At 36.3% G+C, this 115,343-nt stretch carries 83 protein-coding genes (1 of these 83 only partly in view); 20 read left to right on the top strand and 63 right to left on the bottom strand.

Annotation, left to right across the window (positions count from 1 at the left end):
• Window positions 1-266: 266 nt before the first annotated feature.
• A complete protein-coding gene (locus MWU65_RS04055) occupies window positions 267-1,118 on the bottom strand; it encodes a universal stress protein (protein ID WP_247075889.1) in 852 nt (283 codons plus the stop codon).
• Between the two features lie 841 nt (window positions 1,119-1,959).
• On the opposite strand from MWU65_RS04055, the gene MWU65_RS04050 reads away from it, so the two are divergent.
• Complete coding sequence (locus tag MWU65_RS04050) at window positions 1,960-2,808, top strand: ThuA domain-containing protein (protein WP_247075888.1); 849 nt, start codon at window positions 1,960-1,962, stop codon at window positions 2,806-2,808.
• 111 nt (window positions 2,809-2,919) lie between these two features.
• Here MWU65_RS04050 and MWU65_RS04045 read toward each other — a convergent pair whose 3' ends face one another.
• Window positions 2,920-4,695: a glycoside hydrolase domain-containing protein gene (locus MWU65_RS04045; protein ID WP_247075887.1), complete on the bottom strand. Its 1,776-nt coding sequence runs from the start codon at window positions 4,693-4,695 to the stop codon at window positions 2,920-2,922.
• Between the two features lie 13 nt (window positions 4,696-4,708).
• Window positions 4,709-6,358: a beta-N-acetylhexosaminidase gene (locus MWU65_RS04040; RefSeq protein ID WP_247075886.1), complete on the bottom strand. Its 1,650-nt coding sequence runs from the start codon at window positions 6,356-6,358 to the stop codon at window positions 4,709-4,711.
• A 490-nt stretch (window positions 6,359-6,848) separates the two neighbouring features.
• Here MWU65_RS04040 and MWU65_RS04035 point away from each other — a divergent pair, with 490 nt between their 5' ends.
• Window positions 6,849-7,208, top strand: coding sequence for a hypothetical protein (locus MWU65_RS04035; RefSeq protein ID WP_247075885.1), 360 nt, complete (start codon window positions 6,849-6,851; stop codon window positions 7,206-7,208).
• Between the two features lie 60 nt (window positions 7,209-7,268).
• On the opposite strand, the gene MWU65_RS04030 is transcribed toward MWU65_RS04035, so the two are convergent.
• Genes MWU65_RS04030 through MWU65_RS04015 form a run of 4 tightly spaced genes read right to left on the bottom strand, consistent with a single transcriptional unit; the run spans window position 7,269 to window position 8,516 of the window.
• On the bottom strand, window positions 7,269-7,586 hold the full coding sequence (locus MWU65_RS04030; RefSeq protein ID WP_247075884.1) for a hypothetical protein: 318 nt from the start codon (window positions 7,584-7,586) through the stop codon (window positions 7,269-7,271).
• A 45-nt stretch (window positions 7,587-7,631) separates the two neighbouring features.
• Window positions 7,632-7,829, bottom strand: a complete 198-nt coding sequence (locus MWU65_RS04025) for a hypothetical protein (protein ID WP_247075883.1) — start codon at window positions 7,827-7,829, stop codon at window positions 7,632-7,634.
• Window positions 7,830-7,839: 10 nt separating this feature from the next.
• Window positions 7,840-8,187, bottom strand: a complete 348-nt coding sequence (locus MWU65_RS04020) for a hypothetical protein (protein ID WP_247075882.1) — start codon at window positions 8,185-8,187, stop codon at window positions 7,840-7,842.
• On the bottom strand, window positions 8,187-8,516 hold the full coding sequence (locus MWU65_RS04015; RefSeq protein ID WP_247075881.1) for a YtxH domain-containing protein: 330 nt from the start codon (window positions 8,514-8,516) through the stop codon (window positions 8,187-8,189). Before MWU65_RS04015 ends, MWU65_RS04020 begins: the two co-directional genes overlap by 1 nt.
• Window positions 8,517-8,703: 187 nt before the next feature.
• Between MWU65_RS04015 and MWU65_RS04010 the strand changes: the two genes are divergently transcribed.
• Window positions 8,704-8,880, top strand: coding sequence for a hypothetical protein (locus tag MWU65_RS04010; protein ID WP_247075880.1), 177 nt, complete (start codon window positions 8,704-8,706; stop codon window positions 8,878-8,880).
• Between the two features lie 281 nt (window positions 8,881-9,161).
• On the opposite strand, the gene MWU65_RS04005 is transcribed toward MWU65_RS04010, so the two are convergent.
• From MWU65_RS04005 to MWU65_RS03985, 5 genes are all read right to left on the bottom strand, one after another.
• Window positions 9,162-9,980: a universal stress protein gene (locus tag MWU65_RS04005; protein WP_247075879.1), complete on the bottom strand. Its 819-nt coding sequence runs from the start codon at window positions 9,978-9,980 to the stop codon at window positions 9,162-9,164.
• A gap of 22 nt (window positions 9,981-10,002) precedes the next feature.
• Window positions 10,003-11,364 (bottom strand): oxygen-independent coproporphyrinogen III oxidase, encoded by a 1,362-nt coding sequence (hemN, locus tag MWU65_RS04000; protein ID WP_247075878.1) that lies wholly within the window; start codon window positions 11,362-11,364, stop codon window positions 10,003-10,005.
• Window positions 11,365-11,549: 185 nt separating this feature from the next.
• On the bottom strand, window positions 11,550-14,507 hold the full coding sequence (locus MWU65_RS03995; RefSeq protein ID WP_247075877.1) for a T9SS type B sorting domain-containing protein: 2,958 nt from the start codon (window positions 14,505-14,507) through the stop codon (window positions 11,550-11,552).
• A gap of 121 nt (window positions 14,508-14,628) precedes the next feature.
• Window positions 14,629-15,510, bottom strand: coding sequence for a phytanoyl-CoA dioxygenase family protein (locus MWU65_RS03990; protein ID WP_247075876.1), 882 nt, complete (start codon window positions 15,508-15,510; stop codon window positions 14,629-14,631).
• Between the two features lie 504 nt (window positions 15,511-16,014).
• Entirely contained in the window at window positions 16,015-17,076 is a 1,062-nt protein-coding gene (locus tag MWU65_RS03985) for a mannonate dehydratase (protein WP_247075875.1), read from the bottom strand.
• Window positions 17,077-17,291: 215 nt separating this feature from the next.
• Between MWU65_RS03985 and MWU65_RS03980 the strand changes: the two genes are divergently transcribed.
• From MWU65_RS03980 to MWU65_RS03955, 6 genes are read left to right on the top strand one after another with little or no spacing between them, the layout of a single operon-like run.
• Window positions 17,292-18,107, top strand: coding sequence for an SDR family oxidoreductase (locus MWU65_RS03980; protein WP_247075874.1), 816 nt, complete (start codon window positions 17,292-17,294; stop codon window positions 18,105-18,107).
• 21 nt (window positions 18,108-18,128) lie between these two features.
• Entirely contained in the window at window positions 18,129-19,304 is a 1,176-nt protein-coding gene (gene uxuA / locus MWU65_RS03975; RefSeq protein WP_247075906.1) for a mannonate dehydratase, read from the top strand.
• 1 nt (window position 19,305) lies between these two features.
• On the top strand, window positions 19,306-20,709 hold the full coding sequence (uxaC, locus tag MWU65_RS03970) for a glucuronate isomerase (RefSeq protein WP_247075873.1): 1,404 nt from the start codon (window positions 19,306-19,308) through the stop codon (window positions 20,707-20,709).
• Window positions 20,710-20,729: 20 nt separating this feature from the next.
• Window positions 20,730-21,698, top strand: a complete 969-nt coding sequence (locus MWU65_RS03965) for a TRAP transporter substrate-binding protein (RefSeq protein ID WP_247075872.1) — start codon at window positions 20,730-20,732, stop codon at window positions 21,696-21,698.
• A gap of 5 nt (window positions 21,699-21,703) precedes the next feature.
• Window positions 21,704-22,195, top strand: coding sequence for a TRAP transporter small permease (locus MWU65_RS03960; protein ID WP_247075871.1), 492 nt, complete (start codon window positions 21,704-21,706; stop codon window positions 22,193-22,195).
• A 1-nt stretch (window position 22,196) separates the two neighbouring features.
• A complete protein-coding gene (locus tag MWU65_RS03955; protein ID WP_247075870.1) occupies window positions 22,197-23,501 on the top strand; it encodes a TRAP transporter large permease in 1,305 nt (434 codons plus the stop codon).
• Window positions 23,502-23,555: 54 nt separating this feature from the next.
• Here MWU65_RS03955 and MWU65_RS03950 read toward each other — a convergent pair whose 3' ends face one another.
• The 31 genes from MWU65_RS03950 to MWU65_RS03800 all read right to left on the bottom strand — a co-directional run bounded on the left by MWU65_RS03950 (window position 23,556) and on the right by MWU65_RS03800 (window position 81,084).
• Entirely contained in the window at window positions 23,556-25,685 is a 2,130-nt protein-coding gene (locus MWU65_RS03950; protein WP_247075869.1) for a glycoside hydrolase family 172 protein, read from the bottom strand.
• A 49-nt stretch (window positions 25,686-25,734) separates the two neighbouring features.
• Window positions 25,735-26,532 carry a sialate O-acetylesterase gene (locus tag MWU65_RS03945; RefSeq protein ID WP_247075868.1) on the bottom strand — a complete coding sequence of 266 codons (798 nt, stop codon included), beginning with the start codon at window positions 26,530-26,532 and terminating at the stop codon, window positions 25,735-25,737.
• Between the two features lie 11 nt (window positions 26,533-26,543).
• Window positions 26,544-28,007: a hypothetical protein gene (locus MWU65_RS03940; RefSeq protein WP_247075867.1), complete on the bottom strand. Its 1,464-nt coding sequence runs from the start codon at window positions 28,005-28,007 to the stop codon at window positions 26,544-26,546.
• Between the two features lie 23 nt (window positions 28,008-28,030).
• Window positions 28,031-30,847 carry an NPCBM/NEW2 domain-containing protein gene (locus tag MWU65_RS03935; protein WP_247075866.1) on the bottom strand — a complete coding sequence of 939 codons (2,817 nt, stop codon included), beginning with the start codon at window positions 30,845-30,847 and terminating at the stop codon, window positions 28,031-28,033.
• A 357-nt stretch (window positions 30,848-31,204) separates the two neighbouring features.
• Window positions 31,205-32,365, bottom strand: a complete 1,161-nt coding sequence (locus tag MWU65_RS03930) for an alpha-hydroxy acid oxidase (protein ID WP_247075865.1) — start codon at window positions 32,363-32,365, stop codon at window positions 31,205-31,207.
• A gap of 44 nt (window positions 32,366-32,409) precedes the next feature.
• Window positions 32,410-33,414 (bottom strand): metallophosphoesterase, encoded by a 1,005-nt coding sequence (locus MWU65_RS03925; protein WP_247075864.1) that lies wholly within the window; start codon window positions 33,412-33,414, stop codon window positions 32,410-32,412.
• Window positions 33,414-33,743: an L-rhamnose mutarotase gene (locus tag MWU65_RS03920; protein ID WP_247075863.1), complete on the bottom strand. Its 330-nt coding sequence runs from the start codon at window positions 33,741-33,743 to the stop codon at window positions 33,414-33,416. The genes MWU65_RS03925 and MWU65_RS03920 overlap by 1 nt, the downstream gene beginning before the upstream one ends.
• 11 nt (window positions 33,744-33,754) lie before the next feature.
• Window positions 33,755-35,071, bottom strand: a complete 1,317-nt coding sequence (gene fucP, locus MWU65_RS03915) for an L-fucose:H+ symporter permease (protein ID WP_247075862.1) — start codon at window positions 35,069-35,071, stop codon at window positions 33,755-33,757.
• A 23-nt stretch (window positions 35,072-35,094) separates the two neighbouring features.
• Entirely contained in the window at window positions 35,095-35,877 is a 783-nt protein-coding gene (locus tag MWU65_RS03910; protein WP_247075861.1) for an SDR family oxidoreductase, read from the bottom strand.
• A 672-nt stretch (window positions 35,878-36,549) separates the two neighbouring features.
• Entirely contained in the window at window positions 36,550-38,988 is a 2,439-nt protein-coding gene (locus tag MWU65_RS03905; RefSeq protein WP_247075860.1) for a hypothetical protein, read from the bottom strand.
• Between the two features lie 53 nt (window positions 38,989-39,041).
• Window positions 39,042-41,111 carry a hypothetical protein gene (locus MWU65_RS03900; RefSeq protein WP_247075859.1) on the bottom strand — a complete coding sequence of 690 codons (2,070 nt, stop codon included), beginning with the start codon at window positions 41,109-41,111 and terminating at the stop codon, window positions 39,042-39,044.
• 148 nt (window positions 41,112-41,259) lie between these two features.
• Window positions 41,260-44,592 (bottom strand): VCBS repeat-containing protein, encoded by a 3,333-nt coding sequence (locus MWU65_RS03895; RefSeq protein WP_247075858.1) that lies wholly within the window; start codon window positions 44,590-44,592, stop codon window positions 41,260-41,262.
• Window positions 44,593-44,597: 5 nt separating this feature from the next.
• Window positions 44,598-48,026, bottom strand: a complete 3,429-nt coding sequence (locus tag MWU65_RS03890; RefSeq protein ID WP_247075857.1) for a VCBS repeat-containing protein — start codon at window positions 48,024-48,026, stop codon at window positions 44,598-44,600.
• A gap of 108 nt (window positions 48,027-48,134) precedes the next feature.
• Complete coding sequence (locus MWU65_RS03885) at window positions 48,135-49,949, bottom strand: RagB/SusD family nutrient uptake outer membrane protein (RefSeq protein WP_247075856.1); 1,815 nt, start codon at window positions 49,947-49,949, stop codon at window positions 48,135-48,137.
• A gap of 8 nt (window positions 49,950-49,957) precedes the next feature.
• On the bottom strand, window positions 49,958-53,155 hold the full coding sequence (locus tag MWU65_RS03880; RefSeq protein ID WP_247075855.1) for a TonB-dependent receptor: 3,198 nt from the start codon (window positions 53,153-53,155) through the stop codon (window positions 49,958-49,960).
• A 603-nt stretch (window positions 53,156-53,758) separates the two neighbouring features.
• Window positions 53,759-56,644, bottom strand: coding sequence for a two-component regulator propeller domain-containing protein (locus MWU65_RS03875; protein WP_247075854.1), 2,886 nt, complete (start codon window positions 56,642-56,644; stop codon window positions 53,759-53,761).
• A 605-nt stretch (window positions 56,645-57,249) separates the two neighbouring features.
• Window positions 57,250-59,628: an alpha-L-fucosidase gene (locus tag MWU65_RS03870; RefSeq protein WP_247075853.1), complete on the bottom strand. Its 2,379-nt coding sequence runs from the start codon at window positions 59,626-59,628 to the stop codon at window positions 57,250-57,252.
• Window positions 59,629-59,640: 12 nt separating this feature from the next.
• Complete coding sequence (locus MWU65_RS03865; RefSeq protein ID WP_247075852.1) at window positions 59,641-61,185, bottom strand: sulfatase; 1,545 nt, start codon at window positions 61,183-61,185, stop codon at window positions 59,641-59,643.
• Complete coding sequence (locus MWU65_RS03860) at window positions 61,175-62,095, bottom strand: alkaline phosphatase (protein ID WP_247075851.1); 921 nt, start codon at window positions 62,093-62,095, stop codon at window positions 61,175-61,177. Before MWU65_RS03860 ends, MWU65_RS03865 begins: the two co-directional genes overlap by 11 nt.
• Before the next feature lie 11 nt (window positions 62,096-62,106).
• Complete coding sequence (locus MWU65_RS03855; RefSeq protein ID WP_247075850.1) at window positions 62,107-63,450, bottom strand: alpha-L-fucosidase; 1,344 nt, start codon at window positions 63,448-63,450, stop codon at window positions 62,107-62,109.
• Between the two features lie 15 nt (window positions 63,451-63,465).
• A complete protein-coding gene (locus MWU65_RS03850) occupies window positions 63,466-65,829 on the bottom strand; it encodes a glycoside hydrolase family 95 protein (protein WP_247075849.1) in 2,364 nt (787 codons plus the stop codon).
• 10 nt (window positions 65,830-65,839) lie between these two features.
• A complete protein-coding gene (locus MWU65_RS03845) occupies window positions 65,840-67,243 on the bottom strand; it encodes a sialate O-acetylesterase (RefSeq protein WP_247075848.1) in 1,404 nt (467 codons plus the stop codon).
• Between the two features lie 204 nt (window positions 67,244-67,447).
• Complete coding sequence (locus MWU65_RS03840; protein ID WP_247075847.1) at window positions 67,448-68,917, bottom strand: sulfatase-like hydrolase/transferase; 1,470 nt, start codon at window positions 68,915-68,917, stop codon at window positions 67,448-67,450.
• Window positions 68,918-69,077: 160 nt separating this feature from the next.
• A complete protein-coding gene (locus tag MWU65_RS03835) occupies window positions 69,078-69,932 on the bottom strand; it encodes a fumarylacetoacetate hydrolase family protein (RefSeq protein WP_247075846.1) in 855 nt (284 codons plus the stop codon).
• A gap of 24 nt (window positions 69,933-69,956) precedes the next feature.
• On the bottom strand, window positions 69,957-71,537 hold the full coding sequence (locus MWU65_RS03830; protein WP_247075845.1) for an arylsulfatase: 1,581 nt from the start codon (window positions 71,535-71,537) through the stop codon (window positions 69,957-69,959).
• Window positions 71,538-71,677: 140 nt separating this feature from the next.
• Window positions 71,678-73,258 carry an arylsulfatase gene (locus MWU65_RS03825; protein WP_247075844.1) on the bottom strand — a complete coding sequence of 527 codons (1,581 nt, stop codon included), beginning with the start codon at window positions 73,256-73,258 and terminating at the stop codon, window positions 71,678-71,680.
• Window positions 73,258-75,609 (bottom strand): PDZ domain-containing protein, encoded by a 2,352-nt coding sequence (locus MWU65_RS03820; RefSeq protein WP_247075843.1) that lies wholly within the window; start codon window positions 75,607-75,609, stop codon window positions 73,258-73,260. The genes MWU65_RS03825 and MWU65_RS03820 overlap by 1 nt, the downstream gene beginning before the upstream one ends.
• Before the next feature lie 11 nt (window positions 75,610-75,620).
• Window positions 75,621-77,864, bottom strand: coding sequence for an alpha-L-fucosidase (locus tag MWU65_RS03815; RefSeq protein ID WP_247075842.1), 2,244 nt, complete (start codon window positions 77,862-77,864; stop codon window positions 75,621-75,623).
• Window positions 77,865-78,006: 142 nt separating this feature from the next.
• Window positions 78,007-78,774, bottom strand: a complete 768-nt coding sequence (locus tag MWU65_RS03810) for a glucose 1-dehydrogenase (RefSeq protein WP_247075841.1) — start codon at window positions 78,772-78,774, stop codon at window positions 78,007-78,009.
• A 10-nt stretch (window positions 78,775-78,784) separates the two neighbouring features.
• A complete protein-coding gene (locus MWU65_RS03805; protein WP_348646017.1) occupies window positions 78,785-80,044 on the bottom strand; it encodes an L-fuconate dehydratase in 1,260 nt (419 codons plus the stop codon).
• A gap of 164 nt (window positions 80,045-80,208) precedes the next feature.
• Window positions 80,209-81,084: an AraC family transcriptional regulator gene (locus MWU65_RS03800; RefSeq protein ID WP_247075839.1), complete on the bottom strand. Its 876-nt coding sequence runs from the start codon at window positions 81,082-81,084 to the stop codon at window positions 80,209-80,211.
• Window positions 81,085-81,460: 376 nt separating this feature from the next.
• On the opposite strand from MWU65_RS03800, the gene MWU65_RS03795 reads away from it, so the two are divergent.
• Complete coding sequence (locus MWU65_RS03795; protein WP_247075838.1) at window positions 81,461-83,752, top strand: glycoside hydrolase family 95-like protein; 2,292 nt, start codon at window positions 81,461-81,463, stop codon at window positions 83,750-83,752.
• Between the two features lie 12 nt (window positions 83,753-83,764).
• On the opposite strand, the gene MWU65_RS03790 is transcribed toward MWU65_RS03795, so the two are convergent.
• The 3 genes from MWU65_RS03790 to MWU65_RS03780 form a co-directional block, all read right to left on the bottom strand.
• Window positions 83,765-85,174: a rhodanese-like domain-containing protein gene (locus tag MWU65_RS03790; RefSeq protein ID WP_247075837.1), complete on the bottom strand. Its 1,410-nt coding sequence runs from the start codon at window positions 85,172-85,174 to the stop codon at window positions 83,765-83,767.
• A 70-nt stretch (window positions 85,175-85,244) separates the two neighbouring features.
• Window positions 85,245-86,963 carry a sulfate permease gene (gene sulP, locus MWU65_RS03785; protein ID WP_247075836.1) on the bottom strand — a complete coding sequence of 573 codons (1,719 nt, stop codon included), beginning with the start codon at window positions 86,961-86,963 and terminating at the stop codon, window positions 85,245-85,247.
• Between the two features lie 81 nt (window positions 86,964-87,044).
• Entirely contained in the window at window positions 87,045-89,147 is a 2,103-nt protein-coding gene (locus MWU65_RS03780; protein WP_247075835.1) for a glycoside hydrolase family 20 zincin-like fold domain-containing protein, read from the bottom strand.
• 179 nt (window positions 89,148-89,326) lie between these two features.
• Here MWU65_RS03780 and MWU65_RS03775 point away from each other — a divergent pair, with 179 nt between their 5' ends.
• The 3 genes from MWU65_RS03775 (at window position 89,327) to MWU65_RS03765 (ending at window position 93,553) form a co-directional block, all read left to right on the top strand.
• Window positions 89,327-90,199, top strand: a complete 873-nt coding sequence (locus MWU65_RS03775) for a DUF1080 domain-containing protein (protein WP_247075834.1) — start codon at window positions 89,327-89,329, stop codon at window positions 90,197-90,199.
• Between the two features lie 164 nt (window positions 90,200-90,363).
• Window positions 90,364-91,224 (top strand): phosphatase PAP2 family protein, encoded by an 861-nt coding sequence (locus MWU65_RS03770; protein ID WP_247075833.1) that lies wholly within the window; start codon window positions 90,364-90,366, stop codon window positions 91,222-91,224.
• A 292-nt stretch (window positions 91,225-91,516) separates the two neighbouring features.
• The gene (locus MWU65_RS03765) at window positions 91,517-93,553 is read left to right on the top strand and encodes a YHYH protein (protein WP_247075832.1); all 2,037 of its coding nucleotides are present in this window, start codon (window positions 91,517-91,519) and stop codon (window positions 93,551-93,553) included.
• A gap of 9 nt (window positions 93,554-93,562) precedes the next feature.
• Here MWU65_RS03765 and MWU65_RS03760 read toward each other — a convergent pair whose 3' ends face one another.
• The 8 genes from MWU65_RS03760 to MWU65_RS03725 all read right to left on the bottom strand — a co-directional run bounded on the left by MWU65_RS03760 (window position 93,563) and on the right by MWU65_RS03725 (window position 100,450).
• Window positions 93,563-94,768, bottom strand: coding sequence for a cytochrome c peroxidase (locus tag MWU65_RS03760; RefSeq protein ID WP_247075831.1), 1,206 nt, complete (start codon window positions 94,766-94,768; stop codon window positions 93,563-93,565).
• 92 nt (window positions 94,769-94,860) lie between these two features.
• Window positions 94,861-95,442 (bottom strand): NAD(P)H-dependent oxidoreductase, encoded by a 582-nt coding sequence (locus MWU65_RS03755; protein ID WP_247075830.1) that lies wholly within the window; start codon window positions 95,440-95,442, stop codon window positions 94,861-94,863.
• Window position 95,443: 1 nt separating this feature from the next.
• Entirely contained in the window at window positions 95,444-96,229 is a 786-nt protein-coding gene (locus MWU65_RS03750; protein WP_247075829.1) for an aldose 1-epimerase, read from the bottom strand.
• Between the two features lie 142 nt (window positions 96,230-96,371).
• Window positions 96,372-96,665, bottom strand: coding sequence for a hypothetical protein (locus tag MWU65_RS03745; protein ID WP_247075828.1), 294 nt, complete (start codon window positions 96,663-96,665; stop codon window positions 96,372-96,374).
• Window positions 96,666-96,826: 161 nt separating this feature from the next.
• A complete protein-coding gene (locus MWU65_RS03740) occupies window positions 96,827-97,516 on the bottom strand; it encodes a hypothetical protein (protein WP_247075827.1) in 690 nt (229 codons plus the stop codon).
• A gap of 82 nt (window positions 97,517-97,598) precedes the next feature.
• Window positions 97,599-98,198, bottom strand: coding sequence for a sugar O-acetyltransferase (locus MWU65_RS03735; RefSeq protein ID WP_247075826.1), 600 nt, complete (start codon window positions 98,196-98,198; stop codon window positions 97,599-97,601).
• Between the two features lie 12 nt (window positions 98,199-98,210).
• A complete protein-coding gene (locus MWU65_RS03730; RefSeq protein ID WP_247075825.1) occupies window positions 98,211-99,191 on the bottom strand; it encodes a cysteine synthase family protein in 981 nt (326 codons plus the stop codon).
• A 17-nt stretch (window positions 99,192-99,208) separates the two neighbouring features.
• A complete protein-coding gene (locus MWU65_RS03725) occupies window positions 99,209-100,450 on the bottom strand; it encodes an FtsX-like permease family protein (protein WP_247075824.1) in 1,242 nt (413 codons plus the stop codon).
• Between the two features lie 3 nt (window positions 100,451-100,453).
• On the opposite strand from MWU65_RS03725, the gene MWU65_RS03720 reads away from it, so the two are divergent.
• Window positions 100,454-101,689, top strand: coding sequence for a DUF1343 domain-containing protein (locus MWU65_RS03720; protein WP_247075823.1), 1,236 nt, complete (start codon window positions 100,454-100,456; stop codon window positions 101,687-101,689).
• On the opposite strand, the gene MWU65_RS03715 is transcribed toward MWU65_RS03720, so the two are convergent.
• The 3 genes from MWU65_RS03715 to MWU65_RS03705 all read right to left on the bottom strand — a co-directional run bounded on the left by MWU65_RS03715 (window position 101,686) and on the right by MWU65_RS03705 (window position 103,797).
• Entirely contained in the window at window positions 101,686-102,516 is an 831-nt protein-coding gene (locus tag MWU65_RS03715) for a sterol desaturase family protein (RefSeq protein WP_247075822.1), read from the bottom strand. The genes MWU65_RS03720 and MWU65_RS03715 overlap by 4 nt on opposite strands.
• Window positions 102,517-102,560: 44 nt before the next feature.
• Window positions 102,561-103,094, bottom strand: coding sequence for a DUF4251 domain-containing protein (locus MWU65_RS03710; RefSeq protein ID WP_247075821.1), 534 nt, complete (start codon window positions 103,092-103,094; stop codon window positions 102,561-102,563).
• A gap of 208 nt (window positions 103,095-103,302) precedes the next feature.
• Window positions 103,303-103,797, bottom strand: coding sequence for a YkgJ family cysteine cluster protein (locus MWU65_RS03705; protein WP_247075820.1), 495 nt, complete (start codon window positions 103,795-103,797; stop codon window positions 103,303-103,305).
• Window positions 103,798-104,002: 205 nt separating this feature from the next.
• Here MWU65_RS03705 and MWU65_RS03700 point away from each other — a divergent pair, with 205 nt between their 5' ends.
• Both MWU65_RS03700 and MWU65_RS03695 read left to right on the top strand, forming a co-directional pair.
• The gene (locus MWU65_RS03700; protein WP_247075819.1) at window positions 104,003-104,764 is read left to right on the top strand and encodes a methyltransferase domain-containing protein; all 762 of its coding nucleotides are present in this window, start codon (window positions 104,003-104,005) and stop codon (window positions 104,762-104,764) included.
• A 66-nt stretch (window positions 104,765-104,830) separates the two neighbouring features.
• Window positions 104,831-105,631 (top strand): hypothetical protein, encoded by an 801-nt coding sequence (locus MWU65_RS03695; RefSeq protein WP_247075818.1) that lies wholly within the window; start codon window positions 104,831-104,833, stop codon window positions 105,629-105,631.
• Between the two features lie 81 nt (window positions 105,632-105,712).
• Here MWU65_RS03695 and MWU65_RS03690 read toward each other — a convergent pair whose 3' ends face one another.
• Window positions 105,713-108,067, bottom strand: coding sequence for a family 20 glycosylhydrolase (locus tag MWU65_RS03690; protein WP_247075817.1), 2,355 nt, complete (start codon window positions 108,065-108,067; stop codon window positions 105,713-105,715).
• A 216-nt stretch (window positions 108,068-108,283) separates the two neighbouring features.
• Window positions 108,284-108,916 carry a 7-carboxy-7-deazaguanine synthase QueE gene (locus MWU65_RS03685; protein ID WP_247075905.1) on the bottom strand — a complete coding sequence of 211 codons (633 nt, stop codon included), beginning with the start codon at window positions 108,914-108,916 and terminating at the stop codon, window positions 108,284-108,286.
• A gap of 172 nt (window positions 108,917-109,088) precedes the next feature.
• Here MWU65_RS03685 and MWU65_RS03680 point away from each other — a divergent pair, with 172 nt between their 5' ends.
• The 4 genes from MWU65_RS03680 to MWU65_RS03665 are packed head-to-tail and all read left to right on the top strand — an operon-like array spanning window position 109,089 to window position 112,505.
• On the top strand, window positions 109,089-110,597 hold the full coding sequence (locus tag MWU65_RS03680) for a helicase HerA-like domain-containing protein (RefSeq protein ID WP_247075816.1): 1,509 nt from the start codon (window positions 109,089-109,091) through the stop codon (window positions 110,595-110,597).
• A 36-nt stretch (window positions 110,598-110,633) separates the two neighbouring features.
• Complete coding sequence (locus tag MWU65_RS03675) at window positions 110,634-111,179, top strand: hypothetical protein (protein WP_247075815.1); 546 nt, start codon at window positions 110,634-110,636, stop codon at window positions 111,177-111,179.
• A gap of 54 nt (window positions 111,180-111,233) precedes the next feature.
• On the top strand, window positions 111,234-112,076 hold the full coding sequence (locus MWU65_RS03670; RefSeq protein WP_247075814.1) for an alpha/beta hydrolase: 843 nt from the start codon (window positions 111,234-111,236) through the stop codon (window positions 112,074-112,076).
• Window positions 112,077-112,505 carry a VOC family protein gene (locus MWU65_RS03665; RefSeq protein WP_247075813.1) on the top strand — a complete coding sequence of 143 codons (429 nt, stop codon included), beginning with the start codon at window positions 112,077-112,079 and terminating at the stop codon, window positions 112,503-112,505. It abuts the gene before it with no gap.
• Window positions 112,506-112,637: 132 nt separating this feature from the next.
• Here MWU65_RS03665 and MWU65_RS03660 read toward each other — a convergent pair whose 3' ends face one another.
• The 4 genes from MWU65_RS03660 to MWU65_RS03645 form a co-directional block, all read right to left on the bottom strand.
• Window positions 112,638-113,495, bottom strand: coding sequence for an alpha/beta hydrolase-fold protein (locus MWU65_RS03660; RefSeq protein ID WP_247075812.1), 858 nt, complete (start codon window positions 113,493-113,495; stop codon window positions 112,638-112,640).
• 134 nt (window positions 113,496-113,629) lie between these two features.
• Window positions 113,630-114,100 carry a GyrI-like domain-containing protein gene (locus MWU65_RS03655; protein WP_247075811.1) on the bottom strand — a complete coding sequence of 157 codons (471 nt, stop codon included), beginning with the start codon at window positions 114,098-114,100 and terminating at the stop codon, window positions 113,630-113,632.
• Between the two features lie 41 nt (window positions 114,101-114,141).
• Window positions 114,142-114,867, bottom strand: coding sequence for a YafY family protein (locus tag MWU65_RS03650; RefSeq protein WP_247075810.1), 726 nt, complete (start codon window positions 114,865-114,867; stop codon window positions 114,142-114,144).
• A 3-nt stretch (window positions 114,868-114,870) separates the two neighbouring features.
• Window positions 114,871-115,343, bottom strand: the 3' portion of a protein-coding gene (locus MWU65_RS03645; protein WP_247075809.1) for a sulfurtransferase. The gene runs 349 nt beyond the window's last position; only the last 473 of its 822 coding nucleotides appear in the window; the start codon falls outside the window, past its right edge; the stop codon is at window positions 114,871-114,873.

Raw genomic sequence — 115,343 nt, 5'->3', positions numbered from 1 at the left:
ATCTGAAAAATCAGTCAGTTGTATTTACAGTACGGAACCTTATGGGAACAACGAAGTTAATCCTCCGGCTCCACTTTTTGACTACCAAGTCAATCTATTTTGTATAAAAATCTTCGGTGGATCCCTAAAATTTAATTCTAAAGTCCGAAATTCTAGGATCGTTTTCGTTACCATTGAAACCATAGGACACCCCCATAACATCAATATGCAGAACTCCTAGAATTCCCTTAAATCACCTCTATTTTAAGGTAAATACCTGTTGGATACTAGTTTCTTAAATCGTGTAAAGCCAATACCGGAACATTAGCATTATGACCTAATTCTTTTACCAATGGGTTAGAAAAAATACTACCAAAGAATTTATGTTTTTTATTAATAAAAGCGATCATTTCGCTCTCTCTGCTTTGCGCAAAACAACGTACACCGTCTTGTAAACTTACATTGTATAATTTATGATGTGTAAAGTTTACAGCGGCTAAAATCTCATTGAGCAGTGCCTTATTATCAATTTGCTCCTTACTCAATTCATTGTCCTTTTGAACATATAAAATACGGATTGGCGCGCTAGTTAATTGTGAAATTTGCTTTAAAGTATCCAATTCGTTTTCTTTGTAATGTGTTTTGAAACTGGTGGGAAATACAATCTCGTTTAGCCCTTTAAACCTAATATTCCCAGGAATAGCTAGCACAGGACAGTTTCTAACCTTTTCCATTGTATTTACAGCATTGCTACCGAGAATTTCATTTTTGTTGTCCGTTTCTCCACGGGTACCCATAATTATCAACTTAATGTCTTCCTTTTCAACCGTGTTTTTGAGTACTTCAATAAAAGATCCAAATTCATTCAAAAAATGAAAGGTATGCTTAGTGTTATCCTCATTGAAACGATCTTCAACTTTCAACTTTCCCATCTTTTCTTCAGCAATCGCTTTTACCTCATCAATTTGATTTTTTGTGGGTTCAGGACTTAAAAGCTTATCCTTGGAATACCCTGGAAGATAGTTAGAATGTAGAATATAAAATTCACAAGATTCTCCTTTAAAAAGTTCAACTGCGTAATTTATAGCGTTGTTGGCATTGCCAGAGAAGTCTGTTGGAAGTAGTATCTTTTTTTTCATAACTTTTAAATTTTTATATTCTTAATGTAAAATTAGCTGATGGAACTATCTAAAACTATGATAATTGTCAGCCAATAACTTGCTGAAATAAAAAGTGGAGTTCTAATGTGATGCGTTAATTCTTTAACCACATTTGCTTACTATAAAGTAGTGGCAAATTTATGTTTGTACTCGCAAAATAGTAAATATGTATAATTGCAGTTTATAAACATACTCCTAATTAGTTCCAGCATTACTTTGTCTTAAAGGTAGCCAATTAAGTTCAAAATATTCGCTATTATAAATTTTTGTCTTACAGTTTAATTGCAAAGGATTATTTATACCAATTAAAATTGATTATGTCATAAAATAGTACCGCCGCCGCTCGGATAGGAGTCCTAGCAATACAAGGGTCCGATCTAACCATACAAAAATAAGAATGTCCATAATCGTAAATCTTGATCTGATGCTTCCAAAAGGAAGATGGCATTAGCAGAACTCTCGACAAGAAGTATTTTTTAGGTATAACTCATCTATTTTAAAAAAAAGGAAAGCAAAAGCGAATAGATTTAATACCCTTAAAGCAATATCCGAAATATTAAAGTGAAGAACTAGGGATATGCTAGCGGATGATCTATATGATTCTATTTTTTTTAGTAAAACGCCTAATTTTGTTGTAATTAATTGATAGTAGGTAAATTACAAAAATAGTGTTTTTCTTTTTTGTATATTTAATTCCTTTAATAAAGATCATCTCTGCAATGATATCAAAGCTTCAGTATACTTAGGCTTGATGGTGAAATTACTAACCATATAAATGAATTATTTTAACAAATATTGACTCCCTGAAAATTGCTAACGTATGAAAAACAAAAGAAACAAAATTACAACCACTTTCTTTTTATCAGCATTGTGTTTATTGACTTTTCAAATAAGCGCTCAAGAACATCTGGATGTAAACCATCAAAAGAAAACACATGAACGCAATGCAATGGGAAACGAAACCACCTTGAAGGTGTTGCTGTTTTCGGGTACTGGTTGGTTTCGACATCCAGACATTCCCATCGTAAACGGATGGATTGTACGTTTAGGATCAGAGCATAATATGCAGGTAGATGTAAGTGAAACTGGAGATGATATTTCTAAGAAAAAATTGAGCTATTACGATGTACTGCTATTTAACAATGCCAATGTTCTCGATAAAGTTTTTAATAAGGAACAACGTACGGCTATTGAAGAATGGTATAAAGCAGGGGGCGCAATAGTTGGTTTACATGCATTGTTAGTGCATCAGGAAAACTGGCCTTGGTTATTGGATTTGGGAGGTTGTGATTTTAATAGTGATTCTGAATTTCTAAAAGCTAAGGTGATGGTAGATTCCGAGGCAATGAATCATCCTACCGTTAAAGGAATGGGCAAAGAGTTTTGGTACGAAGCAGATTGGACCAACCACACCAAGGTTGTTACTGGATTGCCAGGGGTACAAGTGTTACTTCGGGTAGACGAATTGACCTACGAACCCGTTAGAGATTATTTCAAGACCAGAGGAGGCGTTCCTATGGGTAAAGATCATCCTATTGCATGGACTAGAGATTGGGGTGGAGGAAGGTTTTTCTATACAGAATTAGGTCATGATTTACGCTCTTTGGATACGGATTTTGGACGACAACATCTTATTGAAGGTATAAAGTGGGTTGTAAATCAAAATTAATAAAGGGATCTAAACTTTCCATTTATAAAAAACAGCAAATGGATTGTTTATCTTTTTCAATAATAAACAATCCATTTGCTGCAATTCAATTATTTTCTATGGGAGCTTCTCTTAGTTCACCAATTTTTTAGATAATAAATTAAGGTTGGTTTTGGCTTCTTTTAGCATTCCTTCCAAATCTTCAGGTTGGCTTGTAATATTAAACTGTGCCACCACCGCATTCAACGCATCTAGATCTTCTAACATACCTTTATCCTTTAACTCTTCTCTTAGTATTCTAATCTTTTCAGCATCTTGCAGACCTTCGTGTAAGGTTTCAAAACGAATAGAGCTTCTATTATCAGGATACACTATATAAGTATCGCCAGCGGGCCAGGTTCTAAAACGTGAATCTTGTAATGGATTTTCTACCCAACTGTTGTAGGCCCAACGCAAAAAACCATCAAAATCAGCTGCAATTGTGTACCAGCCAATAAACACACCTTCTGCCGGAGGTGAAAATGTAAATGTATTTGGGAACCCATCAGAACAACATACATAATGCGTACTGACAAAGCCATTAGCTCTTCTTTGCACTAGATCTTGTTCATCTACAGGATGGCCAAAAGCGACTGACATATCCTTCAATTCGTCCGGGTACAATTTGTAACTCTTATGGTTATCGGCGAAAGAAACGCCAAATTCTGGAGCATATTCATTAAGCAATTCTAACATTGCTTTCATTTCTTCTGGACCCCTTTCATCCATAGCAATGCGGGTAATTGTATTCCATCCTTTTGCAACCAGGTGTTTTTTAAAGGCCTTTAAAAAAGGAATCCATAGTTCATTATATTCTTTGGTTCCTGGAGGTGCTTTAATTTTTATTTCTTTGTTTTCAGCCTCGTCAAAATAGTAGAACTCGTTGCCCCAAGGAACCATAGAGTAGCAACTTATTTGATTTTTCACACCTAAATCCATCATAAACTGCACCCAATTGTCAAAAATGGTAAAATCATAAGCCCAAGTTCCATCGGATTTCTTTTTCCAATTGACCATAGCTTCAAACTGATCAAATGTTTGTCCGCCCCACGGACGTTTATTTAAAGACACCGTAATTACTTTCTGGCCAGAATCGGCAAGTCGCTTCATAATGGGCTTCAGTAAATCCCAGTGCTCTTGAGACCAGGGTTCTACCTTATGAAAGCGAGATACTGCATACGGATTTTGCCATAAATCCAAATGAAATTTCCAATCGGTTCCTTTCGGTAATACCTTATCGATAACTTCTAAAGTGAATTCAAATTGTTTTGATTCTTGTCCCTTTATATGTAGCGTTATTGTACTCTTATACGTTCCGGATTCCGCATCAGACGGCACATCTACCGTTACCCAAATCGGTCTTGTTTCTTGTGCTTTTACAGCATAAGAATTTACATTTTCTAAGGCATCGGCAACCAAGGAAGCCGCAAAATCTTCTGGTTTTCGGTACCCACAACCCCCAGCAAACTCATCTGTAATAACATATTTCACAAAACGTGTTTGCGCGATACTTGCTGGTAGATTTTTTCCTGAAGATGATTTAAAGTCTGAAATCTCTGTACTTACATGGTGAATAGAGTCATTACTCCAAAGCACTAATTGGCCCGAAATACGCTCTCCTTTCCATGCCGCACCACTCCAACTGTTTTTTATATCAATTTTTGGAAGTTCACTTTTTACATATCTAATGTTGGTCGATGTAACTGAAGCTTGTAATCCTTTTGGTACCGCTTCCCAATTTTCATCCATTCGGACTGATGGATCTTTGGGTTCTTCATAGGTTTGCGCAACTACAATATTCTTTTCCTCTTTACAGCTAACAGCTAGTATACTTACAAATACTAGCAATAAAAATGTTTTATTTATCATATTTAACTTCCCTTTATTTCGTCTTTAATTCAGCTTCAATTTTTTCATAATCTTTAAAGGAATTGATTCCTAAAACATCCCAATGCTTTTGCATTTTTTTAAGGGCTACTTTAAAACTTTCATAGTTTTTATTTTCAAGTTGTGTCCACCCCACTTCCGCATAGGCCGCTATTCTAGGAAAGGTCTGTCTTTCAATATCTGCATTGGTTGGTGTCCATTCACTCCACATTTGGCAACCTAAACCGTAAATGTTTTTATGATATTCGGCTTCTAAACCTTCTGGGATAGGATTAAAATTATAGGCCTTTTCTAAAGTAATGCTTTTATGACTGTAATCTAAATAGGTATTACTATGTAGCGAATTAACAATCCCATATCCTTTTTTAGCAGCATCTTGCGCCAATGCAAGATCTCCTTTCCAAAAATGCACTACTACGTTTTTAGCCAATTCAGTTTCTGCCTCTTTATCATCCTTCTTTTCTTCAAAACCTTGGTGAATATTTTTACCCATAATTTCATTCCACCCCATCATTCTTCGTCCATGCGATTCAATGAATCTTGAAATATCATTAGTAAATTGTATTTGTAAATCGGCCGGAGTTTTAATCGAATACTCTTTCATATACTCTTGAACATGTTTGGTATCTTCCCATACTTTATACCCTACTTCATCACCCCCAATATGAATAACTTCAGAAGGAAACAATTCAAAAACCTCTAACAAAACATCTTTAATGAACTGAACAACCTCTGGTTTTGTAACATCATAATTATCATACAAACGTCCAAATTTCACAGGCACATCAATATCTACACCTGCGGTACCTAGCCAGGTATAAGCCGCAATAGCTGCACTTGAATGTCCAGGCATTTCAATTTCAGGAACCACAGTAATATTTCGTTCTGCCGCATAAGCAACAATATTTTTTATTTGTTCTTGGGTATAAAATCCACCATGTGGTTCTCCTGAAGTTTTTCCACTTTTCCATGTTCCAATTTCAGAATCGGTCCTAAAGGCACCAACCTCGGTCAATAGCGGATATTTTTTAATTTCGATACGCCAGCCTGCATCATCTACAAGGTGCCAATGAAAAATATTCATTTTTAACAATGCCATTTGGTCTAGCATTTGTTTTACAAAGGCTTCCCCATGAAAATAGCGCGATTCATCAAGCATATAAGCGCGCCATTTAAAACGCGGATTATCTTCAATCGCAACCGATGGCACTACATATTTTGCCGTTTTCGATTTTTCTGAAGTTTCTTTTGAAATCAATTGTTTTATTGTTTGCACCCCATAAAAATAACCTGCTGCATCATTGGCTTTAATGGTGATCTTTTTTGGTGTTACAAGTAATTCATAGGCTTCTGGCGCTACTGTTTCTGATTTTTCAAAATGAATTGCAGCCGAATTTTCGTCTAACGCTAAATTAATCCCAGCATCAGCAAGTATAAAATCTTTGAGATTGTTTGCCGCATTTTGCTGTTCTTTAGAGGTTGTATGTATAGATTGCCCTTCTTTAAATAAAAAAGATTCTTCTGCTAAAACAACAGACACTGGCTGTGGTAAAATTGATATTTCTCCAGTCGTGAATGTTTTGTTTTTTTCTGTACAACCCAATAGGGTTAAAATTGTTATTAAACAGCTTACTTTTAATTTCATTTTGTGATGTTTTTAATATTTACCTAAACCGTAAATTTAAATCTTAAAATTGGATTTACAGTACTAAAGTAAGATCAGCCTTATATATTTTAATTGTATTTTCTCTTAATTTGCTATATTCTACGGTTAACAAAAAATCGCGTGTAGGCATAACTATTCTCTAAAACAATATGAATACCTTAGTTTAATTGTGAATACCGAAAGGGGAGGAATAGTTAACCTTCCCTTGATTCGTTGCACGCAAACTTTAAAACAAATACTACTCTCGAGAAAAAGAAGCACATCTCCTATTTTGGGTTCCTGTGCTACTGTTTATAAAAGGAAAGCAAACGGAAGAGATGGTACTACAACCATATCAAGTCTCCTTAAGTTAGTTTACAATACAGCCACAAGCATTAAACTCCCAATTATTTTAAATTGGGAGTTTATTATTTTAAATATTAAATTTGAGGATATTTTTAGTACAATGCTTCTATTTTTTACTTAAAAAATGACACTACAAGACTTACCTGGTAAATACACCGTAATTGGAAGCAATCAAGATGCAGCTGAAACACCTTATAAAGGAACGCTTACGCTGGAATTAGATGCCACCAACAGAATTAAAGCCCAATGGCATATACAAAATGAACAATACCAGTTGGGAACTGGATTCTTTAAGGATAATGTTTTAGTTATCAATTTCAATTATATAGGAGAAAACAAGGCCGTATTTAAAGGTGTAGTTGTTTATAAATGTCTTTCTAAAGATATTTTAGACGGATTCTGGTCAGAGAAACACGGTAATCCCGCTTATTTAGGAGCAGAACGTTGTTTTAGAGTTACGAACAGAAAAGAAGTATTAAACTAAAGATATAAAACACTCTTTATTTAGTGCATCCAGCAATTTTATTGCCAAGCGCAAGGTATCCTAACTTGAATAATTCTTTTTTGGAATTGCCTTAAAGAACTCAGAAGCATCTAAGTCTCCAGTAGGACCGTAGCCTATAAGCAGCGTTCCTTTGCTGTTTGTATTCGTTTCTATAATATAGAGGATAGACAAATCGGATGGGTTACTCATTCCTTCATACCTATACTCCTTAACCACGAAAATCTCTTCTGGTTTAAAAATTTCTTTTGTGTCTACATCTACCAAGGCACCTTGAACTACCTTATAATTACGTTCATATCCTTTCGCTTGATATTTTTCTATGTTTTCTCTTTCACTTTTGGCATACTCATTATTCATAGTATTTATTTTAGTAGTGTTATATAAAGGGTCATGTATTACCTATTACTTAAATATTTTTTTAATTAGAAGTAATGCACCGTATTTACGGGCAAATTTTAATGCCCAATTAATCCAATTGTATGGTTTTAGATCTTCTGCAACATTGTGTTTTTGCACCTTTAATTCTTCAATCAATATTTGGCGCTCCAGACTCAATTTTTTCAGATCTAATTCTATTTCTTTGAACGAGTTGTATTGCATAGGTACTGTTTTAATCAAAATATGTTTTAGACATTTTTACAATTAATATTTTTTCTATAGATCTTCGCTTGCTATAAACCAAGAGGCTTATTAAAATAAAGATGAAACCAACGGCTAGATAACCTAAGGGAATACTATTAAACAAATCTCCTAGAGCCAATGCTGCAGAAATAGCCATAAACAAAAACGCCAACAACAGTAGTCCTCCTAAAATAACTGTTTTAACTACGTATGACGATATGGTTGTTAGTTGCTGAAAAACTTTTAATTGATAGTACTTTTTAGATACCTCAACATATTTCTTTCCCGAAGCTGCAGCATCACTTGCTGTTTTGTCTATGGATTTTATTACACTCATTATGATTTTTGCAATTTCTTATTCTTAGCTTTCAATTCTTTTAATTTCAACTCTAACTGACCAATTACATCTTCTGCTTTATAGCTTGCATCTGACATTATAGATTCTAATTTGGCATCTAAAGTATCTTTGTTTGATTCCACTGAAGAAACTACAGTATCTCTTAACTCTAAGGCTCTATCTGTTATAGAATCCTTGGTTGCTACGGCTTCATCTACCAATTTTTTACGGGTATTTACCCCCTTATCTGGAGCAAACAAAATTCCTAAGGTTACCCCTATTGCGGTTCCTGTTAATACTCCTAATAATGTGTTACTGTTATTACTCATGATTTTATGTTTTTATGTGTTACTACGACAAAGTTCCTAATACTAAAGCACTTGTATTAACGTAAATGATGTAAAAGGTAACTCATATGAAACACAGCGTATGAGTTAGCTTTTTCACCTATTGCATTAATAATAAAAAGAGAATTTATATAGTATTGTAAACAGGATTAATAAAATTAAAAAAAATATGAAAAAGGACTTAAAGCAAGGACAAGAAGACTTTCAATTTGTAAAAGAGAAAAACCAAAAAACAAGGAATTACTTAATGCAAAAGGACAAAACCACAATTATTGCATTTATAATAGTTCTTAGTATTATTGTTATCTTATTAATAGGCCTTTGGATCTCTGCAATTGAAATATAATAAACACAGTTGAATTAAAACTGACAAATATCATATTTAGAGCAAATGATACGTACTATCTTTACAGCGTTAAACGTATTTAAACCGCCAAAAAATGAATTTATCGATTATCCTATCTAACCTTAGCAATGGTAAAATAATGATTGCTATTTTTGCTTTAGTATGTATCGTACTTGTTGCTATTGTGCTTAGTTTTTTAATGAAAAGTAAAAAGAAAAGCGAATAAGCAATTGTTTATGATAGTACTTCAATGAAGTAGGTTTTTACAACCTACTTCTACCTTATATTTTAAAAGTTACCACAGGTATACTAGCGTGGTTCACTACATCTTCTCCAATACTCCCCATAAAGAAATGAGAAATTCCCTTGCGTCCATGGGTAGACATCGCTATTAAATCGGCATTGGTTGTGGCACTATAATTTAATATTCCTTTTTCAACCGTATAGTCATTATAAATTTCTACTTCTATACCCACATTTGCCTCTGAGATAAAGGCTGCAATTCTAGAATAAGCATCTTCGGTACTTAGAAAATTATCACCTGGTGTATTTATATACACATAGTTAACTTCTGCATTTAACAGCTCGGCAAAGGTTTTTACTTTATGGAAAGCAATTAAATTTTCGACTTTAAAATTTGAAGCAAACACAATAGAGTCTACAACAAAGTTTTCGATTTTCTCCTTTATAACCAATACAGGTATTGTAGCGTTCCGTACTACACGTTCCGTATTACTACCAACAAATATTTCTTCTAAGCCATCAACCCCATGGGACCCCATAACAATTAAGTCTGCTCCATGCTTTTCTGCCACCTCATTTACTTCACTAAATACTTTATAATGCTTTATTATAGGGGTTACGCTAATATCCTTTAAAAATGATTTGTCTAAAAACTTATTAAGCCTTTTTTCTGTTAGTTTTAATAAAAACACAACTTGTTCTTGAGGCATACCTTCTGAAGAAATCATAGTTGAAGACAACTCTAGCATGTGCAAAACAATAATTTCTGCCTTGTGTTTTGATGCCAATGATGCTGCGACTTTTAAAGCATTATTAGATTGTTCTGAAAAGTCTACGGGTACAATAATTTTTTTCATACTTTGTAATTAAAGATTAGTATTAAACAGTCATAGAAAATAATCTAGTTTGTGGTGTTTTTTGATGTAATAAGGTATCAAAGGCCATACATACATTTCTAACAAAAGGTCGGCCTTTCTCTAAAACTGTAAGCTTGGAAGGAGAAATTTCAATTAGGCCATCTAACTCCATTTCTTGCAACCTATTTAAAGTTTCTGCTAACTGCATAAATTCTTCATTTTTGTTACTCCAAGAAGTTTCCAACCTACACATCAAATTTAAAATATGTTTTCGTATTATACGATCTTCTTGTGTTAAAATATGCCCTCTATAGATGGGAATGATATCATTAAAAACCAAATGATTGTATTCTTCTAAACTTTTTACATTTTGAGCAAAGCTATACCAGCTATCACTAATACTAGAGACACCTAAACCTATCATTACCTGTGTCTTAGACGCTGTGTACCCCATGAAATTCCGATGTAAAGCGCCCTCGTCTAATGCTTTCTTTAGGTTGTCTGATTCTAAAGCAAAATGATCCATCCCTATTTCCGTATACCCTACCTCTGCAAGCAATTGTTTTCCTTTCTCATACTGCTCTCTTTTCTCGGTAGCTTTTGGCAAATCTTCATCTTTATACCCTCGCTGTCCGTTTCCTTTTATCCAAGGTACGTGCGCATAACTATAAAATGCTAATCGGTCTGGCAGTAATTCCTTCGTCTTTAAAATAGTTTCTTCTACGTGCGCTAGGGTCTGAAACGGCAATCCAAAAATTAGATCATGACCAATAGAGGTATAGCCAATTTCTCTAGCCCATTGGGTCACATTTTTTACATTGCTAAAAGGCTGTATTCTATGTATTGCTTTCTGTACTCTTTCATTGTAATCTTGCACTCCAAAGCTTACACGTCTAAAACCAACATCATACAAGGATTGCAAATGTTCTTTTGTGGTATTGTTGGGGTGCCCTTCAAAACTAAACTCATAGGTTGCTGCCCTATCTGCTTTTCTAAAAACACCCCTAATAAGTTCTTGTAAATTTTGTGGTGTAAAAAAAGTAGGCGTCCCCCCACCCAAATGCAATTCTTTTACGATAGGCCTTTCAGGTAACATATCACAATACAATTGCCATTCTTTTAGCACCGTATTTATATATGGCGTTTCTACCTCATGCCGTTTCGTTATTCTCTTGTGACAACCACAAAAGGTACATAGACTCTCACAAAAAGGCAGGTGTATGTATAAGCTTATACCTTCTTTTTGATTGCTTTCTTTAAAGGATTTCACAAGTGTTTCTTTCCATTGTTTGCCTGAAAAAGTAGCATCATTCCAATATGGAACTGTTGGATAACTGGTATAACGTGGTCCGGGGATATTGTATTTCTGAACTAAATTGCACATTTATGGGGTATATTTAAGTCAAATATACTGGTCTTTGTTCGTTTGAAATATGACAAATATCATAGATGATAATTATGAATAATTTTTAGTCTATTATTGGTAAACCAGGTAAATCAACAAAGTCACTTTTCATCTGACTAAACTATTCAAAACAAAAACTGAGGGTTAATAGTACTAAAAACTCCTTACCGCTTGAGTGTAAAGTGTCCGCTGTACTTTTTACCATCACTTTGCTGAAAACTAAACCAATAATCAGATTCTGGCAATGGCTTTCCTGAATAGGTACCATCCCAACCCAAGTCATTTGGTTTCATCTGTTTTATTACTTTACCAATTCTATCGAATATAAAAATTTGAGCGTCAGGGAAATATTCTGCTCCTGATATATTCCAATATTCATTAATGGTATCTCCATTGGGTGTAAAAAACTTCTGATATCCCAAAGCAATTACTTCCTTACTTAATGTTCTACAGAGCAATTTATCCCGAACAGAAACGGTATATACCCCAGGATATACCGTAATTACACTACTATCTTGATAATTAATACCATCCACTGAATATTCAAAATCACCAAAGCCATTTACTTCTACTTCTAAAGTTACTAAGTCAGAAAAACCACTATTATTCACCTTAAAATCTTCTGGAAGATCTGAAGATACAACTACAAAGCTTACCGTATTTTCACAGGATAGTCCATTTGTTGTTTGCGTTACTCGCAAACTATGCACACCCAATTCAGTTACCGTAAAAAACTGATTACCACTTAAAATATTTCCTAATTCATCATACCATTCCCATGTTTCAAAATCTCCACCATCAATTGTTGGATTGGGACTATCTGCACAGATTACATACTGATTATTTAAGGGTGGTTGTGGTCGTAAATTGACCGTTATGATAAAGCTGGTGGTTTCATAACAATTTGTCCAATCAATAGGTTCTATCCTAGCATAAATGGTTTCTTGGAATGCCTCTGCATTAGTATAACTTACTTTATCTAAAGGATTGCTACGGATGTTCGCATCTTCCTGAGATGCATAATAATCAATATTAAAATTTGCGCTATTTTGCCCCCCCAATACTTCCGTATCCTTGTTTTCTAAATTAAAAGTGGTAAAACCATCATTAGTGAGATCGGTATCACAGACCAGGATATTGCTCGGGGTATTTGCTATAATTGCAGGAATAACTTCTATGGTAAAACTTCCCGTTTCAAAACACTCAGGATCCGTGATATTGTGAATCCTAAAATAGAGCTCTTGCCGATTACTCGTGTTTTGATAATTTGTTGCAACCGCATTGGTGTTCCCGACCGCATCTGCCAAAGTTTCAAAATATTGCACCCTAAATTCAGTAGCATATTGTCCATTTAGTACTTCTACATCTTTTTGGCTCACATCAAAATTATAAAAACCGTCTGAATTTGAATCACAAGCCGTCCAGTCTGCAACAGGGTGTAAAACAGCCGCTTTCTTTACAATTAAATCAAAAGAACTTATCTGATAACACAAACTGCTATTCGCATTTTCTATTCGTGCATATACGGTTTCTATAGGATATGTATTTGAATATAATTTTGGCAACGGATCAACACAGTTTTCTTCGGCTTCTAACTGACTTTTGAAATAAGTTATAGAGAAATCTGTGGCAGACTGACTCCCCAAAACTTCAGCATCTTTTAAAGACAAATCAAATTCAACGATATCCTGTAAACTACAAACTTCATAATTCGTTGGTGCATTAGCCGTAGGAACATCGTAAATGGTAATTTCCCGTGTCTCTGTTTTACTTGTGGTAGCAGTGGTAATCAATGCAGTGACAGTATATTCTCCAGGAACAGTATAATTATGGCTTGGATTTTCTAAAATACTGGTAACTCCATCACCAAAATCCCACAATATACCAACAATGGGATCACGAGAATATACACCAAATTCCGTACTATCTCCGAAACAAAAATTTACTGCTTCTATTCCTAAATTAAAATAGGAGGTAATAAACTGAGGGAGACCAAACAAACTTGACCCCGGAGAAATTTGAATTGCTTCAAGCTCAAAATCACAGTCTGTAGCAGAACTATTTGGATTTTTAATTACACTTAAATAATTCTCACCTGAATTTGCGACATAAATTTTACCATCTAGACCCAATTGCATTGCCCCATAGCTACCTGGAATAGTAGGTGTAATTTGTATTGCTGTCCCTAAGATAGTAGTTAAATCGTAATTTGAAATATCCAATTGATAGATAGAAGTTTCACGAACATAAGGATTTGGATATGATCCAATAGTGTAATAAATTTTAGTATTGTCTGGGGAAAACTCTACACCATAGGCAATATCTGGTTTAAAATCATCACTTGGCAACCTAGTATCAAAAAAGCTTTCTAAATTTAAAGGATTACTTAGAACACCCGTTGTAGAATTAAACCGAAAAACTTCATGCACATAAGAACTGTATGTTGTTAACGCTATAAATTCTCCATTCGGAGAGGCTTTCATAGACCCAAGACTACCAATACCACCATAATCGCCAGTATGTACTTCTCCTACAGCCGTAATAACTGGTGTTGCTGAAACTCCAGATGCCGTAACCAAATATGCTAAAAACTCGTTACTTTTGTACCGGTGAGTAACTACCCAAATATCGGTACCATTGGTATGTTTTACTGCGGTTATTTTTTCGGTAACATCGACAGATAAATGGGTGTTCTTGGTTGTCACATCTCCTAGTCCACCGTTTAATGACATATCTACGATACTGTAATTAAGACCTTTCCCCTCTCCTCCTTGGTCTAACGTAAAGATTATGTAGGAATTAGGAATGCCTACATAAGGAATAATTATTGCAGCCTGTGTACTAGATTCATGTCCAAATAAACCAAATCCATTTGGCATTGGATTATGATTGCGACTCCATACCGTTACACCATTGGTATAGAACAAAAGCGTACCATTGCTATCAGATATAGTAGCACATCCTTCTCTTGTAAACATAGCACCATCTGTGAGCGCTACAGGAGCTCCACTGTTAAAATCCAAGCCAGCATTACTACCAAAATACCATATTGCAGCCTCTTTTTGGGCAAGCCCATTCATGATAAAACAAAAACAGAAAAAAAATGAAATGCGTAACTTCATAGGTAAGTTTTCGTGTTAGCCTAAAAGATATAAAAATAATATAACCCATGTTCAGAAAACAATTGCCTCTGTTCTTTACTGCCTACATTTAGAGTATCATTTTGATAACAATGAGTTCTAATTAATCTGCAGTATATATCAGCGGAAAAAATTTACCTTCCATTTTCTTCCCTTTGCCAATCACCGGAACACCTTGCAATAATTCATCATCTGTATTACTAATTGTTCCATCTGCAAAAACATTCAATACAAAAGCTCTTCTGCTTCTCGCTGACTTATTTTCATAAGAACCATGAACCATTAGTGGATGGTGAAAAGTAGCAAATCCTTTCTTGAGCTCAATTGGGATGGGCTGAAATTCTTTTTTCTGCTCTGCTGTTAAGGAGGCTAACAATCCGTTCATATTTCCTGCCAATTCTGGCTTCTCTAGCAAACCCCAGTTGTGACTTTTAGGAACATAATGCAAGCAACCATTTTCGGTGCTAGCATCATCCAAACCGGTCCAACATGTGAGGTGTTGCATGGCCGTTGTACGAGTCCAGTATGAATAATCTTGATGCCAAGCAACTACGCCTCCATGCTTTGCTGGTTTACAAAACAATTGATCATGCCAAAAACGAACCGGTTTATTTCCCAACAATTGACTGGCTGCCATAACAAATGCAGGGTTCCATATAGCATCGTGAAACCCCTCTGAAATACGCCAATGCCCTAACGAATGAAATAAAACGGAATTGGCATCTGATGATTCATTACTATGAAACTCATAAAATAAATGATGTGCAGGATGATTGGGATCCCTAATTTCAGCTAATTCTTTGTTTAAAGCATCTACCTGCCATTCTTCCAATAATTTAATTCCCGATAAGTGACCATACTCATTATAATACGCCAACTGATCTTCAGTTAACTTATATTGCTCCCACTCTTCTTTAGATGCAGGTTGCTTAAAAAGCTTGGAAATACATTCATGGTAATCTGCTAAATCTCTAACCTTTGACATAACTAATGACTTAAATTTTGTTTGACTTATTTAGCGTTTCTAATTAGATATTAGTATAGCATATGTGTCTTAGCTTATTTTATATAGTTTATCTTCTAGGACTACCTGTATTTGTACTTATTCTAGTAGCAAAAACACATCCTTCCCTAGGTTGATAGTCTTACCAAAATCAGTAACTTCTTTTAAAAAACTCCTACCTTACTGTTCTATGGTTTCTTTATTTTCTTGTTCTGTGGGGCACCTAGATAAATAGCACCCTTCCGTTGTTTTTATCTATGGGCCTTAGCCCTTCCACATAGTAACCGCTTTATTAAACTGTCACATACAATAAAACCATTTACGGATTAAATTAGGCCAATGCTAGTTTTACTTCTTTTCAACTTAGGAACTATAATTGTATTACAATATGTAATTTCATTAGCAATTTAAAGATTATCATTTTGTCTTAAACAACTCAAATCAAAAATAAAGTTAGATATCAAATTTTTTATATATTCCTCGCAACTACACCAATTTCATAGCTGCTTTCATATAGCCCATAGCATAAGCCATACCTGCATACCAAGGCGCGTCACAGGTCATTTGCGGTGTATGATCTGGAATAAGTACCCCTTGATAGTTATTTTTCTTTAAAATTCGGAGAATCCGAATCATATCAATATCCCCTTCATCTACAAAAACCTCTTTATAAGTGGGTACTTTCCCTACTACATTTCTAAAGTGGATATAAGATATTTTATCTTGTTTACTGTACTGATCAGTAGCCTCATACACATCACCTTCTGTCATTTCTGACAAGGAACCCAAACAAAATTCTAGCTTATTTGCCTTGCTCGGTTTCATATCGATTAATTTTTGATACAAATCTGGTTGATACACCAAACGCGGTGTATCTCTAACATAAGGCATAGGAGGATCATCGGGGTGTGCTGCCATAGATACCCCTGCTTCTTCTGCTACCGGTATTATCTCATCCAAAAAATACTGTAATCTACTCCACAATTCTGCGTGACTAATTTTTGCTATTGTGCCCTCTGGAGCATTTTCATCATACACCATATTCCAAGCCATTCCATTAGGTATGGGTGTCTCGTCTACCCCTTCCATTCCAACAGACATTGCCCCGCCTCTGGCATAGGCTCCTTGTGAACGAGAAGCTACTCCTGCAATTGAAAAATTATAACCAAAATTGGGAATTCCAGCAGCTCCTACATTGCGGATTAACTGTTTTATGTCTTCCATTTGCGCCTTCTTTTTAGGGCCATCTAAAAGGATATCATGCCAATGCGAAGGATCAAAATTTTCAATGGCTTCTAATACTAATCCCTGAGCATTGATTTCTTTTTTTATTGCAATAAGTTCTTCAACACTCCAAATAGGCGTTCCTATGCCAGCCTTGCCCCAGCCTTCTGATTTCCCTACAGGCTGATTGCTATCTTCATCCTTCTGAGCGTGGCCAAAATAATCGACCAAATGAATTACCAAATGTGTGGCCCCACATTGCTTTGCAAATCTGTAATTATCTACCGTAAGCATGTGCCTATACAAACCAAAACCTAATTTCATATTTTTTATTTTATTTCGAAACTTATGCCGTTTCTTACCCTTAACTTAAAATACAAAGAAAGCATCAATTTTATTAAAATCTTATGAATTGAGTACTTTTTTAGCCAATTTTAAAAATATTTTTATCACACTTTTAGTTATTTTTAAGAAACTAAACCATTTATTTTGGTACTACTCGTGTTTTATATACTTTAGTGAACTAACGAATAACGAACATGAATAACCTTTTTGATATTAAAGATAAAGTTGCTGTAATTACTGGTGGCGCTGGAGTTCTGGGAAGTACTGCAGCAAAAAGTTTAGCCATTGGCGGAGTAAAAACCATACTTCTAGGACGTAATCTAGAAAACACTCAAAAAGTAGCTGACGAAATAAACAAGAATTATGGTGAAGCACAGGCTTTTAAAGCAGATGTATTAAATAAAACCGAATTAGAGGCCGTGCGGGATAAAATATTAAATACCTATGGTAAAATAGATATACTTGTCAATATTGCCGGAGGTAATTTACCAGGTGCAACTATTGGACCAGATCAGACAATTTTTGATCTAAATATGGATGATTTTGACAAAGTTTCTAAATTAAACCTACAAGGCACTGTGATCCCCAGTATCGTTTTTGGCAAGGTGATGGCTGATCAAAACAGCGGTGTCATCATAAACTATTCTTCTATGGCAGTTCCACGTGTAATTACCCGTGTAGCAGGCTACTCTGCCTCCAAAGCTGCAATGGAAAACTTCACCCGTTGGATGGCTGTGGAAATGGCAACAAAATACAATGGTAATATTAGAGTAAATGCAATTGCTCCTGGTTTCTTTATTGGAAAACAGAACAAAAGCCTACTCACCAATACAGATGGATCTTACACGGACAGAGGTAACACTATTATTAAAAACACACCTATGAATCGTTTTGGAGAAGCTGATGAACTTAATGGAGCACTTCATTTTTTATGTAGCAATGCTTCTAAGTTTATTACTGGTGCCGTAATTCCTGTCGATGGAGGTTTTAGTGTTTTTAGCGGAGTTTAATCTTATTTTATGAAAACAAATATGCAGCAAACCTGGAGATGGTACGGGCCAAAAGATCCCGTGAGTTTATCCGATATTAAACAGGCTGGCGCAACCGGTGTTGTTACTGCTTTACATCATATCCCTAACGGAGAAGTTTGGACGGAAGCGGAAATTATAAAACGCAAAAAAGAAATTGAAAACTCAGGCCTATTCTGGTCTGTGGTAGAATCTGTCCCTGTACATGAAACTATAAAAACTCGTTCAGGAGACTATAAAAAATACATTGCTAATTACAAACAGAGTATCATAAATTTAGCGGCCTGCAACATCGGTGTAATTTGCTATAATTTTATGCCCGTATTGGATTGGACTAGAACTTCTTTAGATCACCCAATGGAAGATGGTTCTAAAGCATTGTTTTTTGAAATCGCAGCTTTTATAGCTTTTGATGTTTTTATCTTACAAAGACCTAATGCAAAAAAAGATTACAGTACCGTACAATTACAGAAAGCAGCGGCTTATTTTGAGCAAATGTCTGCGGATGACATACAGAAATTAACGAACACCATAATTGCAGGTTTACCTGGGGCAGAAGAAGGCTATTCATTAACCGAGTTTCAACAAGTATTAGATAGTTATACCACTATAGACGCGGAAAAACTTAGAAACAATTTGGTTGCCTTTTTATTAGAAATTATCCCCGTTGCAGAAAAAGAAAATGTACTGATGTGTATTCATCCAGACGACCCTCCTTTTCCTATTTTAGGACTACCAAGAGTAGTAAGCACTTTAGAAGATTACGCTTTTATTTTCAACAAAGTACCTGCTATAAACAATGGCATCACCTTTTGTACTGGCTCCTTAGGTGCTAGGGCAGATAACGATTTATTGGAGATTTTCAATGCCTTTTCTGACCGGGTACACTTTTTACATTTACGCTCTACAAAACGAGATGCCGAAGGTAATTTTTACGAAGCCAATCATTTGGAAGGTGATGTAGATATGTATGCTATTGTAAAAGGAGTATTGATAGAACAAAATAGACGACTTACATCGGGGCGCAAGGATTATGCAATTCCAATGCGACCAGATCACGGACACCAAATGTTAGACGATTTAAAAAAACATACAAATCCAGGTTATTCTGCCATAGGAAGGTTAAGAGGATTGGCAGAATTAAGGGGATTAGAATTAGGAATAAAAAATAGCTTATAAGATGGTATTTAAAGACACCAATACATTTATCACTGATGATTTTCTGTTAAGTACAGAAACAGCAAAACAATTATACCACGAGTATGCCAAAGACCAACCTATCATAGACTATCACAATCATTTGTCGCCTAAAGTAATTGCAGAGAACAAACCCTTTGCCAATTTATACGAAGCTTGGCTAGAAGGCGACCATTACAAATGGCGTGCAATGCGGGCAGCTGGAGTTGAAGAAAAATACATTACTGGGACATCAACTACGCCTTGGGAAAAGTTTGAAAAATGGGCAGAAACGGTACCCAAAACAGTTCGAAACCCATTATTTCACTGGACACATTTAGAATTAGAACGCTATTTTGGAATTAAAGAAATTCTTCAGCCATCTACCGCGAAGAAAATTTATGATACGGCTAACGAACAATTAAAAACGCTTACCCCTAGAAAACTGTTACGCAAACTAAAAGTGGTCACCCTCTGCACTACAGATGACCCTATAGATACCTTAGAACACCATCAATTTTTAAAAGATAATTATACTGAAACCGCAATTTTACCAGGCTTTAGACCAGACAAGGCCTTAGACATAAATCTTGAATCTTACACCTCTTATTTAAATTCTTTAGAAGCTTCTTCTGGTATTACCATAAAGAGTTTAGAGCACTTACTAGCGAGTTTAGAACAACGTGTAAATCACTTTCACAACAATGGCTGTAGGGTTTCTGATCACGGTTTAAACAACATTCCGGCTACACCTTACACAGAAAATGAAGTTAATGCCATTCTCAAAAATCGCCTTGCCGGAAAAATTCCATCGGCAGAAGAAACCCTTCAATTTAAATCTTGTGTGCTATACGAACTTGCAAAAATGTACCATAAAAAAAATTGGGTACAGCAATTTCATTTAGGCCCTATTAGAAACAACAACAGCAAGCTAATGCAAGAATTAGGTGCAGATGTAGGTTGTGATTCTATTGGTGATTATCCACAGGCAGTTACCATGTCTGCTTTTTTTGACAAACTAAATAAAAACAAAGTATTAGCGAACACCATTACTTATAATCTAAACCCAGCAGACAATGAACTCTTTGCTACAATGATGGGGAATTACAATAGTGCTGAGGCTAAAATGCAATGGGGAAGTGCATGGTGGTTTTTAGATCAAAAAGATGGGATGGAAAAACAAATAAACACCCTCTCCAATTTAGGTTTACTAAGTACATTTATAGGAATGCTTACGGATAGTCGTAGTTTTTTATCCTATCCAAGACATGAATATTTTAGACGATTACTCTGTAATTTAATTGGTACTGATATAGAAAAAGGAGAGCTCCCCGCTGATATCGCTTTTTTTGGTAAGCTAGTAGAAAATATTAGTTACAAAAATGCCGCTAATTATTTTAATTTTTAAAAACACAAACACAACTTATTATGCGTAGAATATTTTGGATTTTAGTAGTTCTCTTCGCTTTTTTGGGGTGTAAAGAAAGCAATGGCGTAAACACCTTGTATTTAGCTCATTCTTTACCACAAGCCCATCCTGTTCACAAAGGTATTTTGGAATTTAAAAAAGCAGTTTATAAAAAATCCAATGGTAAAATGGATGTTAAAATATTTCCGGATGGTCAACTGGGATCTGAACGTGAAGTACTAGAATTAATCCAGATTGGAAGTGTAGCTATTACCAAAGTAAGTGCAGCAACCTTATCTAATTTTGTGCCCGAATATCACGTTTTAGGCATTCCTTATTTATTTAAAAACGAAAAACACAAATTTGATGTGTTAGAAGGAAAAGTTGGAAAATCTATTTTAGAAAAAGGAAGTAAATTTTGGTTAAGAGGTCTGTGTTATTATGACGCAGGTAGTCGAAATTTTTACACTTCTAACAAAGCAATACGAACACCGGAGGATTTAAAAGGGTTAAAAATTAGAGTTATGAACAACCAAATGGCTATTAATATGGTGAATGCTTTAGGCGGTTCACCTACCCCAATGTCATTTGGAGAATTGTATACCGCCATTCAACAAGGTGTGGTAGATGGTGCTGAAAACAATTGGCCTTCTTTTGTATCTTCCAATCATTTTGAAGTGAGTAAATACTATACCATAGACCAACATTCTGCGGTACCTGATGTGTTACTTATTGGTACAAAATATTGGGATAAGCTTTCTGAACAGGAGAAAATATGGATTCAAGAGGCTGCAGATGAATCTGCACAAGCACAAAAACAATTTTGGAAAGAGTCTGTTGAAGAATCTATGGCCATTGCCAAAAAAGCAGGCATAGAAATCATTTACCCTGAAACTTCCCTATTTCAAGAACAATCAAAATCCGTACTGATTGAGTTTCAAAAAGACCACCCAGAATTGGATTACATCATCAATGAAATACAAAAATAATACCTATGAAAACAGCAGATTTTTTGTTCAATAAAATATGTAGGGTTTTAGAAGTAATGCTCGTTGCCATTTTCGGATTATTAGTAATAGACGTGTTAGGACAAGTATTTTCGCGTTACATTCTAAATCAATCCTTTGCTTTTACTGAAGAACTCGCACGCTTCTCTTTAATTTGGTTGTCTATCCTTGGCGCGGCATACCTAAGTGGAAAAAGGGAACATTTAGCGATGGATTTTATGTATCAAAAATTTTCACCTCAGCTTAAAAAGAAGACCTTGATCTTTATAGAGATAAGCATCTTTTTATTTGCTTTAATAGTGATGGTCATTGGTGGTTTTAACCTTGTTTACACCACTTTACATTTAGAGCAATTATCAGGAACCTTACGTGTTCCCCTTGGCTATATATATGCCATCTTCCCCGTAAGTGGTCTACTTATCATGTTTTTTTCCGCCTACCATATGGGAAAAATTATTACCAACCAAATTACCGAATAGTATGAGTATAGAAATCATAAGCATTATCGTTTTATTTGTAGTCTTTTTTATTTTATTACTACTTAAAGTTCCCGTTGCCTATAGCATAGGAATTTCTACAACCATTAGTTTACTTCTTAATATTGACAACTTACCTGGTATCACGACCATTGCCCAACGGATGACGACTGGCATCGATAACTTTGCCCTGCTCGCTATTCCATTTTTCGTATTGGCTGGTGAGATTATGAAACGGGGGGGTATTGCAAACCGACTTATTAATTTTGCAAAGTCATTAGTCGCTAGCTTGCCTGGTGGCTTGGCGTATGTAAACGTATTATCCTCCATGTTATTCGGTGCTATCTCTGGATCTGCCCTTGCGGCAACATCCGCCATTGGAAGTATCATGACAGACAGAATGGAAGATGAAGGCTATCCTCGGGAGTTTAGTGCTTCAGTAAATATAACCTCATCTACCACCGGTTTATTAATTCCGCCGAGTAATGTATTAATCGTTTATGCCTTGGCAAGTGGTGGCTCGGCCTCAGTAGCAGCACTATTTATTGCCGGGTATTTGCCGGGTATTTTACTAGGATTTGCGATTATAGCCTATATTGCATTTGTAGCTATCCGACGTAAATTTTCTAAAAGCGAACGGGCACCTTTTTCTTTAATCTGGGAATATTTTAGAAAAGCATTTTTTAGTTTACTCCTATTGTTTGTCGTAGTTGGAGGTATCGTTGCCGGTATTTTTACCGCAACCGAAGCTTCTGCAATTGCTGTACTATACGCGGCTATCCTAGCCTTAGTTTATGGGGATATTAGCACCAAAGATTTTCCTTCCATTCTACTGGCAAGTGCTAAAACTACTGCCGTTGTGATGTTTTTAATTTGTACGTCTATGGCAATGTCGTGGTTGTTCTCTTTTGAAGGGATTCCTGAGCTTATCAGTAGTTTCTTATTGGAACAATTCAGCAATAAAATTGTCATCTTTTTAGTCATTAATTTAGTACTCTTGGTTATTGGAACATTTATGGACATTACGCCAGCAGTTTTAATTTTTACACCTATATTTTTACCGGTAGTCGTTGCTTTGGGTATGCATCCCGTACATTTTGGTATTGTATTGGTTTTAAACCTTTGTATAGGGCTGTGTACGCCACCTGTAGGGACTATTCTCTTTGTGGGAAGTGGTATTGCCAAAGTATCCGTGACGCAAGTTATAAAGCCGCTGATACCATTTTTACTCATTATGGTATTTGTACTGTTTTTAATTACCTACATTCCGCAAATCTCCATGTTTTTACCAAACCTATTTGGATTGTAAACCGGTAAGGTAAATTGACATTAGTAGCGTAAGTATAGCCCACTGCATTGTGGGCTATTTTGATCTTTTTAAGAAGTTATTCTTTATAAGAAAGAAGTCTAACCCCAAGGCATATTTATTTTTATTATCCCTAGCGTTTTGGTGGCTTCCTGTAAATTGAAAGCGAATTACAAAAGCATTATCAACAGGATCACAGCTCCCTAAATCTAAATAGGGGTTAGAAATACCGTTGTGTTTGGCATATAAATCTTGACTTATTTTTTTATTTCCGTTCACATACACATCAAATGAACCACTGCTTGGCCCTACTGCCGTTCCTATTTTTATGTGGGAAGCTTCAAATTGTTCTGTTATTTTTATTTCTATAAAATCACCTAATTTTTCAAACCATATATTTTTTAAAGCCCCTCCGCTCATTTCTCCCCACATGGGAATTTCTGCAAAATTCTCAACTACAGATTTACTCTGCTTGCTCAGAAGCAACAGTTCTGCCTCAAGCGCATTGTCCACCATATATTGGGTTCCCTCTGCGGTTTTTATAAGTTTTTCTAGGTCGGACACGGTGGGTAATGTTGCTGCTGCAAATTGTGGTAATTGTTTTTTATTATGTGTTACCCCCGGAATCCCATACCAAAAAGTAGTCTGGGCATATTGAAGAAAGTGTGCTTTACTTCTTTTACCACAAGAAGATTCTATATCAAATATAATTTGTTGTTGAAATGGAATGGCATCCAATACCCGAGTCCTAGTACATACATTGTAACCTTTAGACTTTTCTCCCACAATAATATTCCCTAAAAATGGTTTTGAAAATTGATCTTCAGGCGTAGGAACAACACCGCCTGCCCATCCATAATAATCTTCCGTTCCTGTACCAAAATGAGAAGGAAACCTATTATCGACATCATCATCAACATATATTTTTTCATCCCCTTCTCCCCACCAGCCTTCAATAGGATTTAGTACCGTCCATTGGTCCCCAACAATTACGCCCTTGCCATTTGCCGTTAAAAAATTCCAATCATAAAGCGGAAAAGTTGGGGTAGGGTCTTCCATTTGCCATGTCGCATAAAAATGCATAGTATGCGGTTCCCATTCCTTATCATCCGTAACAACTTCCATAGCAACCTCAACCTCATTTTTATCAAGGTTTGTAATACTTATCTGAGCCGATTTTTCATAAGGCATCACCCATCTGCATACCATGGTACCATCTGAAGACACAGATCTTTCCCACATGTCATAAGCTTCAATTTTTCCAACATTGTTAAAAAAATCACCTACTGGCACCCATACCGTTTCTTCCCCATCAAAAGTAGCACCGACTACGGTAGATCTTAAGGCTTGGGCCATAGAAACAGTGTTAGACAATTTGATCCGAATTTCCTGAACCGCTCTATTACCTGCTGGCAAATTAAATGTTAATGCCTCTTGAGACTTTAACAACTTTCTTTCCTTTACTTTTTCTCCCTGAACAGCTGGGGGTTGCACCAAGGTTTTAGACACCTTAGCAATGGTTTGCTGTGCTTGTTCAAAATCTTGCATCGTAAAAGTTTTCACCTTAGTAGTTGCCTTGTATTTTCTATAATTAATGATATTGTAAAATGCTTTTTTATCCATTGTGATCTTACAACTTTTAGCATAAGGAATGGGTAGGTACAAGTTTCCGGCTCTGGTTGAATAATCTGCAAGCGGGGCTTTTACAAAGTCTGCCCCCTTTACAAGTTCAAAAAAATTAGTTGCAATTGTAGGTTCACGAGCTCCATCGAGATAAATTTTAATATTGGCTCCAATAGTATCATTTAAGCCATAGTAAAAACACACCGCCCAAATTTTAGTTATGGCTCCTGGACCTTCATCTTCCATAATAACCCATTCTTTTTTTCCATTGTTCTCTTCAACCCGAATAAAAGATTCTCCATCACTATCTGCAAACCAACCCGGTTTCTCTGGAGAAACAGACGCTCTATTATAACTACTTGCTTGTAACAACTGATAATTGTTTTCAGGAAAGTTTGTGATTTGATCTCGATCAATCATCTCTTTTAACAAACCTTCCATAGTAACTTCCTTACTATTGTTTCTATTCTCCTTAGGCTCCCTACAAGAGGAAATAACCAAAAGTATGGCCAAGGTGAAACCAAAAAATTTTAACTTTCGATTGCTGTTTTTCTGTTTTGTCATTTTCTTATTGTTATACCTTTATAGTTTTTGTTGATTTTCGGGTAAAAATTTATTTCGTATTTAATACATTGTCCATTTCTTGAGCATACCTTTTACCTAGTATTATATAAGATTCCCTATCAAAATGAACCATATGTTGATCAATAGATTTACAATCACTACTCTCAGCAAACCCAGTATACTTAACTTTAGAAGGAAGGTTTTTTAAGGCATTTTTCACTTGGTTTATTTTTTTTACCCTTTCTGTAGAATTATGGTCTTTTCCTGTACCATAAAATTCAGCCAAATTCCCAACAACAAACGGAAGCTCTGCAAGGTTTAAATCGGTGCGTATATCATTTATTAATTGATGAAGCTTTGTTTCGTAGGTATTTGCTAATTCTTCGGTAACTGTATCCGACTCTCCTTGATGCCATAAGACCCCTTTTATCTCACCCTTGTTTTGGGCAAATAACGCCTTCTTTATGGCGTCATTATAGGTATCAGTTCCTCTGTTTAAATCATCTATAGCAGCACCTCCCCAAGCGGCCGGAATTAATTTTATAGTAACATTAGGATGCTTTCTTAAATATGCCTTAGCAAAGGGAAGACCTAAGCCAAAACGATCAGAGGTTAATCGGTTGTGTAAAGGGTGTGCTGCTGCTTGCCATATGTATGGCTCTTTTGCCTTAGTGGGAATTAAAAAAACTTTATCAACCGGGATTGTGTCTTTAGGTAAGAGCTCTCCATAACCCGCCATATTAGACTGCCCCATTAAAATAAAAATATGAGTTTCTTCCTTTTCTTTTGAGCAACCTATAAGAATGCAAAGACACAAACTAAGTGCAAGTAAATTTAAATTTTTCATAAAAATTGGTTTTAATTTTTAATTCCGAGTACATCAACAAGCATAAAGTTACCTGACCTTTTTACCCCTTTTAAAGTATGTCTCCCTGATGCTAAATTGTGGTTTTCATAAATGATTTCTTGTACCTGTCTTTTATAGGCATCATGGGTTGAAAAAATACCGAGCGAGTTATTGTCTAGGAATAATTCAATGTCACCTTGGTCATCTGCTTTTGAGGTTGCAAATACAATACTTGTACCTTCAAAAGAATAACTAAAAGAATCACCACTTTTAGATGTATAATGTACGTCTTGTTCAAATGCTCCTGTTTTTCTGTCTTCCGAATACTTCCAATTACCTGAATAGTTTATTTCTGGATCAGTATCATTCACAAGCTGTAAACTTGAATAAGTGGTATCAGCTGTTGTTCCTGTTGCATTGCCGATTACTTGAATTTGTTTTATTTTTGCCAAAGGCCATTTTCCATTGGGGTTAATGGCAACATCCCAAGTAGATACCCCGCCATTTTCTCTTGCTTTTACCGTGTGATTTGCCACGTCTTCATCTTTAAATCGCAAATTTCTATCGACCTCTCCCCATCCCGCAAAAAGAGGATCTAGTTCTGACAAAAAAGACCAACCTACATATTGAGTAAATTTTTCTCCTTTTCCTTTAGAAGCTCTAACTGTTGGCAATGGTGGTAGTTCATTAGCTTCTCCTGCCGAATACTGACTGTATTTGTCCGGACTCGTAAACACCTCACTTCCTAGCCCTGTATTTAAGGCCATTATGGCATTTGGATTTCCACTCCTAACGGCATTCCATATTTTCGTTGCAATGGGATAATCATTTGCTTGCTCCACTTTACTAATATTCCAATACCCATCAAACCACCAACCAGCAACAGTATCTCCCCACTTTTTTGATAATTCTCCAATAAAATCATTGATCCACCAATCTGGGTATGCCGGGGGCGAAATTTGCCTCCCTGTCCAACGATCACCCATATGCGAAGGGAGGTAGGCTATCACTCTAACTCCTTTTGTACTTAAAGCCATTGCTAAATCTCCTAGTAAATCTCTATTTGGCGTATAATCAGCCCTTAAAGTACCTTCTTGATTTTTACAATCGGGGGTTTTGGGCGGACAAGGAGGAGAGTTTAAGTCGTAAATTTTACTCGTTGTTGCAAGGTATCCTCTATTTTGAGTTATTGTAAATATCACATACCCGACCCCCAATTTTTTAACCAAATCGGCATAGGCATTTACATCAAAATTGGCCGTATAATAATCCCATTGTTCAAAACTTCGAATGTCGTAATATGCTTTATCTAGCTCTCCTCCTGCCAAATAATGATGACTTATACCCCATTGGGCTTCATCATACATCCATTTTACTTCCTGGGGCAACTTATCTCCATTATTTATTTGTCCAATACATGTGCTACTTATACAAAGTAAAACAAGATAAAAAGGCAATACACCATTTAGTTTCATTAACACGCTATTTATCACTAGTATTACTCAATTACAAACCAAGTATTACTGTTGGCTGGCACTTCAATTTCCATTGCTATATTATAGCCTCTATCTAGGGTGTATATCTTTGAGCTTCCTTCTTGTTCTCTTACCTTTGCTGTGGTTTTCAACCCTGTATAATACAAAGGAATCTTGATTGATTTTTTAATAGTTGCATCTGTTGGATTGAAAAATTGCACAAAGCCTTTCTCTTTCAATTCTGGATTTACATGCATAATGCCATCAATTTCTCTACCATTGGCTCTTTTAAGATGAACAATGGGTGAGTTTAATATATTTCTATATGTATTATACCATTCAACAATATCAATTACTGCATTTTTGGTCCTTTCCGTATCATATAATCGAGGCCCCCTATAACACGCTTGTACCCCAGAGCCGTAATTTTGAATCATATGGGCTTCATAGGCATCTAAATGATCATTTAAAGGCTCTATGGTAGCTGCTGCACCACCCCCATGATATTGTGTTAACGGCACAAAAGTCCAACTCATACTTGGGGTTCTATCCCATGTGCCATCAAAAATATTCTGTCGCCCTAATACCAATTGCCGTTCTCTTGGTAAAGACCAGTTTACTTCTCTATAACCTATTCCATTTTTTGTACTTCCATTTAAATAATACCAATCTGGAATATTTAATGAGATTCCTTGTTCGTTGCACCATTTATAAAAGTTTGAAATTCTTTTCCAAGCCTTCCATTGCGAATCTTCTACGTTTTTATGTCCTACATGTGTAGTTGATGCACATAATTGACCAGGGTAAGAGCCATCGTGCTCTAATAAATCAAAACCAGTTTTTTCAAAGAAAACTTTTAGTTTTTGAAAATAATCTATCCCCCATTGACTGTTTAAGCAAGGAGAACTACCATGAATAACACCTCCCCTTTTTCCAGTTTCGGGGTTAATAACATCTACTTCGTCACTTATCCATCTACTTGACAATAAGGAATAACCTCCTAATTCAATTCCTTTTGAGTGAGCATAATCTGCCAACCCTTTAAATTTTGCAATATTTTTTTCAGAAACATCCTCCATATTAAGACCACTTCCAAAACTGAGAATCACCATTTCATAACCGGTATCTACACATTGATCTATCGCAGCCTTAACCTTGCTTTCATCAGTTGTTGTCAAATGTAAAAACAGTGGATTTTCGCTTGTCCATGGGGCTACTAGATTATAAAATCTATTTGTTGCCAATCCTTTTCTTTGCTTATCATGGTTATCAAATGGCATTTCCCAAATACGGAAAGACTCAAAATCACTTCCTTTCTCTATTGTTTCATTTGGTCCTATTGGCAGTTTGCACTCCAACAGGCAAGGCATTAAAAGCGGGTAATTTGTTTGCGAAGTATAGCGCGGGTCCTTTTCCCAATGAACTACTTGATTGGATCCTTTAAAGGACATGGCGTGAAATGCAAAATCACTTTCAATATGAATATTTGGTAATTCCCAGCCCGTCTCTCCTCGTTCAACAGCACTTTCTGGCTCAATGGTGGCTAAAATTTCGCTCTTAAAATTATTCAAGATAATTTCTTTGGAACTATTATTTTCTATAGTAATCCATTTACTTATTAATGGTATCCCATCATAAATTTCATAATGCACTTCTACTTTTACATCTTGTAGGTCGATGTGTTTGTATTCAAAAATTAGTTCTTTTCCCTTTATATCCTCCTTTTTCTCTAATGCCCATCTCTTGTTTTTCCAATTGATACGTGGCTTTATATCTTCTATTCTAAAGTTTTCAACTTGAAATGAATTTTTAGGACTCCACATTTGTTCTAGCCATTCTTTTTTCAGATAACCATATTCCACTTGTCCATCTAATCCACCAACATTATATTCTATGCCATCAATTTGCACCATTGCTTCAGAACTAACCCCACGTAAAAGGGATTCTCCTGTTACTAAATTTTTAAAATCAACTGTAGCACAATTTGGGGTTACTCTAAAGGTTCTACTAACCAAGCCATTGGAAATGGTAATTTCTTTACCATTATCGCTTTTAAACACCAAAGATGGTAATGTGCTCTTTTCTATAAGCCAATCTTTTTGCACACCATCCACATATTGCGCAGTCAGTTTTGGTAATGTTTTAATTAATGGTTCCAATGTAGAGTTAAAGACGTTATCAGCAATCTCCATTCGGTTGAAATAGTTGCCATCCACTATTTGTGGTTTATACCCATTAAATACTAATTTTGCATTTGCCCAAACAGCATGATCACCAGACACTCCATCTCCAGTATCCTCAACTATAAGTTCTAAAACTTTTATTCCTTTAACTGAAATATTTAGTGGAATAGCTTGTTCTCCTCCTTTTATTTTTTTGCTTTTCCAAAGGGTTTTGTCGTCTCCTTTAATTATAAATATAACAGAACCTTTTTGAATGGAAGTTTCTGTATTAGCAATACCAACAAATGTTTTTCCTTTACTATTTTCTTGATAGAATAATTTAGTGCCATCCCCTAATGCATTGAACTTAAAAGGTCCTGTTTTGACTTCGGGATCTTGTATTCCGACTTCAGCCGTAAATGTATTCGATTTTCCATCTAAGAAAATGAATAGCTTACTTCTAGAAATAGTTCCAATACCATGCGTATATCCATTTCCAGAAATACTTATTTTTTCTCCTGTAATTGCTCTGTTTTTTTGTGCAGTCCACCAAGGTTGTTCAATTTTACTCATATCTAAATCAGATATATTTAACTGATCTAAAGTACCTTGCTGACCATACGATAAAGTAGTTAGCATACAGAACAAAAGGTAAATTGATTTTTTTAATACGGTCATTTTTTTAATGTAATTAGAATTAGACTTTCTTTATGTTGCTCTAAAATTATATGAAAATTAGGGAGCTGACGACCCAAGTGATTTCCTAAGACATTTTATTTTAATTAAATCTGTCCTAATGCTTAGTAGGACCTACATTCTATTGTTTTTATAAGACATATACCTTATCCATGTAGAATTTCAAAAGTGAAATTTAAACCCCAAACAGCTGGTCTAAAGGTTTAAGAATCCATGCAACCCCTATAAAAAAAATGCTGGTAAAGCAGAACACAAAGTTCTTCTCTCCCAGCATTTTGAGTATACCTTCTGGCGCAAATACGCCTTTTATTCCGTTATAAATTTAGGTTGATCTGTAGTTTATTTTACAATCAGATGATTTGGAAAATCTGCTACTTCTTCACAACAAATTTGCTCCATAACCTGTTGTAATTCTGTTTTTAATAATGATATAGTATGGTCTCCTCCTTTTGCTCCTAAGGCTGCAACTCCGTACATAAAAGAACGTCCCATGAATGTAAATTGAGCGCCTTTTGCCAAGGTTCTTGCAATATCCGGACCAGAACGCAAGCCACTATCCATCATAACCGTAAGCTCCTTGCCATACTTCTTTGCGATTCTAGTTAAAGGCGCAATGGTAGATTCACCAGCATCTAACTGCCTTCCGCCATGATTGGAAACAATAACGCCATCTATCCCTAATTTTAAGGCCTTGTCTACATCCGCTTCATTTGCCACTCCTTTTAAAACTAATTTACCTTTCCACATATCGCGAATTGGCTTTATCTTTTCCTCATTCAATCGGCCTGAAAAGGTAGCATCCATAAATTTACCCAATTGCGCCAAATCTAAGCCCTTAGGCATGTATGGTTTTAAGGTTTCAAAATTAGGCTGACCGTGTTTTAAAGTTTGCATAGCCCAATTTGGTTTCCCCAAGACTTGCAGAATGTTTTTAACAGACATTTTTGGTGGCATAGCCAATCCATTTCTTATATCCCTTGGTCGGAAACCGAAGGTAGGAACATCACACAAAATTACAAGTACAGGGCATTCTGCAGCGGCTGCTCTATTAATTATGTCATCTCTTACTCTATCTTCTGTTGGATGGTACAGTTGAAACCATGATTTTCCTTCCGTAATCTCTGCAGCACGCTCAATACTAGTTGTAGTAACCGTGCTTAATATAAATGGCACATTGTGTTCAAACGCAGCTTTGGCCAATATTTCGGGTGCATTTGGCCACATTAACCCTTGTAAACCCACCGGAGCAATCCCAAATGGAGCATCATAGGTATGACCAAACAATTCCGTTTTCATATTAGAATGTGTATGCTTGTTTAAATAGCTCGGCAACAATTCTACCTTCCTAATCTCCGCCGTATTTTTATGTAAATTCACATCTTCGTTACAACCACCATCTAGATATTCGAAAGCAAATTTTGGAATCCGTTGCTGAGCCCTAGTACGTAAATCATCTACTGAGGGATACCTAGTATCTATTTTAATCTCTTTTTTACTCATCAATCTTATTTAATTGAACTATTATTTTAATAATTTTTAAAGCCTCAAAACTTTAATTTGTAGTTAGACATTTCCGCCGTGAATTCTGATCCATATATACCCTTTGGCATTCCCATGTCGTAAGGTGAGGGAGCAAGCCATTCACTTTTAACCCCTTCTATCTGCATAGTACCTTTAGGGTCTATGGTTGCAACCGCATACAAAGGATCCTTGTAGGCTGCGATATGTGGTAAATTGCCATACTCTTTGTAATAGTGCTTCGGAAACCGATCCGCAGACGTATAGGGTTCAGACATCCATTGATAAGACATGCTATTAACCTCAATATAATCTATACCGTTTTGTTGGTGATGAAAATCCAAATGATTATGGCCATTCATACAGCAAATGATTTTTGATTCGTTTGCTTCCAAAATCTTTTGAATCGTTAACCGATTCTTTATACCCCATTGGTAATGCCATAAACTTTGATGCGAAAATACTATCGTTGGCAATTTTGTTGCTTCAAGGTCACCCTTAAACCAAGCTATTTGTTCATCATTAATATAAGTGCGCTCATTATCATTCACATAAAAATTTGCGCGCTCATAATCTACAAACTTTCCATCCTGATATAAAAAATTAGCATCTAATACGATAAAGTGAACCCCATTAAAATCATACGAATAATAGGTTTTGGGCATGCCCCAAAAATCTAACATTTCAGATTTGGAATTTTTATCCATATCATGATTCCCCAATACATGAAACTTAGGGCCTTGAAAAGATTCCCAAATTCCTAGAAAATCTAAATTTTTAGGATCCGCAAAACAAAAATCCCCCAATTGAATTATAAAGTCTACTTTTTGGGCTGTTGCCGTTGCGATAAACTTTTCCAATCTTTCATCGGCATCCGGGATTAAATCTTTATGAACATCCGAAACTATACCAAATTTTAAGGGCTTTGCTATTTTCTTATCCCTATTTGGCTTAAACGAAATCAAGGTTTGCGGCACCACAGTTGCGGCGACCCCAAATCCCATATGATTTACAAACTTTCTACGTTTCATTACAATTGAAATACTTTTTTCATCAACATCCACTTCTCTCCCGGCTTGGCTATTGGAAGGGCTTGTTGGTATTTCCACATGAGCTCTTCCCATTCTACATTGGCCGGATACTTGGCATCTATTTTGGCCTTCTTTTCAAAGGAAAAATCATCATCGGCATCCATAATCATAAACATACGATTCCCTACTCTATAGATTTGCATGTCTAGAATACCAGATTCTTTTATACTTGTAATAATGTCGGGCCAGACTTCTTTATGATATTCTTCATAGGCTTGTATCAGCTTTTCATCATCCACTAGATCCAGGGCTAAACAATGTCTTTTCATCTTTATAAACTTTAAGCAGTTATTGTTTCATGTTTTTTATAAACTGTATATCCGTACCAGGCAATATAAACAAAACAGGCAAGTGGTAAAATAAATGAGAAATTCACCTCAGACACACCTGCTATTGTTGTATCACTTACACCTGATCCGCCAGCATCTATAATCATTCCTTGTAAGGCAGGCATTAAAGCCCCACCAACAATCGCCATAATTAAACCTGCAGAACCCACTTTAGATTGCTCTTCCGTTAAATCTCCCAAAGCGATACCGTAAATTGTCGGGAACATTAAGGACATACTAAAAGACACCCCTACCAAACAATACAGCCCAACAATACTTTCTATAAATATTGTTCCTGCAATAAATACCATGGCAAGCAATGCGAAAATCATCAATAATTTTCCTGCACTTAAAAAGCGCAATAAATAAACACCTACCGCACGTCCAAGTGTAAAGATAACAAATGCTGCCATTTGATAATATCCGGCAGTTACATTATCCATTGCTATTGCCTCAGCGTATTGATAAATATAGGTCCAACACATAATCTGTGCTCCTACATATAATATTTGCGCTAAGACTCCCAGTACATATTTTTTATTAGAGATCAATGCTTTAAAAGTATCCCCCATGCTTGGCATTCCTCCTTCATCCTTAGATTGTGGCATTTTGCTAATAACAAACAAAATAAAAACACCAATTAACACCAATCCTAGAATAACATACGGGTCGCGGATTACCATTAAATCTGAAGTTCTTACTAAGATTTTAGAGGCTTCATCCAAAGCACTAAAATCCTGAATATCATCGGACTTTAAATTTTTTAAGACAAATTGTTGGGCTACAAACAAGCCACCTATTAAACCAACCGGATTAAATGCCTGAGCTAGGTTTAAACGTTGCGTAGCAGTTTCTTTGGCTCCCATTGCCAAAGCATAGGGGTTTGCCGCTGTTTCTAAAAACGCCAATCCAAAGGTAAGCACGTATAGTCCCAAACAAAAAAACCAAAATTGCTCTGTAATTGCTGCTGGGTAAAACAACAATGCACCTACTGCATATAAACCCAAACCAATTAAAATTCCTGTTTTGTACGAATATTTACGCATAAACATTGCCGCCGGCAATGCCATACAGAAATAACCACCATAGAAGGCCATTTGCACCATAGATGCCTGGGTATTACTAAGCTCTAATACTTTCTTAAAGGCAGAAACCATCGGGTCTGTTACCGCATTTGCAAACCCCCACAATGCAAATAATGAAGTTACTAATATAAAGGGGATCACCATATTTTTTGGCACCACGGGTATTCTTTCTGTATTTTTCATTTTAATTTTTGGTTTTAATTTGGTTATGTTAATGATCTATCTAAATGTGTATAGCCACCATCTACATAGATCAATTGTCCGGTAGTATGACTTGATTTTGAAGACAACAAAAAGACCACCATATTGGCGATCTCCTCAGCTGTTGTCATTCTATTTTCTAAGGGAATTTTAGAGGTAATTGCCTTTAGTTTTTCTTCTGGATTTTCAAAAGTTTTAATCCACCTATCATATAAAGGAGTATAACATTCCGCAACAATAACAGCATTAACACGTATACTAAATGGCAACAACTCTACTGCCCATTCTCGTGTCAGCGCATTTCGCCCTCCATTAGAAGCCGCATATCCTGAGGTACCGCCTTGCCCTGTTTCTCCTGTCTTAGATCCAATGTTCACAATTGCACCCTTACTTTTTTTAAGCTCAGCTAAGGCATAGTGTGCCATTAGATAATAGTGGGTAATATTGCGATTTATAGATTGTAAAAAATCTTCATAATTCCCATTTTCTAGACTTACTCCATCATTAACTCCTGCATTATTCACAAGTCCGTCTATACGTCCATACTTTTCAATAACCGACTGCACTGCGGCTTCACATTGTTTTGGATCTGTAAGTTCTGCTATAGCAGAAAAAGCATCACCGCCGCTGTCTTTTATGAACTGCAACTCCTTGGCTACACTTTCTTTGTCGCGGCCTATAATTACCGGGATTGCTCCTTCATTTGCCAAAACAGTAACAATACCTTTTCCAATTCCTTTGGAACCGCCGGTAACAATTATAATTTTATCTTTTAAATTTAAATCCATATCAATTTTCTAATATCCAATTTTATTCTGTGCTCACAAAATATGTTCAAAAATTTTTAGGTCCTGATTTTATATTTATTTGGGGTTAATTCGGTGTCATTTTACTACTCCAAACTTATTAAATTTTTATGTTCTTTCACCCCTATTGACCACAGTAATTCAATGGTAGCCAAGGCCCAATTCTCTTCTCATTTGAAATTACTATCCTATCCCTTCGTGCAATTCAGCTTCCATTTGCTTTAAAATAGCAACACTACCGGAAAGTTAATTAACACAAATTTTTACTTTTTCATTATTCTTTATAACAAGAACCAAGGGAATATAAATTCCGTTGAACAAGACCCGCACAACACTTTATTCAAATCCCCGTAATATAGACCCCTTTAATCCGTGGCTCCAACGAGAATATATACAGTATTTTTATATTGTCCAAGGCAAAAAAAACGACTGTAGTGAACAGTCGTTTTAGAATCTATATTATTTCAAGTCACCTTTAATATACAGGCTACCCCCATTTCTCTAATAAGCCAAAATCATTTTTTTTTAAAACAATATAGCACTATAGCCTGATGCCTGTCAATTTTTATACACTCTTAATTCTAAACATTACCAGGATACGCAAAAAAACTATTACCCTAGAAATCTTAAAATTACAGTTTTATGGTCAAGGAACTATTTTTTCATTAGAATATTTTCTGAATTACCAACAGTTTTTACTTCTAGTTTTAAACTAGCATCTTCCTTAGCCGAAAATTTACAATCAATTTTTAACTTATGCGAACCCGATGCCATATTTAATTTCTGAGGATCTACAGTTATACTTTTAATCTTGTGCCAAGTTTCATCGTATAGTATAACTTCATTACCTCCAGTATATTTTAAATACTGTTTTGGTGCTAAACTGATATTAAAAACAATTTTTTTATAGTTATCTATTTCCATACTGATATTAGAAATTGTGCTATTTTTTGTTGTTAGAATAAACTGCAATGGCTGTTCTACATTTTTATTTTCCAATTCAAATTCTGTCCAAACAGGTTCTCCTGGTTGCCTAATTTTCAATTGATGTTCAAACCTACTTACATCATAGGGGATTAAATTCCAGCTATCATCAGAAACGGTCTGCAAAGTATATTCATTATTTATATCCTCCATTTTCTTCTTCTGTTCCACAGAAAATGAATTTGAGGTTCTTGCTCTTTCCCATTGTTTAATTTTTTCCAAAATCTCATCGCCAAATCCATTCTCCGCAATGAGCTTTGGTGAGGTTACCAAGGCGTATCCGGCATCAAAACCTGCACTCCTGGCTAACATCCATTCTATATCTTCTAAACTGGTGGTAGCCCGCATGCTAAACCAACCCAACATACTAGGTATAAAATTTCTCCTAAAATAATCTTGATTGAGCAACCTATAAGCAGTTTGACTTTCTCTAAAACCGGCGTACCATGGTTCTCCCCAGTTCATACGGGTAAACATATGCCAGAAATAATGACCAGGTTTACTAGCATCCATTATATAATCATTCTTTATTTCTGGGGCTAAATTTTGATACCAACTGTCTACAAATAATAACTCTCCATAGGCACCCATTCCAGTAGAATAATTACCTTCAAGACCGTCAAATGAGATCTGTTTGGTGCCGGTTTTATTATAAAAATCAGCAAGTGTAGCAGACATTTCTTTTCCAAGTTCTGCACTTGTTAAGAATGTTTTATAACCGTGATCTGCTAATTTAGAAATCATAGTATTTTTTTTATGAACTGCTGGTTGAGTACCAAAAGCACCTCGTTCACAGTTTTTCAAGATCCACGGAGCAGTTTCCGAAACTGATTCATACCGCACTAATTCGTCCCCTAACATTGCTGTATGAAGACTATTATTTTTCATTTGGTTAAAAAATACAGGATCATTAATCTCAATGTTTTTAGCTAAAGCATCAATATCGTTCACCAAGCTACTAGCACCTACTTTGGCTAATCGCTTGTCTGGAACAGGGGTAACATAGGCATCATTGGTTGTTATAAAATTCGACAGTGTATGTACTCCAAGTTTTATCCCCTCTTTTTCCGCCTTAAGCACACACGCCTTAAAGCTCTCCCAATTATCAGGAAATGCATCGTCATACAAATCAAATTGGCCCCAATTTTTAAAGGGACCTGATTGGTACAAATATTTTAACCCTGCCTTTTTTGTTAAGGCAATGGCTTCGTCAATAGATTCCATTCCAAAATTCTGAATTAGATAAGCAGAAGATGCTAGTTTTGAACGTTTTGCCCATTCCCCATTTAATGTTGGATGCGGCAACCCTTCTGCCAGTTCAATTTTTTCTATGGTATTTAACACCTCTTCTGGCGCACAACCAAAAAGTGCTATTTTAGAACCTATGATGCCGAGATCTTTATAAATTGGTGCCACATAACTTTGGTGATTCATAGTCTTAACAATGCGCTCTTTACTTCTATTTCTAGTATAGGCTTGTATGGAACTGCCGTAATCCTTAGGTAAAGCTGTATGCCCACGGTATAAGATTTGCAAAGAATCAGAAACATCAACCAAACTTGTAGTACCAAATATATTATAGGAAGGGGTACCATCATCACCATCTTCTAAGGGGTAGCCGCCTAAAGTTCGCAAATTTAAAGCTTGTATCCCTATGGAGAATTCCGAATTCCGAACAACCCCAATAGTTTCTCCAACAGTTTGATGGATGGTAGTTTTAAAGGGGCCCCAAAGTACCAGTTCTATCTCGGCTTCCTTGGTTATAGCAATTAGCTCAAAAGTGAGGTAATTTTCTTTTTCCACCACTTGCAACTGGGCTTCTACCATATTTTTAGGATATTCTAGAACCAGAGTTTTCCCGTCTTCGTTGGCCTTTATGGTCTGCGGATATTCTAATTTTCCGTTTACTTTTATGGCTAAAATTGTATTTGGAACCGTATCCTTAAATAAATAATTTGTCTTAGATTTTTGGTCTTCAAGTTCAACAATTGCTCCTTTGCCGTTCATTCCTATCATTAAATCACCAGCCGTGAATACCATTCCATTATCACTGGAACAAGACACAAACAAAGTAGCAACAAGAGCAATTTGTAAAATTATAGTTTTCATAAATTGATTTTATTAAGTTTAATTTGGTCATCCATTGTTATTCATTTTAGGCATTATTTAAAGTCCAGGACTTTTACTTCTCCAGGGCCCAAACTTATTTTTAAATCGCTCCCATAGGCAAGCGTTTTATTGTTGAATTCCTCGGATACACCAAGGGGCGATGATAAGGTATAGTCTTGCTTTCCTGGGATGAGTCCAAACGCCCTATCTAAGGTTACCGTATATGATTTGATCTCTTGGGATGGGTTGTGAAAGGAAATATAGCCACTGTCTTTGGTCCAGCCAGTATAACCGTAAACCTCAGCTGAGGTAGGATTGCCTCCGTGCATTCTAGCTCTTTTGAAATTTGGAAAAGCGGAATTTACCCATTTTAATCCTTCGGCCAAAACGTCCCAATCACTGGAAGACAGTTGTTTTGTTTTTATATAAATCTCTACAAAACCGGTTCCTCTAGAAAGGTTCATCCAAAGGTATTCTGCAAATGCCTCTGGGCTTTCACCCGTTTTTACTTTTTTAGGTTCGTGGTTAAATACGGAATGGATTGGGAATTGGGTGTTTTCCATTTGCCAAGTATCGTAATATACACCATCTCTATACACCAACTCTTGGGTTCTATTGCTGCCGCCTGCAGCATCACCTGCATTTATCATCCATACAGCATCTATGTACATAAGCCACCAAGGACTTAAATAGGCACCGTTAGAAATCACGACATAAACATTAGGATTTACCTCATGTTGTTTTTTAAAAAGTTGCATTAAACGTTCTGTACCTGCCACCAAATAATAGGTTTTGAGCTCATCAAATTTTGGATCGTTTAAAATAGGATCTGAAGGCGCTATGGAATCTGTTCCCAATTGCGGCATAGTTGGTATGCCATAACGGTCGCCATGCAATTCAAATTCACGGGTGTTTAAATGACCAAATACCCCGTCTAATTTAAAATAAGACACTCCATTTTTGGTTAATTCAACAATGCGATCTTCTAACAACTGCATATATTTAGGACCAGCCATAGACATCCATTTCCCCATGGTTTCAAACCCTTGTGCCTTATATTTCTGGGCTGCCGGCTGTGCACCAAATAGCAAGCCCGGGCTCATCCATAATCCCAACTTAGAATTTGCTTTTTGCACATTGGTAGTACTACTCATAAAATTGGAATCGAACTTATGATTTACCTTCCAGGCTTTGTCGGACCAGTCTGCATTAACATCCTGCCAACCATCATCAATTACATAGGCACTAAGTGGCTTTACGCCTCTTTCTTCGACTAATTTTTGGTTTATTTCTGAGACACTTTCGGCAAACTTATCTTGGTCTACACTACTGTAGAAATCGAACCAACTATTGTATTGTACCTGTAAGCGCAACGGCCTTATTCGTACAGCATCTATATAATCATAAAAGCTATCCTTTATAAAATTTGGATCATCAGCAACCCCTAATACTGCCTTATGCGATGTGTATAACTCCCCCTCTTTTATTTCCTTACCCCACAAATAACCACAATAACCAATTCCGTTATTTACAAAATTATCAGCCGCTGGAAACTCTACTCCTAAAAAAACAGCAGATTTTGAAGTATATAGCGGTTGCCCCAAGCCTGGTCGCCACTTGGCCACCCCTTGGGCCGTAATTTGTTTAATTTGATACGGCTGGTAAATATCTTCTAGAGAGAACACTTCTATATCTATGCGTTCCAATGCAATTGGCGTGCTGCTTTTTATTTTTAAATATTTGCGAATATAAAAATCTCCGGGTTCCAATTCATAATGAACCTCAACGTCTAATCCATGGGTTTTGTTGGTTAACAAAAAGCCCAGTTCGCCTTCTTCTTCTTTGATAATTTTTACGAAATCGAAATCTTTAGAGGTCAATTCAATATCTGTTCCTTGGGTATGTGTACCTTTAGAAATACGCAGTTTAAACTCTTGACTAGTAGCTGGAATTAATTTTTTATGTGCAATTTTATTCTCTATTTGCGTGGTAAAAAGTTGATTGCCTTCAATTGTTATGGTTCTGGAAACAGTATCATTTTCCAAAACAAACGTTTGATCTGTAGTACAGCTTATCACCATTAAAACTGAAAAAAGGACTGCTATTCTAATAATTTTTCTCATTCACTTTGATTTATTTATACTTTGTTAATTTATTAATATTTATATTTTTATAAAATATTTTTGTACTTCAACACCCTTTCCACTGGGCCTACTAATTCTACTGATGGGTTAAAAAATTTCCTATTCAACCTCCTAGCTTTTTTTACTATTACTTAAAAACCTTTAAGGTGCCATTATTTTCACCGGCCAATACCATAACTCCGTTATTAGTGGCTATTTTCTTTAACGATTTTATGTTTCCAGGCACAAAAAAGCCACTTTCCCAACCTGGAACCGATTCAAACGTACCCGACTTATTTCCCTTTAACAGCAAGCCTGTACCTGCATCTGCCCTACTGGTCTCTACTTCTACCTCAAACTTATTCCCTGCCACTAATAAATCATTATAACCATCCCCATCAAAATCATGGCATACAATTCCGTTTATAGGGGCGTATTGCGCCTCTAACGGCAGGGGTTGCACTTTAAACTTACCCTTACCCATATTTTTTAAGATGAGTGAACGAAACTCTTGCACCTGGAGATGTAAAGCCTTTTGCAATGGAGATGCCCCATAAATATCTGTTAGACTCGCTTGTGCAAAACTGTTAAAAGAAGGAAATTTATCTTTGATAAATGGCAATTGTTGGGCAGAACACATTTTACCACGTACCGGAAAAAGTTCATTATCAATATCTTTTGCCAAAACAATATCTACAGTACCCTTAGCATTAAAGTCGTCCCCATAAATATGAAATGGCTTTTTAGGGTTGGCTTTAAATTTGTAATTAAGTCCTAAATTCCCAAGAATATAATCCATACGTCCATCGCCATCAATATCTGCGGGGGTGATTACATTCCACCAACCTGAAGTCTCTGTAAATCCATATTGGGCCGTACTATTTATAAAAGTTCCATTTACATTCTCTAAAAAAGTAATGGGCATCCATTCTCCTACAACTAATAAATCATCATCTCCATCTTCATCAAAATCGCTTACTTGTACATCTGTAACCATCCCCAAATTCCCTACAGCTTCCAATGCCTGGCTAGAAACATTTGTAAAACTCCCATTGCCCATATTTTGCAACAGATATGAGTTGGCTGCAAAAGGATATTGTCCTTTTTCCACTTGTCCACCAACAAAAATATCCAAATCTCCATCGCTATCATAGTCCACAGCGGCTATACTAGAACCATAATTTTGTATGGATGGCACACCATTTTCTGACTTTCTAAATCCCCCTTTACCATCGTTTAGGTATAGGCGATCTTGTAATGCCTTATCCCCTTTGTCCATTTCATAACTACCGCTCACTATATATAAGTCGACAAATTTATCCCCATTGGCATCAAAAAAAAGAGCGGCTGTATCTTCACTCTTTTTGTCTTTTTCAAAATCTAGCTGTGGCAATAATTTAAAACTACCATCATATTGTTGCAAGTAAATTGCTCCAGTAAACCAAGCGGCACCCCCAATAAAAAAATCTTCTAATCCATCATTATTTACATCTGCAACGGCCATACACGGGCCTTCATTGGTTAATTTATGTGGTAATAAAAGTTGATCTTTAAAGTCGTCATAATCTATATCTGTATGTACATAACTAGGAGACACCAAATCATAGGTTTCCTTTAAAACTGTAGTGTTATCAGCTTTTGTAATTGGCATATGCATTGCATTTTTATAGGATAGCACAATTCTTTGATTGGTTTTTACTTTCGACAACCGCTGTGTTTTTCCGTCTGGCCAATACACGATAAGCTCATCTATCTTTTTTGTCTTCCCCAATCCAAAATTTAATATAGGTTCAGAGGCCGAAAAGTAACCTCTTGTAGCCTGTACTTCTTTCAGCTGAATTTTATTACCAACCACCGTTTTTACTTTTGTTCCATAGCCCATGTTATTTTTTACGGGTCCGTTAAAGGCTATCTTTAAAAAATGATTTTCTTTATTAGCCGCTAAATTTTGCAATAGGTAGGCATTGTTATTTACATTATTGCAAACCAAGTCTAAATCCCCATCATTATCAAAATCTGCATAGGCAGAACCATTTGAAAATGATGGTGCACCTACATTGTTGGTACTGATATCCTCAAAAGTAAGGTTGCCTTTATTTCTGAACAAATAGTTAGATAATTTAACCGATGGGTAGCGTTCTCTTGCTGCTTTTAGTTCTGCAGCACCAGGAATGAAGTTCTTGTCCTCTTTCAATTTTTGCACGGCTTTTTTTTCTTCAATTCTGGCGTCCATATTGGTTACATCTCTAAGAATCCCATTAGTTACATGGATATCATTAAAGCCATCCAAATCAAAATCTGCCATTAAGCAAGACCAACTCCAATCTGTATTTTCTATACCTGAAAAATAGCTCAAGTCTTTAAATAGCGGCTGATTGTCTTTAAAAATGCCGTTGTTAATTTGCAACACATTATGCATATACTGCCAATGATAACCAGAGGCTACCATATTGTACATCACCTCCCTTGGCATCATACTCATAGAAGTTTTAGAGCGCTTATAATCTTCTGGCAACATATCTAACACCAATAAATCTTGATGCCCATCATTATTAATATCTGCCACGTCTGCCCCCATACTGTAATTGGAAGTATGCTGAAACAGTTGCTGGGCCTTATTACTAAATGTACCATCACCATTATTCATATAGAGAAAATCGGGTCCAGAAAAATCATTGGCAACAAAAATATCTGAAAAACCATCTTCATTAAAATCGGTTACCGCTACGGTTAGTCCAAAAAATATATCAGCCACTATGCCAGAGGCGGCAGAAACATCGGTAAAGGTATTGTTGCCATTATTTCTATACAGCTTGTCTGCACCTCCATATTTTTTAAACGCTGGGTTTGCATATACTTTATCTAAATTGAAAACTTCATTGGCTAAATTAAAGGCTACTGGCGTATTAACAATGTATACATCCAAATCACCGTCATTATCGTAATCAAAAAAACTAGATTGAATAGAATGACTCTCTGATTCTGCCAAACCATAATCTGCTGCCGATTCTGTAAAGCTAAGATCCCCATTATTAATATATAATAGGTTATTTTGAGGTTGATCAGTTTCCGGGCCAGAGCGACACACATACAAGTCCATATACCCATCATCATTAATATCTACGGTAGTTACTCCTGTATAGAACCCACCGTCACCTTGTACGTTAGCCACAGCTGTGATATCTTCAAACTGGAAATTCCCCTTATTCAAAAACAATTTATTAGCACCTCTATTTGAGGTAAAGTAGATATCTGGCAATTGGTCATTATTAAAATCGGCCGTAGCTACCCCTCCACCCATATACATATGCATAAAAGTGTAGTAATTAAAGGCTGGAGTTTCCTCTATAACATTGTTAAAATAGAGTTGAGAATGTTCTGCATTTATTGCCTTAAAAAGCTGGGACTGATCCTGCGCTTCCGCTTGAAAACAGAAAAATAGTAAAAAGAAAATAATACCAACAAACTTTTTTTGACGCATAAGAATCAGTTTATTTTGATCAGTTTTAGTCTTCCATTATTTACAGCTACCACCAAAGCTTTTTGGTCACCATAATTTATAAGTTTTAATTCCTTTACGTCTTCTGGAAGGTTTAATCCGCTATCTCCCATAGGAACAGCCTCAAAATTAAAGCCTTTCTTACCTTTTAAAAGCAACCCTAAACTAGCATCGTTCCTAGTAGTTTCTATTTCAGAACCATATAAATTTCCAGCAATAATAATATCCTTAATACCATCCTTGTCTACATCGTAAATTACAGCACTATTAATATTTGATATTTGTGCCAAATCTGGTAAGGCTCTAATGGTAAAGTCCCCATTACCTTTATTTTCAATACTAACACTTTCAAAAGTTTTTACCTCATACTGTAGGGCTTTCTCCAAGGAAGCTTCCGTATAAACCTCCGTTAGGCTAGAGGAGGCAAACTCATTATAGGTGCCAAATTTTTCCTTGATGCTAGGAATCTGCTGTGAAGAGCAAGATCTTCCCCTTAAAGGATATTGAGTGCCATAATTATAATAGCTTAATACGATATCATTGTGTCCATTATTATCAAAATCTCCATAATGCACTCCAAAAGGCTCGCTTGCTGAGGCTTTGTATTTATAATTGACGCCTAAATTACCCAATACATAATCATCATCTCCATCTCCATCCATATCTTCCTTGGCTATGCTAAACCACCAACCAGTAGTATCTTGCAAGCCTAATTTTTGAGTGCTATTAACAAAAGCCCCATTCCTGTTTTCTAATACCGTTATGGGCATCCACATACCAGTAACCACTAAATCCAAATCTTGGTCTCCATCAAAATCTGTCCATACAGCATCTGTAACCATTCCTAATTTACCTAAGAGTTGTTCTTCAGTTTTTTCAAACTTCAATTCCCCAGTTTCTACCAATTGGTTTGTTAACAAATAACTTTGGGCAGGCTCGGGATAATGTCCAGGAACCTGACGCCCACCAACAAACAAATCTAGATCTCCATCTTGATCGTAATCGGCTACTTTTACCCTTGAACCACTTGCCTTTATAACGGGCAAGGCGGTATTAGCCAACACAAATTTTCCCTCTCCGTTATTGAGATACATTCTATCTTGGTAATTGTCTGCCTCAAGGGAAAATTCATTGCCTCCAGAAACCACATATAAATCTTGATCCCCGTCATTATCTGCATCAAAAAAAACGGCTCCCATATCTTCCCTTTCTAGGTCTGGGGAAAGACTCAGATAGCTCCCCTGGAAAGTGCCATCCTCTTGTTGTTTAAATATTTTCCCAAGGCCTTCATTGGGGGCACCAATATAAAAATCATCCAATCCGTTAGCATCTACATCGCCAATAGCCACACCAGAACCCAAAGTAGACATTCTATGCGGCAGCAAAACTTCTCTACCGTAATCATCAAAACGATTTTCTTTGTGTATAAAATCTATAGCAGCCGCATTGGTAACCTCTTGGAAATTTGGAATTTTCTCGTTAGGAACTTTGGTTGCTTGCTTTTTCACCTTATCATAGTCAACAACAATTGTCCTATTTCCTTTGATGTTATTTAGCAACGTAGTTGTTCCATTAGCCCAACTTATGTGTAAGCTATCCACTTTTAAATTAGTTCCAAGGCCAAAATGCACCAGATCTTCACTACTGGAATTTATTCCACGTGCATTAGTAAGCTCTGATATTTGCAATCCATTTTTATGATATAAACTTACTTTTGTACCAAAGAAACTTTGTTCTTTTTTAGCCTTTAAAAATTTTATTCGAAGGTAATTGTTATTGCTATTTTCATTGGTATTATTCTTATAGATATAAGCAACCTCATCAATATTATTAACGATCAAATCTAAATCTCCATCATTGTCTAAATCTCCATAAGCAGCTCCTGTAGAAAATGTTTCTTGGGAAAGCCCCCATTGATCTGTAACCTTATTGAATTTAAGCCCGTTGGTATTGTGAAACATATAATTTTTAATCTTATCTGACGGAAAGAAAGCCAATAGTTTCTCTAGGTTTAGGTACTGCCAAGCATCAAATGATTTATCATTCTTGGTATTGTATTTTTTATCAATTTCCCCAACATATTGGTCTAATTGTTTTAAGGCGTCCGTATTGCCAATCTCATGTCTTATACCATTGGTTACAAAGAGATCTAAACGACCATCGTTATCAAAATCTGCCAAAAGTGGGGACCAACTCCAATCTGTACTAGAAACTCCTGCCATTTGTGCAATTTCACTAAATTTAAGCTCCCCATTTTGGGTGACCCCATTATTTAATTGAAGAGTATTAAACATATATTGGTAATGCCCACCACGACTAACATTCTCCCAAAACTCTGCCGGATTCATAGAACTCATATTACTTTTAAGTCTGTAATTATCCTCTGCTACCATATCTAAAACCACAAAATCTAACCAGCCGTCATTATTAATATCGCCAACATCTGACCCCATACTAAAGTAAGAGGTGTGTTGTACATTGTCATAAATTTTATTAGTAAAAGTGCCATCCTTATTATTGATATAGAAAAAATCTGGCCCTATATAATCGTTGGCTACATAAATATCTTGCCAACCATCATTGTTATAATCAGCGATACTAGAACTTAGCCCGTATCCAAAATTACTAAGTCCACCATTGGTTGCAGATTGCCGAAAACCATCAGCCGTATTTTCTAGTAATCTGTAATTCTGCCTAGGTTCAATTTTTGGTTCATTTGTGGCTGGTGCAAGAAAGGATGAATTTTTAGGTTGGTTTATCAAAAATACATCAAAGTCACCATCCCTATCATAATCAAAAAAATTAGCTTCTGTAGTTCTATTACTATCATTGAGATTGTAGGCCGCAGCCGCCTCGGTAAATGTTAGATCCCCATTGTTGATATAAAGTTCATTCTCTCTTAACTCAGGATTTGAATCATAAAGGCTTTTGCACACATAAATATCCTTAAAACCATCATTATTAATATCTACAATACTTACATGGGTAGACCAGCCTTTCTTATCTAGTATACCGGCCTCTTGGGTAATATCCTCAAACTGCAAGTCACCTTTGTTTAGGTACAATTTATCACCAACCTGGTTTCCTGTAAAGTAAAGATCTAACAACCCATCATTATTAAGATCACCAACAGCAACGCCACCTCCTTTATAAAAACCTTTGTATACAAAAATATTGTTTTCTGCTGTTTGGGTTAGGGTATTATTGAAATATACTTTGGTTTGTTCGGGACTTAATAAGGTAAATACCTCCTTATCTTTAGAATCCTCTTTTAATTGTGAAAAACCACTTAAAGTGAAAGTCAATAGACAGAGCAAATAGATACTTTGCCCCCTTAGCCTTGTTGTCATATTTACAACACAAACCTTGAATGTATTCTTTGCTTTTTCTGATTGGTTACATGTGAATGTCATCATACAATTTTAAATTATGTCTAATTTACAGAATTAAAAAAAGAGACTGTTTATGGCAGTCTCTTTTAAACTAAATAAACTCTAACAAACTCTATTTCAACATTGTTTAAACTATTCTAATGGATCAAAAGTTCCACCTGGCCAACCTGCAGTTTGCTCAAGGTTTACATTTTTATTTAAGTCCCCTTGAGGAATGTCATAGAAATAATATTGGTCCAAATAATTGATTGGATCACCATCTACAAGAACACTACCAAAACGCTCCAAACTTCTTAGGTTGGTTTCAAAATACGTATTGTACTCCGTGGGATCATCTAGATTGATACTACCATCCAAAACACCCACTTCTAAGGCTTTTCTGTCATCTAGTACTAAAGCTGTACCATCTAATGCATCAAAGGCGGCTGTCTTCCGAATTTCATACCCAAATCTATGGGTACCATTAAGTACTGTTGCATACATTCTTCGTCTTCTTAAATCTTGTGATCTTTTACCTTCAAAAACCAACTCCAATCTTCTTTCAAGCAGTATAGCATCTCTTAACTGGTCTTGAGTCATAGCTGCAGTTAACCCATATAGATTATCTACTCCAGGATCTATCCCTGCTCTATCCCTAATTTTTGTTAAGGCATCATAGGCAACAGGAAAATTAGAAATCTCATTGGCTGCTTCTGCTAAATTTAACAACACCTCTGCAAATCTAATTTCAATCCAATCAGTTGGTGAGCTCAAACTAGCTGCACCACCTTCTATAGTGCCATCAATTGCTTTCCTACAGTTAAAACTAGTTGCAGTAATTCTAGAATCCGATTCACCGTTTACAGCACTCAACTGAAAAGTCCATTCTAAATCACTGGTACGGTTGGGCGCTGGGTTATTCAAAGGCCAAATAGAACCATTCCAAGCTATAGTTGCTTCAAACCTAGGATCCCTGTTTAACCAAAGTGCGGTATCATCATAGGTATACGTACTTGTAACATCATCAATAGCCTTACCATCTTTCATGGGGAAAGCATCTACCAATCCTTTAGTAGGTTTATCAAAAGATTCTCCATTGGTTCCAGTTATAAAAGGGCGGCAACCTGCGTCGCGATTGTGTGATTGGTCTAAAGTATAATTTCTAACCATTATAGCCTCTATATTAGACCCACCTTCTTCAAACCATAATCCAGCATAATCAGGATGCAATCCTTTTCCCTGAGATTCCAAATAGGTTAAAGCTGCATTGTTTGCATCATAGGCAGCTTGCCAACGGTTGGCACTTTGTGTAGGATCAAATTGCTCACTAGCATAATGAAGTAATATTCTACCTTTCATAGCCATAGCAGCACCTTTGGTAATTCTTCCGTAATCCGAATCATCATAAGAATCTGGTAATGCGGCTATTGCTGCATCCATATCCAATAAAATTTGTGTCATACATTCTGAAGTTTTATTTCTAGGAACTTTTAAAGCTTCAACATCAGATTGATCTTTGGCTTCCAACACTATAGGAACTCCACCATAAGTTGAAACCAATCTAAAATAAAGGTATGCTCTAAAAAAGAGAGCTTGCCCTTTCAATATATCCTGATCTTCAACCGAAATAGTTCCAGAACCAACATCTCTTAATAAGATATTAATATCTTTAATTGTGGTGTAACTACCCCCATACATACCTTGCGATCCTGCTCCTACTTCACCATACATTAGTGCGTCTGCACCCTGAGCATCATCTGTAGCCCTAGAAGCGTTTACATTCCATCCTGGTAGTGCTCGTGTGTATATATTATTTACAAACCCCTCAGCAAGATGCGGATCACTCCAAATGACATCTGAACTAATTGCTCCTAAATCGGTTTTGTCTAATGCATCTTCAGTACATTGGATAAAAACCAAAGAACAACACAGTATCAAAACTTTATTTATATTTTTTATTTTCATCATATTATTTTTTAAAATGTAACATTAATACCCAAACTATAAGACCTATTTACAGGAATACCCCTTCCACTTGTCTCTGGATCAAATTCATCAATTTTACTATAAATCATAAATAGATTTGTTCCGTTACCAAATATGCTAATTCTTTCTGCTCCTATTTTAGAAACAATAGATTCAGGTATGTCGTATGCGAGATTTAAGTTTTTCATTCGTAAGAAATCTGCGTCTTGCAACCAAAATGTTGAGTTAGCATCTTGACCTGGAGAACCAAATCTAGGCATTGATGCATTTATATTATCTGGGGTCCAAGAATCAACAAATTGTATATGTGCCGCGTTTTCATAGCCTCCAAAATTAAATCTGTTGTTTGCTGGTTGGTAAGCTTGATGTCCTGCAAAACCTTGAGCGAAAGCTTGTAAGCTAAAACGTTTGTAATTTAAATTTAATCGGACACCATAAGATACTGGTGCCGTGCCGGCTGAACCAATATAACTATTATCATTACCATCAATATTACCATCAGGTGTATTCCCATCTGGATCAACTTGAGCGTTCCCTCTTAAATCCTTATAATACAAGGCTCCAATTTGGGGAGCAGCATTATTATAAGTATAACCGGAAGCTATTAAATCATCTAATTGTTCTTGAGTTCTAATAATTCCTAAGGCAGTAAGTCCCCAAATTCTACTGGTTCCATTCCCTAATAATAATTCATATCCTCTTCTCGTTTCTGGTTCGTCCAAACTAGTATATTTATCTTTTGCATAACCCAAATTAAACCCTAGGTCAAAGCTAAAATCTTCACTTAAATTGTCTTTATAAGAAGCTACTAGATCAATACCCTTAATATCAATGCCTCCGTAATTCGTATTTCCTAGCGTTAATCCTGAAGAAGATGGTATAAACTCTTGCCTACTACCATATAAATCTGTTTTTACATTTTTCCAAATATCAAGAGTAGTTGACAACTTACTTTCTAAAAATTGCATATCAAAACCTAAGTTATATGAAGTTTGCTTTTCCCAGGTGATAAAAATGTCTGGCTGTGGCCCAATTGCTGCAGAGTTTGAAGTAGATTCTGATTCTCCAAAAACAGCTCCAGATCCGCCAACATTATAACTTTGAAGGTAGGGAAAATTTGAACTCCCAACATTGTCATTTCCAGTAGTACCTGCAGAAAATCTTACTTTAAGAAAGTCAAAAATAGTATTATCATACATAAAGCTTTCGTCAGAAGCAATCCAACCTAATGAAATTGAAGGAAAGAATCCCCAGCGTTCAGCTTCAGAAAATTTAGTAGAACCATCGTATCTGAACGTTGTGTTTATAAATAATCTCTCCTTATAATTATATCCTAATCCACCAATATAAGAGGCCCTTCCAAATTCACCACCGCCACCATTGGCAAATTGACTTTCCGCAGCTGGGTCTGTAGCGAATAACTGAGTAACAAATTCTGTTTGCAATCCACGTCTTCTACCCCAAAAATTGCGATCATAGCGCTCCCAAACTTCATAATTAAAAAAACCATTAGCAGTGTGATCACCAAAAACTTTATTATAAGCAACTCTTGCATTAAATTGATAAGAATCTTCTTCCGCAGTTCCCTCTTCTAAACTATCAGAATCGGCTCCGTCATCACTTCTTACTCTTACACCTAATATGTCATCTGTAAGAAGAAAACGATTATTAGGATCTACACCAAAAGTAACATCACGCGTTACTTTTTTAAATAAGGTTTGATCTGTTCTTTGATTCAATCTGTTGTAGGTTAAACCTGCAGTTAGCCCCTCTACAAACGGAACTTTATAGTTTACATCAATAATAGCATTGATATTTCTAGCTTTACGCGTATTATTACCCGCACCTCCATCTGCTAAATGCACAGGATTCCAACCGTTAAAGTTTGCTACATATTCGCCGTTGTGAATACCAGGTGCAAAAATTCCAGTCCTATTCGCGGTTCTATAAAAATCTCCAAAATCTTCATCACTCCCATTCCATCTCCAATAAAATTCGTCTCTCACGTCATTATTAGTACTCATGTTCATAGAAACATTTAGGTTTTCTGTGATATCCGCCGCCACATTAGCTCTAAAATTTGTTTTTTTATACTTGAGTTTTGCGAAATCTCCAGTTTGATTAACATAAGATCCCGACATAAAATAGGTTATTTTTTCTGACCCACCTGAAGCTGAAAGTGCTGTTCTAGTTAAAACAGGTGATCCCGAAGCTTCCTCTGCAAAGGTCTGACTCTTGTAGTTTTTAAGATAATCCCATTCGGTTTGGTTCAGTCTCGCTGCGTCATTTGCAGGCACACCATTAAAATCCATTTGACTTTCATTTATAGTAGCTTTTTGAAAAGCATTCATCATTGGGGGAATATTTGTCGGTTCCGTAGTACCAATAGTTTGTGTGAAGTTAATCACAGATTTTCCACTTTTTCCTGTTTTGGTAGTCACTAAAACCACTCCGTTTGCAGCTCTTGCACCGTATACTGCCGCCGATGCTGCATCTTTTAAAACAGTTACATTTTTTACTTCACTAACATCTAATGCGTCAAACAGTGATTTAGTTGCAATTACATTATCAATAACATAAAGAGGAAGACTATTTCCTGCAAAACCACCAGATGTAGCACCTCTTACAGTTATTGCTGAAGTACTACCGGGTTTACCATTACTTTGTTCAATAGTAACCCCAGCTAATCTTCCTGCAATGGCATTACTTAATGACGTCGCTGGAATTTCAGCCATCTCATCGGCTGATACTGTGGCTACTGAACTTGTTAAATTTCTTTTAATCGTTGAGCCATACCCAACTACAACAACCTCATTCAAACTATTCACATCTTCTTCCATTGTTATATTATAAGATGCCTGAGCTCCTACAGTAACATCTATGGTTTTGTAACCAATAGAGGAAAAACGCAGTACTTGTCCGTCATTTGCAGTTATCGTATATTTTCCATCAAAATCTGCCATTGTACCTGTAGTCATACCTACCACTAATACATTTACGCCCGGAATAGGGTTTCCTGATGCATCTACAATGGTTCCACTTATTTCTTGTTGAACTACTAGATTATATACATTTAGGGTAGAACCTGCCTTTAAAGGCGTAAATGCAAACAAAATTAATACTGCTGGCAACATCCTTATGAGGCAAGCATATTTTCGTTGGTACTTTTTTAAGTTTTTAAATTTCATTCTTAATAGGTTTTTGATTGTTATTTATTCTTAGTTAAGGCTACTCCCGAAAAGAGCACAACTTTTAGCATTGGTGTTTTATATCATAAAATTTGTTTTTTAACATTTGAAATAAAGATTAATTAATATAAAGACTAATACCTTACGATTTTACCACAATACACAGTGAAAATCGACCTAAAAGAAAAATTAGGACAAAGTATGCGCTTAAAAAGTGTCCTAATGAGCATTAGGACATGGGCTAACTCCCTAAAAAACCCTTTAAAATAGGGATAAAGAAGCATTTAACTTAAATAAATTTGGACACAGAAACGTTAACCTTGTAAGACTACTTTAGTTTGCTAGAGTAGCCCCTAAATTGAAGCATTATTCCAAAATTGAAGCCCTGTTAAAAGTTACCTAACAGCTCAAAAATAATTTAGATATGGAGCTGAAAAGTAAAAAGAAATTGTAGTTTTTTGATTCGAACTAAAGTATAGACAGGTCATTTAACGGTGTTTCCCAAATGTTATAAGAAGAAGCTAAAGACTTAGAAGTAATAAATAATGGCCCGTTGAAACCGCTGTTACAACAGAAAAATTAAATAGTAAACACTTCCAAATGCTAGCTGGGTTTATTTTGATATTGACTTGGAGTTTTACCTGTTGAATTTTTAAAAATTCTATTAAAAGCCGATTTAGAATTGAAACCACAATCTCCACCAATTGAAGATATAGTTTGTTTTGAATAGTTTGGATTTGTCAGTCTTTGTTTTACTTCCTCTACCCGAAAATGATTGACATAATCATAAAAATTCTTTCCTATCGCATCATTAAGCAACATAGAGAGGTGGTTTGCACTAACTCCCATTTTTTCCGCCAACTGGTTTAAGCTTAATTCCGCATCTAAGTACAGTTGTTCCCTATTCATCAATTGATCCAATGCCGAAACTTCTGCTATAATTTCAAATTCAGTTTCTGGATCCAATATTTTAACCGGTTTTTTAATTTTTCGGTTAAACTCTTTTAGACTGCCACCTTTCCCATAATTTATATACAGTAAATAGCCTAAGACTAGCGTTGATAGAAAAAGTAGGATCCCCATAATTTTAAAAAATTTGCCATTAAAAAAAGACCCTTTCACCAAAAAGTCTAGGTGAATAGCATCTTCATTCCACACCCCATCGCTATTGGCTGATTTTAAATAAAACCGATATTGACCGCTAGGTAATTTAGAATAGCTTGCCCTTGGATTCTCATCAGAAGTAATATTCCAATCTACATCTATACCTTCTAATTTATAGGCATATTCATTGCGTAAAGGAGAGGTATAAGACAAGGCAGAAAATTCAATTTCAAATCTGTTATCTTTTGCCGGCAGTGTAATTAAAGACCCTAATCCTAAAGGGCTTTTAAGAATAATACTACCGTCTAGTTCTTGCCCTTGCACAATTTCATTCCCATCTATAAACAAACCAGTAAAAACCGGTTGTGGCGCTATATTATTTGCTTTAGAATCATTGGGGTTAAAAAAATTAATTCCGGCCGTTCCCCCAAAAAAAAGTGTCCCATCTTTTGTTTTCCATTGTGCATTTTTTCTAAACTTCCCTTTTAACACGCCATCATAGGTTGTATAATTTACAAATTGTCCTTTATTTTCCTTAAACTGAGACAACCCCTTATTGGTAGCAATCCATAAATTACCCGAATCATCTTCTAATATGCCATTTACCTCGTTGTCTGAAAGTCCATCAGCTTCAGTAAATCTTTTAAAATAATACCCTTTGTTGTAGTTAGGATTACCGTCTTCCTTTAATAAATTTAGTCCACCCCCTGAAGTACCAAACCATAGTTGTTCCTTCGTATCTTCATAAATAACAAATACCTCATTATTGCTTATTGAAGTTTTATTAGTCGGCTCATTTACGAACCTTAAAAAACGAATACCATTCCCTTGTTCTTCTAAAAGGCTAACCCCTCCATGGTTCATCCCAATCCAAATCCTTTTTTTACTATCCTGAAAAACTGAATAAATATCGTTCAATGGCAAGGAACCGGTATCGTATTTAGAATAGCTGAAATTTTCAAAACCATAATCCCCATTGCCTTTATCCTTTAACAAAGCAAGGCCTCCGCCGGTACCAAACCACAACCGCCCTAGGTGATCCTCCATAATAGAACGCACAGAATTGGAAACAATACTTTCACTATTGCTTTGATCATTTTTAAACCACTTTAGCAATTGTTTTACATCGTCATACAAAACCAATCCGTTGCTCATGGTAGCAATCCACATTCTCCCTTTAGAGTCTCGGTAAATACTAATAATATGATCCTCATTTAATTGAGATAAAAGGTTTTCGTTTGCCTTAAAATGAATAACCTTAGGATTTTGGTACCCTTCTTCAAAAAGAACCTTATCAATTCCGTTTCGCATACCAATCCAAAATACACCGTCCTTATCTTGGTAAATGGTCTGTACAAAATTATTGCCTAAACTATTACTGTCCTTGGGCAAATGAACCAAACTTTTAAATCTATGCCTTGAAAAATCATAATAATCTAACCCCTCTTGGGTACCAACCCAAACGGTATTTTCTTCCGTAACAAAGATTTCATAGACATCATTACTACTCAATGCTGTGCGATTTACAGGATCTGCACTAAAAGTTTTAAATTGACCACTAGCCCTATTGTAACGCACAAAACCCTCGCCATAACTACCAAATAAGAGATTTCCGTTATGATCCTCTGCTATAGAGTTTAACGATTTACCATTAAAAACTTCTATAAATCTATCCCTTTCAGATTGGTATCTAAATATAGTACTACCGAGGGTTACCCATATTTCTCCATAATCATTGGTATAAATTTCATCCAAATCATAGGCATTAAAGTGACCTCGGCCAAAATCATATGTTTTTAGAACTTTAGACTGCGTAAGATCATATTGCAAGAGTCCTTTGTCTGTTCCTAACCAATAGGTATTTTTTAATCCATTGGCCACACATGCGATCTTATAGTCCTTTAAAACTGTTTTGACTTCAAGACTGGTTGCATCAATAATATAATTATGGGCTTCTGTAGTTGCCCAAACCGTATTATTAGGCCCCGAATATAGATGAAGAATTAAGGTGCTACCAATAGTTTCAAAGAGTTTTTTGGTAGAAAGGACTTCTAACGAAGCTGTATTAATTACACTTAAACCGGTTGTGGTACCCACCCATAACTTATGCTTACTTGCCGCAAGTGCGTATATTTTATCGCCTAGGATACTAGTACTATCCTTTGGACTATTTTTAAAAACTTTAAAACGGTAGCCATCAAACCTATTTAAACCATTTTGGGTACCAAACCATAGAAACCCTTCCGAATCTTTTGTGATCTTCCGTACTTCATTATGCGACAGCCCATTTACGGTTGTTACATGATCAAAGGGATATTCTTGAGACCATGCATAAAAACAAGTAAGGATGAGAAATAATACTAGGCTAAAATATTTTTTTTTCATTAACTGCTACTTTACGCTCTACAATAATAATACTATAAATTTAAGCATTAGCTTAAAATGCAACTAAGGTTTTTTTAGTATGGCATTTCCCGCTTAAAATTACCTATTCTCCAATAAACTTCCAAGTTCGTTTAGCTTAAGACCAAGAATTGCCATTTTTTTTATGGCCTTTATAATCCTTTGTAATTTTACATCTTTATTTACTACTTCTAGGAATTGCTGACTGCAAATTCCCTTTTTATAATCAAAAGTGCTTCTTACATCATACCAATGGTAAGATCCTGGAATCTTGCTATAAATGCGGGCTTCCAAGGGCTTATTCCTGATCTATTTAGCTATATTATCTAGGTGAGTTAATATAGGCCTACTACCACTATAATAGAAGTCGATTTTTTGCACGATTTCAATACTCCAAAGGATTGAAATTCCTATTGCGGATGTTGGGGGTTGGTCTATTAATACCACTATTTTTTTGAGATTTCTCTTGACAACCCATGATATATTTAGGCGCTGCAGGGTTTTAAATGGTCATTGACAACGAACTCCAACTACCGTTCAACCTATGTAACGACCCACCCTTTTCTATCTCATTGAAATGATACGAATTAATCTCTGCTCACAAAATAGGAGCTAAAGTTTTTAATTACAGGTTCTGCATCTGCCTTTATGATTCGCAAACGCAAACGTGTAACCTCAACCGTATCAAATTTCTGAATTCTTTTGTGTCCAATGCTTTCTCCGGTTTCAATGAGAGACCATTTCCCTTTTAAATAACCTTCAATACGATATTCTCTAACCCGCTCTCCCTTGCTAATATCTTCTTGAATTACAATTTGATTTACAGTCGTTGGCTTGTTAAAGCGCATATTAATTGTATTTTCTGTTCCTGCTACTGTAGCCAATGGATTTGAAAATACTCTTTTCAATTCAGTTCCCCATTCTTTTAAACGTATAACATCTGGCTCTGGCAATACACCATCTGGATTAGGTGTTAATCCCATAATCAAGGTTGCATTTCTTCCCACCGATTTATAATACATTTCCATGAGGTTTTCAACAGGAAATAAATGACCGTCGTCATCGGGCTCCCAAAACCATTCATGCCTACCGTTATACCCTCGTAACGGGGCATCTGCCATAGCCGGCACCCAATAGCTACCGTTAACATCGCCATGTTTTAATAATTTAAAATTGTCTTTCGCAATATTTGCCTTGGCACTTTCTCCGGCGCCTGTTGCAGGGTAGGTAAAGGTTGACCAATTTGGGTAGCCTACAATACCGGATTCTGATCCGCCCCAACGGGCTTCTGCCAGCTGACCATTGTGATAAAACAAACAATTGGGTTGGTATTGACGAACGATTGGCAATACATCGGGCGCTCCATTTTTAGGATGGTCTGCCCCACCATCGAACCAAATCTCAAACAATTCCCCGTAGTTGGTACAAATCTCTTTTACCATACCTTCTACCATTTTATTGTACCACTTTTGTCGATTCTCTTTAAATGCACCTTCTCCGTTAACCTTAAAATCATGCACCCCCATAAAGGAGTTCCATCGGATTCCCAAATAGATCCCTGGCTTAATACCGTATTTTCTACAACTCGCTATAAAATCAGCTACCACATCTCCTTTACCATCTCGCCAATTTAATGCTTTTACGCTATATGGATTTACCTTGGATTGAAACAATGCAAAGCCTGTTTCATGGGTTGCCGTTAAAATAGCAAAGGTTGCCCCAGCGTCTTTTGCTGCCTTTACCCACTGGTCTGTATCTAACTTTTTTGGATTAAAAATTTGATAATCAGCAATAGGGTCAATGCGATTATTGCCTTGCCCATATTTAATACCATCAAACACGTGCAAATCATAATGAAAAACCACACCTAACTCTGCTTCTTGCCAAGCCAATTGTCGTTTGTTGGGTTTGGGTACATCATTTTTTTCAATAGGTATAAAAACAGTATAGGATTCATCGCCTTTTTTAACAGCAACCGACAATACTAAAGGCACACCGTTTTCTTCATAAATAAATGGACGTTCCATTCTACCCGGTACTAGTACAGTACCGTCTTCCATGGTTATGTCTTTTGTTTTTAAAATATATTCATTGGCTTTCTCCCAGTCCACTCCATTAGAAGAAGTCACCATACCAATATAGGTGTGGGCGTGAAACACACCATAAAAACGTTCCCGAACCTCATCATACCAAATAGACATATCTTCCGTATCTAGGTAATCTATAACTGGTTTTTCTTGAATAACAAAAGGCCCCGCTGGCTTGTCTGCAATAGCAATTGCCTGATTTCTAACAAACTTAGTTTCATTAGGCTTGTCTCCCTTTACGACCAGATAATACTTTCCGTCTTTGCCTCTATCAATTGCCGGGTTTACCGTAAGAGTAGTAATGGGACCTCCAGGTTCTATTAGCGGTTTATCTATTCTTTTCCAAGGGCCATTTAATGAACTGGAAACAGCTACTCCTGTTCGCTGATTGGGACGTAAAATTTTCCAATTAGAATGATTATACCCGACTTTGGCTGTTTCAACTAAATCTTCTTCCGTATAGGTGTTTTCGCCTAAATTAGTACTGATATAGTAGAGGTAGTACTTCCCTTCAAAATGTTTTATCTTCGGATTGTGGGCTGTAATTGCATCCCATGATCCATTCCTGTTTCCTTTTAAAACCGTTTCCTTATATATCCACGGGCCATAAGGATTTTTACTTGTTGCATGTGCAACCTCAGAATGTGTTAACCAACCTCCAAAACCATATTCTTTTTTCCAACGTGCATAAAAATTATGGTATTTTCCATCCTTCCCTTTTACAATGGATGCACCCCAATTGTAATAGCCTTCAGTTTTAAAAATATTATCCTCAGTGACATTTTCAAACCGATCATATACAAACAAATCATCTTCTTTTGTTTGACCAATGGCAAACGAAAGACTGAAACAAAGAAGGATAATACATTTAATTTTCATTCTATAAGTATTTTAAGGAACAATAGCATCTGGCAAGGCCACCTTGATCCCTGTTTTTTTAAGCGATGGCATCTGTGCATCTACTTTACGCAAATGATCTGATAAAATTTTGGCTAACTCCTTTACTTTATCAGTATTGGATTCCACTAAATTTGTTACTTCACCAATATCTTCTTTGATATTAAAAAGCTCCATCCGGCTATCTAAATGGTAATACACAAGCTTATAATCTCCAAATCTAACTGCACTTGAAGCGCCTATTCCTGGCCCTGATGGCCCCCATTCATTGGGGTAATGCCAAAATAAAGGTCTATTCTTTACTATTGCTTTTTTATTATTCAGTACAGAAACAAAACTTATTCCGTCTACAGTTTGAACCGTTTTTGGACTTTCTACACCTGCTATTTCCAAAATCGTAGGATAAAAATCTTCTATAATTACTTTTTCATCCGTAACCGAATTTGGTTGTACTTTTTCAGGCCATTTTACCAACATTGGCTCTCTAATTCCGCCCTCATAAACAGAACCTTTACCACTGTTTAAGGGTTTGTTATGTGTGTTTGGTTTACCACCACGCCCATGTACACTTAGTCCTCCATTGTCTGACATAAATAGAAGGATCGTATTATCTGAAAGCTTATTGTCATCCAAATAATTCATAATATCGCCTAAACTCTTATCCATACCTTCTATCATAGAAGCATATTTAGCTTCTTTAGGATCTAAACCAATATCCAAATATTTTTGAACATACCTATCATCCCCATATAAAGGTGTATGTATCGCATAATGCGCCATATATAAAAAGAAAGGTTGCTCAGCCTTTACGGCATTATCCACAGACAACAAAGCTTCTTGCGTTAGTGCCTCAGTTAAAAAAATATCTTTTCCGTGGTATTTTTCCAACCCAGGCACTGCCCAAACTTCTTTACCATTTTTTCCATTTCCAAAATTTTCAGTTCCCAAATAGCTTTCTGGTGCACCTGCAGCATGTCCTGCTATATTTACGTCAAAACCTAAGTTTATGGGATTAGCTCCCGGCGTTCCAATGGCTCCAAAATGAGCTTTTCCTGAGTGAATAGTATAATAGCCGGCTTCCTGTAACAACTGAGGTAAGGGTGTAGCATAAACCGCCTTGTCTATACCTTTTACCGGACTCAACCCATTGACGTTCCATTCCGGAAATTGTAATTCTTTATGGTTGGTTTCCATAGGCTGCAAAGCATCCTTTTTAAGGGTCCAATTGGTAACTCTATGTCGTGCAGCATTCATCCCAGTCATTAAACTCACCCGTGTTGGCGAACATACTGCCGTGGCATAAGCCTGGGTAAATTTCATTCCTTCTTTTGCCAAACGCTCCATATTTGGGGTTTTGTACAAATCATTAAAGGGCGTGCGTTTGTTCCAAAAGGGCACAGAAGTATCTTGCCACCCCATATCGTCTACAAAAAACAAAATAATATTTGGTTTCTTTTCAACAACTACTTCTTTCTTTTCTTGCTTGCAGGCAAAAAAAAATAAAAAGCCTATGGCACTTAGGATAAATTTATTTTTCATTTTCAAAAACTTCAGTAATATTCTTTCCTCTCCAAAATTCTGGGGTTTCCAACCCTAGAATATGAGCAATGGTAGCCGCAGTATCGTAGGTAATAATGGTAGAATTCAATTTACCTTTGGCCTGAATATTGCTTCCATAAATAATCCATGGAATTTCCATTTCAACTAGTGTTTTACCACCATGTCCTTTGTTTACACCACCATGATCCGAGCTAAACAAAATAACCGTATCCTCCATCATATTGGCAGCCTCTAGTCCTGCTATTATCTTCCCAATTAACCGGTCTATATTTTCAGCCGCTGCATAATATTCTTGAATATCGTGTCCAATTGCATGGCCTGTATTATCTGGTTCTGAAAAATGAACAAAGGTAAATACAGGCTTTTCGTTAGTGATAAACTCCAAAGCCGTTTCCATTGTTTCTTGGTCCGATGCACCATTGACATCCATATCCACCATATTTTTTTCAAACAAATAGCCGATACCACCCCAAGTATAAATTACACCTTTTTTTTCGTTGGGTACTTGCGTTTCGAGCAAGCTAAAAAGTGAAGGGTAAATGCCTCCCTTACCAATTACACGAGATGGTATTTCTGGTGTTTTACTTCCCCATTCTGTAAAGCCGTGCAATTCTGGAGGAGAGCCCATAATCATGGATGCCCAATTAACAGCACTGGATGATGGCAAAACTGACCGAGCTTCTAAAGAATAAGAGCCCTTATCCATCATTTTCCTTAAATTAGGGAATTTTCCATTTTTAAAAGCATAAGCTCCAAAACCGTCTGATCCGATAAGAATAACATGTTTTGCAAGAGGCTTTGTAATTGTATCTATAGCGGTAGATTTACAGGATAGCATCAACATTGATCCACAAAAAATCAATACATATATTTTTAACCTACTCTTCATTTTTATTTATTTTAATTACTTTCTATAACTGAGCCATCTTCTCGATACAAATCTACTTTACCATCTAGCATTACCGCAAGAACCGTCATGTTCTTGTCTAGTACGTAGTCCGGAACTTTCACATAGGCAATTCCTGGGTAGTGGCTCCAATATATCTTTCCTACAATTTGATGGGATAATTTTGTTCCTTCCCCAACGACATATATGCGATTAATTTTATTCTTTAACCCACGAATAACAACTTCTCCATTGGGGTTTCCTTTTACAAATAAGTATAAAATTGTTTGATCTTTAGACAAGGTGGATGGCCCGTAAAAATGTTCTTTTGGAATACCAGCTATTGTACCATAAATAGCTTCTTTATGTTTGTTTGTCCATCTTCCAAGTCCTTTTAATACTTCAACTTGTTCTTCAGGAATGGAACCATCTCCCCTTGGTCCAATATCTAATAATAAATTGCCGCCATTGCCAATTACATCTGCAAAAATTCCGATGACCTGATCTGTGGTTTTATAATTATGATCGTTCTTTTGATAGCCCCAAGAATCATTCATTGTCATGCACAGCTCCCAGTATTTATTTGTAGGTCGTGTAATGGGCATTCCCTGTTCTGGCGTTGCATAATCACCATGTTCACGGAGTCTTGAATTTAAAATTGTTTTGGGATTCCTATCCAAAAGCATTTGTTTCACTTTTGGTGCTTGCCATTCTTCGGAGTTGTGTTCCCAATCACCATCAAACCAATACAGGTCTGGATTGTAATTATCGGACAACTCTTTTAACTGTCCTTGGTAATAGGTTAAGTACTTCTCCCAACGTTTGGGTTCTGCTGATACTTTATACCGAATTGAATCTCTAGTAAAGTGCGTATAATCATTATAAGACCAATCTGGCAGCGAAAAATAAATCCCAACCTTTAGTTTGTTCTTCCGCAATTCCTTTACAAAGGGTGTTAAAACGTCTTGTTTCGCAGCAGAACCCATTGTAGCATTAAGGGTTCCAAATTTTGTATTCCACAATGCAAAACCATCGTGATGTTTAGATGTGATGACCGAGTATTTTGCACCACTTTCTTTAATAAGTTCAACCCAGGCTTTTGGGTCGTACTTTTTTGCAGTAAAACCATTGGTTTGTTTCAAATAATTTGGATGAGAAATGTAACCATTATAAAAAGACCAAGACTCATCAATTCCATTAACGGAGTACAGACCCCAATGTATAAAAACACCTAATTTAGCATCTTTAAACCATTGCATTTTTTCTTGCCGCTGCTGAACGGAATCAATTTCTTGCCCATGCATACCACAAGTAGCAAAGGCGAAAATCACTAATACATATTTTTTAATCATATTCATAAACCTATTTTAATTCTATTTTAGTTGGACAAAGTTTTTATCCAATACAATTTCAACATTTGCCTTTAGATCAACCTCTCCATGCTTACCATTGTATATTAGCTTACATGTTTTATCTTCTTTAGATTTCAGGCTAACTGTCACAAGGGTTCCTGCTTTCCACGCTATCCCAACTTCTATATTGCCCCGAGCCTTTAGGCCTTCAATATTTCCTGATTCCCAGGTAGTTGGCAAGGCTGGTAAGATTCTAATAAAGCCTTCATGAGATTGCATTAATAGCTCTGCCACACCAGCAGTATATCCAAAATTTCCGTCAATTTGGAAAGGAGGGTGTTCATCAAACAAGTTATCAGCTATAGATCTTTGAAGAAGTTTAATAATATTCTCTTGGGCAGCGACAGAATCGAGCAAACGTGCATTGGCATTTATCATCCAAGCTCTGCTCCAACCCGTTCCTGCACCCCCATGCTCTAACCTATAATCAATAGTCTTTTGCGCAGCAGTAAAGGCTTTGCTGTCTTTCTCCGTTATTGTATTACCAGGATGAAGTGCATACAGATGAGACATGTGACGATGACCTTTTTCAGGCTCATCATAATCGTCATTCCATTCTAAAATGCGCCCTTCCTTACCTACAACAACTCCAGGAAATAACTTTTCCCGTTTGGACCTTACCTCTTCGGTAAATTCATCCTCAATTTTTAAAATTTTTGCTGCGGCTAGGGTATTGTCAAAAACTTCAGCAATAATTTGATGCCCCATAGCCGCTCCATAAGAAATGGCAGCTGGCTTGCCGTCCTTAGCCCTATATGAGTTTTCAGGGGAAGTTTCTGGGGTAGACACCCATTTTTGAGCATCCTCATCCCAAACCAACCAATCGTTATAAAAGGCAGCTATTGATTTAATATAGGGATAGGCTCTTTCTTTTAAAAATGTTTCATCCTTAGTGTACATATAGTGTTCCCAATAATGTTGCCCTAACCAACCACCACCGTGAATCCAAGCACCCCAATACGGCTGGGGAGCACGCATCCATGCCGGTGCCCACAAATCTGTTGCCTGGTGCATTACAGCCCCTTCCATTCCATATTGTTCTTTAGCAGTTAGCTTACCCCTTTCTAACAAACGGTCAGAAAAATCAAACAAAGGCTGGTGCATTTCACTTAAATTAGTTACCTCTGCTGGCCAATAATTCATTTGTAAATTAATATTTAGATGGTAATCTGCATTCCATGGTGCTTCTATATGGTTATTCCATATCCCTTGTAAATTGGCAGGGTTTGTTCCTGGTCGAGAGGATGAAATTAATAAATACCTTCCGTATTGAAAAAGCTTAGCTGCTAGGTCTGGATCATTTTGCCCATCTTTAATGCGCTGCAACCTTTTATCTGTAGGTATCGTATCTAGCTCCTTACCTCCCAAATCTAATGTTAACCTCTTGTAATATTTTTGGTACTCTTGAATATGGTTATTTTCAAGATCTTTATAGGTCTGACGGGTAGCCTTTTCTAAAACTGCTGTATTTTTAGCCTCGTAATCGGTATTATAAAATGAAGTAGCTCCAGAAATTATAAGTGTGGCTTTTTTTACGCCACGCAGTACTAGTTTACCATTTTCAGCGGTGACAGTGCCTTCTTCATTTTTTACGGACAGCTTGGTTTCAAACTTTACACCGTAATCTATTGGGAATGGTTCATTCACTTTTTTACCCCCAAATTGGGTAACCATGCCTTTCATACTTATTTCAGTATTAGAAGGTGTAGTTATAGCTACCGTTTTATGTCCCTTGTCTTCAGGTCTATTTAAACGCAAGTCAAAATTCATCCCTACTTCCGCATCCGTTTCCAATTGAATAACCAATGCATCATCTACAGCTGATGAAAAAACTTTTTGGGAGTATGTATTCCCTTCAGAGGTATAAGTAACGCTTGCTACGGCTTCATCTAAACTTAAAGATCTACTATAATTTTCTACCTCTTTTTTATCTTGAAAATCAATAAACAAATCGCCCATTGTTTGATGAGATCGCACAACTGTTTTGTATGAGAACCGCTCTATAATAAGTTTATCTACTTGATGAGCATCGCCATTTTTTAACAAGGTTCGTATCTCTTCTAAATCACTTGCATTCCCAATTGAATTCCCCCAATCTGGACCTCCAGGCCACATAGAGTCCTCATTTAATTGAATATGTTCATTCATAGGGTCTCCAAAAACCATTGCTCCCAAACGACCATTTCCTACAGGTAAAGCCTCCATCCACTTTGAAGCTGGCGCACTATACCAGATTGTATTTTTTACTTCTTCCCGCTTCTTTGTTGTGCTGCACGAAAAAAACACCATCAAAAACAACCCAAGTACACTAATTTTTATTCTCATTGATTCTTACTTATTGTAAATTAATATCCCATGTATCTGTTCTAAAAGCCGTTGCTGGCAATCCTTCTTTATTGAACAAATTAGGCTCAGCAACATCAGAAAATGCAAAACGCACTGCCACTGGATCTTTCACAGTTTTAGAGGTGACTACTACCGTATTTCCAACAATTTTTGCCTTGGCTTTCTGAAATTTTCTATCGCTTCCAGCGATGTAAAAATCTGTTAATTCTTTTCCTCTTTGCAGTAGTCCATGCTCAGAGTGATCAAAACTGAGCACAATTTTTCTTTTGTCTATTATCATAGATTTATAAATCGGTCCCGAATATTCTATATCATCCACTCCATAATCCTTAGCTAAAGCCCACAAGGCTAGCCGTCTGCCTACTTCTTGTTTTTTAATTGGGTGGATATTTTTTAAATTTCCAATATCATTGGTAACTACCATTCCCGATTTAGGAACTGTCAGCATTGTTTGTAATTGTGCATCCCTTACCACAGCGACATCAATATCTTCAATAGTTTCATATTTAAAGGGAGCTAATTGCACGAAATAAAACGGAAATTCTGTACCCCATTTTTCTCTCCAGGAGTTTATTAGTAATGGAAACGATTTGTAGTATGAATTTGCATTTACACGATTGGTTTCTCCTTGATACCAAATACATCCTGCAATAGTAAAGTTTACAATAGGATGTATCATTGCATTATAAGCGTCCCCTGCATTGCTGGGTCGCGAGACATTGGAAGGAACTTTTTTCGCAGCTTCTCTTAATTCTTCATCCTTCTCAATAAGCGCTTTATCTATCCATGTTTCTACCGGCGTTCCTCCCCAGCTCGAATTGATTAAACCCACAGGCACCTTTAAATCTTGATGTAGTTTTCTACCAAAGAAATAGGCTACAGAACTAAAATACTTCATAGTTTCTGGCGTGCACTCTACCCATTTACCTAAAGTTTGCTCTTGAGGATATTGGGCCGTATGTCTTTCTACATGAAAAAAGCGAATGTTGGGATAGTTCGCATTTATAATTTCTTCTTCGGCATTTAATAAACCATTAGAAGGGGTCCATTGCATATTGGACTGTCCGGAGCCCAACCAAACCTCACCAATCAATACATTTTTAATTACGATTTCTTCATGCCCCTTTACCGTAACAGTATATGTGCCACCTCCTTTTGGAGTAGGCAATTTAGCGGACCACTTTCCCTGAATTGCTTTAACGCTTATGGGTAAATTATTCCAAGACCCTGTAATGGTAATTGTTTCGCTTGATGCTGTTGTCCAGCCCCAAATAGTTACCTCTTTTTGCTGTTGCAACACCATATTGTCCGACAAAATTGATGGCAACCACAATTTGGCAAAACCATTTTGGAACACTAACAAGAGCAGCAGTAACCCGATGTATTTTTTCATTTTTTGTTTATTAAAATCCTTGGAATATACATTCCACAAACCACATTCGCCTTAGATTTTAGATGAACGCCATCTGTAGTGTAATAAAGGGCATTCTAAACCCTACCACATCAATAAAATTAAGCCGTATAATTTGCAAAAAAGAACGAAACAAACCTTGTGTTGAAAATAGCAATTTCAGAATTTTAAATCCTTAATTTTTAATCAAATTAGTTTATCAAATAACGATTTTAAATCCAATTCATCACCCATTTCCTTTTGCAATTCCATTAAATCTGCAAAGAGCGTTTTCAATTTTTTGCTATTTTCTGGTTGTTCTGCAATATCTTTCAATTCTTTAGGATCCTTATTAAGGTCATACAACAATACCTTTTCAATTTTTGGATACACAATTAATTTGTAACCATCTTTGCGAATCATACGCTGAGAGTTTTTTTGGTAAGTACCATATATGCCGTTGTAATTACTTTTTGTTTTGTTGCCTTTTGCAAAGTCTAACAAACTATGAAATTCAACATAATCTGGCTTTTCTATACCCGCAATTTCTAAGGCAGATGCCATAACATCTTGCAAATAAACATCGGTTTCTACTTTTTTACCTTTTGGAATATCAGGACCAATAACCATTAAAGGGACGCGCATACTATGATCAAACATATTTTGTTTTCCCATTAGCCCGTGTTCACCAACAGACAATCCGTGGTCTGCCGTGTAAAAAATATAAGTATTGTCTAATTGGTTATTTTCTTTTAATCTCGTGATAATCTGCTTCAACTGATCATCTAAATGCGTTGTGATAGCATAATACTCTTGCCTGTTAACCTTAACTGCATATTCGGTTCTCGGAAACGGAGCTAATGCCTCATCGCGTAATTTACGCCCTGCACCCATTTCTTCAGCATATGGATATTCAGGCAAATGACTCTCAGGCAAGGCAATCTTATCTAAAGGATACATATCTACGTATTTTTTAGGTGCTTGCCTTGGATCATGCGGTGCGTTAAAAGCTACATACATGAAAAACGGTTTTTCCCTATTCTTTGCGCTATCTAAAAAGGCCACAGCATCTTCGCGTATCATTTCGCTCCAATGTTTGCCACCTTTCCAATAACCGCCAAATTCCGTTTTCCAAGGTTGCCAAAGGGTGTCTGTTTCACTCTTTGGTCTACTATAGCCTTCAGGAACTTGATTGGGCATTCCAGGAAGTACATGTGTAACGTGATTAAAAATAGAATCGGCTTTTGCACTAATATGCCATTTGCCACTCATATAAGTTTCATAACCTGCGCTCTCCATAAGTTTAGACCAGGTTTTATCTGTTTGCCTATTTTTCTTATACTCGTCAGAAATTTGTTGTGCTCGCCAAACAGATCTTCCACTAATTATCATTGCTCGAGACGCTAAACAAATAGCTCCGTTCCAGCCACCCATATTGTAAGCGTGGGTAAATGTGGTTCCTTCGGTAGTAAAAGAATCCATTGTTGGGGTACTAATTTCAGGATTACCTAAAGCGTTTACTGCTTTATAACTTTGATCGTCTGCAAATAAGAAAATAATATTAGGCTTCTTCCCATTGGTTGTATCGGCATTTTTTGTGCTTGTAGCACCTTCCTTACAACTCATAAAAGTTAGGACTATAACGAGTACTGCAATTGCTTTTATATACATTTTCATATGATTAACGATTATACCTTATTTTAATTTCCAAAGTAAACAAAACTACTTTTAGTCTGATACCAATTTTACGCGAGTGTAACTTCCCATTCCCTAGAATTTAAAATGTACTCCCCGTAAAATTGATACCAGACTTGTAACCTACACAAGTGCCTAAATTTTATTTATATGCTCTTGCAGTTTGTGTTGAAGTACCCAAACCATCGATACCCAATTCAACAACATCTCCGTCTTTTAAATACGTTGGTGGCTTTAAACCAAGACCAACTCCAAAGGGTGTTCCTGTAGAAATTACATCTCCAGGAAGTAAAGTCATGTACTGGCTGATATAACTTATTTGCTTTGGTATGTCAAAAATAAAATCAGAGGTATTGCTATCCTGCATCATTTTACCATTTAACGTTAGCCAAAGTCTAAGGTTATGTGGATTTTTAATTTCATCTTTTGTCGCCATAAAAGGCCCTAAAGGAGCATAGGTATCACAACTTTTACCTTTTACCCATTGTCCTTCTCTTTCTAATTGAAATTCGCGTTCGCTATAATCGTTATGCAAGACATAACCGGCAACATAATCCATAGCTTCCTCCTCAGAAACATAGGATGTTTTTTTACCAATAACAATGGCCAACTCTACTTCCCAATCTGTCTTAACACTGCCTTTAGGAATTACAACGTCATCATTTGGGCCTACTATTGCAGATGTTGCTTTAAAGAATAAGACAGGCTGACTAGGGACAGCCATACCACCTTCTGCGGCATGTTTGGCATAATTTAAGCCCACACACACTATTTTAGACGGACGTGTAAACGGGGGGCCTAAACGTGTCTCTTTAGAAACAACTGGACATGAAGCCTCATTCGTATGCAACCAAGTTTTTAATTTTTCCAATCCATCATTTTCGAAAAATTGCTCGGTATAATCCTGACCAAATTTCGAAACATCTAACCAAGTGCCGTCTTCTTTCTGTATTCCTGGCTTTTCATTACCGGCTTCTCCAAATCGTATTAGTTTCATAAGTAATAATTATTATGTTTTATATTAATTAGTTTCTGTAATCCATTCTATTTGTTTCCAATTCTCAACCGAATCATTGGACTGAACAGCACCCGCAGTACTTCTCCCATCCATAATCTGTTTGGCTAACAACTGTTTTAATTCCGCCACTTTCTCAGGGTGCGATGCTTGTAAATTCTGAGTTTCACCAACATCTTCTTTTAAATTGTACAACTGTATTTCTGGCAAATCCTTTGCTTCTTTAGCGTTGGGTCTTGGAGCGCTCCATCCTGCAGATCCTGCGGCCAAAATTAATTTATAATCGCCTTTTCTAATGGCAAAACTCCCATTTATAGAGCTGTGAATTGTAGCCTCTCTTTTATAGGTCGCTTTAGGTTCGTTTGCCAATAACGACAAGAATGAAAAACTGTCTTCTCCTTCGTTATCTTCCAATGATCCTCCCACTATATCTGCAGCCGTTGCCAATAAGTCTGTGGTACAAATTGTGGCATCAGATGTACTACCAGGCTTTACTTTTGCGGGCCATTTTACAATAAATGGTACTCTATGTCCACCTTCATAAATATCCGCTTTATGCCCTCTATACTCCCCACTTGGGTGGTGTCCTTTTTCTGCCAATATTTTAAAGTCTGCCTGAGGAGAACACCCATTATCACTGGTAAAAATTACAATGGTATTTTCTGCGATGCCTGCTTCTTCAATGGTAGCTACCAATTTTCCCATAAAATCATCAATCTGCATCATAAAATCTGCATATGGATTTAAACCGCTTTTCCCCAACCACTCTTCTGTCGGTAAAATAGGTGTATGCGGTGATGGTAAGGGTAAATACAAGAAAAACGGTTTGTCATTGTTAGCGTTCTCTTTTATAAACTTAAAGGAGCGTCTAAATAAATTAGGTGTTACATCGGTATGCACAAAATCTGGACTTGTTGGTCCTTCACGCCACCATGTATATTTTCCTTTGTCTACCGTAACTGTATCCGGAACAGCAGTAGGCATTCCATTCTCTACATATACATACGGTGCCATATCTAAGGAACCACTATGCCCGTAGGCATAATCGAACCCCAAATCGTTTGGTGAATTTGTAATAGGTTTGGAAAAATCTATATTTTTAAAGTCTTTAGGATTCCAGCCATTACCAACCACACTATCTCCAGAAGACAAGGCCCAATCCCAACCTAAATGCCATTTTCCAATAAACCCAGTATGGTAGCCATTTTTTTTCAGGAAAGAAGCTACCGTTGTTCTGCTATTGGGAATCAATGCTTTGGATGCCCCTGTTAAAACACTACTTTTTAAGCGGCTTCTCCAATTGTAGCGACCGGTAAGAATACCATATCTTGTTGGAGTACACACTGCAGAGGACGTATGTGCATCTGTAAATTTAATTCCATCTGCCGCCAATTGATCCAAATAGGGAGTGCTTATTTTTCCATTCGGATTAAAGGCTTTAATGTCTCCGTATCCCAAATCATCTGCCAAAACATAAATAATATTGGGCTGTTTTTCTGGGATGACAACGCCTTCTTTTTTCTTTTCATCACAAGCTGAAAATAAAAATAAGATACACAGTACAGCAAGTAAATTTTTTGACTTCATTATTTCGTTCTTAAGTTCGGTTGTATTTCCTTTTTTGTTTCTAAAAATACCCCTTTCTGGGCTTTCTTTTTACTTTATTTTTTGATCTATTATATTGAAAGATCACTTAAAATCATTTCTATTTAAACACTAATCTAAACCTATTCCGATGCTGTAATCCATTTTATTTGTTTCCAATTTGAAACTGAATCATTGGCTTGTACAGCTCCAGAAGTACTTCTTCCATCGGTAATTTGCTTTGCCAATAACTGTTTCAATTCTGCAACCTTCTCTGGATGGGATGCCTGTAAATTCTGAGTTTCACCAACATCTTCTTTTAAATTGTACAACTGTATTTCTGGCAAATCCTTGGCTTCTTTAGCGTTGGGTCTAGGAGCGCTCCATCCGGCAGAGCCTGGCGCCAAAATTAATTTATAATCGCCTTTTCTAATAGCAAAACTCCCGTTAATTGAACTGTGGATTGTCACCTCTCTTTTATATTTGTTTTTAGCACCATCTTGCAGTAGCGACAAGAATGAAAAACTGTCTTCTCCTTCGTTATCTTCCAAAGTAACACCAACAATATCTGCTGCAGTTGCTAATAAATCTGTAGTACAAATTGTGGCATCAGATGTAGACCCTGCCTTTACTTTGGCTGGCCATTTTACAATAAAAGGCACTCTATGTCCGCCTTCAAAAATATCGGCTTTATGCCCTCTATACTCCCCACTTGGGTGGTGTCCTTTTTCGGCCAATATTTTAAAATCTGCTTGAGGGGAACAACCATTGTCACTTGTAAAAATTACAATGGTATTTTCTGCAATGCCCGCCTCCTCAATGGTAGCTACTAATTTTCCCATAAAATCATCAATCTGCATCATAAAATCTGCATATGGATTTAAGCCACTTTTCCCCAACCATTCTTCCGTTGGTAAAATGGGAGTGTGTGGTGATGGCAAGGGTAAATACAAGAAAAACGGTTTGTCTTTGTTAGCGTTTTCTTTGATAAAATTAAAAGAACGTCTAAAAAAATTAGGCGTTACATCGGTATGTACAAAATCTGGACTTGTTGGCCCGCCTCGCCAATGTGTATACTTCGCCTTATTTATCGTATTTTTTAGAGGAATGCTCGTAGGCATACCATTCTCTACATACACATAAGGTGCCATATCTAGGGAACCATTGTGTCCGTAAGCATAATCGAACCCTATATCGTTTGGTGAATTGGTCACTGCTTTGGAAAAATCTATATTTTCAAAATCTTTAGGATTGTGCGCCTTATCTATAAGGGAATAATCCGGATTTAAAGCCCAATCCCAGCCCAAATGCCATTTACCAATAAAACCGGTATGGTAACCATTTTTTTTAAGCAAGGAGGCTACCGTTGTTCTGCTATTGGGAATCAATGCCTTAGAAACACCCGATAAAACACCGCTTTTTAATCGGCTTCTCCAATTGTAGCGTCCGGTAAGAATACCATATCTTGTTGGTGTACAAACTGCTGACGAAGTATGAGCATCTGTAAATTTAATTCCGTCTGCTGCTAGTTGGTCTAAATAAGGCGTGCTTATTTTCCCATTCGGATTAAAAGCCTTTATGTCTCCATATCCCAAATCATCCGCTAAAACATAAATAATATTGGGCTGCTTTTCAATCAGGGTAAAGGCCTCCTTTTTAGTTTCATTACAAGCTGAAAATAAAATGAACGCACCAATTACAAGTAATACATTTACTGCCTTCATTATTTAGTTGTTAGGTTAATTTGCTGTTCTTTTTGATTCCTAAAAATACCCAATCCAATTTTTCCTTTCCAATTTAGTTTTTGATATGTACTGATTAAATCTGCAATTGAATTAATTTCTTTTCCTTCGGCACTAACAATGACATCGCCAACGGCAATCCCTGATTTTTTCAATATACTAGATTCCTCTAGTGATACTACCAACACTCCAGCCGTTTTATTTAACCCAGAAGCAGATCTTTCTGCCATTGTTTCAATATTTTTCAATACTGCATGTTGCCATGTTACTTTATCTGATGCTTTACTGTTAGCACTAAAATACAAATCAGGAAATGTAGGTTTTTGGGCTAAGGCTTTAAGTTTTTCGTTTTTCACCCCAAAGACATCTGTTTTAAAAGGTTGAAAACCAATTTTTGCTGCAGCTGTATTTTCTTTTAAATCATAATTACCATTGGCTGCATCAGCAAATTCTAGGCTCCCATAGATACTATGGGCATCTACTCCTTTTTTCTGAGCATCGTCTAAGGCCTCCTTGGAAGGAAAGAAATTGTAATCTACTTCTTTTCCCCATTCGGCTAACCTTATATCCCTATGTTCCGTAAAAACAATATTTTCTTTAAATACGTCTCCACTATTTTTAAACCATACATGCGGGTGAAAACCGTTGTTTAGTATAATATTATTTTCAACAGTTCTGAAAAACCCCTCTCTAAGTTTTAATCCACCATTAAGACAAACATTGTTATAAATATGGTAATTTGAGGATCCATCATCCAAGTCTATATCCCACCCGTGATCACATCTAAACCTATTATTTCTAATTATGGTTGTATGTATGGCGTCCCATTTTGGCATTTCAGGATTATTGGCAACAATCTCATTTAATTTCCCTCTATTTGGATGCCAAAAGCGATCGCGTCCCCAAGAGTTAAAAGCACCATGATCTCCAGACTCCAGCACCGTATTAAACACATCATTAAATTCTATTATATGCCCGCCCCAAGTGCCATCGCCAATATTAATACCTGCTCTTGGCACATCATAGATGCTATTATTACTTACCGTAATATGCATAGCCATTGCTATTTGCACACCTGCCGTCTGCTTCTCTACGCGTCCTATTCTATGAATTAGGTTGTTGTCTACCAAGGCATCTGCCGGATATTTATTGCTTTTTGGTCCTTTTACCGTATCCATTTCAGCTAAAGAAACAAACTCCGAATATTGAAATGATGGTGAACGAACCGCAGAAGGACTCCCTACAAAACTAATTGCAGAAGCACCACAATTGTAAATGTGGTTGTCGGTAATTTTAGTACCTCTATTGTAATTACTAACCAGGATTACATTCCCCCCTAAATTGGTAAACTCATTATTTGCAATTGTGATATCCTTTGTTCCTTCCAAAAGAATTGCCGCTCCTCGATACATGGTCCAATCACTTCGCAATAAAGGCTCATACTCTTCAAATAAGGTACGTTGTGCATGTTCAAACTTTATTCCCTTAATAGTGACCCCGAGTACCGGATTTTCTTCTGTTCCTATAATTTCTATCAAATGCTTTTGAGTAACCCCTTCTGCTATTGTACTTTGTAAATCCATAGCTGTAGACGGCCAATAAAACAAGGTATTCTTAAGGTCTACATACCATTCTCCAGGGCTATCTAACTCTTCAAAAACATTCTCAACCATTCTATATTTTGGGTTCATTTTGGAAGGCCTATTATTTTGATGTCCACCTTCCAATACCAATTCTCCAGTATCATCTACTCCAGTAGCTCTAAAGTGGAATCCACCCCATTCCCCACTGTGCATTGCATGGACTATTGCTCCTGAAGCGGTGGTCCAGTTTTGGATCCGCTCCTTAGCAATGGCATCAGCAGCATGCCCTTGCCAATGTCCACTATTTTCATCATAGTTGGGATAACGCGCTAAAATCTGTTGTTCATTATTTAAAAATAATTGATCAAATTGTGTATTTGCATCCAATTGTGCCTTCCAAATATGATCGTTGTATTTCTCCCATTTTATATTTAAAAGCTCAGAACCTTTAATCGTAGTTTTATCAGTTCCTGCTCCAATAATTTCAACAACACCATGTTCTGGCCCTATTTTAATCGGTGAAGATAATCGGTACTCTCCAGCCTCTAAATGAATTTGAATTGGTGCATTATTCTTGTTTTCGCGATACACCAACACCGTTTTTAAAGCCTCCTCTAGAGACACCACAACTTTACTGTCACCTTCTTTACTAATAGGCTTTGTAGATGAAACATAAATATTAATCACGGAAGTTTTACATCCTACAAGGACTAAAAAAACAATACCTATTACTTTGGAGAATAATTTCATTTCAAATTTTATTAATTAAAAAAATCTAATTCTGCTATCGCGGCTGATTTCCCGCCCCCTGCAATGACTTTGGATTCAATTCTTATATATCTTGTTGTAATTGGACTCTTAAAATTATGGGTTCTTTGGGTAGGGTCGTTGATAAGGTTACCGAACTCAAAATCCGCTACAGTTCTCCAAGTCTTACCATTGTCACTTATCTTTAATAATCCTCTTTCTATCATACCCTTGCCATCAATTTTCTGGGGTGTATATCCAAAACCAGACAGCGTATGGCTTGTTCCCAAATCAATTTCTAGGTAATGCGAAGCATTACTTTCATTGGATGACCAATAGGTATTCTCATCTTCATCAAAAACATGCTCTCCTAGTCGCTTGTCAGTAGAACTATCCGCACCAATAATCTTCCAATCTTTTTTTAGGATACCAAAAACGGCAGATGCCACGCTTCCTTTTTCATTATCATCCAATGCCAAAGCTTTTATTTCTCCAGAATTTACAGAAAACGGTGAGGTAAACAAGGCTGATGCTTTGGTTGGCAAACTACCATCTGTAGTATATCTAATTTCATAACCACCATTCAGGTTCTTAGATATATCATCAGCATCTGGTTTCCAATAGTGCCAAACAAAATCTTCTTTTTTAGGCTGAATACTAACAGCACCCGCTACAGTTCTAGTAATTGAAAGTTGTGGTGGGCGTGTCTTGTAATAATGTGCCGTGATATTAGAAATAGCCGGTGCCAATCTCGATTCCAGAACTTTAATTCTAAGCTTTTTTGTGGTAACCTCCGGAAACCGCAAAATTCTTTTGTATCCAATATTCGTCGCCTTTGCAATTTCTTGCCATGAATCATTGACCCAAGCCTCTACTGTATGGATTTCTACGCGCTCACTGTGGGTTGCAATTGCCTCTTGCAACACCAAACGATTTATTGTAATAGGTGATGAAGTAGTAATAATAATTTCTTTGTTTTCATCACTTAACAATTCATAGCTTTCTGTATCTGCATCTAAAACAGACTCAGGTCCACTTGCTCCTGCCAATAAATTTGTAGCATAGGTAGCTCGTATGCGCTTCCCTGTTTCTTGAAGAACTTCAACGTCCTGGGGTGAAAATTTCCCCTCCCTATTGGGGGGAATATTTAATAAAAAGGTTGAGTTGCCACCAACAGAACGTTCATACATATCAAAAACATCATCTGAGCTTCGCACTTTTTGATTTGTATCATCCCTATAAAACCAACCTGCTCGAATAGACGTATTGGTTTCTGCCTGTTGGTAATGAAGAAACTTGCCCTTGTATAAATCTTCTCTTTGACCTAAGGATGCATTGGTTAAATCTGCAAACCTATTTAATTTTGCAGGATCCTCAGTGTACGGAATTATGTTCCATTCTGTATCTCTTGTTTGCCCTGCTTCATTGCCACACCAGCGAATATCTTGTTTTCCAAAAACAACAGCTTTGGGAGCTAGTTGATGAATTAATTCTTTCCAAGCGAGGTAATTGTAAGTTTGTCCTCCTTTTCTTTTAGGATGTGCACCATCAAACCAAACTTCGTGAATTGGTCCGTACTCCGTAAGTAATTCAAACAATTGATTTAAAAAATATTCATTGTAATCATCTACCTTAAACTTAAAGGTAGTTTTATTCTCAAATGGCTTGCCTGCCACAGGCCTAGGAATTGTACGCTCTGTATATTCACTTAAATTACCGTACAAACCTTCTTTGTTTTCTATTTGATACAAATCTGCTGGCGATAAGTAAACGCCTAACTTTAATCCATACTTCTTACAAGATTCAGATAATTCCCTTAAAATATCGCCTTTACCATCCTTAAATGGCGTAGACATAATACCGTGTTCTGTATACCTACTTTGCCAAAGCACAAAACCATCATGATGCTTCACAGTGATGATCACCATTTTCATCTCAGCTTCCTTCATCGCTTTACACCATTGATCTGTATCTAAATTCTGGAGATTAAAAACTTCAGGGTTTTCCATTCCATTGCCCCATTCCATTCTGGTAAAGGTATTGGGTCCAAAATGAATAAATGCAATAAACTCATTCTTTAGCGCTTCATATTGATTAGTTGTTGGCACTACATGGGCCGCTTTCCGGATTATAGAATCATTTGTATCTATTTCTGTAATTGGAATAGTACTAGCCGTTTCCATCAACAATCCTGTTTCCTTTTCTGCACAAGAAAGTACTACACTAATTAACAATACACCAATTGCAAATTTTTTCATCTTCTATAGTATTATATTTAAAAAAGGATGCTCTTATAAGTTTTACACCTAAAAACATCCAAAATTCTAATCAAAATTGAGAAATTATTTACTTTTTTCCAGTAAAAATCAGGGAACAAATTGCCTTTTCTCCATATTTATTTTAACCATTCAATTTTATAAATCCGCCATCAATAGGAAAATCCGTACCGGTAATAAAAGAAGCTTCATCTGAACACAAATACAAAGCTAAATTTCCAACTTCTTCTGGTTTACCCATACGACCAATTGGCTGTGTCTTTGATAAGTTTTCAAACATTTCCTCTTCCCTACCTGGATAATTTTTACTAATAAAACCATCAACAAATGGGGTGTGAATACGCGCTGGAGACATACTATTGCATCGAATTCCATAACCTACATAATCTTTAGCTACGGAATAGGTCATTGTTAAAACTGCGCCCTTAGACATAGAATAAGCGAACCTATCTGAAATCCCCACAGAAGATGCTATAGATGCCATATTTAAAATAACACCACCTTTATCTTTCATTTTACCAATAACTGCACTCATACAGTTGTAAACGCCTTTAACGTTTACATTATAAACACGATCTAAATCTTCCTCCTCAGTGCCTTCTAAATTACCAACGTGAGCTATACCTGCATTGTTAATTAAAATATCTATGGCACCAGTAATAGTACCTATAACTGCCTGTACATTTTTTTTATCTGCAACATTACAACTATGCGCAACTGCTTCACCTCCATTACTCTTTACCTCTTCTAGTGTAGTTTTTGCGTTGTCTATATTAAGTTCCAAAATATGCACTTTTGCACCCTGTCCCGCTAATGCGATTGATATTGCTTTACCAATACCAGAACCACCACCAGTAACTACAGCCGTTTTCCCTTTTAAATTAAATTTCATTATTTTATTTTTAACTATTTGTTTTTCTATCGTCTTCCCACACCATACCATTTGGAAAGCTATAATCTGCTAAAGATTTTGGCTTCATAGTAATACTATAACCAGCCATTGACGGCGGCATATACGCCCCATTTTTAATCACTACAGGATCAAAAAAGTGCTCATGCAAATGATCTACATATTCTATAATCCTATCTTCCAAAGAGCCACTTACTGCAATAAAATCGAACATTGATAAATGTTGTACATATTCACACAATCCAACACCACCAGCATGAGGACAAACAGGAATCTCAAATTTGGCTGCCATTAATAAAATCGCTAAAATCTCATTTACACCACCAACTCTACAACTATCTATTTGGCAGACCTCTATAGCACCAGCTTGCATTAGCTGCTTAAACATAACTCTATTTTGGCAATGTTCTCCTGTTGCAACTTTAATGGGTGCAACTGCTTTTGCAATTCGTGCATGCCCTAAAATATCATCGGGACTCGTTGGCTCTTCTATCCACCATGGATTGTACTTTTTTAATTCAGCCATACAACTAATAGCCTCATCTACATCCCATTTCTGGTTTGCATCCATCATCAATTTTAGATCCTCTCCTATTTCTTCTCTAATGATACCCGCCCTACGCATATCATCTTTTAAATCAGAACCTACTTTTATCTTAATATGCTTAAATCCTTCTGCTTTTGCTTCTTGGCAAAGACGTCTCATTTTATCATCAGAATACCCCAACCAACCTGCAGAAGTTGTATACGCTGGATATCCATTTTCTTTTAAATACTGGATACGTTCTTGTTTAGAACTTTCATTTTTCTTTAATAATGCAAGCCCTTCTTCTGGTGTAACTGCATCGGTAATATACGTAAAATCTATGCAGGAAATTAATTCTTCAGGACTCATATCTGCCAATAATTGCCACAATGGCTTCCCTTCTTTTTTAGCATATAAATCCCATACCGCATTTACAACAGCTCCTGTTGCCAAATGAATGACTCCTTTTTCTGGCCCTAACCAGCGCAGCTGACTATCACCTGTTATCATTTTCCAAAATTCACCCATATTCTGAGTAAAGCTTTCCAATGTTTTACCCTTGACTAAAGGCGCAAGAGATTCTATTGCCGCTACACAAAGTTCATTCCCTCTTCCGATGGTAAACGTGAGCCCATGCCCCTCTAAACCATCTGGGTGATCTGTTTTTAATATTACGTATGCTGCTGAATAATCTGGATCTGGGTTCATTGCATCTGAACCATCCATTGTTCTGCTCGTAGGAAAGCGTACATCCTTAACTACTATATCTGTAATCGTCGTATCTGTTTTCAAATTTTATAGTTTTAAAAATAAAAACAAATCTAATTTATGAGTTGGTAATAATCTACCAATATTATCACCTATAATGATACTATTTTTGCCCACATACCCTAATCCTGTCTTTTTTCAGTATGAAATCTAACATATTCTGTTGGTGACAAGCCCGTTATATCCTTGAATTGTCTATTAAAATTTGATATATTATTAAACCCAGATTCGTAACATACCGCGGTAACATTGTACTTTTTTTCTAAAAGCAACTTACAACCATACCCTATTCTAATTTCATTTAAATACCTTGTAAAGGTTTTTCTGTGTATTCTTTTAAAGAATCTGCTAAAAGAAGAGGTATTCATATTCGCAACTGCCGCTACATCTTTGGATTGTATAGGCGTATTAAAATTTTTAAAAACAAATTCATAAATCTGATCCAAATTCTTATTATCGGTTTTATTAAAGGAATTTATAAAACCAGCACTAGAAAGCAAGGCGTAGTTTTTATGGTTAGCCAATGAATTTAATATTTCAATTAACCGCATCGTTCGCACAAAAGGAGTATGCTCTAGCAGTTCTACAATTTCCTTTTTTATTTTGGGACTTAAACCAATAAACTTAATTCCGTACATAGACCTTTGGAGTAATTCAGATATAGGCTTCATTTCTGGAACATCAAAAAAACTTGCGCCTAAAAACTCAGCATCAAAATGAACACTTACGGCTTGCGCCACCAAATTAGAATCGGATTGAAAATACTCATCATCGTTTAACCACATGTGTGGTAAGTTTTTGCCAATTAATACTACTTCGCCTTCTTCAAATTTATCTATACTATCACCAACAAAATGTTTGCCGGTACTTTTTAAGACAACTACGAGTTCTAATTCAGGATGATAATGCCATACTTTTAAAAAATTGGAATACTCATTATTTTTAACGGTAAACGAACTGTTTTTAAGACTTGTTCTGTTTATTAAATGTAATTTCATAATTGGGCATTTGACCTATTAACAAAGCGTGAAATTACATTATTTATATAATAACACCTAAAAAAGTATAAAAAGTATTATCAACTGTTAAATTATTGGTAGATTCTTACCTTTATATAATTTACTTTTATAAGATAATAGACATTTTTAAAGTTCTAGTTTTTAAAGTCTGTTAATTAGTTTTTTATTTGAGTTAGTTTTTTGTTAAACAGGGTTGTCTTTTTTGTCAGAAGGCGGCCCTTTTTAAGTTTGGTAGTTATGTAAAATATACAGGAAGTTAACTGGAGGATTTTTATTAAAATAACCAACGCTAGATGTATGGCATTGGGCGATCTAAAAAATAGAACAACTGAAAAAGTAAACAATAAATCGTAAAATGAAAATAAAATTAATACTTATTGCACTGCTACTATTAGGCTCATGCACTACAGACAAGACATCTCCTTGGAATAAAATGCTCCCTGAATATGAATTAAAATTCCCTGCTTTAGCACGTACTTGGGACGAAGGAATTCCGCTTGGAAATGCAACCATTGGTGCTTTAATATGGCAAAACGAAGACGCTTTAAGATTCTCCTTAGATCGGGCAGATTTATGGGATTTACGCCCTATGGCCAATCTAGATTTTGAAAACTATGATTTTAAATGGGTACTAGAACAATGGCACAAAAATACGTACGAAAAAGTACAGCAAAAATATGACGCTCCTTATGACAACCTACCTGCACCATCTAAAATTCCTGCGGCAGCCCTAGAATTTAACAGTAAAAAATTGGGTGAAATTGCGTCCGTTACCCTTAGCCTAAAGAATGCCTTATGTACAGTAAAGTGGAAAAATGGAACTCAATTAACAACCTTTGTACACGCCACCGAACCCATTGGCTGGTATCGGTTTGAAAACCTAACCCAAGAGCTTTCTCCGGTAATTATTGCTCCAAGTTATGTTTCCATAAAAACTGCAGGTCCCGAAGATCCCGTAACTGGAAAAGATTTACGTAGGTTGGAATATCCAGGAGGTAAAATTATAAGCACTAAAAATTCCCATACCTATGTTCAAAAAGGATGGAATGACTTTAGCTACGAAGTTCATACGGAATGGATTAAAGAAGGAACTACTTTAGAAGGAAGTTGGAGCATAAGTTCTAAAAAAACTGAAACGGAAGTAACGGCTACCGCCAAAGAAACCATTGCTGCAAATAGCGCTCTTAACGACAAAGGTAATTTACTGGCAAGCCATAAAAAGTGGTGGACATCCTTTTGGAGCAAGTCTAGTATTTCGATTCCTGACACCATTTTACAAAACCAGTGGTATATGGAAATGTATAAATTAGGTGCCGCCGCTCGCAAAGGAGCACCTCCAATTTCACTACAAAGTGTTTGGACCGCTGACAATGGAAAATTACCACCATGGAAGGGAGATTTTCACCATGACCTAAACACCCAACTTAGTTATTGGCCAACCTACTCTGGCAACCATTTGGATTTAGAAGAAGGGTTTATAGATTGGTTAGAAAAATACAAACCAACTTTTAAAAAATACACCGCTGAATACTACAACACAACTGGAATAAATGTCCCGGGAGTTTCTACCCTTACTGGGGATCCTATGGGAGGATGGATTCAATATGCCTTTGGACCAACAGTAAGTGCTTGGTTAGGACAGCATTATTATTTGCATTGGCGCTATTCTATGGATAGAGATTTCCTTACCAACAAAGCGTATCCTTGGATTAAAGATGTAGCCATTCATTTGGATGAATTATCCGTTTTAGACGCTAACGGAAAAAGAAAACTTCCCTTGAGCTCTAGTCCTGAAATTCACAACAATGCCAGAAATGCATGGTTCGATTCGATGAGTAATTTTGATTTAGCACTTGTGCGATGGACTTTTGAAAAAGCAAGTGAACTTGCCAGTGAACTCGGTAAAAAAGACGAAGCAGAAAAATGGAAAAAAATAGGCTTAGAATGGCCAGACTACGCAGTGAATGAAGATGGATTAATGTTTACAGCAGACTTACCGTTTAATAGTTCTCACCGCCACTTTTCGCATTTAATGGCCATACACCCACTAGGTCTATTAGATTATTCAAACGGCAAGCAACAGCAACAAATTATTGATAAGACCATTGCCAATTTAGACAAAACAGGCTCTAGCCAATGGGTAGGTTATTCTTTTAGTTGGTTAGGCAATTTAAAAGCTCGTGCTTTTGATGGCGAGGGGGCAGCTAAAGCGCTCAAAGATTTTGCAACCTCTTTTGTGTTACCCAACAGTTTTCATGTGAATGGCGACCAATCTGGTACGGGAAAATCTAACTTTACCTACAGACCATTTACCTTGGAAGGGAATTTTGCATTTGCTGCTGGCATCCAAGAAATGCTGATCCAAAGTCATACCGGAATCGTAAAACTCTTCCCAGCCATCCCCAAGAATTGGAAGGAGGTTTCTTTTCAGCAGTTGCGAACAGAAGGGGCATTTCTTATTTCTGCCAAAAAAGAAAAGGGGAGCACAACTTTTGTTCAAATACTTTCTGAAAAAGGAGGAACTATTAAATTAGAAAATCCATTTACAACTAAAGAATTAGAAATAAATGGATCTGAAAGTTATACTTGGAATGATGGTGTTTTAGAGATCGTGACTAAACCGAAAGCTATCATTACCATACACTAAATAAGTGTTTTTCTATAAAGTTGATGGGCATACATAGTTGGTTATGTCCATCTCCGCCTTTCGCATCGCTGCAAAACCACCAGCTATATCAACCAAATTATGAATACCTCTACTCTTTAAGATAGATGCTGCAATGACAGAGCGGTACCCGCCTGCACAATGCACGTAAAAGGTTTCTTCTGAAGGAAACGCTGCTAAATGATCATTTAATTCACTTAATGGGGTACTGTGCACATCTACCAAATGTTCAGATTGGTATTCCGCTACTTTACGTACGTCAAATACCGGAGCCTTGTTTGATGCAATTTCCTTTTTGGCATCTTCTGCAGAAATTGAACGCAGGCTATCTACCTCTTTTCCTGCCGCTTTCCAAGCTTCAATTCCCCCTTTTAGTACACCAACGGTCTTATCAAAACCAACGCGAGACAAGCGGGTTACTGCCTCTTTTTCTCTTCCTTCTGGGGTTACTAATAAAATAGACTGCTTTACATCTGCTATTAAATCGCCCACCCATGGCGCAAAACTACCATCCAAACCAATAAAAATAGAACGTGGAATATGCTCTTTTACATAGTCTGATTGATGCCTTACATCTAAAACGATAGCACTCGTTTCGTTTGCAAGTACTTCAAACTCATCTGGAGGTAAGGGTGTTGTTCCCCGATCTTGGATAATATCTATATCATCATACCCCTCTTTGTTCATTTTTACATTTAAAGGGAAATACTTTGGTGGCGGTGCCAAACCATCAGTAACCTCTTTTACAAATTCTGCCTTGGTCATATCTGCTCTAAGTGCATAATTCATTTGTTTTTGATTCCCTAAAGTATCCACTGTTTCCTTCATCATATTTTTACCACATGCAGAACCAGCTCCGTGTGCTGGATAAACAATTACATCATCGGCCAATGGCATAATTTTAGTTCGCAAACTATCAAACAAAATACCTGCCAAGTCCTCTTTAGTCATATCAGCCGACTTTTGTGCTAAGTCGGGTCTTCCAACATCACCCAAGAATAAAGTATCTCCAGAGAAGATAGCATGGTCCTTTCCATTTTTATCCCGCAATAAATAAGTTGTACTTTCTAAAGTATGTCCTGGGGTATGTAAAACCACAATGGTAATTTCTCCCAATTTAAATTCCTGCAAGTCTTTCGCTATGATAGAATCAAAAGTAGTACTGGCATTAGGTCCAAACACTATTGGCGCTCCAGTTGCCTTTGAAAGTGACACATGTCCACTTACAAAATCGGCATGAAAGTGAGTCTCAAAAATATATTTTATGGTTGCGTTATCGGCCTTTGCCCTTTTCAAATAAGGCTCTACCTCCCGCAAAGGATCTATTATAGCCACTTCCCCATTGCTTTCTATATAATAAGCACCTTGTGCCAAACACCCTGTATATATTTGTTCTATTTTCATAATCCTTTTCTTTATCTATCTACGTAAAAATACGCTTTTTTCTAATTCACTTTTATGATATATATCATTCCTAATTTTTTTGATGTGCCACCTTTGCCCTCAATACCGAAATTGCTTTTGGTTCATCAAAATAGGTTACGGCTTCTGCTGTTTTTACAAATAAAAACTCTTGGTGCAATTCTGTAATTATACCACTCGCAAAAATTACATCTCGAGTTGGACCAATGGCTCCGGCAACATAAAACTGTATGTTTTTGTCGTGAATTTCCTTTATTACTTTCTCTAACATTAAAGCGGCGCTAGAATCTATATAATTAATAGCTTCAGCATTTAAAATAACCCCTTTTAGGGTTGCTCCTTTCTTATGGATATGTCTATACAATTCCGTCTTAAAAAAGCTAGCATTTCCAAAATACAATTGTGCATCAAACCGAACTATTAAAAGATCTTCTCTAGTGATCACTTCTGCTCCAAAACGATCTACATTCTTGTAATAGTCTGTATCTTTCACATTGCCTAGTACGGCAAAATGTGGGTTGGATGTTCTATACACCATCAACAATAATGAAAATAAAACACCAATTAAAATCCCCTCTTTAATCCCAATAAATAAGGTACACAAAAAGGTGACGGACAACACCAAAAATTCATCTTTACGAAATTTCCACAATTCTTTGGGGTAACCCAAGTCTATTAAGCTAAAAACAGAAACCATTATAATAGAGGCTAGCACAGCTTTTGGAAGGTAGTAAAATAATGGTGTTAAAAACAATAAGGTTAGCACCACCATTACTACACTAAATAAGGATGCTAAATTTGTTTTTGCTCCCGCTTCATAATTAATAGCAGATCTTGAAAAACTTGCCGTAACTGGAAAAGATCTAAAGAACGAACCTACCATATTTGAGGTTCCTAAAGCAATTAATTCTTGATTTACATCGATTGTTTCTTCTTTGCTTTTCTCTTCCAATGCCTTACCTATAGAAACAGCTTCTAAGTACCCAACCAATGCCAATGTAAGTGCAAAAGGCCATATATCCAAGGCGTTTTTAAAAGTGACCCCTGGCACCTGAAATGTAGGTAAACCATCGGGTATGGCTCCAACTATTTTAACACCATATTCTTGAAGGTTGAAGAAAAAAACAGTCAAAATTCCCAGAATGACTACTAATAAAATGGATGGTATTTTTTTGTTCCAACTTTTTAATCCAACAATAATTACTATTCCCACAACACCTATTGCAAGGTCGTACATATTAGTTTCTGCAACCCTTTGAAAAACATTCTGCAACAGAATTATAAACTTATTACTCCCCTCAATATCTGCTCCTAACAAATGTTTAATTTGACTAAACATGATAATTATTGCAGCTCCAGAAGTAAAGCCACTGATAACGGGTTTAGATAAAAAATTAGCCAAAAACCCCATTCTAAAAACCCCTAGGGTAAACTGAATGGCTCCAACCATAAAGGCTAGTACTATGGCCATCGCTATATAATCTTCCGTTTTTGTTAACGCCAAGGCTCCTAAACCGGCTGCCACCAAAAGTGAATCCATAGCCACAGGTCCCACGGCTATGTGTCTAGAGGTGCCAAAAAAAGCATAAATTAAGGTGGGAAATAATGCCGCATACAAACCATAAACAGGAGGCAACCCAGCAATCATAGCATAGGCCATGCCCTGAGGAATTAAAACAACACCAACCGTAAAACCAGCCAATATATCTTTAATTAAATCTCCTCTTTTATAGGCTGAAAGCCACTTTACAAATGGAAAGTAATTTTGCATTACACAAATTTACTGTTTTGTTTACAAATAGCCCGTAAAAACAAAAGTGTGTTTTATATAGCTTCTACTTTTCCGGAACTACTATTTATCACTAGGCTTTAATTCTAACCCAAAACCGCCGTTTGTAATGTGATTTTCCAATGTCTCCAGAAAGAATAATTCACCTATAAACATCCAATCAAAAGAAATAGTCTGGTTTGCTAAATGCGCATGGTGGTCTTGATCCAGTATATAATTTTCTGGTTTCGTTAAAATCCGGGTTTCCCCATAAACTTTTTCCAATGAATTTCTAACGGTATTAAATTCATTAGACAATTCGCTAATTGCTTTGAAAGCCGTAGCTTGTTCTGCATCTGTGGTAGCCGTATCATAATTAGACAAGGCAACAATAACATTCGCCGAATATGAAACTAACTTATTCACTTGCTCATACACTTCTAAGTTATAGGTGTTACGCGTTGCAAGTGATTTAACTGATGCTATCTTTTTAGCAACATCATTGGTTGCAACTAGAGTGTTTTGCGCTTGTTCAATACGTTTTGCATACTTTTTGCTCCAAGCTCCCTTCGCCTCTTTAGTTGGCAATGTGATGACAAGTTCTTCTTTAGATCTTTTATCACGCATTAAAATATTTCGAGAAACTTTATTCTCTAACAATATATTTTTCCAATGGGCTACAGGTGTTTCTAATGCATCTATAAAAGCATAGGAGCTATCACTTACTGTATTTGAAAACTCTCTTTGTCTGTAGGCAGATTTCAAGGCTGTATTTGTTCTTTTATCTCCAGACCAGGTTAATTCTGAAAAAGCAATTATCCCGCGCATATACAACTCAAAATGAGGAGAGTCATCATCCCAAAGTGTTAACAACAAACCGTTTAAACCACTTGAAATAGAGCTGTTTGCAAAGGACTTAATATTTTCAATATTACTTTCATTTTGAGGCATAAGCACCCATCTTGTTTGCCCAGCCGTTGCTCCCATCACTTGCAAGTCATGCTCCATAAACCATTCCATTGCCTTTTTGTTTCCTAAGGCCTGTGGAATATTATAATTCCACCTCATATAGATACAATTCTTAGGAAAAACGTCTAAAAACTCAACTAATTTGTGTTCGTTCTTTGCCCAAATGGAATCGACTTCTGCAGCAGTTAAATTTCCATTAAACATTGCGCTGTATACCCCAGCATGCTTTAATGGCATATCATCCCAAAAGATTGGCGTTTTCCCTTGTTCTGCTGCAAATTGACACACCTTGGCCAGCCAATCTAACTGTAATTCTAAGGGTGATTTTCCACTATTTCGTCCAGTGGTATGTACCTCATCCCCTCCAATATGCAAGTACTTTCCATAAGGCATAGCTTCTATTGCATCCAAATACAGATCATACTGAACCTCATATGTTTTTGGATCTAAGGGATTAAAGGCCCAATCACTATTAGGATCATCTCTTAAATCTTTATATTCTTCGTGTTTTAAAACGAACGAAGCATGACCAAGTCCTTGCACCAAAGGGCTTATTTCGATATTTCGAGCATGGGCATATTCACTAATTTCTTTCCATTCTTCAATGGTTAATGCATCTGGCGACCCCACTATTGGTTGCCGCTGATACTTTACTTTATCTTCTATTTCTAATATAATGGCATTTACTTTATAACTGGCCAACTTATCTAGTAAACTATAGTAATACGATGTTTTTTCTAAATGGTGTTTTACATCCAAATGAATTGCCCGATACGCCAAGGCTGGGTAATCTTTTATGCTGCATACCGGCAAGTAAGCATTTTGCTCTTTTGCATCTTGAAGTAACTGCCCTAGGGTCATGAACCCATACATAAGTCCGGCCTTATCCTTTGCTTGTAAGTTAATTTGCACCGTGCTTATCTCTAATGTATAACCTTCTGCTTTTATATCTAAGTCTGACGCAATACTAAAGGTAATTTGAGCATTATCCTGGTCTGGTGTAAGTTTTAAATCGTTGAAAAAATTCCCCAAAAAAGGAAGCTCATCCCCTTCCTTGGCATAAGCCAAGATAACATCCTCAAATTGCAAATCACTAATACCACTAATTGCATACTCTTGTGGCAATGGCAATAATTTAAAATCTCCTTCTTTTTTTTCGATGGCCCCACAAGAACTAATTAAAATAGTGGCAAGAAAAATTAGCATTAGTTTTTTCATTTGGCTGTTTATTTTTGGTTTTAAACGTAAGAAGTCAAATATAAACCAATAGACTTATATTACATTGAATACTCTTTATAATTAAAATACAAAAACAAATCCTTTTGTGGAATTTATCGCCTAGAATCGCATCGTTTTTTAATAAAATACTATCTTCATTTTTTTTTAAACCAAAAACAATGAGAACTTATTTTAATACCGCAATTTTTCTACTCCTGTCTATCCTTTTTTTACAATGTGCTACCGTAAAAAAAACAACCATAGAAGACAATGGATGGCATGCAATGTTTAATGGAAAAGACCTTAAGGATTGGACCACCAAGGTTCATCATTATGAACCAGGGGATAATTATGCCGATACTTTTAGGGTAGAAGATAGTATTATAAAGGTACGCTATGATAATTACGAGGGACCGTTTAATGAACGTTATGGGCATTTATACTACAATGAGCCGTATTCCTATTATCATCTGGTTATAGAATATAGGTTTGTTGGAGAGTTACATCCTGGAGCACCCGGTTATACCATTAAAAACAGTGGCGTAATGTTTCATTCACAAGATCCAAGAACAGTACTGAAAGAACAAGACTGGCCAATTTCGGTAGAAATGCAATTTTTGGCTGGGTTACAAGAAGGCAAAGCACGGCCAACAGGCAATATGTGTTCTCCAGGAACCGACGTTGTTTACAATGGAAAAGTTGACCCTAGACATTGTATTGAATCAACCTCAAAAACCTATTTTGGCGAACAATGGGTGCGTGCAGAAGCCATTGTTTTAGGAGATTCCTTAGTGACACATATTATCAATGGCGAAAAAGTTTTAAGCTACACCAAGCCTCAAATTGGCGGTGGTGTTGCCAATCGCTACGATCCTAAAATAAAAATAGATGGCACGCCTTTAAAAGAAGGTTTTATTGCCTTGCAAAGCGAAGGACAACCTATAGATTTTAGAAAGGTAGAAATTCGCAATCTTAAAGGTTGTATGAATCCAAAAGCAAAAAACTACAAGGCGTATTATATTAAAAATGATCCCGAAAACTGCATCTTTTAAGTAGAAAGGCCCATATCAGCGTTTGCTTCAGTGAAATTAAAAAAGATTACATTGATAGCTTAGCTAAAATTGATCGCATTCTAACCCTTAAAAAATGTAATTTTACACCTTAAAATACTATTATAAAGTATAGTCCCTTCATTCAAGAGCAACTACTTTCTAATATGATCACAAAACAGATTAAGCTAAATATGCGGTTAAGCCCTGTAATTATATTTTTCTTTGTTGTTAATGTTTCAGCACAACTAAGAAACCAACCTACTGATAGCAGTAAAACCTGGCAAATTTTAAAGTACGACACTAATGCCTCATGGCGCAGTATAAAACATTCCGTCACTAGGCCGTTACACTGGAAAGGAAAGGACTACGCAAAATTAGGAAGTATTGTTGCAGGTACAGCAATTATAGCGGTAGCTGACAACGAAACCAGCACCTTTTTTAGAGGACATGATTCAAGTTTCCCTCAACCTATTCAAGATTTTGGATATTATTTTGCCAAACCAAAATATTACCTTATGATGAATGCAGGCATATATGGTTTTGGTTTATTTACTAAAAATGAACAGGTCCGAAAAACGGCTGTTCTAATAATTTCATCATCTCTAACAGCTGGCTATTTACAAATTTTAGCTCGCTCAGCATTTGGCCGTGCTCGTCCATATTCTGGCCAAGACCCCTATACTTTTAAACTATTTGCCAGTGAAGAAGAATATTTTTCATTTCCATCTGGACATACTGTTTTAGGAATGACAATTGCGCACTCTGTTGCTAAACAATTCAAAAGCACTTGGGCTAAAATTGGAATTTACTCTATTGGTAGCGCACCTGCAATATCAAGATTAATTGATGGTGCTCATTGGGCCAGTGATATCGTTTTTGGTGCCGCTTTAAGTATTGTTGTGGTGGATGGAATTGATAAATTCTTATTTAATTCTAAAACCTATAATTACCCACAAAAGGACAAACAAATCACTTGGAATCTAAAATTCAACGGTAGACAACTAGGTATTGTAGGCACCTTTTAATTTATCATCTTTTACTATTTCCTACATCTGTATAAGTTATAGACTTTAGAAAAGCTACATTGCGAAACCTTAAAGCCTATATGAATTCAAAGCTTAAAAACTACAAGCTTTATTCTATTTAAAATGATCCCAAAAGTTGTGCGTCATTAAAAACGAAACAAGGGCATTTATTGTAGTTAGCTAATGGTTTGCTTAAAAAACGGACCTCGCTAATAGTACTTCATTACTACTATTTTTATTTTTTTCTTAAACCTTTTAAAAAAAGAATGGTCCAAGACTGAAACAATCCGTAATGCAAAAATATATATTCCTATTGATTTTTAGTGTTGGTCTTCATTCCTATGCTCAAGAAAACACAGCGACTTTAAGTGCTACAATTATCGGTTCGGGATCACCAAAATACGACACTGAACGCGCTGGGCCTTCTGTTTTAGTTTCTTATAAAAACACAAAGATTTTGGTTGATATGGGCAATGGCTCTCAAGCCAATCTAGATAAGATAAAAACCAAAACTAAAGATCTCGATGGACTTCTTTTTACCCATCACCATTTGGACCACAATGAAGAATTTACTCCTATTTTTATCAAATCGCTTCTAGGTGCAAATAAATTCATAGTTGCAGGACCAAAGCCAACTGAAAACTTAGTAAAAAGCATTTTAGAAAATTACGAAGAAGATATTAATTACCGACTGTCGCGAAGTGCAAGAACCCTAACAGATGTACAAACCAATTTTACCGTAAAAAATTTAAATGGAGCCCAATCTTTTATCATTGGTGACATTGAAATTTCATGTATACCGGTAAACCACACTATTGCAACGGTCGCTTATCGCTTTGATGCTGGAGGAAGTTCCATTGTTATTTCAGGGGATTTATCTTATTCCGAAAATCTACCAAAATTGGCAGAAAATGCCGATTACTTACTTATTGACTCTGGCGGTGCCATTGAACTGAGAAAAAATAGAAACGGAAACAAAAACGTGAACGGAAATACGAACAGAACTACCAACCGAAAAAACGGCGGCAAAAAGGAAAGAGCCCATGTTACTTTGGATGAAAGCTCACGGATGGCAAAAGAAGCCAATGTGACAAATTTGGTATTAACACATTTTAGCTTTACTACTGTAGACGAAGAAGCTACTACTAAGGCATTGCGAAAAAACTATGTGGGCACGGTACTTTTTGCTAAAGATTTAATGACTATTCCTGTTGAAAAAGAAACGCATAGCCATGATGGTATTTCCCATTCCCACAATAACGAATCCATTGCACACATTACCAATGATAGCTTGGTAGAACACGGTTTTAAAAATGAAGTAACCATTTCTGAAAATGAGAGGCGTGATGTTCGAATAATAAAATCGAACGCCATACCCAATCACACTGTTGGTCAATTTCCAACACGAGGTAACCCCAATACCATTTCGGAACAAGACAAATTATACGAGATAGATCTAACCCCTGAATTAGCGCAAAACAAGACTTTTGTTTATGATTTAGGAATAGATAGCGGAAAGCCTAATTATGTTTTTGGAGTAGCTATCAATGGGGTGAAATTTGAACCCTCTGCCAATGAATATTTTAGAAACACTAAAACCAAGCAACCCAATTACGAATGGACCTTGGAAGCGCTAAGTGATGAGGTAAATTTAGGGGACGACCGGAACAACGCGCATGTACAGCCTAACGGAGAATACCATTACCACGGAACCCCAACGGGCTTAGTTTCTAATTTTAGTAAAAATACAATGAACCTTGTGGGTTGGGCCGCAGACGGATTCCCCATCTATTACAAAATGGGCTATAAAGATCCTATGAACTCCAAGAGTGAAGTTATTGAGTTAAAATCTAGTTATTCCCTTAAAAAAGGGGAACGGCCGGGCGACGGGGTTTCAGCGCCAGATGGTGTCTATACTGGAAAATATGTACGGGATTACGCTTATCAAGAGCACTACGGCGATTTGGATGAATGCAATGGAAGAACGGGCGTTACTCCCGAGTTTCCGAAGGGAACCTATTATTATGTTGTTTCTGATGATTTTCCATCAGCGGGCAGATGCTTTAACGGCACCCCAAGTGACAGTTTTAAGATTGGCGGAAACCGGGAAAGAACACAACAAACCAACAATCAGCAAAGACCTAGAGAAAATCAGAATGCAAACGCGGCTCCTAATTTTGCCAACATAGTAGCACGCATGGATGCCAATAAGGACAAAAAAATTTCTAAGGAAGAAGCGAAAGGAAACCTAAAAGAAAATTTTGACAGACGCGACACCAATAATGATGGGTATATCACGGAAAATGAACTAAGCCGAAGAAATCAATAAAATTTTAATTTATTTCGTTAATATTTCACCACCCACTGGTAAACCACTGGGCACAGATTTCGGAATTTCTTTATCAAAGTTTTCGTCATTAAGAGTATTTAAAAATGAAATAATCAATGACATATCTTTTACCGACAAATCTAATTCTTGCACCAACGGGTCAAACCTATCCTTTGGAATAGACTTATGCCTTACTTTACCATTGGATATATCCTCATAAAACTCTAACACTCTACGCAGAGTGGTTAAGCTTCCATTGTGCATATAGGGAGCAGTAAACCGCAAATTACGCAAGGTGGGTGTTCTAAATGCAAAACTATCTTTAATTCCCTTGTCTTCTTCTTTTAACTTGGCATTTGCTGGTGCTCCAATAACATGCGGTTTAAAATCTGAAAACATGGGACCGTTATGACAGTTCATACACCCCACGGTCTTAAATAACTCAAAACCATCTTTTTCAGAAATATGAATTGCATCTTCGTCCCCGCGCATGTATTGGTCAAATCTAGAATTGGTTGTAACTAAAGTACGCTCAAAAGCGGCTATGGCTTTGGCCAAATTATCTATTGTAATGGCATTCTTTTCGTTAAAAGCAGTTTCAAAAAGCAAATTATATTCTGGTATTTTTTTCAATCTACTTATAACTTCATCCAAGATTTCATCTTCCGCATAATCATTTCCTCGCATTTCTTCAAATGCCTTTATTGGTTCCAAGGCTTGCCTTTCTAAACTACTAACCCGTTCATCCCAAAACATGGATGCATTTTCCGGATCGTATTTGTTATAGATATTAATACCGTTAAAAGCAGCATTTAATATGGTTTGCGCATTGCGTTTCACAAAAGGAATATTATTTGGCACTTTAAACTTACGCTTACTCCCTAAGCCATGTGCATTAGGACCTATGGAAAGATCTAAAAACTCTGCATAACCAGTACTAGGGTGATGACAAGTAACACAGGCTACATCTTGATTGCCCGATAAAATGGGATCATAGAACAACAGTTTACCCAAGGCAATTTTATCTTCTGACAAAGGGTTGTTTTCTGGAGATAGAATATCTTGAGGCAATGCCGACACTTTTTGAAGCAAGGCTATATTGTCTTTGTCTCTACTTAAACCATCAATGGCTGTATACTTCTCCTTTTTAGAGTTAGAGCATCCTATTGCCAGTACGGCAAGCACCATTCCTAAATAAAAGCGAATTATAGGCATATTAAAGTAACTGCTTAGTAAGCAACCATAAATATAAGAATGTTAGAAAGCAAAAACTATGATTTTTGTCATCTTAACAATATTTCAAAAGATTACAACATGGACCTTCCGAGGTTTTCAACCTTTGATAGCCACTTTTCTCTATAGGATTCTTTTGACAATCGTAGGGGGCCAATAGACGTAATTTTCACTTTTTTAACACCTACAAATTGCATTGTAAGTTTTTTCATTGCTTTGTGACTTGGACTTCCATACACCCATTTATAATACCAAGCTGGTTGGTCTAAAGTACATATTAACCGTGCCGTTTTACCGCCTAAATATTTATCCCACCAAACGGAATTTTCTTTTTTTTGAAATGCAAATCCGGGTAAAAAAACTCGATCAATAAAACCTTTCATTATGGCAGGTACAGAACCCCACCAAACAGGGTATATCCAAACCAAATGTTCAGCCCACATAATACTTTTTTGGGCTTCTATTAAATCTGGCTCTAACTCCGTTCGCTTTCGATACCCATATTGTAAATTAGGATTAAAACTAAGGGCTCTAATTTCAATAATTTTAACGACGGCACCTGCAGCCAAAGCAGCTTTACAATACGCCTTAGAAAGTCCAAAATTAAAACTCTCCTCATCGGGATGTCCATTGATGATTAAAATTTTTTTTGACATTCTAATTTTTATTCGGTTTTAAATATACTTTATATATTTTCACATCTTTCTCCATATAATCATACCCTTTAGACAACTTATCTTGTGCAGTATCATAGGGATAAAAAGTAATGGGCTCTATGCAAACCATTGTACCTACCTCTGTCCAGAACATAAACTGTCCAAAGCCTTCCGTTTTAATTTCTAAAGGCTGCTTCCTTTTTAAAACAATTGTTGTATTGTTGGCTACATAATAGGCCCTACTGCCCGCTTCTTGGATCTCAGATACCGTAACACTTTTACTTGCAGAAACTTCAATTGCTATTGCGCTACTTTCTGTTTTAAAAGCCGGATGATACCCAAACATAAAAGGCATCCCCTCTTCTGCTTTTATTTTAAAGGTAATCTCTACTCCTTCATTATTTAGATGTATTGTTTTTTGAAACTGAAAATCATAGGGCCAATGTACTTCATTTACCGATGATTTTTCTGGATACTTAGAATTGGTAACCTTGGTGTTTGCCGTATACTTTTTTTGAAAAATAGCAGTGGTAGCTGATTGCTCTACCAATTCATAAGCTAACTCTCGTAAAATTCCGTGTTGGTCTTGAACAGCATCCCCTATGGGTGTCCTCACTTTAAAATTATTAGCTACAGTTGGCCCAATAACTGGAAACATTTCGGTATCCGAACTCCCCCATCCAGGGCTTCCCTTCTGGTGTATGTATTCATATTCATTTACCGCATAACTCACGAGTTCACCTTGGTCTAATTTTACGGTTTGGTTTGCTAATTTTAATGTAATCACTATTTCTAATCTAATTAAAGGAATATCAAATATACCAAACTAGATGGGTTATTATACGGAGTATGGAATAAACCTAAGAAAACAGAAGGTAAAAAAGCGTTATTTTAAAAAAGAAAAGGCTATTTTTTTTGCCTTTAAAGTGTTAATTAACATATTTGGTATAGCAGTAAATTAATACAATTAGGGCACTAAGTAGAACGCCACTAAAAATAATAACTTCTCTTCTTTGAGAAGCCTTTGCCTTTGAACGTATCGTATTTTTAATACCAGCCAATTCCTTTTCGGATATCACTTTAAAACTTAATTCTGTGGTGTTTTTTATTGAAAAATCTAACTCTCGATTACTTCCTTGAAATTTTTGCCTATTGGAAGATGTCATAGAACGATTTTGTCTCATCCTATTATTCATATCAATTACATGTCCTGCTCCACTCATAAGTACTAAGTTATTCTTAAATATAACAAATAATAATGAAACTAGAAAATGGCAACAGGCAGGCATTCATCAATACAATAGCTTTTATTAAAATTTTTGTTAAACAAACGAGCAAGATACTTTTCATATCATTTGTTTCCCATAATTTATGCTATTAAATATTATTTATTAGTATCCAGGTATCTATCTAATTTCATAGCAATAGTTTCCTCCTTTCCCAGTACATAAATAACTGCCCACAACCTGTTTTTAGGAATAGTAAAATCGAATTGTGCATGGTTCGCAGGGAACCAATAAGCATCAGCTGCCGAAAATCCGCCAACCATCTCAAATTTATTTTGAATTCCTTTAAAATAAGAATCTTCTTTTCCGACTAGCTTAAGATAGTCCATGTATTTGCTAAATGGTTTAATGTCTAGCACAGTGAAATTAGTAAGGTTTTGATAGTCAACATTTTGTACGTAGACCCTATCCAAAGTGTTAAATTCATATACGGCTGAGAATTGCTCAGAATTCAAACTTTTGAGAAATTGGTATTTTTCAGTTTCCTTGATGGGAGCAAAGGTTTCTACAGACAGCGCTATTTTTTCAAAAAGCAAATGGTAGGCTTTATTAATGTTTGGCTGATTATTCATTTTCAGCACCATCTTGTCCACATACCTCACCATTGACTCCAACCCTTCAATTTCATTTTTGTTGAATGACTTAGAAATTAACGCATCACTTTTTAAGTCAAAATTTTCTTGACCTAAAACTGGTGAAATTATAAAAAAGCCGAACAAAATAATTAGTGTTATTTTTATATTCGGGCGTAAACGTTTCCCAGAAAAAATGTGTACTACTGCAATCATAATTACAAGATAATATTTAAATACAACAAATAGTAGTGATGGCACAAAACACAAATAGCACTCAAAATTCAAGGTAAGAACTTTATTTAATTTTCATCCTTTTATAATAATACTGTTTATCTTCATCTGTGATTTGGCGCAATACCCTGCATGGATTACCAACGGCAATTACATTACTAGGAATATCTTTTGTAAGTACACTTCCGGAACCTATAACTGTATTATTACCAATAGTCACGCCTGGATTAACAACAACGTTACCACCAATCCACACATTATTCCCTATGGTTATTGGCAAGGCATACTCTATCTCTTGATTCCTTAGTTGGTGATGTATGGGGTGACCAGCAGTATACAGTGCCACATTTGGCGCTATCATAACATTATCACCAATACAAACTTTGGCACAATCTAAAACTACTAGGTTATGATTGGCATAAAAATTATTTCCAACTTCAATATTGTACCCATAATCGCAATAAAAAGGCGGTTCAATATAGAAACGCTTTGAAGTCTTCCCAAATAATTTTTTAAACGCTTTATTTCTTTTAGCAACTTCTCTTGGCGATAGCGTATTTATATCATGACACACCTCTTTGGCTTGCATCCTATCTATGGATAGCTCCCTGCCTCCAGGCAAGTAAGGCTTACCTGCTATCATTTTTTCCTTTTCACTCTCCATAGCTTGTACACTTTACTCTAAAAACCCCTGTGCTTTCATCCAATCATCATTAAACATTTTACCAACGTACCTACTGCCGTGATCATGGAAGAGCACCACCACAACATCGTCTTTTGTAAAATGTTCTTTTAATTGCAACAAACCTTTAATAGCGGCTCCTGCAGAATTTCCTAAAAACATTGCTTCTTCTTTTGCCAAGCGTTGGGTATATACGGCAGCATCTTTATCTGTCACCTTGGTAAAACCATCGATAACACTAAAATCTACATTTTTAGGTAAGATATCTTCTCCTATGCCTTCGGTAATGTAGGGGTAAATCTCATTTTCATCAAAAATACCAGTTTCGTGGTACTTTTTAAAAACAGAACCATAGGTATCAATTCCCCAAACCTTTACATTGGGGTTTTTAGATTTTAAAAATTTGCCTACTCCAGAAATGGTGCCTCCTGTGCCTACTCCAACTACAAAATGGGTTATTTTACCAGCTGTTTGTTTCCATATTTCTGGCCCTGTACTTAAGAAATGGGCTTTAGTATTAGAAGGGTTATCATACTGATTTACGTACCACGAGTTTGGAATTTCGGTAGCCAATCGCTTTGCGGTACTATAATAACTTTGTGGATCCTCTGGCGCAACATCTGTTGGACAAACATAAACCTCACTACCCATAGCTTTTAAAATATCTACTTTTTCTTTGGACTGTTTATCACTAATTACACAGATCATTTTATACCCTTTAATGACTGCTGCCAAAGCAAGGCCCATTCCTGTATTCCCAGAAGTTCCTTCTATTATCGTTCCACCAGCTTGTAAAACTCCTGCCTCTTCAGCATCTTCAATCATCTGCAATGCCATACGATCTTTCACCGAGTTTCCCGGGTTAAAAGTTTCATACTTTGCAAGTACCAAACATGGCAATTCTGCCGTTAATTTATTTAATTTAACCATAGGTGTATTCCCAATAGTCCCTAATATATTTTCTACGTAATCCATTACTTACTGCAATTTATTTATTCAAACTTAATTGCCTTTACAGGACTTATCTTCGTAATTATATAGGACGGTACTAGAAGCATTAACAAACAAAGTACCATCACACCTATATTTAATACTACAACCGTTAAAAAATCGATATGAACAGGAATGTATTCTATATAATATTCTTTTGATTCTCCAAAATTCAAAAACCGAAACTTGTCTTGTAAAAACAAGAGCCCCAAACCAATTAAATTACCCCAAAAAAGTCCAATACCAATTAAATATACGGCATTGTACAAGAAAACTTTACGCACACTCCAATTGGCCATTCCCAGTGCTTTTAGCACACCTATCATTTGTGTTCGTTCTAGAATAAGCACCAGCAAGGCGGTTATCATATTGATGCCCCCAACAATAATCATAATACTAATAATAAGCGTCACGTTTATATTAAACAGGTCTAGCCATTCAAAAATACTGGGATACTTTTCTTTTATACTATTTGAGTCAAAAGTAGCCAAGGTTTTACCTCTAATTTCTTTGCTCTTGGCGTCTATATCATCAAAACTATTTAAATACACTTCAAAACTACCCACTTGGTCATCCTTCCATTTGTTGATACGTTGAATGTGACGAATATCGACAAAAACAAAAGTGCCATCAAATTCCTCAAAACCACTATCATAAATACCGACAATTTTAAAATTCCTACGGTTTGGTATTTGAGAAGGATTATCATCTTTTAAAAAAAAAGTAGAAAAGGTATCTCCCAAAGCAAGTCGCAGCCTATTGGCTATTAATGAAGAAATAAAAACCTCTTCATTTAATTTTCCACTATAATCTGGCAACCTACCTTCTACAATATACTCATTAAAAACATCCCAATTATAATCTTCTCCTACACCCTTGGCTATAATTCCTTCAAAGGTGTCATCAGCAATTATAATTCCGCCTTTATTGGCTATAGCCTGAACATGAGTTACACCCTCTACATTTTTAAATTCTGGATAAAATTCTTGGTGGATAGACACGGGAATTACAGAAACATCTGAAAAATTATTATCGTAATTAAAAATTTGAATATGCCCATTAAAAGCAGCCACCTTTTCCCTGACTTTTTCTTTTAATCCCTCCCCAGTTGCAATGGCAAAAAGCATCATTATTACACTCAGCGCAATGGCTACAATTGCAATTTTTATGATAGGGGCAGAAATACTACCTTTGTTCTCTTTACCTTTGATTAGGCGCTTTGTAATAAAAAATTCTAAATTCAATTTATGGTTATTTTATCCAATTTCAAAAGTACAGTTTTATTATGGTTTTTAATACTTTCCGCTTGTGGAAACACTCCAAAAACCACTTCTAAAATAGAAAAGAAGGCTGAAGTTACAAACGAAATAACCAAAAACATAATTGTTGGAGCCAACAAAACTGAAGCCTACTTACCTCTACTAAAAGGCAAAAAAATAGCAATTGTAGCCAACCAAACCAGTGTTATATTTAAGGATGATAATAGCTATACCCATATTGTAGATTCTTTACAAACCTTACAAATTAATATTGAAAAAGTATTTGCTCCTGAACACGGGTTTAGAGGAGAAGCGGATGCAGGGGAACACGTAAAAGATAATATTGACACCAAAACAGGCTTGCCCTTAATATCGCTCTATGGAAAAAACAGAAAACCCAGTGATGAACAGTTAGCCGGCCTTGATGTAGTTCTTTTTGACATCCAAGATGTGGGTGTACGTTTTTACACCTACATTGCAACCATGCAATTGGTGATGGAGGCTTGTGCTAAAAATAACATTAAAGTTATTGTTCTAGACAGACCCAATCCAAACGGACATTATGTAGATGGGCCAACTATGGAAACAAAACACAATGGTTTTTTAGGAATGACTAATATTCCGCTGGTATATGGTATGACCATTGGGGAGTATGCCAATATGATTAATGAGGAAGGTTGGTTAGAAAGCGGAAAAAAAGCAGCATTAACTATTATCCCATTAGAAAATTACACACATTCTAGCACATATAATTTACCGATAAGGCCTTCTCCTAACTTACCAAACGACAAATCTATAAACCTATATGCAAGTTTAGGCTTATTTGAAGGTACTACTATAAATGCCGGTCGGGGAACAGAATTTCAATTTCAGCGCTATGGTTCTCCACTTTTAGATTCCACTAAGTATGATTTTACCTATATTCCTGAACCAAATTTTGGATCTAAATCACCAAAGCATATGGGCAAAAGATGCTATGGCAAAGACTTGACAACAACACCTACAATGAAGGTAGTTTCTTTACAATGGCTCCTAGATGCTTATAACAATAGTACCGACAAAAGCAAGGTATTTTTAAGGAGTGGGTTTACTAAACACGCAGGAACAGAAAAACTACAACAACAAATAGAAGCGGGATTAACAGAAGAAGAAATTAAACATACCTGGCAGCCTGCCCTTGCAAACTTTAAAACGATTAGGGCCAAACATTTAATGTACGACTAACTGCCTTGGGTTGGCTTTCTATACCTATGAAAGGGTTGTTTAAGCAATCCTTTGACACTTCCATTTTCAACCTCATCAGGGAAGGTATCTACGCCATAAATAATTGTATCACGATCTAACTTCATAAAAGTCCCAAACAACCGATCCCAAATAGAAAAAATATTTCCATAATTGGAATCCGTATAAGGCAACACATAATGATGATGTACCTTGTGCATATCTGGCGAAACAATAAAGTAACTTAATGTTTCATCTACTTTTTTAGGTAACCTTATATTTGCGTGCCCAAATTGTGTAGCCACCAATGACAAGGATTGATACAACATAACCACGCCCATTGGAGCACCCACAACCAAAACACCCATCAAGGTAAATGCAAACCGAATTACGCTTTCTAAGGGATGGTGTCTATTTGCAGTAGTGGTATCTACATTATGATCGGAATGATGTACCAAGTGAATCATCCACAATGGTTTTACTTTATGCTCTGTAAAATGCGCCAAATAAGCTCCAAAAAAATCGAGCAATAAAACGCCAACAATAGCATACAACCACAAAGGCATGTCTGGCAACCAATTTAAAATGCCAAAATCACTGGCTACGGTCCAATCACTTGTCCACAACAGTAAAAAAGCCAATAAAAAATTAATAATTATGGTGGTTATCGTAAAAAAGAGATTGGGCCAAGCATGCCGCCATTTTTTATAGGTAAATCGTTGTAAAGGCAAAATACCTTCAAGCAACCAAAACAGCGTAATTCCACCAATCAATAAAATACTTCGATGGGTTGTTGGAATACTTTCAAAATAATCAATAATGTTTTCCATATTAAATTCAGCTCATTTTTAGATCCACAAACAATTTCTACATTTTATTTTTCAGCATTCGCCATAACTTTTCCCGTATATATGATGCTCGATCGTTGTGTACCAAGAATTGTCAAAAAACTGTTTAAATTTGGAAATAACACCAAGCGCACTTCAAAAGATTCACCTTTACTTTTTGCCTTGAACCCAATATTATATTGTTGTTTTTTGGCATCCCATTCTGCATCATATTCATCTACTAACCCATCAAACTGAATGGCAATATCATCCCCGCTGTAACCACCTCCCATATGGCGTTCTCCAAAATAGGGCAAGTATGAGGTAATACTATCGCCTTTCATTTTAAAAAAATTAGGGTTCCCTATCAGGCTAATATGATTGGCAGAATTGCCAACCCCTAAAATTCCTGAATTTTGAAGCCTATTGAGACTAGAACTGGCCATTGGAAGCGCCCTATCTGATTCTACACTGAAATCTTGCGCCATGACTATATCTTTTAACGGGCTCGCATCCACTATTTTTTTAGTAGCACATCCGCTTATTAGATATAACAGCAAACAAAAATAAATTATTCTCATAGCTTTTCTGTTTTTAAACTTTTGGGACACCATTTCTATCAGACCTAATTTATTAAAAAATCAGCAGCAATCCTTAAAGCACACCAATTATTTATAGTAAAGCACACTAACTAAAAGTCTTGGCTATAAAAATGACCATTAAAAAACTCAAACAACAATTTCCAAAAATGGTATTTCTTATTCCTTTGAAGTATTTCCGATAGGAATCCTACATTTTTATGGCGCGTTTCATTTCTTCGACAATATTAAATGCTGCCGGGCAAATAGATACATTTTTCAAAGTTAGATTACTTATTTGCTGAAATTTTTTGCGATCTGTATGCGGAAATTCTCGGCAGGCCTTTGGTCTAACATCGTAAATAGAGCAGTAATTATCTGCTCCTAAAAACGAACAAGGCACAGTTTGCAACACATAATCATTTTCCTCATCTAGGCGTAAATACGCTGAAATAAACTGCTGGGGTTTTTGTCTAAAATGCTTTGAAATACGTGCTATATCATTATTTGTAAACAAAGGACCTGTAGTTTTACAGCAATTTGCACACTTTAAACAATCCGTTTTTTTAAATTCGTTGGTATGCAATTCTTGCATTACATAGTCCAAATTCTTAGGCGGTTTTTTTTTTAGCTTGGTAAAAAACTTTTTATTTTCAACTTCTTTCTCCTTTGCTTTTTTTGGCAGCAATTTAATAATTTCTTCCATCCCTATATATTGGTAACTGTTTGTGAGTATTGCTTTTTCTTTAATCTCATTAGCTCATCCTAAGCAACCACACCTAATTCTAAAGCACTATTCTGATTTAATTCCAACCTTACAAAGCATTAAACAACCTACTAAGCGCAGTCTTTTAATCTATTTGATACCATAAACCCATAGCGAGCCATTTTGCTGGTACTTATTCTTTAATATGTTATTAAAAAGTGGCACTTTTGCTGGTAAAAATACGAATAAAATGGGAAGTGATATTTTTGGTTTGGCAATGTTAGATTATCAAAACAACAACTACAAGGAAGACATCACCACCTTTTCATCGGTTGCAGATAATGATACAATCCCTGTGCCCTATCTTTTCAGGGAGTACCAAGCAATGCCTACAATTGAACAAAAAGCCTTGCAATTATGCAAAGGCAAAGTTTTAGACATTGGTTGCGGAGCTGGCAGCCACAGCCTCTACTTACAAAACAGAGGCATGGATGTAACGGCATTAGACAGTTCTGAAGGAGCTATACAAACCTGTGCTTTACGAGGGATTAAGAAAAGAGTACATTCCGATATTTTGGACTATAATTCAGAACAGTTTGACACCCTTTTGCTTTTAATGAATGGTATCGGTATTGTTGGCAAATTGGTTAACTTAGGGCTTTATTTCACCCATTTAAAATCTATTTTAAAGCCAAAGGGGCAAGTTTTAATAGATTCTAGTGATATTATTTACATGTTTGACCCCGATGAGGATGGTGGCTATTGGATACCGGATGATAAAGAATACTATGGCGAAGTGGATTTTACTATGTGCTATAAAGACCATAAAAGTGAATCCTTCTCTTGGTTGTATGCAGATTACAACACCTTACAACGAGCCGCAATTTTAAATGGTTTTCAATGTGAATTGATAACGAATGGTAATCATTACGACTATCTCGCTAGGCTTACTGTTGCAGCACAATAGAACCAGACTTTGTCACGTTTAAAGGTAGGGTATTTTGCCAGCGTCTTGTTATTATAAAAAAGGTTTATGAAAAATTTTAGTGTATTGTGTTTTGCTTTCCTATTGATAATGGGTTGTTCCAAAGATTCTAGTGATCAGGATTCTATAAAAACCAATACTGCTGCCAATTTAAAAGCTTCTGGAGACTCTGCAAATGATATTCTTTCCAATGTTAATTACGATGCCTTAACTTTTGAAATAGCCTATGTCAAAAATTACAAACCAAGTACTGAAAGCATTGCAAATTTTATAAGCTTTATTAAAGCTACTACATTTAAAGATAACATTAGTGTTGTTTATAAAGAACTTAGTTCTCCGAATGAAACTACCTTAAGTTTAAAAAAAATTGCCAGTTTAGAAACTGAAAATCGCACCCAATATACCAAAGGCAAAACACTATCTATTTACATTTATTTTGCAGATGCTCCTTCTGAAAATGATGAAGAAGACACCAATGCTGTTACCTTGGGAGCTGTTTACAGAAATACATCCATGATCATTTACGAAGCAACCATAAAAAAATTAACTGCCAAGAGTTTTTTAATCACTGAAGCGGCGGTTGAAGAAGCAACGCTTAACCATGAAATGGGACACTTAATGGGCTTGGTCAATTTAGGAAGTGAAATGGTAAACAACCACGAGGAACAAACCACAGATGAAGAGGGAAATGAAGTTGGCAACAGCCATTGTACTACCCTAAATTGTTTAATGAGTACCGAATTAGAGTTTGGTGGCGGTATGAAAAAAATGTTAGTTGCCAGTAAAAATTCAGCTCCTACTTTAGACGCTGAGTGTATTGCCGATTTAAAAGCCAATGGCGGGCGATAAACCTTTTTAGTAATGAATCACCTAAGTATCATAAACGGGAGACCAATTTCATTATGAATTAGAAGCCTCCCCTTGCACCTTTTAAAAAACCATAATTTCATCAATTAAGAGCACGCTTTTTTCTCCTGCTTTGTGATGTCCATTTGGAATAGGACGTACCGCATACGCTTTAATTCTCAACGATTGAATATCCTTCCCTTTACAAACAATTTCTGTCTTTACTTTATTTCGCCCTTGAATTAAACTTGATTTAATAAAACCAGAATCTCCAATTTTTTTATAGGTTACCCCATCTACCGATCCATAAACTTCAATATGTCTTGGAGGGTAAATCCCATTAATCGATTTTTTAAGGGATTGTATATGAACAGCGCTAATGTCTATTGGTTTCTCCAGAACCAACTCTACATCTAAATCCTCATTAAATCCTTGCCAATTCTGATCACCATTCGCCAATAATTGCCCATAATTTAAATCCGTTAAAGCAAATGCTTCGGCTGCTTTATATTGTGTAAGATACTTGCTATGGTAAATTACTTTTGCCCCAGCAGCTTTATGTATAGGATACGTAACATCCGTTATATTTCCTCGCAATTTGTCACCTTTAAAAATACCAGATTTTATGGTCGTTGTTTTATCAATAGTAAACGGCACTTGGTACTTTTTACTAGTACTTGTAGGATTAGATCCATCTAGAGTATACCTTATATCTGGATTAGGCAATTCAGAACTCAATGAAATCTCCATTGTTTCCCCATTTCCTTTTTGATGTATCCAAGGGTTAAACACGCTATTGGCATACCGTATGTTTTGCGATTTTAGGCGTTTCAATTGAGGCTCTAATCTATTGATAAAATCTCCAAAATTTTGATTTTCTTCAGGCGTCCATGCGTTCTCTGCTACGGCAAACAATCGCGGAAAAGTCATATAAGTTAGCTTCCCCCAATCTGATATGGATTCGGTCCATAGATTACCTTGGGTACCTAAAATATATTTCGCTTCCTGCTTGCTTAGCTCTTTGGGAACAATGGAATAATTATAACTAGTAGATAATAAGGCTTCCGAGTAACCGAGATTAGGCTCATTGTCTGATTGCCCTTGTTTTAAATCTAAATAATTAGCAAAACTAGGCGTCATAATTACATCATGCTTTGCTTTTGCTGCCTTAATACCTCCTTTTTCACCGCGCCATGACATAACGGTTGCATTTGGAGCCAATCCTCCTTCTAAAATCTCATCCCAGCCTATCATGTTCTTTCCTTTGGCATTAATCATTTTTTCAACTCTTCCAATAAAATGACTTTGAAGACCATGCTCATCCTTTAAGCCTTTCTCTTTGATAAGGCTTTGACATAGCTCATGGTTTTTCCACCCCTCTTTATTGCATTCATCTCCTCCGATATGGATATACTCAAAAGGAAATAAATCCATAACTTCACCGAGCACATCTTCTAAAAAAGCATAGGTTTCTTCTTTGGATGCACAAAGTGCATTGTCTTTATAAACTCCTCCAGTAGCAACCGTATACTCACCATCATCACAAGAAATATTGGGGTAAGCTGCTAAAATTTCTTGTGAATGTCCAGGCACATCTATTTCTGGTAAAACTTCAATATAACGGGCTTTGGCATAGGCTATAATTTCAGCAATCTCTTTTTGGGTATAAAACCCGCCATAGGTTGCTTTTTCATTTTCTTCCTGTACAGGTTGGCCCCACCAATTGTTTACATTTTCATCAAAATTTACATAGTTTACACGCCAAGCTCCTACAGAAGTAAGCCTTGGATACTTCTTTATCTCTACGCGCCACCCTTGGTCATCTGCTAAATGCCAATGAAATCTATTTAACTTTAAAGTAGCCATAAGGTCTAGCACTTCTTTTATTTTGTCGGGACCAAAAAAATGTCTAGAAACGTCTAACATATACCCTCGCCATCCAAATTCTGGTTTATCTTTTATAGTAACTGCCGGAATGCTGCAAACTATGTCAGTAACAGATTTCTTCTCTAAAAAATCTGTAGCAACCAACTGTTTTAGGGTTTGTAATGCATAAAATGCCCCAGCCGCACTACCCGCTTTAATTTTTATGGACTTAGCATCAACCGCTAAAACATAGGCTTCCTTTTCTAACCTTGATGATTGGGCTATACTAATAACATTAGAAAATTGCTTCGTTTTTGAAGTCTCTAGCGCAAAACCTGTTATTGATTGTAGCTCTTCTACATATCGTTGTTGCAAAGTTTCGGTTGCCTCAACAGAATTTTCAAAATACAATACCGTGGCCGCACTTAAGTTAAAATGCCCTTTTCCTTCTATAAGTTCTAAAGGCTTTGGAATTATATGTATGTTAGTTGAATCTTGTGCCTGTATACATACTGTATTTAAAAAAAGTAAGGCGATAAAAATTAAGGGAAGTTTTATTTTAGCTTGTATCATGTATTGCATTATTTAGAATAGCAATATATTAAAATCCAAGCGCAACTATATGCATTTTCTCGCATAAAGTTGTACAACAAATTTCTGTTTTGTGATAAATTTTAAGTCAAAACCTGAAGTAGGTTTACTTGATTCATTGTATAGCGGGAAAACTAAAGTTTCCTTCTATAAGTAGTGCAATTAGAAGGAAAATACGATTTTATATACCCCAAAGTTCTATGGGATATTTAGATATTTATGGGTTTGTAAAGAAACCTTCCATTTGGGATTCTTCATTACAAAATCTACTATTAAGGGAGTCATTTTTTCTTTAACACTCCATTCTGGCTGTAAATACAAAATACAATCCTTGTTTACTTTAGCCGCTTGTTCTTCAGCAAATACAAAATCGTGCTTATTAAAAACAATTACTTTTAGCTCATGCGCCTTATCGTAAATAATCCCTTCTGGTAATTTGTTTTTCTTAGGCGATAAACAAATCCAATCCCAAATCCCTGTTAAGGTATAGGCACCAGAAGTTTCAATATGTGTTTGTAGGTTTTTCGCTTTTAAGGCCTGTGTTAATGGCTCCATATTCCAAGTTAGCGGTTCACCACCTGTAACCACAATAGTATTGGAATATTTAGCAGCGTTCGTCACAATAGCCTCTATACCAGTAGGTGGATGGGTTTCTGCGTTCCAACTCTCTTTAACATCGCACCAATGACAACCAACATCGCAACCACCAACACGTATAAAATAGGCAGCGGTTCCTTTGTGAAAACCTTCCCCCTGAATGGTGTAAAACTCTTCCATTAACGGAAGCATTTCCCCTTTATTTACTAATGCTAACACCTCATCTTTAACCATTCTGCAAAGATACATTTTTGTTTTTAGTATTCAGTACAAGCTAAAAGACAAAATAAAATAGCAAACCATTCAAAAAGAAATCCATCAACATTCTTGATGTTTCAACATCTAACATTAAAAGTTCTTTTTCCCGTTCCTTAAATTTAAACTATTTTTATCAAAATTTTTAGAGATGAATATCAAGGAAAAATTCTTAGCTGACATAGAAAAAGGATACACCACAAAAGGAGATTTTATCACTATGGGTGCAGGAATGGTTAATGGAGAAACTGTTACCAACGCTTTTGTTAAAATACCCTTAAAAACCTTAAACCGTCACGGCTTAATTGCCGGTGCCACGGGAACGGGTAAAACAAAAACACTACAAGTTCTGGCAGAAAGTTTATCAGACAAAGGTATTCCTGTATTGTTAATGGATTTAAAGGGCGATTTAAGTGGCCTTGCACAACCCAGCTCTGGTCATGCAAAAATAGACGAACGTCACGCTAAAATTGGTTTGCCTTTTGAAGGCAAAAGCTTTCCTGTTGAAATTTTATCCTTGTCGGAACAAGACGGGGTAAAACTACGAGCTACAGTTTCAGAGTTTGGCCCTGTATTATTATCTCGAATTTTAGATTTAACCGTAACCCAAGAAGGTATTGTTGCTGTTATTTTTAAATATTGTGACGATAATAAATTACCGCTTCTAGACTTGAAAGATTTTAAAAAGGTATTGAATTACGCTACCGAAGAAGGAAAACAAGAATTTAAAGAAAGTTACGGGCGAATTTCATCGGCATCGACAGGCACTATTCTTCGAAAAATAATTGAATTGGAACAGCAAGGAGCCGATTTGTTCTTTGGTGAAAAATCGTTTGAGGTAGATGATTTAACCAGAATAGATAGTAATGGAAGAGGATATATTAATATCTTAAGACTAACAGACATACAAGACAGGCCCAAACTGTTTTCTACCTTTATGTTGAGTCTTTTAGCTGAAATTTATGATACATTTCCAGAACAAGGTGATAGTGATAAACCAGAGTTGGTTCTTTTTATTGATGAGGCACATCTAATATTTGATGAAGCATCAAAGGCCCTATTAAATCAGATTGAAAGCATTGTAAAACTGATACGTTCTAAGGGGATTGGTGTTTATTTTGTCACTCAAAACCCAACAGATGTGCCAGAAGATGTGTTGGCACAGTTAGGTTTAAAAGTGCAACACGCCTTACGTGCCTTTACAGCAAAAGACCGAAAAGCCATTAAATTGGCCGCTCAGAATTACCCAGACAGTGCCTATTACGACACGGAAGTTGTACTAACTTCTTTGGGTATTGGAGAAGCTTTAATCTCTGCACTGGATGAAAAAGGCAGACCAACACCACTGGCAGCAACAATGTTACGAGCTCCAATGAGCCGGATGGATGTATTAACACCGCGTGAATTAAAAGAAGTGATAGACTCTTCTGCCTTGGTTAAAAAATACAACGACGTAATAGACAGGGAAAGTGCCTATGAAATGCTAAATGAAAAAATTGAAAAAGCAGAAGCCGTAGCGGAAAAAGAGAAAGAGAAATCCACAACAAGAAGAGCAAGAAGTTCTAGCAAAAGTACCCGACAAAACCCCGTTATAAAGGTATTAACCAGCGCCACTTTTATTAGAGGCATGTTGGGTGTACTTAAAAAAGTACTGCGCTAAACAAATTATAAATCTAAAGAATAATTAAAATCCTACATGAAAAAAATTACAATTCTGGCACTAGTTGCCATTACCCAAGTTACCATTCAATGCAACACAGCACCTAGTTCAGATTTCTTAATCACCACCACTAGTTTTGGCAAGTTAACAAAAGAGCACACTGCCAATGATTTAAAAACAATTTTTGCAAATGATTCACTGGTAACGGGAAACGATTTACAATTTAATGCCAGGCAACAAAAACAATATATTTATGAAAAAGGAGGGAAACCTTTGTTTTCCGTTAGTATTAGCAAGGACACTCTTATAAACAACATACAGGTATTAGACCCTAGATACACAACAGCGAGTGGCATTGGTTTAGGCAGTACTTTTAAAGACATAAAAGACAATTACACTATTGGTAAAGTGATTACTTCGATGAACAATGTTGTTCTTTTTATTAAAGATAGTGGTATTTATTTTACAATAGATAAAAAAGAATTACCTGCCAATTTGCGCTATGATATTACTGCAAAAATAGAAGCTATTCAAATACCAGATGCGGCTAAGATTAAGTATATGATGATTGATTGGGATTAATCGACCTATTCTACAATAAAATAAACCCCAAAAAGCCTACAGACCTTAGAATCCATGAAGAAACTACTTAACAAATACATTCCCCTACTCTACGGCGCCTATTTTAATCTAGTAGCAATCTTCTCTAAAAAAGGAGCTGCAAAAAAAGCTTTTGACCTTTTTTGCACACCGCGAAGAGGAATGGTTTTACCACAACAAAAAGCCTATTTAGAAAGTGCTAAAAAAGAAGTTGTTGAAAGCAACAATATTCATTTACAGGTATACGAATGGCCCGGGGAGAAAGAAACTATATTAGTAGTACACGGTTGGGAGAGCAACGCTTTTCGCTGGAAAAACCTAATTGGTTTTTTACAAGAAGAAAAATACAATATTATAGCATTTGATGCTCCAGCACATGGCCATTCTTCAGGTACCATATTAAATATACCTCTGTATGCCAAGGTGATGCAAACACTTGTTCAAAAATACAATCCAAAACATATTATCGGACATAGTTATGGCGGTATGACCACGCTTTACAACAATTATTTAAACAGCAATGAAGCTGTAGATAAATTGGTTATTCTTGGAGCTCCATCTGAATTTCGCACTATTTTACTTGATTACCAAAAATTATTACATTTCAACAATATTGTTTTAGAAGCTCTAAAAGCCTATATTAAAAACACATTTGGTTTTGAAGCTGAGGCCTTTTCAATTTCTGACTATGTAAAAACCAATATTAAAAAGGGCTTATTAATTCACGATAAATTTGATGAAATTGCACCTTGTTCAGATTCTGAACTTGTACATAAAAATTGGGCAAATAGTAGCTTGATAAAAACAGAAGGTTTTGGACATTCGCTACACCAGGAGGAAGTTAGTAGAGCCATTGTTAAATTTTTAAAAGAAAATTAAATGAAATACCCCATAGCACCTTTTCACATTGCAATTCCGGTTCATAATTTAGATGAATGTCGCACTTTTTACCGCGATATTTTAGATTGCCCTGAAGGCAGAAGTAGTGACCATTGGGTTGATTTCAATCTATTTGGACACCAACTCGTAATCCACTACAAACCTAAAGCAACAACTGAAGATTTACATACCAATGCAGTAGACGGCAAAAATGTCCCAGTACCCCATTACGGAGTAGTTTTAGACTGGGAAACGTTTGAAACTTTTTCACAAGAACTAAAAGACAAAGGAGTCGCCTTTGAAATAGAACCCTATGTGCGTTTTAAGGGTGAAGCTGGCGAACAAGCAACTATGTTCTTTCTTGACCCAGCAGGTAATGCCTTAGAATTTAAAGCTTTTAAGGACATCGGACAGTTATTTGCAAAATAGGGTGTTGGGTGAACAAACAAAATCTGGAACCACAGCAAGAATTAAACAAAAAATACATCTACAATTAATTATATCAAAAAAGAATCATAAGTCAGGTACAGGACTGTAGATATTAGACTTTTGACTTCTTCCTCAATACTGATGAAAAGCATCGGAGACAAACTGCAACACCTTAGGCAATGACGCTCTCCAATAGGTCCATGTATGTCCACCATCACGAACCCTATATTCATGTGCTATCCTTTTTTTCTTCATCGCAATATGCACCAAACTGTTGCCTTCATATAAAAAATCGTCATCGCCACAATCGATATACCAACGCACCGATTTTATTTTATCTATTGGGACACTATCCAACAAAGAAATGGCCGAATGGTGATTTAAATAGGTTCGTATTTCTTCAACTGACTTTTCTTTGTCTCTAGCAAAGTCATTAAGTCGTAGGGTGTCTTGGGGTAACATACCAACAGACGCGCTTAAAGGACATGCTGATGAAAACAACTCTGGTTTATGCAGTGCATACATAAAGGCACCACCACCTCCCATAGACAATCCAGAAACTGCCCTATATCTCTTTTCGCTTTTAATGCGATATGTCTTTTCTACATAAGGCATAAACTCCTCAAAAAAGAAGTCTTCATACCGCCAATCAACTCTATTAAAATAGCCACGCTGACCCGTATCAGCATCGGGCATTACTATAATCATTGGAGTAGCTTTACCTTCTTTAATAGCCTTATCTGTTATGTATAAAACTTCACCAAATTGCACCCATCCTGTATGATTATCTCCTGCTCCGTGTAATAAATACAAAACTGGATAATCTCGCATGGAAGTTTCATAATCTGGCGGTAAATAAATAGAAAAATTCCGTTCTCCTTTTAAAATCTTACTATTCAGGGTTAAGTTATCATAAACCTTGCCCGTTTGTGCATTTGTGATAACGTAAGTCAAAAAGAAGGCACAGCTAAAAAATGCTATTTTACGCATAGAAAAAGTTGAATTGGTTCACTATTTCCACTAAATATAGAAAATGAAAGTTTATTCTGCCTATATTTTCTATAAACATTCGGTTTTATAGGATAAGCCAACCAAGAGACCTGGATCTGGTAAAATTCTATTATTTACAAGTATTCGTTTTTAACACCTACATAAATAGAAACTGCAGCATCTAGGGGGTTCTGTGTTTTTTCGTCATAAATTTCAAAATCTGCTATATACAACCGATCTAAATCTGTCTTCCATATTTCTACCCACTTGGCATAAACGATTCCTTTTGATAAGTCTCCTTGAGCCGTAAAGTTGGCATAGGCACCGCTAGCAAACGACTGCCCCACCATTCCTTCAGGAATATTATCTAAGGAAGACACTTTACAACCTAATAGCGTATCATAGGGCTTTGTATAATCGCTTTCATAATTGGTATAGATCGAATAAATGGCCGTACTAAGCTTAGCAGGAATCTTATTCAAAACACCTTCCGACATAAATGTGTTCCACAGTGCAACGATATCCTTGCCTGCTTGTCCATTTTCGTTAGTTGTACGTACTTTAATTCCAATTACTTGAAAAGATTCAATGTTTACATTTTTCATTGTAGTTTTTTTTAGTGATTATTCACAAATGTAAACACGACTTAGGACAACCCTATGTCAGGGGTGCTTTCCCATTTTTTTCTCGCCAACTCAAAATAATCTTGAAGTGTAATTTTATGTGGCTCAAAAGTGGCTTCGTCTACAAGCAGATGTTGTATACAATCTATCCTAAAAGCTCTGAAATCTTGCCGAAGCCTACAATAAGCAATCATCACCCAATTGTCCTTATTGTGAATTAATGCAAAAGGTTCTACTTCTCTTTGGGTCTGTTTTTGTTCTAAGGACGTATAATTGATACGGATTACTTTATAATTGGTTATTGCCGTTTGCAATGGCATTAGGTAGTTGCTTGTTTTTTCATTCTCTAGATTGGTCCTGATTTGCAAACGCTCTGTTAACAAAGTGGCTTTGTCTTTTTGAGTGTATCTTAATACTGCTTTAATTTTTTCTACTGCGCTAGAATATTTTTCTGTAAACGAAGTATCCTTGTTTTTATTTACAATTTGCTCCGCAGTAATTAGGGCATTGGCTTCTTCTTCAGTAAACATTACGGGTGGCAACATATAGCCCTCCATTATGGAATACCCTTTACCCTCTTCTGTAAAAATTGGAATTCCCGATTGTTCTAAAGTACGAATGTCTCTATACACCGTTCTAACACTAACCAAATGCTTTTCTGCAAGCTCCCTGGCCGTTATTACTCTTTTTCCTTGTAGTTGCGTTATAATAGCCGTTAAACGAGCCAACCTTGGTTTCTCTTTTTCCATTTCTTAGTCGTTGGGTTCTAACTGTGCCCATTCTGTCCACGAACCATCATAAACTGATGCTGTCTTCTCTTGTAGCAACGTACTAGCCAAAAGAATAATACAGGCTGTTAACCCAGAACCACAACTAAACACCAAAGGTTTGTCTGCTGCAAATACCTCTTTAAATATTTCTGTTAGATCCTCTTTGGTTTTGTACTTCCCCTCGTGCAAAACATTTTCAAAAGGAATATTCACAGAATTAGGTATACTACCACTACGCAGACCTTCACGAGGTTCTGGTGCAGTTCCATTAAATCGCCCTGAAGAACGGGCATCGACTACCAATTCGTTTCCTGTTTCAACGTTCTCTTTTACTGACACATAATCTTTAACCATAGCAGTATTTAATTTGGCCGTAAAATTTCCAAGTGACACTCTTTTTTTTGTAATTTTTTCCGTGGGATACCCCGCTGCAACCCAAGCTGGTAAACCACCAT

The organism is Cellulophaga sp. F20128, from assembly GCF_023015805.1.
Classification (GTDB): Bacteria; Bacteroidota; Bacteroidia; order Flavobacteriales; family Flavobacteriaceae; genus Cellulophaga.
The sequence above is the reverse complement of the archived record's forward strand: the minus strand, read 5'-3'. Positions and strand labels throughout refer to the sequence as shown.

Excerpts from the sequence above, each read along its gene's own strand:
- fucP (WP_247075862.1), bottom strand. The coding sequence starts at position 35,071 with ATGAAAAATACAGAAAGAATACCCGTGGTGCCAAAAAATATGGTGATC.
- MWU65_RS03990 (WP_247075876.1), bottom strand. The coding sequence starts at position 15,510 with ATGTCAAAGGTTAGAGATTTAGCAGATTACCATGAATGTATTTCCAAG.
- MWU65_RS04050 (WP_247075888.1), top strand. The coding sequence starts at position 1,960 with ATGAAAAACAAAAGAAACAAAATTACAACCACTTTCTTTTTATCAGCA.
- MWU65_RS04045 (WP_247075887.1), bottom strand. The coding sequence starts at position 4,695 with ATGATAAATAAAACATTTTTATTGCTAGTATTTGTAAGTATACTAGCT.
- MWU65_RS04005 (WP_247075879.1), bottom strand. The coding sequence starts at position 9,980 with ATGAAAAAAATTATTGTACCCGTAGACTTTTCAGAACAATCTAATAAT.
- MWU65_RS03655 (WP_247075811.1), bottom strand. The coding sequence starts at position 114,100 with ATGAAAAATGTAAACATTGAATCTTTTCAAGTAATTGGAATTAAAGTA.
- MWU65_RS03860 (WP_247075851.1), bottom strand. The coding sequence starts at position 62,095 with ATGAAGAGTAGGTTAAAAATATATGTATTGATTTTTTGTGGATCAATG.
- hemN (WP_247075878.1), bottom strand. The coding sequence starts at position 11,364 with ATGTGCAATTTAGTTCAGAAATACAATATCCCCGGACCACGTTATACC.
- MWU65_RS03735 (WP_247075826.1), bottom strand. The coding sequence starts at position 98,198 with ATGGAGAGTGAAAAGGAAAAAATGATAGCAGGTAAGCCTTACTTGCCT.
- MWU65_RS03845 (WP_247075848.1), bottom strand. The coding sequence starts at position 67,243 with ATGAAAAAATACATCGGGTTACTGCTGCTCTTGTTAGTGTTCCAAAAT.
- MWU65_RS03795 (WP_247075838.1), top strand. The coding sequence starts at position 81,461 with ATGAAAATAAAATTAATACTTATTGCACTGCTACTATTAGGCTCATGC.
- MWU65_RS03720 (WP_247075823.1), top strand. The coding sequence starts at position 100,454 with ATGGTTATTTTATCCAATTTCAAAAGTACAGTTTTATTATGGTTTTTA.
- MWU65_RS03925 (WP_247075864.1), bottom strand. The coding sequence starts at position 33,414 with ATGAAACGTAGAAAGTTTGTAAATCATATGGGATTTGGGGTCGCCGCA.
- MWU65_RS03820 (WP_247075843.1), bottom strand. The coding sequence starts at position 75,609 with ATGAAATTATTCTCCAAAGTAATAGGTATTGTTTTTTTAGTCCTTGTA.
- MWU65_RS03830 (WP_247075845.1), bottom strand. The coding sequence starts at position 71,537 with ATGAAGTCAAAAAATTTACTTGCTGTACTGTGTATCTTATTTTTATTT.
- uxuA (WP_247075906.1), top strand. The coding sequence starts at position 18,129 with ATGCAGCAAACCTGGAGATGGTACGGGCCAAAAGATCCCGTGAGTTTA.
- MWU65_RS03710 (WP_247075821.1), bottom strand. The coding sequence starts at position 103,094 with ATGAGAATAATTTATTTTTGTTTGCTGTTATATCTAATAAGCGGATGT.
- MWU65_RS03900 (WP_247075859.1), bottom strand. The coding sequence starts at position 41,111 with ATGAGAAAAATTATTAGAATAGCAGTCCTTTTTTCAGTTTTAATGGTG.
- MWU65_RS03850 (WP_247075849.1), bottom strand. The coding sequence starts at position 65,829 with ATGAGAATAAAAATTAGTGTACTTGGGTTGTTTTTGATGGTGTTTTTT.
- MWU65_RS04010 (WP_247075880.1), top strand. The coding sequence starts at position 8,704 with ATGAAAAAGGACTTAAAGCAAGGACAAGAAGACTTTCAATTTGTAAAA.
- MWU65_RS03685 (WP_247075905.1), bottom strand. The coding sequence starts at position 108,916 with ATGGTTAAAGATGAGGTGTTAGCATTAGTAAATAAAGGGGAAATGCTT.
- MWU65_RS03730 (WP_247075825.1), bottom strand. The coding sequence starts at position 99,191 with ATGGATTACGTAGAAAATATATTAGGGACTATTGGGAATACACCTATG.
- MWU65_RS03875 (WP_247075854.1), bottom strand. The coding sequence starts at position 56,644 with ATGAAAAAAAAATATTTTAGCCTAGTATTATTTCTCATCCTTACTTGT.
- MWU65_RS03995 (WP_247075877.1), bottom strand. The coding sequence starts at position 14,507 with ATGAAGTTACGCATTTCATTTTTTTTCTGTTTTTGTTTTATCATGAAT.
- MWU65_RS03815 (WP_247075842.1), bottom strand. The coding sequence starts at position 77,864 with ATGAAAAAATTTGCAATTGGTGTATTGTTAATTAGTGTAGTACTTTCT.
- MWU65_RS03740 (WP_247075827.1), bottom strand. The coding sequence starts at position 97,516 with ATGATTGCAGTAGTACACATTTTTTCTGGGAAACGTTTACGCCCGAAT.
- MWU65_RS03960 (WP_247075871.1), top strand. The coding sequence starts at position 21,704 with ATGAAAACAGCAGATTTTTTGTTCAATAAAATATGTAGGGTTTTAGAA.
- MWU65_RS03910 (WP_247075861.1), bottom strand. The coding sequence starts at position 35,877 with ATGGATTTAAATTTAAAAGATAAAATTATAATTGTTACCGGCGGTTCC.
- MWU65_RS03865 (WP_247075852.1), bottom strand. The coding sequence starts at position 61,185 with ATGAAAAATAAATTTATCCTAAGTGCCATAGGCTTTTTATTTTTTTTT.
- MWU65_RS03665 (WP_247075813.1), top strand. The coding sequence starts at position 112,077 with ATGAAATACCCCATAGCACCTTTTCACATTGCAATTCCGGTTCATAAT.
- MWU65_RS03890 (WP_247075857.1), bottom strand. The coding sequence starts at position 48,026 with ATGATGACATTCACATGTAACCAATCAGAAAAAGCAAAGAATACATTC.
- MWU65_RS04020 (WP_247075882.1), bottom strand. The coding sequence starts at position 8,187 with ATGAGTGTAATAAAATCCATAGACAAAACAGCAAGTGATGCTGCAGCT.
- MWU65_RS03985 (WP_247075875.1), bottom strand. The coding sequence starts at position 17,076 with ATGAAATTAGGTTTTGGTTTGTATAGGCACATGCTTACGGTAGATAAT.
- MWU65_RS03945 (WP_247075868.1), bottom strand. The coding sequence starts at position 26,532 with ATGAAAAATTTAAATTTACTTGCACTTAGTTTGTGTCTTTGCATTCTT.
- MWU65_RS03745 (WP_247075828.1), bottom strand. The coding sequence starts at position 96,665 with ATGAGTGGAGCAGGACATGTAATTGATATGAATAATAGGATGAGACAA.
- MWU65_RS03660 (WP_247075812.1), bottom strand. The coding sequence starts at position 113,495 with ATGCGTAAAATAGCATTTTTTAGCTGTGCCTTCTTTTTGACTTACGTT.
- MWU65_RS04015 (WP_247075881.1), bottom strand. The coding sequence starts at position 8,516 with ATGAGTAATAACAGTAACACATTATTAGGAGTATTAACAGGAACCGCA.
- MWU65_RS03965 (WP_247075872.1), top strand. The coding sequence starts at position 20,730 with ATGCGTAGAATATTTTGGATTTTAGTAGTTCTCTTCGCTTTTTTGGGG.
- MWU65_RS03920 (WP_247075863.1), bottom strand. The coding sequence starts at position 33,743 with ATGAAAAGACATTGTTTAGCCCTGGATCTAGTGGATGATGAAAAGCTG.
- MWU65_RS03755 (WP_247075830.1), bottom strand. The coding sequence starts at position 95,442 with ATGTCAAAAAAAATTTTAATCATCAATGGACATCCCGATGAGGAGAGT.
- MWU65_RS04035 (WP_247075885.1), top strand. The coding sequence starts at position 6,849 with ATGACACTACAAGACTTACCTGGTAAATACACCGTAATTGGAAGCAAT.
- MWU65_RS03980 (WP_247075874.1), top strand. The coding sequence starts at position 17,292 with ATGAATAACCTTTTTGATATTAAAGATAAAGTTGCTGTAATTACTGGT.
- MWU65_RS03880 (WP_247075855.1), bottom strand. The coding sequence starts at position 53,155 with ATGAAATTTAAAAACTTAAAAAAGTACCAACGAAAATATGCTTGCCTC.
- MWU65_RS03935 (WP_247075866.1), bottom strand. The coding sequence starts at position 30,847 with ATGACCGTATTAAAAAAATCAATTTACCTTTTGTTCTGTATGCTAACT.
- MWU65_RS03950 (WP_247075869.1), bottom strand. The coding sequence starts at position 25,685 with ATGACAAAACAGAAAAACAGCAATCGAAAGTTAAAATTTTTTGGTTTC.
- MWU65_RS03825 (WP_247075844.1), bottom strand. The coding sequence starts at position 73,258 with ATGAAGGCAGTAAATGTATTACTTGTAATTGGTGCGTTCATTTTATTT.
- sulP (WP_247075836.1), bottom strand. The coding sequence starts at position 86,963 with ATGCAAAATTACTTTCCATTTGTAAAGTGGCTTTCAGCCTATAAAAGA.
- MWU65_RS03765 (WP_247075832.1), top strand. The coding sequence starts at position 91,517 with ATGCAAAAATATATATTCCTATTGATTTTTAGTGTTGGTCTTCATTCC.
- MWU65_RS03670 (WP_247075814.1), top strand. The coding sequence starts at position 111,234 with ATGAAGAAACTACTTAACAAATACATTCCCCTACTCTACGGCGCCTAT.
- MWU65_RS03705 (WP_247075820.1), bottom strand. The coding sequence starts at position 103,797 with ATGGAAGAAATTATTAAATTGCTGCCAAAAAAAGCAAAGGAGAAAGAA.
- MWU65_RS03885 (WP_247075856.1), bottom strand. The coding sequence starts at position 49,949 with ATGATGAAAATAAAAAATATAAATAAAGTTTTGATACTGTGTTGTTCT.
- MWU65_RS03800 (WP_247075839.1), bottom strand. The coding sequence starts at position 81,084 with ATGAAATTACATTTAATAAACAGAACAAGTCTTAAAAACAGTTCGTTT.
- MWU65_RS03690 (WP_247075817.1), bottom strand. The coding sequence starts at position 108,067 with ATGATACAAGCTAAAATAAAACTTCCCTTAATTTTTATCGCCTTACTT.
- MWU65_RS03805 (WP_348646017.1), bottom strand. The coding sequence starts at position 80,044 with ATGGATGGTTCAGATGCAATGAACCCAGATCCAGATTATTCAGCAGCA.
- MWU65_RS03895 (WP_247075858.1), bottom strand. The coding sequence starts at position 44,592 with ATGCGTCAAAAAAAGTTTGTTGGTATTATTTTCTTTTTACTATTTTTC.
- MWU65_RS03780 (WP_247075835.1), bottom strand. The coding sequence starts at position 89,147 with ATGAAAAAACTAATGCTAATTTTTCTTGCCACTATTTTAATTAGTTCT.
- MWU65_RS03940 (WP_247075867.1), bottom strand. The coding sequence starts at position 28,007 with ATGAAACTAAATGGTGTATTGCCTTTTTATCTTGTTTTACTTTGTATA.
- MWU65_RS03810 (WP_247075841.1), bottom strand. The coding sequence starts at position 78,774 with ATGAAATTTAATTTAAAAGGGAAAACGGCTGTAGTTACTGGTGGTGGT.
- MWU65_RS03695 (WP_247075818.1), top strand. The coding sequence starts at position 104,831 with ATGAAAAATTTTAGTGTATTGTGTTTTGCTTTCCTATTGATAATGGGT.
- MWU65_RS04025 (WP_247075883.1), bottom strand. The coding sequence starts at position 7,829 with ATGCAATACAACTCGTTCAAAGAAATAGAATTAGATCTGAAAAAATTG.
- MWU65_RS03770 (WP_247075833.1), top strand. The coding sequence starts at position 90,364 with ATGATCACAAAACAGATTAAGCTAAATATGCGGTTAAGCCCTGTAATT.
- MWU65_RS03675 (WP_247075815.1), top strand. The coding sequence starts at position 110,634 with ATGAAAAAAATTACAATTCTGGCACTAGTTGCCATTACCCAAGTTACC.
- MWU65_RS03855 (WP_247075850.1), bottom strand. The coding sequence starts at position 63,450 with ATGAATATGATTAAAAAATATGTATTAGTGATTTTCGCCTTTGCTACT.
- MWU65_RS03680 (WP_247075816.1), top strand. The coding sequence starts at position 109,089 with ATGAATATCAAGGAAAAATTCTTAGCTGACATAGAAAAAGGATACACC.
- MWU65_RS03905 (WP_247075860.1), bottom strand. The coding sequence starts at position 38,988 with ATGAAAACTATAATTTTACAAATTGCTCTTGTTGCTACTTTGTTTGTG.
- MWU65_RS03835 (WP_247075846.1), bottom strand. The coding sequence starts at position 69,932 with ATGAAACTAATACGATTTGGAGAAGCCGGTAATGAAAAGCCAGGAATA.
- MWU65_RS04040 (WP_247075886.1), bottom strand. The coding sequence starts at position 6,358 with ATGAAATTAAAAGTAAGCTGTTTAATAACAATTTTAACCCTATTGGGT.
- MWU65_RS04055 (WP_247075889.1), bottom strand. The coding sequence starts at position 1,118 with ATGAAAAAAAAGATACTACTTCCAACAGACTTCTCTGGCAATGCCAAC.
- MWU65_RS03775 (WP_247075834.1), top strand. The coding sequence starts at position 89,327 with ATGAGAACTTATTTTAATACCGCAATTTTTCTACTCCTGTCTATCCTT.
- MWU65_RS03790 (WP_247075837.1), bottom strand. The coding sequence starts at position 85,174 with ATGAAAATAGAACAAATATATACAGGGTGTTTGGCACAAGGTGCTTAT.
- MWU65_RS03760 (WP_247075831.1), bottom strand. The coding sequence starts at position 94,768 with ATGCCTATAATTCGCTTTTATTTAGGAATGGTGCTTGCCGTACTGGCA.
- MWU65_RS03930 (WP_247075865.1), bottom strand. The coding sequence starts at position 32,365 with ATGAGTAAAAAAGAGATTAAAATAGATACTAGGTATCCCTCAGTAGAT.
- uxaC (WP_247075873.1), top strand. The coding sequence starts at position 19,306 with ATGGTATTTAAAGACACCAATACATTTATCACTGATGATTTTCTGTTA.
- MWU65_RS03700 (WP_247075819.1), top strand. The coding sequence starts at position 104,003 with ATGTTATTAAAAAGTGGCACTTTTGCTGGTAAAAATACGAATAAAATG.
- MWU65_RS03870 (WP_247075853.1), bottom strand. The coding sequence starts at position 59,628 with ATGAAAATTAAATGTATTATCCTTCTTTGTTTCAGTCTTTCGTTTGCC.
- MWU65_RS03715 (WP_247075822.1), bottom strand. The coding sequence starts at position 102,516 with ATGGAAAACATTATTGATTATTTTGAAAGTATTCCAACAACCCATCGA.
- MWU65_RS03650 (WP_247075810.1), bottom strand. The coding sequence starts at position 114,867 with ATGGAAAAAGAGAAACCAAGGTTGGCTCGTTTAACGGCTATTATAACG.
- MWU65_RS03840 (WP_247075847.1), bottom strand. The coding sequence starts at position 68,917 with ATGAAAATGTATATAAAAGCAATTGCAGTACTCGTTATAGTCCTAACT.
- MWU65_RS04030 (WP_247075884.1), bottom strand. The coding sequence starts at position 7,586 with ATGAATAATGAGTATGCCAAAAGTGAAAGAGAAAACATAGAAAAATAT.
- MWU65_RS03955 (WP_247075870.1), top strand. The coding sequence starts at position 22,197 with ATGAGTATAGAAATCATAAGCATTATCGTTTTATTTGTAGTCTTTTTT.